The organism is Paenibacillus sp. FSL M7-1046 (assembly GCF_038007405.1).
Taxonomy (GTDB): Bacteria; Bacillota; Bacilli; order Paenibacillales; family Paenibacillaceae; genus Paenibacillus_AQ.
Window position 1 is genome coordinate 57672 of the sequence record NZ_JBBOXB010000001.1, and the last position, 115343, is coordinate 173014.

Sequence of the window (115343 nt, forward strand, 5' to 3'; positions counted from 1 at the left end):
TCCAAGCGTGACTGAATCCACTTCCCAACCAGCTTGTAGCCAAGATTTAGCTTGTGTATTCGTCAACGTATTAGCCCACCACGGGCGATATTTACTCGCAGATGCAGGCAGTGCGAAACCTAGTATCGCTTCGATCTGGCCTATAGTCATAATCACTTGCTTGCCTTCAGCACTCAGTAAATATCGATAGAGTGAAACGTATTTCCCAACGTTATTCTCCGTAACATTCTTCGGCTGATCTCTATGTTTTTTCAAAATAGGCCGTACAATAACTCCAGACGGTGACTCCAGTGAATCTCCAGATATCGCCTCCTGTCCTTCCAATGCTCGGGTCAGCTTTTGCAGCATATAGCCGATCCCCGTACAATCGCTTAGAGGAAAGAACATCTCCTGTCCTTGATTAAATACAGCCTTAGCTCGATCCGCATAGTGCTTGCCGCCCAGCACCGTAATCTCCTTATATTTGAATAATCCCTTGCTTTCAGCCTGCCTTTTCAATTGAGCGATAAGAATAGTCTCACTGGAAGGCTTAATGAAAGACACATTATAGTCCTCTGGAATGATATCCTCAGGATATAGAAAACCATATTTTGCAGACAGAATCACCCAATGATCGAAGAAGGTTTTAGCATACCTTTGACAGGCCACCGCAAAAACACCAGTATAAACGTTCTGCGCTTCTACAGGTCCAATTGAAGGCTGTTTATCCCAAATCTTCGCGGCACCGCAGGGAATAATACAAAGCGATTTATCTCGATTCAACAGCGAGCCCCTCGATTCTGTCAAAATCTTGGTTATTCAATGGTTCTTTATACAACTCGTTCACTTGCCAAAGTCCACTTCTTCTTATTTTTTCATGGGGTGATGACATCCCAAGCCATTGAACAGAATGAGCGCACTCATCACATAATGATAGCGTAGATATGAGCCTGGATTCCAAGGATAAGCGCTCTGTTTTATCTTCTATAGCCAGCATACAAAATGAGAAATGCTTCTGAATGTAATCACTGACTCTGCTCTCGATAGTCGACTGATATGCTGGATCTATTAAATGACCATTATTAAGTTTAGCTTCCCGAGTTGTAAAATCGAGTTCCCATACACTTGCGTATGGATCTTTGTCTCGGTTCAGCAGACACCTACCTATGTTCTTGCGAAATATACTTCTATCCTTATTCTCCTGAACAAAATGCTGCTTCAAGCGCGACCTAAGTTGATTAGGGCCTGTGTGGGTACCAACTCGAACAATCCGATCTGCGTCATGCCCATATTCCCCCGTTTCAAAGAGCAAAAAGACCCCATTTCTGGGGATCAGGTTGTCCTCGAAGGGAAAATGATGCCGATTCATTTTATTGACTATCCCATGTAGTTCACAACAGTGTTGGCTCATACAAATTGGCCCCCTTTAGATCTAGAAAATTAAATATTCAAGTGTTAATAAATGTAATCTTAACACAATAAGATTGCTATTGGTTTATGATATAATGAGCGAAAGGAAGGTGAGCAGAATGTCCATTTCCAAGGAACAATTAGAACAGAGCTTTCAGGGCAAATCTTACGTAGACCTTAAAGACTTGGTCCAGCTAATTGAAGAGAACTTTGGATTTAACGTTACGCTGCAAAGAAAAGATGGGCAGCCTACATTTACTGATGAACAGAAGAAGCGAATGTCTTCAGTCATTTTTAAAGATGAAGGTGTTCTGTCCCAACTGCAGCTAGCTCAAAAGGATCTTAAGGATGGAATTTCCACATACAGTGACAGCGAAGATAAGTTTGCACAATTACTGAAAGCGGCCCGGGATGAAATCTGACCGATTCAAGGTTCTCTGGACCACTTATGCTCAGGTAGCTCTTGCTATTTTTGGTAGCGTCAAGAAGTTTGTGTAAAGAGTAGAAGTACCTCCCCGGGTACGGGGTGGGGGTGTAGGTGTTTCTGGGGGAAGGGGGAACCCCGACCCCCAGAAACAGGATTTATCAGTTACTCCTCTCCGGGTGTGGGCAAGGAAGGGTAGCGCGCTTCAAATAGCTCATTTAGCTTCTTTTTGACGGTATCCATACCAAAGCCAGGGACGACCCGTTCTGCATGACGCTCATTGTAGTCTAGCATTTCTAGATACACGATTTTCTCGGCCGCATCCATATTCGTCAAACTGTTCATCGGTTTGAGGCGCTTGCGGATTTCCTTGTTCATTCGCTCAATGGGGTTCGACGTGTAGATCGCTTTGCGGATGGATTCCGGATACTTGTAGAACGTTAGGAGTGTGGACAACTGTTCCTCCCAAGACTTCATTTCCTTCGGATACAGCTTGTTCCACTTGGCCTTGACCGTATCAAAGGTAGCCCGGGCCACTTCCTCATCCGGTGCGGTATACACCGTCTTCAGGGCTTCAATGACATCGGTTTTGTGCTCGATTCGGATTTTGGGGAACGTGGCTCGCACTTTGTGCACGACACAATGCTGCACATCCGCCTGCGGGTACGTCTCTTTAAAGGCAGCATCGAGCCCTGGAAGTCCGTCAAATACACCCAGCAGCACTTCCTGCGCTCCGCGGGTGTACAGGTCTTTAAGGACCTCCCGCCAGCCATTCGAACTCTCTTGACCGCCAACGTAGAACCCCAGGATTTGACGTTGTCCTTCTTCGTCGATACCCATCGCAAAATAGACCACCTCCCCACGGACAGTACCCCGTTTGAGCTTCACGTACAGCCCATCCAGATAGATCACGGAGTAGCGCTTGCTTAACGGTCGTTTCTGCCACTGGTGGATATCGTCAAGGACGGTAGCGGTAATATTGCTAACGGTTGTCGGAGAGTAATGGCTCCCGAACATGCTTTCAATAAAACGGGCTACATCCCGGGTTCCCATGCCCGATTTGTACATCTGGATCACCGCCTCCTCGAGCCAACCGTCCCGCCGCTGGTACGGCTCAAACAGTTGAGTTTGGAAGAGGGCCTGGCGGTCGCGGGGGACCTCCAGACCCTCCAGGTTGCCGTATTTTGTATGCAGATCTCGCGTGTAGTATCCGTTGCGGCTATTACGTGTACCTGCTTCCTCACTGGACATGAACGCCTGGATTTCGGCACGCATGATGGATTCCATGTTGTCTTTTACAAACTGAGTGACAAGATTTTCAAATAGATTATTCAGCTGGTTTTCGGGTAAAATAGTCATCGAGTAGGGTTCCTTTCTTGGTGGACTTCGCAATCCCGAGAATACCCTACTTTTTTGTTGCCTGACTAGGCTCCAAATCTTGGTACACAACTTATTTTACGCCATCCTATTTTTTAACTCTTCGATTACATACTCCAATTTACATGAAGTCTATTTATCCAACTCCCGATTCACGGCATCATACTCCCTCCCCTCCTCCCATATACATTAAGAAGAACAGAACCGATCTAACGGAACCTCTGCGGTCTAGCCGGAATAGGTTGCAGCAAACACAGCAAGCTGGAAGGAGCGATGGATTCATGCCCGGGGATGAGATTAAAGCACTGGAGCGGGCGATTGCCGAGATCACGGAGATTGCAACCGGATTTGGGCTGGATTTTTACCCGATGCGTTATGAAATATGTCCTGCCGATATTATTTACACGTTCGGGGCCTATGGAATGCCTACCCGATTTGGACACTGGAGCTTCGGAAAAACGTTTCACAAAATGAAATCGCAATACGATTTCGGACTAAGCAAAATCTATGAGCTCGTCATTAACTCCAATCCCTGTTATGCCTTCCTGCTGGACGGAAACTCGCTGATCCAGAACAAGCTGATTGTCGCGCATGTGCTGGCGCATTGCGATTTCTTTAAGAACAACATGCGCTTCTCCATGTCCAACCGGGATATGGTCGAGAGCATGTCAGCCACAGCCGACCGGATTGCCGGCTATTCGGTGACCTACGGAACGGATACTGTGGAGAACTTCATTGACTCCGTACTGGCCATACAGGAGCATATCGACCCCAGTCTGATCCAGCCGCGTAAGCTGGGAAAAACCCATCTGCTGGAAGCCAAGATGAAGGAACGCAAGGATGCCCCAGCCGGCGGTAACGCTACACCAAGTCCTTATAGCGAGCTATGGAATCTGGATCCGGCTTCAGCAGAGCCACAGGCAGCGGAAACCGCAGGAAAACGGGCCTTCCCGCCTGAGCCGGAGAAGGATATCGTCTGGTTCATCCAGCAGTATTCGACCGTGCTGGAGGACTGGCAGCGCGATATTATGACGATGCTGCGTGACGAAATGCTCTATTTCTGGCCGCAGATGGAGACCAAGATCATGAACGAAGGCTGGGCCTCCTATTGGCATCAGCGGATCATGCGCGAGCTGGACCTGACTCCTGAGGAGACAATTGAATACTCGAAGCTCAATTCCTCAGTCGTGCAGCCTTCCCGCCAGAGCTTGAACCCTTACTACCTGGGACTCAAAATATTTGAAGACATCGAACGCCGCTGGGACCGCGACAAAATGTTTGAGGTACGTGAACTGGATTCCGACATTTCATTTATCCGCAGCTACCTGTCCAAAGAGCTGGTCAATGACCTCGACCTCTATGTCTTTGAGAAAAAAGGTCCGGAATGGAAAATCACCGACAAAGCCTGGGAAAATGTACGCGACCAGCTTGTGCTTGCCCGGGTCAACGGCGGCTCTCCCTACCTTGTTGTTCAGGATGCCGATTACGAGCGCAATGGCGAACTGCTGATCGCCCACCGCTACGAGAGTATTGAGCTTGACCTGAAATATCTGGAACGCACGCTCCCGCACATCTATGCCCTCTGGGGCCGGACCGTGCACCTCCAAACCGTAGTAGAAGACAAAAAAGCCCTTTTTACCTATGACGGTAAAAAGGTGCAACGCAAGTTTGTGTAATACGCTTTTGCTTTGATATGTTTAAAGGTCGCCTGCACATAGCTTCAGGCGATCCTAAAAAGAAAGGCCCGCGAGCACATACTTTGTGCGAGCGGGCTATTCTTAAGGTCGCTACCCACAGCGACCTTAACAATAGGAAAACAGGCAAAGGCTGTGGAGGTGAGCGTAACGGAGAGAATTTTGGAACTGCAGGAGCGATAGCGTCCGCCTTTAAGGTTGGATTTCCACCGCTGCACAGCGGCTCAAATCAAGAAATCCAACCTTAACAGCGGCCGGAAGTCCAAATATTCGCGCAGTGAAGCTCATTCACCGGCAGCCTTTGCCCATCTTTCAAATGTTAAAGTCGCACCCTCACCGGAACATAAATCTCCATCACCGTATCCACCCTGGAATGGCAGCGTTCATCGTAGAACTCGTAATCTAGCTTGCCTTCGTCATAGACATACCCGCTGTCCTTGAACCATTCCTCAAAAATATACTTCCAGGTGCTCTTAATCACCTGAACAAAATCCCCCTGATCCTTCTCTTCCGAAGTATCCACGGGTGGTGTGGTGAATACCGCGTAGTCTGCCTCAGGGACTTCAACTGTCAGCATCTCATCGGTCACCTGGCTAAAATCGTCAACGATCACGCCAAGCAGATAAGTAGCGTTTCCGCTCTCAGCGGCCGGAACACATAAGCCGACTTCTCCGTGCCTTGGAGGTGCGAGAATTTCATACATTTTGGATTCCAGGTTCTCTCCATCATAATGGCTCCAGAAAGAAGCGATATCCTTGGTATAATTGCCTTCGGCCACATTGGTTTCAATACCGTAACCAGCGACCTTAAAGGCCGGTTTATGCATAATAACTGGATTCATTAAATAACCTCCGATTTTGACAACAGAACCGCCCTGAAGATAACCGTCCATACGGGACGCATACTGCGATGGGCTATAGCCATAGGCCTTGCGAAACGCCTTGGTAAATCCGCCTGGCGTCTCAAAGCCATACTCCAGCGCAATATCAATAATTCTCCGTCCGCTGAACAATTCGACCGCTGCCAGTGACAGCTTCCGGCTCCGTACATATTCCATTACAGACATCTCCTTGCACAGACTGAATACCCGGCTAAAATGATATAGCGAATATCCGGCCTCGGCGGCAATCTTCTCAGCAGTCAGGTTGTCTTTGATATTTCCCTCAATATAATCGATACATCTCTCAATATCCTTGCTGTAATTCAATGAGTCACCCAGCCTTTCCCCGTACGGTGATTTCATTATAACAAGCAGTTTGCAAGCGGGCTGTTCCTCGTTTGCTAAGAAGCAATTTAAGCGGCTTATACAATCGATGCAGGAGTAAACCCGGCTTACACCGGAAGATAGGAAGACTGCTGTTCGGCAGTACACGCTAAAAAACAGGCAAGTCCCTTATACCGGAAGCTTGCCTGTTGTATATATGATACTTTTTAAGATATTGTGTTGCTGTGCAAGAGATCTGCTTAAGGAATCGTAATGGTTAGAGAGTCCCCGGGATCTACGACCCCGGCTGCGGCTTTGAACTTCAGATTGAGCGTATAATCCTTGAAGTTATTCATGTCATTGACCCTATCGAGCTGGTAGTTTCCGTCAGGCAAGAGTACGGTGAATTTCCCGTCTTTTATTTGTCCTGAATACGAGTTATTGTTGTCAGTGTCATGCAAGTATAGAACAACGCCAGTCATAGGTTTACCGCCTTTAGTGACTGTACCGGAATACTCCACAGGCACGGTAATCACAAGCGGATTGGGCACTGACTGTCCAGCTGCAACACTAAAGGAATAGTAGATTTTAATGTCCTTCTGACTGGCTTCATCAGTGAATTTATCCACTGTGTAGTCATCCTCCGGGAGATACAAGGAGAACTGTCCGTCCTTGATTACAGCAGAGTATGCTTTGTATTCGCTGCCCCCGACACTGTGGAGAAAGATTGTTCCATTGGCAACTGGTGTTCCATTTGCACTAATGATTGAGCCCGAAACTTTTGGAGGAAGCTTCAGAATATAAGGCTGCGGGTTAAAATGTCCATCAGTTACAGTGATGCCAGTATATAATGGAATATTCTCCTTGGTATCATTAACTGTTACACTATATAGCTTATACTTTCCATCGGGAAGATAAAGACTGAATACGCCATCTTGTGAAGAAGTACCGTAGCTCGTATATGTCCCTCCATCAGTGCTGATATTTAAGTAGCTCCTACCAAGTGCTGTACCATCAGCATAGGTTACCTTAATCTCGCTCTTGAAAGGGATGGTAATATCCAGAGTTTTCATTTGCTTATCAACAATTTCGAACGAGTAGGCCGGAATAGCTGAATCGTTGTAACTGTACACATCATATTTACCCGGCGCCAAGGTAAGTGTAAATTGTCCTTTAGCCACAGAAGTTCTGGCTCCTGCCGTCTGACCTCTGACTGACAATATGCCATCGGGAACCATTGATCCGTCCGGATATTTAAGTGTACCCGTTACATTATAATTGGGGACTTTAATATCCAGCAGAGCCGGGACCGGTTTCCCTCCGGCTACCGTAAAGTTGTAGGTGAGATACATATTCTCCTGTGGGCCTGTGACGTTGTATCTGTCCACTTTATACTTGCCGTCAGGCAGATAAGAGCTAAACTTCCCGTCCTTCACTTGAATCGTTACAAAGGCTTGGGTGGTCTCTTCTGTAATGGACAGAAACCCATCCTTTATTGTTGAACCATCCTCGAATTGCAACGTCCCCGTTACGTTCTTGAGCTGCACGACTACAGACAACGGATCAGGTAAGCTTTTGTTATTCACAACTTTGAAGGTATAAGAGACCTGTTGCGATTCATTGCTGTCTTCGCTATAGTAGCTGCTAATCTTATAATCTCCATCCGGCAGATAGACACTGAAAGAGCCGTTTTTCACTTTGGCACCGACCGAAGTAAGAGTTGAGGGATTTTGATCAAAAATGTAGACCGTTCCATTCTCAACCACTCTGCCATCTGAATACTTCACAGTCCCCGTCACATTTTTCGAAGGAATAATTAGATTTAAATTGCTTGGAACGGTTTGTCCGTCTAACACTGTAAATGAATAGCTGAGTGGAGTCATGTTGTTTTGGCTGTCATAATACGTATATACCTGATATGAGCCATCAGGGAGATACAGTGTGAACCTGCTGTCTTTGATAGCTGTAGCATATTCGATTACTGGAGTGGTTGTGGTACGCACATACAGCCTGCCGGAGTTCACTGGCTGGTTTTCACTATCCACAACAGTTCCCGTAAGCTTCTTGGGAACGACAACCTTAATGGGATCCGGAGCTGACTGACCGTCAGCTATAGTGAAGCTGTAGTTCAGCGATATTCTTTCAGAGTTATCATAATTATTGAATTCGGTCAACTTATACGTGCCGTCTGGCAAGTAGACGCTAAATTGGCCATCTATTACCTCGGAAGAATAGCTGATATAACCGTTTCCGTTCGTTGTGTTCTGCAGGTACACCGAACCGTTGCCGGTGGAGCTTCCATCCGAATAGCTTAATTTTCCTGTAAACAGCTTCGGCAGCTTTATTTCAAGCGGATTCGGACTCGTCTTGCCGCCGGATACGCTGAATGACTGGTAGAAACCAATCATCTGTTCCTCGGGAGTATTAAGATTATAGGTGCGGTAATTCCCGTCCGGCAAGTAGAGGGTAAACTCACCATCCTTGATTGCGGCAAAATAGGTTGGGTAAGTGCCGGAATCTGTCCGGTTCACATACAGCCTTCCGGATGCAACCGGTGTTCCGTCGAAATTGCTGATTGTTCCTGTAACAGCTGCAGGAAGCGTAATACTTAGCGGACTCGGTGAAGATTGTCCTCCTGTAATGGTGAACGTATAGTTCACTGAAAGACTCTCTTGGCTATCGTGTTTATATAAACTGCTGACCTGATAATTGCCATCAGGCAGGTACAGACTGAAGGTCCCATTCCGGACCACAACACTGTAATTGGAAGAAGGATTGGTATTGACGCTGTTGATGCTCAGACTTCCATTGCTGATTGTGCTGCCATCGGCAAATTGAAAGGTCCCCGACAATTTCGGAGACAAGGTCAGCTGCAGCGTCCCTGAATCCAGCTTACCGTCAGCGACAGTAAATTGACGGGACAAAGCAATAACCTCTTGATTCCCCCCGGTATTAAGCTGGTTCAAGTAATACTTACCGTCCGGCAGCTCTATTCCGAACCATCCGTTCTTCAGCTCTGCTTCGTAGGTGATTCCGACTCCATTCTTCAGCCTGTATAGATACAGGGTTCCCTCTTCAACCATCGATCCGTCTGCATACGTAAAACTACCCTTAACATTGCCGCTTAATGCTGGCGGCGGGGTCGCTGTTGGTTTTGCGGTTGGCTTGGCTGTGGCTGTCGCCACAGGCGTTGCTGTAGCCACTGGTGTTGCTGTAGCCACTGGCGTTGCTGTAGCCACTGGCGTTGCTGTAGCCACTGGCGTTGCTGTCGCGGCTGGCGTTGCTGTTGCGGCTGGCGTTGCTGTTGCGGCTGGCGTTGCTGTTGCGGCTGGCGTTGCTGTCACCACAGGCGTTGCTGTCGCCGCTGGTGTCGGGGTTGCCGTTGTCGACGGTACAGCCGGATTAGCGTTTCCCGCCGCTGTTGGTGATGGCGTCGCAGCCGACTTGTCAACACCGCCAATCTTGACCTTAATATCGGAGCCGCTGTCTTTACCAGCTTCCAGCTTGACTGGCGAAGTTTCCATCGTAATGCCTACGGCATTGATGACCGCAGTGTCAATTTTACCTTTGCCTGTAACATCCAGGCCAGTATTGATATTCATCGTTGTGATGCTGGCTTCATTCTTCAGTTTATTACCTGTGGCTTCTTTAGCCACGTTTAGACTCTGAATCGTGCCTTCAGGAATATCTACAGCAATATTATGTGCTTGAATGTTGACTTCCTTAAAGCTGCCTTTCAAGCTTATCTTGGCATTTGCCGGCAGCTCTTTCGATAAGGTTACTGCACCAACAGCTGCCCCCGTGATCGATTCAATCGCCGCTTCCGATTGAACCTGCAGATTGGCAACCGTTGTCGTTCCTTCAGCCACAATTCTTACACTGCCATTCTTTTTGTCGATGATGACCGTGCCAAGAATGCTCTTGTCAAAATGAATGCTGTGAGCACCGCCGCCGGAGACGGTAGTCGTTCCCTTGACGGTCACATTCTCAAGGACCGCTTCGCCTTCTGCTATACCTTCTCCTAAGAGTAAATTACCGCTGATCGTCGTATTCCGGAGTTTAATATCCGGCGAGTTGATGATAACATTCTGAAGGGTGGCGGCATTCCCTGCTTCAGGGCCATAGGTCCCTGGTGTACTGTATGTTACGCTTACTGCTGAATTATGTATGTCCAGAGCTCTATCCAAAATAACTACAGCCTCGGCGCGGGTTGCCCGATCACCCGGATGAAAGCTGTTGTCTGCAAAGCCCTGCATAATCCCCTTCTCCTGCACTGCACTGATAGCGTCTTTGCACCACGCCGGACTATCTGCTGTATCGCTGAAGTTGGCATCTGCTGATGCAGTCAACCCGAGCAGTTTGCTGACAATGACCGCTAATTCCTGTCGGGTAACCTTGTTGCCCGGTCCAAAAGAGCCGTTGCCATATCCGCTAATGTATCCAGCAGCATTTGCTTTTAACAACTCCGGATACACCCAGCTCGAAGCTGCCACATCCTTGAACTCCACGGACTTGCTCTCCACAAATCCAAAGGATTTGTTAACTAATGAAACCAGCTCGGCTCTGGTGATGGGATTGGCCGGTTTAAAGCGGCCATCCGGATATCCGGAGATGAAGCCTTTTTCCATCCACTTGCTAATTTGCGGTTCGGCCCAATTCCCGGAAATATCCGAAGCCGTCCCGGCGAATACGGAGGCGTACGGAGATATCGTGAAACAAATCACAAGTAATAAGGCAAAACCTTTCTTCAAAATCTTCATCTTCGACAACGTTCTTCCCTCCAATGATAAAAAAAAATCAATCCGCTATTAAATTACACGATCTCCTAAATTTCGACTATAAGAAAAAACTGATATTCCTATGAAAATGTCGACTTTTGTATGTATTTTTGGTGGCTATTTCTCCATATTCGCTATATTTGACGGTATTTGCAGCATCACAAGGACTATACGGTCCGTGAATCTGGGTATATGAGCTCAAAGTACATAAGTAAGTGCTGTACGCTCCGTTGCCCCTTTGGCAAGTTCAGCATGTATCGTGCACCAGCTTTCTGCTTCAGCCTTTTGCATGGGCGTTCAGCAGTACATTTTGCTTAAAAAAACACCACAAAAAGGACCGCCTCATGGCAGTCCGCAGTGTTGCAGTTACATACAAAAGTATGCAGCTTGCAGATACCTTTTTTGGAGAATGTGCCTAATGAATGCGATCACCGGTTCAGCAAACTTCCGACATATTTCAGCAGCTCGTTGGCGCAGATCGGGCAGTAGTTATGCTCGTCGATCAGGCGTCTGGATACCTCGTTGATCCGTTTGAGCTGGCTTTCATCCGGCGTTTTGGAGGAGGTGGTAATCTTGACGATATCCTTGAGATCGGTAAACAGCTTCTTCTCGATCGCTTCCCGCAGCCGGTCGTGGTTGTTGTACTCGAACTTTTTGCCTTTGCGGGAATAGGCGGAAATACGGATCAGGATTTCTTCACGGAAAGCTTTTTTCGCATTTTCGGAAATGCCGATCTGCTCTTCAATGGAGCGCATCAGCCGCTCATCCGGCTCCATCTCCTCATCCGTCAGCGGATCACGTATCTTGGCCCAGTTGCAGAAGGCTTCGATATTATCGAGATAATTTTCGAACAGCGTTTTGGCGGACTCTTCAAAAGAGTAAACGAACGCCTTCTGCACTTCGCTTTTGGCCAGAATATCGTATTCCTTGCGGGCGATGGAAATGAAATTCAGATACCGTTCCCGTTCCTCCTTGGTAATCGAAGGGTGCTGATCCAAGCCATCCTTGATCGCCCGCAGCACATCCAGTGCGTTCATGCACTGCAGGTCGCCTTTGATCAGGGCGCTGGAAATCCGGTTGATGACATAACGCGGGTCGATGCCTGACATGCCTTCATCCAAATATTCGGTCTGCATCTCCTTGAGGTCGGCTTCCTTGTAACCTTCAACCTCTTCGCCGTCATACATGCGCAGCTTTTTGATCAGGTCCATCCCCTGCTTCTTGCTCTCCTTCAGGCGGGTCAGGATTGAGAAAATCGCAGCGGCGCGCAGCGCGTGGGGCGCAATATGCACATGCTTCATGTCGCTTTGGGCGATCAGCTTGGCGTAGATTTTTTCCTCTTCCGACACTCTCAGGTTGTACGGCACAGGCATGACGATCATACGGGACTGAAGTGCTTCATTCTTTTTGTTGGAGATAAAGGATTTGTACTCCGTTTCATTCGTGTGGGCAATGATCATCTCGTCCGCCGAAATCAATGCGAAGCGCCCGGCTTTAAAGTTGCCTTCCTGGGTCAGCGACAGCAGGTTCCACAGAAACTTCTCATCGCATTTGAGCATTTCCTGGAACTCCATCACTCCGCGGTTCGCTTTGTTCAGTTCCCCGTCGAAGCGGTAGGCGCGCGGATCGGATTCCGAACCGAATTCGGTAATCGTGGAAAAGTCGATGCTGCCTGTGAGGTCAGCGATATCCTGCGACTTCGGATCGGACGGACTGAAGGTCCCGATGCCCACCCGCTCCTCCTCCGACAGCAACACCCGCACAACCTTCACCTGCTCGATGTCACCGTGGTATTCATTCTTCAGCCGCATTTGGCAGGAAGGGCAGAGATTGCCCTCGATCCGCACACCCAGTTCTCTCTCGATCTCCGGGCGCAGCTCCAGCGGAATCAAATGAAGCGGGTCCTCATGCATCGGGCAGCCTTCAATGGCATACACCGCTCCTGCATCCGTACGCGAATACTGCTCAAGACCACGTTTCAGCAGCGTAACCAATGTCGATTTCCCTCCACTGACCGGTCCCATAAGCAGCAATATCCGTTTGCGTACGTCTAGACGCCGGGCTGCGGAATGAAAATATTCCTCCACCAGCTTCTCCACCGCCCGGTCGAGTCCAAAAATCTCCTGCTCAAAAAATTTATACCGCTTGCGTCCATTAATGTCCTCTACGCCGTGTGACTTGATCATGTCGTATACGCGGGAATGAGCTGTTTTAGCGGGAGAGGGGTCTTTTCTCAGCAGTTCTATATAGTCCTTGAAGGTGCCGCTCCACGCCAAACGGTCGTTCTCAGCCCGATACGAAGCTATACGCTCAAAAATATCCATTGCTCGCTACCTCCTCTTGCGCTCCTACTTGCTCCACAGCTTTAAAAGTGTATTACATACCTATGCGGCGAGCCCGGAATAGTTTACCTCTTTTTTGCTGTGCTATAATAGAGAATCATGATTTCCCTTATAAAATACCGGCACAAAGTGCGGGCTTGTCCTCCAAGCTTATTCAGACACTTTGCCATTCAACCGTAAACCTATAGATTCAGCCGGGGACGCAACATTAGGACACAGGAGTGACAAATATGGCCGTAAAGCATGAAACGGAGCTATATGCTCCTTTGAAGAGTTTTTTTGAGAGACAAGGCTATGACATCAAAGGCGAGGTACGGACCTGTGATTTGGTAGGCCTGCGTGAGGGTGAGGAGCAGCCGCTGATCGTGGAGATGAAAAAATCGTTCAACCTCGCCCTGCTGCTGCAGGGGGTTGAACGATTGCGGTTAAGTCCCAACGTTTATCTCGCCGTGGAGCGCGTGCGTGACAAAAAAGGCGCGGTGAACCAGCGCTGGGGCGAGCTTAGCGGGCTATGCCGCCGCCTTGGCCTTGGTCTGATCACTGTGGTCTTTTACAAGACCAAGGCACCGCTGGTCGAGGTGCTCGCGGAGCCGGGCGACGCGCCGCCCCAGCCCCGCAGCCGCACACGGCGGCGCGAGCGGCTGCTCTACGAGTTCCGCGAGCGCAGCGGCGACTACAACACCGGCGGCAGCACGCGCGTCAAGCTCGTGACGGCCTACCGCGAGAAGGCGCTGCGCGTGGCGCTCGCGCTGCAGGCCGCAGAGGCCGAAGCCGCCCTTGCGGCGGCCGGCCTCGCCGCGAAGCGCGCCGGACGCGGCGGCGCGCCAAGGGCAGACACAGCAGCGGACGCCGCTGCTGTGTCTGCCCTTAGCCCGGCGGCTGCGGACAGCCGGGCGAAAGCTCCGCTCGGCGTCACACCCGCCGAGCTGCGCAAGAGAAGCGGCGTGCCGGGCGCCGCCTCATTCCTGCAGAAGAACTACTATGGGTGGTTCTTCCGGGTGGGGCGCGGCCGCTACACGCTCACGGCCGCCGGAACAGCGGCGCTGATCGAATATGCGAATATCACCGGAAGCCGAGCCTAAACTTTATTTTCCATACAGCTCATATTTCCGTCCGTTCAGCAGAAGGGCTGCCCCGCTGCCTGCAACACAGGCGACCAGCAGATTCATGCCAATAGACTGCCAACTGATCGTATCGTTAATATTGGCCGCCTGCTCCTGATAGATGGGACTGACCGTCAGCAGATTGGCGTATTGCTTGAAGGACTCATTAGCCGACGTTCCTATGCTCCAGTGCGAGCTGTCCTGGATAACCAGAGCGAACTGGACAGCAACAACCGCACCAATCAGGACAGCAATGCAGAGATGGCTTAACAACGGTTTGCGTTGTCTTTTGCCTGCAGCCAGCGCCAGTCCTATTAAGGCCAGTCCGGCAGGAATACTGCACAGCTTGGACAACAACAGATACAGGATTCCTAGCGCCGGACTGGCCGAATCAGCAATCCTCGCCTGATATAAGCCATCAGGATTTAAAAACACCTCCAGCAATGTCGTCGACCATACCGCCGTGGTGCCGAGCATAAAAACAGCCGATTTCACCAGAAACAGCGATGAAGTCTTGACAGGCAGCATATGATTAACCGGCATCGTACCCGTGAAGAATTCCCTGTAATAATCCACATAGATGTACACCGGGATCAGAATACCGATGACCATGTTTACGGTGAGAATCAGAAATGCCAGATCTTGGCCTGAGCTGAACAGGAAATACAGGTTGATTAAGCAGCTTAATCCGGTTAACGAGGCGAACATTGCAAAATGTCTTTTGCACTCCAGTTTAAATTGATGGACTAGAATCACGTAACTACTCCCCTTCTCAAATGGTTAAACGATGCTTTTAAACAAATCTTCAATGGGCAGGCCATACTCCCGTTTCAATTCCTCCACGCTCCCCTGCAGCTGCACTCTTCCTTCGTCCACAATCGCTATATGCGTAAACAGGCATTCGACATCGCGAATCAGGTGGGTGCTGATCAGAATGGAGCTGTCAGGGTCAAAATTATCCAGGATAATCTGCATGATTTTATCACGCGTTGATGGATCGACAGCCGCTAATGGTTCATCAAGTACGAATAATTGGGCCCGGCGTGCAAACGTAAGCGATATGCTCACACGCTCCTGCATTCCTTTGGACAGGGACTTCACCTTATCTTTAAGATTCAATCCGAGCATCGCTATCATTCCGCAGGCCTTGTCCCGCTGAAAATCGGCAAAAGCGTGATGATAAAAATCAATGCACTCCTCAATACTCATCCATGAATACAGAAATTCTCTGTCCGGCAGATAGGATACAATCTTTTTCGTTTCCACACCGGGATGTTGCCCACCGACTGTAATCGTCCCTTTATAATTCCGCAGCAAAGCCACGATCAGCTTCATAAGCGTCGTTTTCCCCGCCCCGTTCGGCCCCAACAGCCCTACTATACTTCCCTTGGGAACTGTTAAATTCAGTCCGTTTAAAGCAGCCTTTTTTCCATACATTTTCGTCAGATTCGCACATTCCAGTACATTTCCCACATTGCCACTCCTCTTCATTCGGTCTTTCTTATATCCATATATATACATTCCAAATTATTAGACTCCTGTACTCGAAACATCCCTGCAAGCTGCGCTGAAATGCCATGTATTTGCATAAACAAAAAGCAAGCCCCCCATACCGGAAGACTTGCCTTTTCACCAATACCAGCCTGCACACTGCCAATATCCAACGATTTGTTATTAATCGATTATTACATACTGAACTAATTCCTTAAGATCTTCAAATATTACATCCGCCTCTACATCCGTAGAAAACTGTGTACTTTGTTTCCATGCTGCTCTGAGGCCTGCGGCGCGACTCGCCCGGATATCATTCTCCGGATGGTCGCCGACAAACAGCGTTTCCTCCGCCTTAACCCCTAGCTTAGTCAATGCCCGAAGGAAGATAGCCGGATCCGGCTTGCGCAGACCTTCCCACTCTGAAATCAACACCTCATCGAACAAAGGGCTGATCCCCAGAGCTTGAAAATTATCATATTGGAATTGTCCATAGCCGTTGGATACCAGCGCAAGTTTGATTCCGTTTGCCTTTAATGTTGTAAGCATACTCATCAAATTAGGAAATCCGATACAATGTCCTTGGAAACCATGCAGATAATCATTCAGAAGTTCTGCCCAGCTTAGCTCCCGGATAGAAAAGTCCTCAAGTAGCTGCTGATACACTTTATCTTTCCAGACATAACCGTGCTGATCCAGCTCGACAAACCGCTGCAGAAATTTTTCTTTGGGAACAGACTGAAATTGTGGATATCGTTCATACTGATCACGGACAAAAGAGACCAGAGAGGACTCGCGGTCCAATAACGTTCCATCCAGATCGAAGAGCACCGCTTTAATTTCCATCTTCCTGCCCTTCCACACGTAAGTGCGTTGATTATTGAGATTATCGGCCGCTGACTCCCGCCAACCTCTTGATTGTTGTTTGCTGCGGATGAACTCTGGTTTAGGTTGCTTGCTCCGAGTTCAGATAAGTGTATTTGGTGCAGCTATTCGGGAGCAATATAGTTGTTTCAAAGATATAGTTGTATGCTCTGCAATTAAAAATGGCGAATCCTTTCGTTTGGCCCGAATGACATCTATTTAGTTGTACGAAGTGCAGCTATCTCCTCATTCGCCCATCCATATGGAGTTTTAGATGTATAAAGTGCAATTATCGCGTAATTCGCTCATAGGGTAGAGATCACGCCCCCATGTTCACCCAAAAAGCCCATTCTCGCCCAATTCTCCTGCACAGAATGCAACAGAATCCTATCAGACTGCCAAAAACAGGGAATCTATTGTACTAAATACAGCAGACGCTACTCATAGCCTCTCATATGTCACAAACTACAACCTCTAACTTCTAAACTCTAACCAATCAACCCAGCTGTCATCAATAACCCTATTCCATTCCCCCTCAGCTCCGGGCCGTAAACTCCGTCACGGCCTCGCTCATCAGGTTCATGCCCAGCAGCAGCTCATCCCGGCCGGGATGGCTGAAGTTGAGGCGGATGCGGTTGCCGCCGCCGCTGACACAACACAGCGGGCCGGGCAGGAAAGCTACGCCTTTAGTCAGCGAGGCCTTAAGCAGTGCCATAGCGTCCAGCCCAGCAGGCAGCGATACCCACAGGAACATGCCGCCTTCCGGCAGACTATAGGTGCTGCTCTTCCAGGCCGGACGCTTCAGCAGTTCAGCCATTAGCTTGAGGCGGGTATTGTATTCCCGGTTCAAGAGGGCAATATGCTCGCGCAGATCAAAAGAGGTGACATCCAGCAGATGATGCAGCAGCCGCTGATTCAGGGAGCTGGACTGCCAGTCGGCCATCTGCTTTGCGGCAGCCATCATGCCGATAAGCTCCCGGCTGCCTGCCGCCCAGCCCGTCCGCAGAGCGGGCGCGACCGTTTTGCTGAAAGAACCGATGTAGAGCACATGTCCACCCTCGCTTACATTCTCCAGCGCATAAAGCGACGGATATTTTACGGACGGATGCTGGCCATAACGCTGAAAATGCAGATCACCATAAGAATCGTCTTCGACAATCAGCACGTTATGGCCGGTACACAGCTCCAGCACCTCCTTGCGTCTTGCCAGGCTCCAGAGAATACCGCTTGGATTCGTAAAGCTCGGTGTTGCAAACAGCATCTTAGGCCGGTGCTGCCGAATTTGGGTACGCAGATGCTCCGGCAGCAGTCCGTCCCTGTCTCCCTGCACGGGAATAATCACCGCGCCCTGCATACGAAGCGCCTGCAGAATGCCCGGTGAGGTGGGATTCTCTACAAGAACCCGGTCTCCGGGATCTATGTATACCCTGGACAGCAAATCGATGGCTTGTTGACTTCCCGTTGTCAGAAGAACTCCGCCCTCGGCAACAGCCACACCTTTGGCTTTCAGCCAATCCCCGGTAAGCCACTCCCGCAGCGGACCGTACCCTTCCGGATCACCGTACTGCAGTGCCCCGGCATCTGCAGAGATGACTGTGGACGCGGTTTCGGCAAGCAAGGACAGCGGGAACAGTTCTTCCGCCGGAAGCTCTTCCGCCAGTGAAATCAACGTGCCCCGGCGCGTCTTGGTGCGGATACTCAACAGCGGTGAAGACAGCAAGGTATGTGCGCGGGCAGAAAACTCATATTTCATATGTTCCCCCCTCCCCTGGTACCAAGAATATTCCAGTCCAGCCGGCAATATGTCGTTAGGGTGATCCTATGCGTAGATTTGCTTGTTCTGCCTTGAGAAAAGAGCAAACTTCTCGATAGCCTGCGCTCTCGTCGACACTTCAAGCTTCACATAAATTTTGCGCAAATAATTGTCTATGGAACGCCGGCTTACCTCTATTTCTAGTGCTATTTTGTCATAAGTGATTCCCTGCACAATTCGCTCCATGATGAACATCTCAGTCTGGGTCAGCTGCATGACGGCATCCAGTCCCTGTGACGATGGTGCCAGCCGAAATCCTTTTTCAATCCAGTCAAACGGTATGGAGAGGAAGCCTTCCCGCAATCCGTCAATCATCAGCAGCAACTGGCGGGGAGAAGCTCCCTTGGAGAGTATTCCGCTTGCCCCAAGCTCAAGCAACGGCTGAAACAATGTCTTGTCCTCTTCTTCCGTCATGATGATGAAATGAGAATTTGGCGAACTGCTCTTCATCTCCGGCAGAATGCTCTCCACATTTCCTTCCGGCATCTGATAATCCGCCAGCACCAGGTCCGGCTGACTTTCACGCACATTGTAAACGCCTTCGTTCCAAGTCGAATACATCCCCAGAATTTCCAGCTCCCCCCCTTCCTCCAAAATCAATTTTGTTCCAAGCATACTTGTGGGATGACATCCCACGATGATCCCCCGCCACACCTTCATCATTAACTCCCTTACCTCCTGCTATCTATATAATTTACCCAGAGTGGAAAACGCCTCGGGGTTTTACGGTTATTGCGCATGCAAGGATGGTTGCATTTTTATCCTTTCTTCCTTCTTTTACCTTGTATACGCCCATCAGATATTCCAATCTATAGAAATTGTATCGCAGTAGTTTAATAGGATGCAATTACTTTTTCACGTTTTCAGACTCTCTTTCACTTTTGCGAAAACTCAAAAAGTCTGATAGAATGGGGACTTGAAAAAAAACAGCCTGAGGTGATGTAATGCAACCGCTAGCGGAATCGACCCCGGTACACTCGCGCCGTACTGCAGCGAGAAGCGGCCCTTCCGTAAAATGGTTTTTACTGTTCTGGATTTTGATGATCGGGCTCGGCTTCTATGCCGTGTACAGCTATACCAACCATCTAAAGCAGCAGGTGCTGAGCGAACTTGGCACTCAAAGCCAGCAGCAGCTTACCGTTTTGAAGACCGATTATGAATCGCGAATCGCCGTTCTCTCTGAAGAGGTGAAGGAATTGCAGAGCACTGTTCAGAGCTTTAATGAACTGCTCACCTTTACCAAAGACAATGCAAGCAGCAAGACAGACAACAGCAACAAGCTGTATACCCAGTTAAACGAGGTCCGCAAGCAACTCGATGCCCTGAAGAAAGAGATGGATCTGCTGAAATGAGAACCCCTGTCCAACGAGTCAACCGGTTCTTTATGCTGCTGACTGCTCCCTTCTTCGGGTTATTGCTCTGTCTGTGGTGGTATCAGCCGCCGCTTGACCTGAAGCTGAACACAGAACAGTTCGCTGCAGCCCCGGGGCCGCTTGAATTAACAACCTCTTTGAAGAATGATTTGAAGCTGGCCGAGTCCTCTGCTTCCTATACCATAGATTCAATAGGTGCCAGTGCACAGCTCTACAAACAAACAACAAACGCGATGAATGCCATTGTTAATACCGCCAAAGCCCAGGCATCCCGCCCGGAGCAAATCTATAACCGGAGAATTTCAGCCAGGCTGGGAATTCCTGCCGATATTGTGAACAGCGACCGCATTACCATCGAACTTTACCGGTTAAACCCCGGTAACTATAAAGCCTATGCCCTAAAAATTAAGCTGAAGGATGCTTCGGCCATGAAAATGAGCCTGGCCGGAGACGGCTCCGGCGGAGCTGAAACTACCATGCGCGCCGTCAACCGTTACGGTGCAACAGCCGGCATCAATGCCGGAGGATTTGCCGATAAGGGCGGTAAACGTTATCCCTTATCTACAACCGTTGTAGGCGGCCAATATTTGTACGGATTCGAGCCGAGTTACAAGGATCTCAGCTTCGTTGGCCTGAATAAATCAGGACAGCTGATCGGCGGTAAATTCTTCAGCCGGACACAACTCGACCAGCTGGAGCCGGTGTTCGGCGCCACCTTTGTCCCGGTCCTGCTGAAGAACAACACCAAGATGGTGATCCCGGATAAGTGGAAGACGAGTCCCAAACGTGCCCCACGCACCGTAATCGGCAAGTACAAGGATGATCAGCTTCTCGTGCTCGTGGCCGACGGCTACAACGAAAACGGCAACTCCGGAGCTACGCTGGAGGAAATCCAGAACAAGCTGTACAACATGGGTGTGATTGATGCCTACAATCTGGATGGCGGTGGATCTTCGTCCCTGATCTTTAGAGGAAAGGTCATTAACAATCCATCGGACGGGAATCTCCGCCAGGTACCGACCAGCTTCCTGTTTTTCAAATAACTTTTCCAGTTGTCTGTGCGGCATCTCACATTTTTCTTTTGTTTTTGATATAGACCAGGTTATAATCAGGATAACGAATACAGATCCTTATGGAGGTGTCCAGCATGTCGTTTTCCTTGACCTTTTGGATCATAACCCTGGTATTTCTGCTGTTCCTGACCGGAATCCTAACCTCCTCCTACAACGATGATAAGACCAAGGGCTTATAAAAGCCTGGATGGACCAAAGCATTCGCTGCTTCAAAAAAAGAGCACCGCACATCTGTGCGGTGCTTTTTTTTAGTAATGGGGACGGCAGACACCCTGCTGCGGCCATACTATGTACAATTAAATTCGCTTGCTTTCAGCAGGAGAAAGCGTAATTTCTAGGCGTGTCTTGAAAGTTGAGTCATTTCCCCAAGACATTCAGCACAAATATAACGATCTTTATATTCACTTACACCCTCAATTGATCCGCAGAATACACATTTGGGGCGGTAACGCTCCAGAATGATATGGTCGCCCTGTACCAGAATTTCTACCGGGTCGCCTTCATTCATTTGATACCTTTTACGCAGGGACTTAGGCAGAACAATTCTACCCAGCTGATCTACTTTCCGAACAACGCCAGCAGGTTTCATATCTAACTTACACCTCTCCTGTTCAACTAATAATTAGTAACTACTACTTTTTTCGGCACTACTCAACTATTTCGTTAATTAATTGTCGAATCCTGCTGAAATAAATAAAAATTCATGTCCGTTTTTAGAAAAGTTGCGGGAAATCCAGCTGGCGCAGCGCTTCATAGACAATAATGGCCGCCGAGTTTGACAAATTTAGCGATCTGACGGCATCACTCATCGGCATGCGCATTCTCGTTTCCTTCCCGGCTTCCAGAATATCGGCTGGCAGACCCTTGGTTTCCTTACCGAAAACGAAGAAATCCCCATCCTGAAAGGCAAAATCGGTATAGCGCTTCTCGGCCTTGGTTGTAGCATAGAAAAACCGGCCTTCCTTATACTTCTCCAGAACTTCCCCAAAAGAATCATGATATTCGATATTTACGGCGTGCCAGTAATCAAGTCCTGCCCGTTTCAGCGTAGCGTCGTCTGTACGGAAGCCCAAGGGGCGGACTAGATGAAGATGCGTGCCTGTTGCCGCGCAAGTGCGGGCGATATTGCCGGTATTCGCCGGAATTTCCGGTTCTACCAGCACAATATGAAGTGCCATAGTGTGAATGCTTCCTCTCTGTAGGCTCTAACAGCCCTATAATGTGTTAGTAAGGACTTCCTCTAAGGTGAGGGCAGCGCTTATAGATCATACACGGCGCGTGGTGTGCCACGCAGAAAACCTTCCGCCTGCAGGCGGAAGGTTCAAAAGCTTTCATACATTAGCCCTGAGTTTGCCGGAAATGCTGCATGAAATCGGTAAGCGCCTTAACGCTCTCATAAGGAACCGCGTTATATATGGAAGCACGCAAGCCTCCAACACTACGGTGGCCCTTAAGACCGACAAAACCTTCTTGTTCGGCAGCTTTGACGAATTGCTTCTCAAGCTCTTCCGACTGCATCCGGAATGTAACGTTCATGATGGAGCGGCTGCCTTGTTCCGCAACTCCGCGGTAGAAACCATCACTGCCGTCAATATGATTATAGAGCAGCCCGGCTTTGTCGCGGTTCTTGACTTCGATACCTGCAAGCCCGCCCTGCTCCCCAATCCATTTTAACACTTCATTAACCATATATACAGAAAAGGATGGCGGCGTATTGTAGAGTGAGTTGTTCTTATAATGCGTATCGTAACGCAGAATCGTCGGGATATTGGAAGGCGACTTCGCGATCAGCTCTTCTTTGGCGATAACTACAGTTACGCCTGACGGTCCGAGATTCTTTTGTGCGCCGGCATAAATCAGTCCGAATTTATTCACGTCAAAGGAGCGGCTCAGAATGTCGCTGGACATGTCTGCAATCAGCGGGATGGAGCCGGAATCCGGAAACTCCGCATATTGTGTTCCCTCAATCGTTTCATTTGACGTAACATGCAGATACGCTGCGTTATCCGCTGCCTTGATGCTGCTAAGCTCTGGAATCGCCAGAAACTTCTTGTCCTCTGAGGATGCGGCGACATGGGCGCCACCAACCAATTTGGCTTCCTTGAGGGCTTTATCCGCCCAGCTTCCTGTCATAACATAGCTGCCGACTTGGCCCTCGGAGACAAGGTTCATCGGAAGCATGGCGAACTGGGTGCTTGCTCCGCCTTGGATGAACAATACCTTATAGCCCTGCGGATTGCCAAGGAGTGACAGCAGACGTTCCTGAGCTTCGTTATGAACGGACTCGTATACCGCCCCACGGTGCGACATCTCCATAATGGACATTCCGCTTTCCCGGAATTCGACAAACTCCGCTTGTGCGCGTTCCAATACTGCAAGCGGCAGCGCCGCCGGACCTGCATTAAAATTGTATGCTCTCTTGCTCAAAATTGCCCCCACCCTTTCTCTCCTGCGAATATGGATAGAGATTATGATAGCAGTAATCTAACACACCATCAAGTATAATTATTCACATAGAAGGTATAATCGCCAGGCTTAAATGGTGAAAAACTGATAGCTGCGGCTCCAATCCTTGCTGTGACGCGGTAAAATGCTGATGTCCGCAAAAACTTCCGGCGAAATAACATGCTTCTCGCCCCACAATGCTATCTGTTCCGGCTGGAAACTTCCGTATTCCCTGATCCCAACTCTGCTTGGCTGATGAGTGATTTCCCAATAAAAGGAATCCCCTGCATCTTCCCAGCCTCCCAGCTTACAGTAAAAGGGTCGGTCCGGCTCATTCTTCCAGCTTAGTTTATCTCCGGTTCGGCTGAGCAATTCCTCTGTATAAATGGATTCCGCCTGCTCTACCCTGACATTGTCCGGCAATCTCAGTTCATACCCTGATCCGACATTTTTACCGTTAATTCCAACAAAATTATGATTGTACTCCTCCGTCAGAAGCTCCTTTGACCCTCTGTTCTCCAGAGTGTAAGAGATATTCAGCCTTTCTTCGTCAAGCGAGATCCTCTTGGTCAAAAGCATGCTGTACCCCCGGCATTCCATCGGCTGCACCGAATAGGTAACCGAATCTGTAGTGTGTTCTTCAATCACCTCAAAGGGAATCAGCGGATAACTTCCGGCAAAAAAATAGGGAGCATCTTCCTGCTTCTGCAGCAGCCCTACTCCCGGCTTTGGAAACCATTCTCCAACTTCTGCATCGTCATAGCCAATTGCCCGGGAAATGCCGAATTCATTACATAGCCCAAAACCGCCAGTACCCTGCCCGGGCACGAGGCTTTCCGGAACGCAAAACGTATGTTTACCCTGCTCCAGGGTTACCTGTGTAATAAACCCTGTCCAATCAAATCTAGTGCCGTTATAGGCTCCAGTATCAGCAATCTCCACAGTAAGTATCCCATTAGTGAGAGTGTAAGCCATAAGTTATTCTTCCTCTTTCTTTTGCTTATTATTATTGTTACCAATATTCTCAGAACCTCTTCACCGCTGAAAAAAGCGCCTGCATTCGCATTTCCTGCGAAGCAGGCGCCTTTTCGTATACTTTTATGCAGTTAGGCCAGCTCCACCTGCAGGAGATGCAGTTCTCCTTCCTGCAGCGCACGGAGTATGCTGCGCGGTATCACAACACCCTCTGAGACGCGCTGAAGCGTCACCTCAGCGCCGTTAAGCAACACAGAGTGTATTTCATACTCCCCGTATTCTCTGCTTCCTGTGGACGTATAGGCGACCTCCAGCATGCGTTCCGCAAAGATCGTCTTAATCGTTGCCTTCCCCTGCTCATCGAACTGTTCCTTCACCAGTTTAGGCTGAAGCAGCAAATCGCCGAGCCGGCCCTTGACCCCAAACACCTCTGTGACCATCGTCAGCAGCAGCCAGCTCGCTGAACCGGTTAAATAGGTGTACATTCCTCTGCCCTGCTCATTGATATATTCGGGAATGCCGGGATACATCCGGCTGAGCTCGAAATTCGCGCTGAGCTTGTACAGTGAATCCAGCACTTTGCGGCCTTCCTGAACAAAGCCGCGTTTATACAGCGCGTTCCCGTACATCACAGTCATATGGCTGAACATAGCCCCGTTCTCTTTATGACCAAAGGCAAAACCAAAAGCACGGCCCAGATTCTGCTGGATGCCGCCAAAATTGGTATTCAGCCGGTATCCGATATTGTCGTCCAGCAGGTTGCGTTCTACCGCTGCGACGATATGCGGAATCTGCTCTGGCGCTGCTGCATGGCCGAGCAGCGGGAATACCTGGCCTGTCAGTGTCATGCGTACACCTTCGGCATGTTCGCCTTCGACACGGTCTCCGTCATTATTATAATAACCGTTGAACCAGCCGTCGCCATGATCACTTTGCACCCACTCATTCCGGCGCAAGTGATTAAATATCCATTCTGCCTTTTTCGCCAGATCATCTGCCACTTTCGCTATTGGCAGAGTTACCTTGACTCCGCTTACTTTGTTAGGCGCAGCGGCGTAGTAAAGGTTCAGCTGTTCCCGCTTGGCTATTATAGACTCATAGTTCAGCGATTTCTCCAGTGTATCCAGCAGCAGCGTCATCTCTTCCGCCAGCTCCAGCGACTCTAGCCCGGTACGTTCCTGAAGAGTGCGCAGCAGCACGGACAGATCATACAGGTTGCTGCCATAGAAGGCGGTGAAGGTCACACTTTCTCCCCGCTGGGCCGCCATATCCAGCCCGTCATTCCAGTCTGCGCCCTCCAGAAGAATATTGTTATGCTCCCCCACATTGAAGAACGGAACCAGATTCTGCAGCAGAATATGCTCCAGAATCGTCCCCTTGTAGGTCTCTCCGGTTGAGGTCTGCAGATGGCTTCCCCCCGCAGCGTCCCAGGAGGCGTCGCGTTCCCGGCACCGGCTCATGAAGGAGTCGCGGAAATAGCTTTGCTCCTGCAGCAGAAAATCCAGATCCCCGCTCTGGTCCAGGTACAGCATAGTGGTCAGGAACGGCCAGGCCCCATGATCCATCCAAACCCGGGGAATATTGTTGCGGTCAGCAATAAATTCGCCCGGCTGCTGGCCGATAATGGTCGCATTGCTGCCATCGATTCGCACACCTGCATAATTATTCAGCAGCAGACTCCGCACATCTGCCGGCTCCATAATAAGCAGCGCCAGGCAATCCTGCCACAGATCGCGCCAGCCGCGCCCGCCTCTTCCGTAGTCATGATAAGGAAGGAAAGAGTTGCCGTACAACCTGCGCAGCACAGGCTGCAGCGTTACCCATTTCATCCACTGGTCAGCAGCATGATCTCCGGTATGAAACTCAACTGTATTCACCTTGTCCGCCCAGAAATCCTTGTTTTCTTCCAGTAAAACGTCAAAAGCCGCGGTGGATCCGTATTTGGCCATTAACCCCGGAATATCAATTCTTTCACTTTCAATGGCCAGAATCACCACATAGGAACGGCTCTCTCCGGGAAGCAGCGATGCGGTGGAAAAACGCAATCCGCCGAGAGCTTCATAACCTTCTTTATGTACGCCTTCTCCGCCTGTCTGAGGAGCCAAATTCCGCACAACAGCCTCAGGCCAATCCAGACTTCCACCTTCACCGATAAATTCCTCCTGCACCGGGAAGAAGCCCACAGGAGTTCTTCCTTCTCCTTCTACACCGAAGACGCCATAGGAGGTATGGTTCACGCGATGGCCCCGCTCATCAAAGGAGAGTGCCGGCTGAACCTCGACACCATGTGCTGAAATATAAATCCGGTTGAGCAGAGAGGTCACATGCCGGTGATCACGCAGATCATCCGCTGAACGGGCATACAGCGGAATAGCCGCAGTCGGCGTTATGATGATCTCAGCCGCTCCGGTATTCGTAAGCACTAGCTGCATCAATTCTACCTTGTCTTGGCCGCAGGGTACAATGCTGGTGATTTGCGCCTTGATACCAAGCTCACGGCTCTCACGGGTTACCCGATGCCATAGGAGTCCTGCTTCCAATTCCGATTCATCAGAAGTAGACTCATAAGCCTGTGCATGCTGTCTGGCTGAATTTCCCGCTGCCGACCAGGCGCCTTTACCCTCAATATATACCCAGAAATTGCGGGAAGCACGCGAATTATGCAAATCCTCCACCGAAAGCGGCGGAGTAAGAAATGTATTATGCCCTGAAGTGGCTTGGCCATGAAGATTCGGAGTGACCGAAGACATCATCCCTCCCTCATTCACCAAGGGAAAATATAAAAAACTGCTTCTTTCGGGATACTTAAGTTTAAACTCTCCATTTGTTCCGGTAAATTCCCAACCTGACTTAGACGTTTGTTCCACTGCAATCATCCTCTCCATAGCCTATTGTTTTGTTACTTTTTTATCCATTTTACAGAAACCGCTTTCGGTATTTATTATCACATCGTTAGATATCGTTGTAAAGTAATTTCCGCTTGTAAACTCGATTAATAATAAAACATAGAATAAAGTCAGATATATCAAGGAATTAACAGGTTTATCACGTAGGGCATCACTTTTCATCAATCAATAATAATCACAATAGTTGGAGCGAAACTATTTTCGATAATTCATATTTTCGATAAAATCCACTCGAATGGGCCTAGAAATCTTGAGGTTTCTTATCAAAAATGCCTTAAACCAATCACATTACATATAAACTCTATATTGTATTCATTCTAATTATGTGAATTTATGTTATATTAACGAAACTTTTCGTAATTTTCATGAATTGTTTTTAATTTTAAGACATTGATTAAGAGATACAGACCACAAAGAAGCCCCCGGGATACCCGGGGGCTTCTTAACAAAAATTAAGCTAACTTATAGATCGAAGTACAGGGAGTATTCATGCGGATGAACACGAATCGCAACTTCTTGAGCTTCAGAACGTTTCAGAGCGATATAGTTATCGATGAAGTCTTTAGTGAATACGCCGCCTTCAGTAAGGAATTCGTAATCAGCTTCCAGAGAATCAAGCGCTTCGCTCAGGCTGCCCGGAACGCTGCGGATTTTTTCTTTGTCTGCATCGGACAGTTCGTAGATGTTCTTGTCCAGAGGACCGTAACCCATTTCTTCCGGGTTGATCTTCTTCTTGATTCCGTCCAGACCGGCCATCAGCATAGCTGAAAATGCCAGGTAAGGGTTGGCTGTGGAATCCGGTGTACGGAATTCGATGCGACAGCCTTTAGGTGTCACAGCAGCTACCGGGATACGAACAGCAGCGGAACGGTTTCCTTTGGAGTAAACCAGGTTAACCGGTGCTTCATAACCAGGAACCAGACGTTTGAACGAGTTAGTGCTTGGGTTAGTCAGCGCGATCAGTGCCGGAGCATGATACAGGATACCGCCGATATAGTGCAAGGCCATCTCACTCAGGTTGGCATAAGCGCCTTTTTCGTAGAACAAAGGAGCGTCGCCGTTAAAGATAGATTGGTGAACGTGCATACCGCTACCATTATCGCCGAACAGCGGTTTTGGCATGAATGTTGCCACTTTTCCGTATTGGCGTGCAGTGTTTTGCACAATATATTTGTAAGTCAGCAGATTATCAGCTGTTTTCTTCAAGGTATCAAAACGGAAGTTGATTTCCGCTTGGCCTGCAGTTGCCACTTCATGGTGATGACGTTCAATTTCAAGTCCGGCTTCAGCCAGCAAACGGCACATTTCACTGCGGATATCCTGTTGGGAATCCACTGGCGCTACTGGAACATAACCGCCTTTAACGCCAACTTTGAATCCCAGGTTCCCGCCTTCGTCTTTACGGTTGGTATTCCATACCGCTTCTTCGGAATCTACAAAGTAGGAAGAACTGTTCATTCCGCTCTCATAACGCACATCGTCGAAGATAAAGAACTCGGATTCTGGTGCGAAGAAAGCTGCTGTACCCACACCGCTTGCTTGCAGGAATTCTTCTGCTTTCACTGCAATACCACGAGGGTCGCGCTCGTAACGTTCACCATCAGGGGTGAAAATATCGCACATGATGTTCAGCGTCGGATGAGCTGTAAAAGGATCGATATATGTAGTGCTTGGATCAGGCATCATTACCATGTCAGATTCTTCAATACCGCGGAATCCTTTGATGGAAGAGCCGTCAAACGCAACACCATTTTCAAATGTTTCTGCTTCCACTGCGGATGCTGGCAATGAGATATGGTGAGCACGTCCACCCAAATCTACAAAACGAAAATCCACCCACTCGATATTGTTTTCCTTGATCGTCTGCAACACTTTTTCAACCGACATGAATATATTCCTCCCCAATTTCCGAACATTAGGCCGCTCACAGTATCAAATGTTCTTGTTTATAATTTTTTTGCTGTCGTCATTATAAATCTCAAACCTAACATCGTCAATGCTTATGTCAGGTATTTTTGAAGACAATGTAAGATATTCTAACGCTTTAGTGAAAAAAGCAACTTTCTCTATTTCCTATGTCACATTCATTCAATACGATACATAAAAACCGTCCTTCCCTACGCCCGTAAGCGGAGAAGAGGACGGCCTAAAGGCTGATTTCTGCTTCTTGTACTAAAGAATCGGGGCAGGCTCAAGAGACTCCGAGAACTTGCGTCCCACCAGCGGAGCAAGCTTCTCCAGATCTCTCAGCAGGTTATCAAACTGCTCAGGGAACAGAGACTGGACCCCATCGCCTGTCATGGAATTGTCGGGATCGGTATGCATTTCGATAATAAGCCCGTTGGCTCCCGCAGCAACAGAAGCTTTGGCCATCGGTGCAACCAGTTCACGCCGTCCTGTACCATGGCTCGGGTCAGAAATCACCGGAAGATGGCTGAGGTTCTGAAGCACCGGAATTGCTGACAAATCCAGCGTATTGCGGGTGTAGGTTTCAAATGTGCGGATTCCGCGCTCACAGAGCATGACATCACGGTTGCCGCCGGCCAGAATGTATTCCGCCGCATTGAGGAGCTCATCGTAAGTAGCACTGAAGCCGCGCTTAAGCAATACCGGACGTCCGCAGGTCCCCAGCTTGCGCAAGAGGTCGAAATTCTGCATATTGCGTGTGCCCACCTGCAGTATATCAGCATGCTCCGCACAAATATCCACATACTCCGGTGTCATTACCTCGGTAATGGTCAGCAGACCATGCCGCTTGCCGGCTTCCGCCATCATAGTCAGTCCTTCTACACCGACCCCCTGGAAGCTGTAAGGTCCGGTACGCGGCTTGAACGCACCTCCACGCAATACTTGGCCACCGGAAGCTTTCACCAGCCGGGCGATTTCGTCAATCTGCTCCGGGGATTCAACGGCACAAGGCCCACCCATAATAACAAGATTTTCCCCGCCGATCTTCACGCCGCGGATATCGATAATCGTATCCTCCGGATGGAAATCACGGCTCGCTAACTTATAGGATTTGGAGATTTTCACTACGTTCTCCACACCTTTCATCTGGCGCAAATGCTCGGCAAGCTTCGGTGTGACACCACCGATCAGGCCGATAACCGTATGATCCGCCCCCCGGGAGAGATGAACCTGCAGCCCTTCCTTTTCGATAACGGAAATAATATCATTTACCTGCTCCTGCGGTGTTTGATTGGATGTAATAACGATCATATTATAGCTCCCCTTTTAGGCAATTATTTAGTAAATGTTACCTTACAAAAAACACGATACTATCACGCTACGACGCGTGTTCGCTTTTAAGCGCTAAAGTAATTTTACCGCATTTTGTTCTTTTCGTCAACCTTCAATTACGGTTCCAGCTGCACTAGTTACCATTTATTAGTATTCATGAAGCTATATATCTGGTGCACACTGGAACTTCGCTTGGTATAGTATGGAATAATGAAAGGGCTTTCCTTCCAATAATAAAGAGCACACAGGCTCCGCTGCCGGAATCTGTGTGCTTCATATTTACCTAATTTATAAGTTCAAATGCCGGGACAAACCTTAGGTAGCGCTCGCAGTCTTGTTCTTCACCGGAGGCAGCAGCTTCGCCATATTCACCGTACGTTTGATTTCCCATGTCTCCGGAAGCGCCGGATCATACTGCTCCAGGTAACTGATAACTTCCTTCGTAATCGGTGTAGGCGTCGAAGCGCCGGACGTTACCCCTACCTTGGACACTCCCTTAAGCCACTCTGTATTCAGTTCCGACACGTCGGAAATACGATGGGCAGGCACGCCTGCGATCTCTTCTGACACCTGTGCCAGACGGTTGGAGTTGTTGCTTCTAGGGTCGCCAACGACGATGACCAGATCACATTGACCGGCCTGCTCTGCTACAGCCTCCTGCCGTACCTGGGTAGCCATACAGATCTCGTTATGCACCTCAGCGCCGGGGAACTTCTCCAGCAGCTTTTTCATGATATTTTTAATATCCCACTGGCTCATCGTGGTCTGGTTCGTAATAACGATACGGGAAGAAGGCACAGACAACCCTGCAATCTCCTCTTCCTTCTCAATCAGGTGGACATGCTCCGGGGCAATGCCAACAGCGCCTTCCGGCTCCGGATGGCCCTTCTTGCCAATATAAATAATCTCGTAGCCTTCCTCTGCCTTCTCCTTGATGAGGTCATGCGTTTTGGTTACATCGGGGCAGGTGGCATCTACGGTCGTCAGCCCCTTGGCGCGGGCCATCTTGCGCACCTCCGGCGAAACGCCGTGTGCGGTGAAGATAACGGTACCACTGTCGACTTTATCGAGAATATCCAGACGGTTATGGCCGTCTAGAGTAATAATTCCGTCATCCTCAAAAGAATTGGTAACATGACTATTATGAACAATCATGCCCAGTATATAAATCGGCCGGGGCAGATCAAGATTTTGTGCGGCCTGCCGTGCCATTACCATGGCGTCGACGACACCGTAGCAATAGCCCCGGGGAGATATTTTGATAACTTCCATGAATTCACCGGCTTTCTGCTGTCAATGACGGCTGTAATAGGACCTGCCTAATTATACCCTATTCCAGCGGCGGAGCAAAGAGAAGGGGCAGCCAGATGACAAAAGTAGTCCCCTCGCCCTGGCGGGTAACGACCTCCACTGAACCGCCATGCTCATCAATAATCCACTTGGCGATGGACAGCCCGAGACCAATTCCTTCCGTAATTCCCCGCGACTCATCGGCCCGGTAGAACCGGTCAAAGATATGCGGCACCTCATCCTTGTCCATCCCGATTCCGGTATCCGTGATGCGGATCCCCACCTGGCTCTGATAAAAGACAGCGTCCAGCGTCACAACACCGGAAGGTGTGTACTTGAAGGCATTATCGATAAAAATGAATAACATCTGCTGCAGATAATCCTTGTTGCCGACAATATATTTGCCGTTCAGATGCCCCATAGCCCCTACAGACCATTCCGCCTGCCGCGGCAGGAAGGACGCCCGGCGGGCGACCTCAGTCATCATCGGCTCGAGCGCTACCGGCTCCTTATCAAAGGTCCGCCCGGTATCGGAGCGTGCCAGCGAGAGCATATCTGCGACCAGCCGGCTCATGCGCTGCGATTCATCGGCAATATCCTTCACCGACTCAATAGAGAGCTGGCGGATTTCCGCCTCGCTCATTCTGCTCTCGCCCGGCTCCATCTCCCATATTTTTTGCAGCAGGTCGATGTTCCCGCGAATCGTGGTAAGCGGAGTACGCAGCTCATGCGAGGCATCGGATACAAACCGGCGCTGGGTTGCATACGAATCCTCAAGGTCCTTATAGAAATCCTCCATCCGCCCCAGCATGCTGTTGACCGTTTCAATCAGCCGCCCGATTTCATCCGGCGGACCGTCATATTCAATCCGGGAGCTCAGATCGGTTCCCGTCTGAATTCCGTTCGCAGCTTCAATGACCATGCCGATCGGGCTCATAGATTTACGGGCCAGGAACAGGCCGAAGGTGAAGGCTGCGATCAGCGTGGCAAAGGAGCCGACGAGCAGGATGTTCTTGAGCCGGGTCAGCATTGTCACTTGTTCCCCAATATATACTGCAACCTGAAGTACACCTGCATGATTGCCGCTGCTAGTAGCAACATCAACTGCCTGCTGGTAGATCAGAAAGGGATTCCCGCCATAATAGGACTGAGAGAATCCTTGCTGCTTCTGGATATTTTCTTTCGCGGGGAATTTGAATTCCAGATTGATCTGTGTCATGTTCGTGCTGAGAATCAGCTTTTCCAGGTCATAAATATACACTTGGGCAAATAAACTTTGTCCTGCAGGTCCTCTAAGCACCGGCCCCAAAGTACCGTCATTGTTCAAGCCCATGTCGGGTTGAACCTGCTGTGCCTGCAGTTTAAGCCGGTCCTTCAAATCACCATACGTATTAAAATAGACAAAACCGTAAATTGCGGCTGATAAAGCCAGCAGCATAACGGCCAAAATTCCTGAATACCAGGCTGTCAGCCGCAATTTAATAGACATGTTTAATTGTCACCTCTTAGAATGTAACCGGCTCCCCGGATCGTCTGGATCAAACGTTTGCCGCCGTGCTCCTCCGTCTTCTGGCGCAGCATGGCAATATAGACCTCAAGCACATTGGACTCCCCGCTGTAATCATAGCCCCAAATTTTATCCATAATCAGGTCGCGGGACAATACGCGCTTCGGATTCTGCATGAACAAATGCAGCAGTTCAAACTCCTTGGCCGTCAGCTCCAGACGTTTGCCGGCGCGAGTGACTTCACGCGAGTCCACATCCAGCGTAATATCCTCATACGACACTGCCTGTTCTGCGCCGCCTCCCTGCTCGCTCTTGCGGCGAAGCAGTGCGCGCACCCGGGCCAGCAGCTCCTCCAGCGCAAAAGGCTTCACCAGATAATCATCTGCTCCGAGATCCAGCCCTTTGACCCGGTGTTCGATTTCATCCTTGGCTGTCAGCATCAGTACAGGCACACTGCTTCCGCCTTCCCGCAAACGGCGGCAGACCTCAAAGCCGTCTACCTGCGGCATCATCACATCGAGTATGACTACATCAGGATCACTGTTCAGAACAGCACGCAGTCCGTCGGCCCCATTAGCCGCAGTTTTAACATCATAACCCTCAAAGGCAAGACCACGGCGCAGCATGGAAATAATTTTTTCATCGTCATCAATAATTAGAATATTCGGTCGCATCAAGCAGCCCCCATTGTCTAAATCGTTTATCTCTATTGTAGCATGAATGTGCGGCCCAGCGCCCTGTGCAGCAAAAACGGAAGGGTTCCCCCTTCCGCTGTTCACTTTACCGTCCGGTGTATTTACTGCTTCTGAGTTTGGGTGGTGTCAAAATCATTTTTGTTGCCGATGGTAACCGGAAGCTCCAGCGTTTTGCCGTCACGGACCACATTCATTGTGACCTTGTCTCCAACCTTCAAGGATTGAATATAAGTAATCAGATCCTGGCTGGTTGCATATTTCGTTCCGTTCACACCTGTAATGATGTCATAAGGACGCAGGTCGGCGGAATAAGCCGGTGATTTAAAGACAATCTCAGCAACTACAGATCCTTCTTTGATGTCAGTACCCATTTGTTTCGCCACTTCATCTGTAATGGTCATGAGCGAGGCACCGATAAACGGAACAGGTTCTTTCGGAATTTCCTGGTTGGCTTCAAGTTTGTCTACTACCTCTTTGATGGTGTTGACCGCAATGGCAAACCCGATACCTTGAGACTGCGTGCTTACGGCAACATTCATTCCGATGACCTGGCCATTCATGTTAAGCAGCGGTCCGCCGGAGTTACCAGGGTTGATCGATGCATCGGTTTGAAGCAGGTTTTTGTAATTGCGTGTCCCGCTGCCGTCTTCTTCGTTAATATCAATGCTGCGGTCCTTCGCACTCAGCACACCAGCAGTGACTGTATGATCGAAACCTTGCGGGTTGCCGATCGCGACAACTTCAGAGCCTACCTTGATGCTGTCGGAATCTCCAAGAGCCACTGTAGGGAAGTCTGCCCCTTCGATCTTCAGCACTGCTAAATCCAGATCTTTGCTGGCGCCGAGCAGCTTCGCCTCATAAGGCTTGGTGGTTCCATCAACAGTTACTTGAATAACATCTGCATTATCAACAACATGCTGGTTAGTCAGTATATATCCGCTCGAATCATAAATGAAGCCTGTTCCAATACCGTAAGGAGTTAGCTGGGATGAATCCGACTCTGGTTCTGACTGGGAATTCTGGTCCGTCCCGGAGGATCCACTGCCTCCGAATTGATCACCGAAGAAAAATTGTGAGAACGGATCGCTCGTGTTTGGATTGGTTGAGCTTCTGCCGGAGCCCGTTTTGACCAAGGTCTCGATTTTGACGACCGCCGGTCCAACTCCATCTACTACACTCGACACATCACCTGATCCGGTAACAAGTGCCGTGGTGGACGTCGAAGGAGTAATATTGGCATTGCCGACTGCCGTCTTGGCTGCCGGGCTGGCCACTGTAGCTGTTGCCGCCTGATCACCACCTGTGAACCAGTTACCGCGGTCTGCCATGAACATCGAGCCTGACAGCACGACCATCCCGGCGAGGAAAGAAATCAAGGCGGTTTTTACCGGTCTCTGGGGCTTGCGGTTATACTGCCAGCCGTTGCCGCCATCCGAACCGTTGCCGCCATTGCCGCCACGTCCACCGCCGTCATTTCCGGTAGTGCGAAGTGAGGTGCTGTAAGGGGCCGGTTTGATCGGCTGCGGAGGAGTGACCTCTACCCGCTCCGACTCCATCCGGTTGTAATGCTGTACTTCATCCGGATTCATCTCGTCTTTGTTCAAAGATTTAAAAGGTCCATAGGAATAGTAGTATGAGGATCCTGAATCGGTTGATTGGTTATTATTGCTGCTGTCATTGTTCTTAGCATTATCCCATTCCCGATCCGGTGAAGGTTCATTATCACGATTGAAGTTGTTTTTGTTATCGTCCATGTTTACGTTCCTCCCGTGCCTTGCCTGTTCGACAAGGAGTATTGTGTTGTTCTCTTGTTCTTATTTTGTACTTTAAACCTTAAGGTCACATTAAAAACAATTTAAGCGGAGATAAAAGATAATAGGGTTCAGACATCGTAGCAGAGGAATAACAACCAAAGCTGTTGTATTTGTTACTTCAGGATATTAAAAAAACAAAAAGGCCCGCGCACACATTGCCGCGCCGGCCCTTAACAACATCTTATTATGATCAAGCTTCATTCATTCTACCATCCAGTAAATAGTCAGGTCCTATTTACTGATAGATTCCTATAAAACCATTTGTATTGAATCCATTTCCTTTATCCCTGCGCCCAGCCCTTGCGGTGGGCGTAAATCGCCAGCTGTGTGCGGTCGTCCAGTTCGCATTTCATCAGCAGGTTGCTGACATGTGTCTTCACCGTCTTGATGCTGATATGCAGCTCCTCGCCGATGTCCTTGTTGGTTTTGCCTTCGGCAATAAGCAGCAGCACTTCCTTCTCACGCTCGGTTAGGCCGGAGGAATCCCCCTGTACGGTCCGCTGGCGGATGCCGCGGGTCAGCGCTTGTGAGACATCGCCGGTCATGACCGGCATGCCGCGGTACGCTCCTTGCAGCGCGTAGATCAACTCCTCGGCCGAGACAGTTTTGAGCACGTAGCTGACAGCTCCGGCTTCAATGGCGTCTACGACCAGATCATCTTCCAGGAAACTGGTCAGGATGACAATTTTAAGCCCGGGGAATTCGGCTAGGACGGCCCTCGTCGTTTCAGCACCGTTCATCACCGGCATCATCAGATCCATCAGCACAAGATCAGGCAGACCGTCCTGTCCGCCGGCCTTCAGCATTTCCAGCGCTTCCTGGCCATTCGCCGCTTCGCCGATAACCTCAAAACTGGGCTCCAGCATCAGATACGTTTTGAGCCCCATCCGCACCATATCATGATCATCCACAAGCAGCACTTTTATAAGACTCATGTTTTATTCCCCCTGTTCCTGATAGCCCTGCACAAACTTTGGAATATGTACGCGGATCGTCGTTCCCGCTCCCTTGCGGCTGATAATTTCCACTTGGCCGCCAAGCTTTTCCGCACGCTCGCGCATCGTGGTGAGCCCGTAGGACCCCTGCTTGTGCTGCACATGCTCAAAGCCCTGACCGTCATCGCTGATGCTCAGTACGACCTGCCTCGGCACTTCGCGCAACGACAGGCTGACCACCCTTGCTCCTGCATGTTTGACGATATTGGCCATCGACTCCTGAATAATCAGGAACAGCTGATGCTCGATCGCTTCCGACAATTCGCCCTGCAGTTCAAGCTCCTTCACGCCTTTAAGCCCATTCTGGCGGCAATAGTCCGGAAACCATTTCTCCAGCGCTTCAAACAGATTACGGCCTTCCAGTTCCACCGGACGCAGCTGTGCAATCAGCGCTCTCATCTGCTTTTGTGCCATTTGGGACATCGTAATTAACTGGTTCATCACTATCTGGCCCTGCTCTTCATTGCGTTCCAGAACTTTAGGCAGCGAAGAAGCGGACATATGAATCGCAAAAAGCTGCTGGCTCACCGTATCATGCAGATCCCGGGCCATTCGCCTCCGCTCTTCCAGTACCGCGCTCTCCGCCGCCTTTTCTTTTTCAATCACTTCCTGTTCCCCAAGCCGCTGCAGTAATTGCATCTTGTTCTCCACGGTGTCCATCATAATGTTGAATTCATGGTAGACCCGCGCAAAGGACTGATCATCACTCTCAGGCATCCGTACAGACAGATTGCCTTTGGCCACCTGCAGCATGTTCAGATCCAGATGATCGATCCGGCGCTGAATCCGCTGTCCCGCCACATAGCCGATAACCACGGTGAACAATACAATCCCAACACACAGGTACACCCACATGCGGTAATCCACAACTTCGATATAGCCCAAGCAAGTTCCGGCATACACAAGTCCGGCAGCCAAACCTCCGCTGAGCAGGAAGTAAACAAGCAGCATCCATTTGGTATTGCTAAAGATCGTCCCCATCCTTAACCTACCGTTTTGACTTTAATGTCACCGATGAAAGCACTCACGTTAATACGGACCTTTTTGCCTGCTTCCTTGTAATACGGTGTCTTGCACTGCACATTGCTCATAAACCCGCTGCGCGACTGTTCCAGCACCTGCATGTCACCAATAAAGGAACTGCTGGTCACAGAAACCCCAAGATTCATATCATCCGGAATATACACTTTGATGTCGCCGACAAACGCGGAAATATTAATCTTCGTCTCCCCGTAAGGAATTTGCGCATTGGTCAGGTCCAGCACCGTGTCACCGATAAATTGCGAAACGTTGGTATGCTTCAATTGAAAATGCTCGCGTCCCATATGGACATCTCCGATAAAAGCAGACCGGTTCGTCGTTTCCTTATGATCCTCTGTCTGGTGAAACTCCTCATGCCACTCGCCGTGTCTGCGGGCATGCCGGTCCTGGCGCTCCTGCCGTCTGCGTTCATGACGTTCCCGGTTCTCCTGCCAGCGCGATTCCGCAGCCGATTGAAAACGGCCATCTTTAGGGTCAATCTCTTCTTCATTACTATCTTTATTTAAATATTCATTCCAGTCACGCTCTCCGGCAGGTTTGCCGAACTTCTGCTCAAACTGCTCATCCAGCGTCGATTCCAGCGGTTTTGGAGGCGGGGCATCCGGTGAACCCTGGCCCGGCGGGTAGAAGCTTGGCGGTGCTGGTGGTGCTGGCGGTACGGGAGGTACCGGTGGTGTAGCATTACGCGGCTTGAAGATCACAAACAGTCCTCCGCCGATCAGCATGACGGGTATCAGCAATTTAAAAAAGTCGCCTGCTGAAACATCGAACCAGTCCAAGTTGCGGCCCAGGAAAAAGACCCCAAGCGCCAGAAAGAAAAATCCGCCAAGCGCTGATGAAAATTTTGATTGATGGTCGTCGGTGGATAGTAAACGCTGCACACCCATATAAATGAGAATAACCGGCCAGTAGTCAGAAATTAGTGATCCTATGCTGAAATCGGTATAACCCATCTGCCTCAGCAGGAACACCGCGCCGAGTCCAATCAGGATCAGACCACCAAGTACCTGGCTGGTGAACCTTCTTTTCATAATCCATTTCCCCTTTAGTTGTTATAGCAATCATGTGATCCGTTTCTTATAGCCTTAGTCTACAGGAATACTGGTGCGGGGAACAGCGGCGCGAGAAGTAAATAAGCCTCAGTCTCTGGACCGAGTCCATTGGTATTAATAGTAAGAAATTTCATCGATTATTTCAATGGCTACTCTTTAAAGCCGCAAAAAAAAAGCTGCCCCTCAGCTCAATATGAGCGTGATCGGGACAGCCTGTTTTATTGCTTTTAGATGTAACCCAGAGTCCATCACCGCATTACTGCTGCGGTTTTTGGGCCGGTTTGGACAACGTGTTGCTTTGCTTTGTTGCGCCGTCATTCTCGACAGCAAACTCAGCATTGTATTTTTCATTCGGTGTTTTGTAGTTTTCTTGTACCTTTGGTTTTTTAGCCACGGAATTCACCTCCCTTTTCGGAAGAGGCAAGTGTTTTGCCCCAGTCCGTATTATGGGAAGTGAAGGGCTGTATTATGCATACCCAAGTGAAAAAGAATTCAAACTGCCTAACGTCCGTAATTGCGTTTAAACGATTTCCTCCAGCAGGTCTTGCGGAACGGTCTTGTATGTCTGGATCGCCCGGCTGAGACTCTTCAGCATGCTCTCCGTGCATTTCCCGTTACCGCGTTTGATGAGCTGGACCACAACTGTTTTTTTGCCCCACTCCTTATACACCTGCTTGGTAGTGGAAAAATATAAGTCAATCTTCCGTCCTTTAATCGCCGATCCGGTATCTGCAACAACAGCGTAGCCATAACCCGGAATATAAAGGATGCTGCCCAGCGGCAGAACCTTCGGGTCCGCTGCGATGGTGGAGACGGCATTTTTGTCCCTGCGCACCTTGACACCTGAATACGTGATCCCGTATTGCGGATGCTTCGAGGTTTTGCCTGTAGACTCAAATCCGGCCGTATAGCCGGTTGCCATGACCTTCAGCGAAGTGATGATCTGCTCCGGCGCCGGTGCGGATACAGGCACGGTGGCCGGCAGCTTGGAAGCAGCATTGGTCTTCTTGCGGCCCTCCGTTCCTTCCACAGGCTGAGGCGCCTGTATTGCGGCAGGACGTGTTGATCTTGAGGCGCCGCCGAGTGAGGATGCTCCGCTGGAGATCGTCTCCTGGGAATGCAGGATCACGCGGCCGGTAGCCGGCATCTCTGACGGCTTGGTATTGCGAACACTTGTAAAAACAGCTGAATCCTTTGTATTTTGAGAAGCCTCTGACTCCGTTGTACGGACGTTTAGCGAATTGGCAGTGTCTCCCGTCCCGCTCGCCTCAACCGACTTGCGTCCATAATCCGGATAGATATCCGCAGCAGCCAGCATAAGCACGATGGTAACGAATAGACACCAAAACCTCTGATATAAGCCCATTTTGTTCATTTGTTAAACCTCCCCCTATTAGCGAAGGTTTCCCGTTTCACAAAATTTTATACATGAAGCACCAGGGTTCGGCTTCATGGGGCCTATGACAGAGGTTCATATCAGGTGACTAAATTACACGCTCGGCGATCTCTTTGGCAAGGGAATCAATAACTTCCTGCAGCGGCTGAGCGCCGATATCGCCTTCACCGCGTTTGCGGATGGAGACAGATCCCGCGTTCATCTCGTTCTCTCCCACGACGAACATATAAGGAAGTTTTTCCAGCTGGGCTTCACGGATCTTATAGCCCATCTTCTCGTTGCGCAGATCCACTTCAGCCCGGATGCCGCTCTTTAGCAGCTTCGCTTCCACTTCTTTGGCATATTCGTCAAAAGCAGAGGATACCGGAATAATCTTCACTTGCTGCGGGGAAAGCCACAGCGGCAGCGAACCGGCAAAATTCTCCAGAAGGAACGCTACGAAACGCTCCATGGTGCCGAGAATTCCGCGGTGAAGCACAACCGGACGATGTTTCTGACCATCATCGCCTACATATTCAAGCTCAAAGCGTTCCGGCAGCAGGAAGTCGATTTGCACAGTGGACAATGTTTCTTCCTTGCCCAGAACTGTTTTGATCTGAACGTCCAGCTTCGGACCGTAGAAGGCGGCTTCGCCCTCTGCTTCGAAGAACGGCAGGCCCGCTTCTTCAACAACCTCGCGCAGCATCCGCTGAGCAGTCTCCCACATTTCATCGTTAGGGAAATATTTCTCGGTATCCTTAGGATCACGGTAGGACAACCGGAACCGGTAATCGGAAATCCCGAAATCGCTGTACACCTGCTTGATCAGCTCAAGCACGCGTGTGAACTCGCTCTTGATCTGATCCAGGCGGCAGAAAATATGAGAGTCATTCAAGGTCATGGAGCGTACACGGTGCAGACCGGTCAATGCGCCGGACATTTCGTAACGGTGCTGAATGCCAAGCTCGGCAATACGGATCGGCAGATCACGGTAGCTGTGCATCGAGCTCTTATAGATCATCATGTGATGCGGGCAGTTCATCGGACGAAGCACAAATTCTTCGTTGTCAATTGTCATCTTAGGGAACATATCTTCCTGATAATGCTCCCAGTGGCCGGAAGTTTTGTAGAGTTCTACGTTGCCCAGCACCGGAGTGTACACATGCTGATAGCCAAGGCTGGCTTCCAGATCCACAATATAACGCTCCAGAATGCTGCGCAGCTTGGCGCCCTTCGGCAGCCAGATCGGCAGGCCTTGTCCAACCAGCTGGTTGAATGTAAAGATCTCCAGCTCCTTGCCCAGCTTGCGGTGGTCACGTTTCTTAGCTTCCTCCAGAAGATGCAGATGCTCGTCCAGCTGTGCTTTCTTAAGCCAGGCTGTGCCGTATACGCGCTGAAGCATTTTGTTCTTGCTGTCCCCGCGCCAGTAAGCACCGGCCACATTCATCAGCTTGAACACTTTGATCTTGGCAGTAGACGGCAGATGCGGGCCGCGGCACAGGTCAAAGAATTCACCCTGCTCATAAATAGTAATCACGCTATCCTCAGGCAGCGCTTCGATCAGCTCCAGCTTGTAAGGATCGCCCAGCTCGCCAAAGCGATCCAGCGCTTCCTTGCGGCTAACCTCTTTGCGTACAATCGGCAGATTCTCGGAAACGATGCGATCCATTTCCTTCTCAATCTTCAGCAGATCCTCAGGATTCAGCGGATGCTCCAGATCCATATCATAATAGAAGCCATCCTCAATTACCGGACCTACTCCCAGCTTGACTTCCTTTGTGCCGAATAGGCGTCTGACCGCCTGGGCCATCAAGTGGGCTGTACTGTGGCGCATAACTTCAAGGCCTTCCGGCGAATCCAGCGTTACAATTTCCACCAGCGCGTCTTCCTGCAGTGGAGTCGACAAATCTACGACAATCCCGTTCATTTTGCCCGCTGCGGCATTCTTGCGGAGTCCGCTGCTAATGGAGGCGGCCACATCATCGATGCTGCTGCCATCGGCGTATTCCCGGACTGAGCCGTCCGGTAGCTTGATACTTACTGACATTATTGTTCCTCCTAAAAGTTTTGTTAGCATTTACTTCGGAACGGAATGATCCACGCACACAAAAAACACCCGTCCCGCAAAGGGACGAGTGATTGCACCCGTGGTTCCACCCAAATTCGATTCCTCCCGGCTAACTACCTTAAATTAAAAGCAGCCATTTACGGGATTACATCCTTCGTCAGCATGGGAATAACGGCCATGAACCGGCGGTTCTTACTGTCCCGCAGCGGCTGTCTTCAACAAGCAGCATTCGGGAGTTCATAACCGCAGCTACAAAGGGGTAAATCGGAAGCCGGATACCGGAGGAACTTGCAGCCTTGTTTCCTCTCTCTGAAGCGGTCCTGAGCTAACGGTCCATGTCTTTGTCGGAGCTGATAACGTGAATTATGGAGTAATTATAAATCTGTCCTCACCTTCCGTCAAGCCTGTAGCCTGCCCGAACTTCCGCAAGCTGTATTATTCTTCCCGGCGTTTACTTCCCGGCAAGCGGCCCGAACGCTTCAAAGACTCACGCAGCAGATACTCAATATGTCCGTTTACGCTGCGGAATTCCTCTGCCGCCCAACGTTCCAGTGCCTCATGGAGCTCAGGATCGATCCGCAGCGGAAAGCTTTTTTTGGCCGCCATGATGAACCGCCTCTAGTACAACGAGCCGGCGTTAATGACCGGACTCGCTCCGCGCTCCGACACAATCGCTACCATTAGATTGTTGATCATCGCCGCTTTGCGCTCTTCATCAAGCTCAACGACTCCGCTCTCTTTAAGCTGGCGGATGGCCAAATCCACCATTCCAACTGCGCCTTCCACTATTATCTGGCGGGCAGACAGAATAGCGGATGCCTGTTGGCGCTGGAGCATCGTGCTGGCAATCTCCGTAGAATAGGCCAGATGAGTCAGCCGGGCTTCAATGACCTCTACACCGGATAAGGACAATCTCTCCTGCAATTCGGTTGCCAGCTCCTTGGCAATTTCATCCGCATTGGCACGCAGTGACATTCCTGACTCGTTGAAATTGTCATAGGGATACTTGCTTGCTACATGCCGCAGAGCCGTCTCACTCTGGATTTCCACAAAAGCCATATATTTATCTACATCAAACAACGCCTTGGCCGAATTGATCACTTTAAACACAATGACAGCGGCAATCTCGATCGGATTGCCTTCCACATCATTCACCTTCAGCTTGACGCTGTTGAAGTTGCGTACGCGAAGCGATACCGTCTTGCGAATGCTGAACGGGATAACCGCCCATAAACCGCTGCTTGAAATGGTTCCGACATATTGTCCGAAGAAGGTCACTACCACTGACTTGTTAGGCTGAACTACTGTAATACTCGTACACAGCACAGCAGCTAGAGCGAACAGGATGAGCGGTACTGCCACATACTCCTGAGACGCACCGTAAATGCCTCCGCCTAAACAAATGACAATTAAAGCGATAACCCAGAAACCGCTGACCGGGCGCAGTGTTTTCTCTTTCATAAAGATACCTCCATTAGATATGTATTTGATATGATTATGATATCACTTTTGGTTGTATATGTAAATCCCTTTTCTCGCCTACTTTTTTTATTCCCCCAAAAATATCACTGCATTATTGCTCATGTTTTCCTATACTACTAATCTATATAGAATGAACTTAAAAACTACACAAAAGGGCAAGTAGCGGAGGGGAATTTTGGAACTGTAGGAGCGATAGCGACCGCCTGAAAGCTTTCCATAGGAAAGCTCGCTTCGGAAGCATAACCAGTCACCGGATTTCCACCGCATATAGCGGGTTAAATCAAGAAATTCTTACGACAACAGCGGCCGGAAGTCCAAATATTCACCGTAGTTACGTCCTCGCCTAATGGGAAAATCTTAAATTCAATCTATATAGCAAAACTAATGTGATACACAAAAATCAAACGAGGAAGTGGAAAACATGAGTGTTAAAGAACAGGTATTGGATATTATCAAAGCTTCGCCGAACCCGCTTAGCGCAGGTGAAGTGGAAAAGCTGTCGGGACTGGAACGCAAAGCCATTGACAAAGCCTTCACTGAGCTGAAGAAAGAAAATGCGATTGTTTCCCCTATCCGCTGCAAGTGGGAAGCTGCAGCGAAGTAATCCCTGAGCAGCCGCAGCGGTCAGCGAGCTGCAGAGATCAACTTTCTGCCGGATATCCTCTTAATGAACAATGAAAGGCCCATGCGCATAACCGCATGGGCCTTTTTTACAAAGAAAATAAACATACTTGGCACAAGTGGAAACGACTTCGCCGTCCTCAAAAGGACGGTATCCGTTTCAGCGAGAAATAGAAGGATAATTTATAACGTGAAGCATATAGATTCTATATTTTAAAAAAAGATGTTCCGCTGCTCTCTAAGAGAGCCGGCGGAACATCCGGGTAAAAGCTGAAATTAAGATGCTTTATTCTCCAGCATGCGGTAGATGATCACCGCTGCCTGAGCACGGTTCGCATTAGATTTCGGTGCAAACTTGGCGTCATCCATCCCATTCAGAATTCCAAGCTCTGTCAGCTGTGCAACAGCTTCCTGGGCATAGGAGGCAATGGAGGACTTATCGGCGAACTTTGCCAAAACCGCAGTCTTGTCTACGGAAGGCAGCTGCTCTTTAAGCGCACCCGCAATCATAATCGCCATTTCCTGGCGGGTAATTACACGTCCCGGCTCAAAGCGGTTATCTCCGGAGCCTTTTACAAGACCGGCATTCACCGCAATAGAGATCGGCTCAGAATACCAGGTTCCTTGCTTAACATCCTTGAACGTTGCACCTCCTGGCGTGCTAAGGTTCAGTGAACGAACAAGCATGGTTACAAATTCTGCTCTGGTTACAGTTTTCGCCGGAGCAAAAGTATTGCCGTCCAGGCCTTTGACAATGCCTTTGGCGGCCAGAGCACTGATCGCTTCCTGTGCCCAGGCTACCTTGCCCAGATCTTTAAATACAGGAACCGCTGTTGCACTCGGCACCGGCGTTGCACCCGGCGCTGAAGTTCCTGCCGGCGCAGGTGTTGCGCTAGGCGACGGGCTTGCTGATGTGGTTGGAGAAGGTTTTGGTGTTGCTGTCGGTAATGTACCGCCTCCCCCTGTGCTAGGAGCCGTAAGATTATTGACGATACGTCCTTCAAGCGCCGCAGTAATGGCACCGCCCTTGAATGTCTTCACAACGTAGTCATAGAACACGTCGAGGTCAATAGGTCCCGGCAAAGTTGCGCTTGCCTTCGTCAATACGCTGTAATTGTCACCGCCTGCAGCCATGAAATTGTTGACTACTGCCGTATAGCTCTGAGTCATGCTGATCGCGGTTCCGTCAGCCTTGGTAAGGTTGGCCACACGGTCAGCAACCGGCAGGTACATGTTGGCCGTATATTTCAGACCGGAAATTTGCAGTGTTTTTGTATCTACCGTTCCATCGGCTTTAACATTCCACTGCTGCTGAAGCAGCGTTTTGATTTGTTCGCCGGTCAGGGTCAGCTTCACCAGCGTGTTGCCGAACGGCTGGATTTTGGCCAAATCGCCAAATGCCACATTTCCCTTTGGAAGGTCAGCGCGGATACCGCCCGGATTCATAAAGGCGAAATCAGCAGTCCCTTTGCCGTCACCGAAATCGGCTTGGCGCATCGCATCGGCAATCAGGTTGCCGAGATTGGATTCCTTGGTGTAGGCATCGTTGCGGTTAATCGTTCCGTCTGTAGTGCCTACAGGCTGAGTCAGCTCCGGATGAAGCGCCAGATACTTATTCACCAGCGCCTCAGTCTCGGCGTCAGGTGTGATATTTTCCTGGAATGTAGTCGTAACTACAGCCGTTTTGCTCTTCACATCACGGGTAGTAGGATCAATAACAAGCTTGATGTCTTCAAAAGCGGTGCCGTAAGAGTAAGCCTGAACAACCAGCTTGCCATTCACAACCCCATTGGCCAGCGCATGGTTATCTCCGGCTACGATAACGTCTACCGGCGAGTTGGCCGGAAGCGCGTTGGCCAGATCGGCAGCTTCGCCTGTGGTCACATCATTTTTAGTTGTAGCGGGATCATGGGCAAGTACAATGATCGTTTCCACGCCTTTTTGCTGCAATTCCTTGGCGTATTTCTCAATCGCCGCAACTTCTTCCTCAGCCGACAGGAATTTCACGCCAGCCGTTCCGGCTGGGGATACTTTGCTTGGCGTCGCTTTGGTAACCACGCCGATAAAGCCGATTTGGATACCGCCAACTTCCTTAATAACGTAAGGCGTGATGATCGGTTCTCCGGTTTTGCTGTCTACTGCATTAGCATTGATGTAATCAAAATCCGAACCCGCATGATTAACTTTGCCGTTAACCGGGTCCACACCGCCGAAAATTTGTGTTTTCAGCGCCGCAACACCTTGATCGAACTCATGGTTGCCCAAGGTTCCCACATCAAATTTCATCAGGTTCATCCATTCGTGGGTCGGCTCGTCGCGTTCAAGCGAGGATACCGGTGCAGATGCACCCACGGAGTCACCGTTATGGAACAGCAGGGAATTCGGATATTTCGCGCGTGCCTCTTTCAAATAGGTGGCGAGCACAGCTGCAGTACCTGCCTTCTTATCGCCCACCATAGATGTTGTATCCAATTGGCCGTGGAAGTCATTGATTCCGAGAAGGTGAACCTCGACATCCCCGGTAGGCGGAGGAGTGGTTTCCTTCAATTTCAAATTATAGATTTCAAAATCACGTCCGTCACGCTCACCGGTATCCGTAATGTTCCCGGTCATCACTGCTGCTGCAGCTGGAGAAGAGGTAAAGGTAACGTTGACATTCCCCTTGATCGGAGCAATCGACCAGTTGTTGTCAGCAGTTGGATCAATTGTACCGGCAGTGGTAATGTAATCCATCAGCACCTGGCGGTTCTCTTCCTGGGAATTCAGGATCATGACCGAGTCCTTCACACCTGGGAAGTTGCCGCCTCCGCTGGCACGATAGTTGTTCGTTACAACGACGAATTCCTGATTCATATCCAGCGGCTGATCGTTGTAGGTCACTTCCGTCACCCGGCTGGAAGTTGCGTCATTGATAGACCCGTCCGGCTTGTACTTCGCGTTCTTGGTCACATCAATTTGGTATTTAATTCCGTCAATTACATCGAAATTATATACGGCAAAAGAAGGATTAAGCAAAGACTGCGGCGTCGAAATGCCTGTTTTGATGCGGTTGAAGGCACCGGCGCTCATTTCAAGCCATTCTTTGACTGTGCTGCCTTTGACCAGAATCGCTTTCAGCGTATTGTCATAGAGATAGAGGTCGCTGGCGCTGCGGATCGTCAAATCGCCTTTATCAATTTTGGTGTATTCGTCAGGGCCATTACGTCCCGCTTTGAAAGGCGCCCCGACACTGAGAATTGGCAGATCCTTGTATTCCGGTGCGCTGATGGCGATGTAATTCTCCACGTACCATTTTTGCGCATAGGTTACGATCTGTACTGTCGGATCATCCTGTACCATAGCGAAGTAGCTGTTCATCGGTGCCGTAGTTTCGCCCAGCTTCTGGCCGGTGTACGCGATTGTAGCTTCATGGTCGGCAGCAACCGCCGCATCCACTTCGGCATCCGGAGCAACATTTGCGATGTTCACTTTGTTTTCTGTGCGGTAGATCGAACGTGTGGAGGATTCCGAGTTGGCTTTATCCACCTTCCAGCCGCTTTCTCCGTCTTTGACAACCGAGAGATCGATGATGCCCAGGTATGCACCGCCGTAGCCGGCTTGTACAGCAGGAACATTATTGATGTGTCCCTTTGCATTGTCGATGACCGCTTTGTCGTTGTTGTACGGCAGCTTGGTCACGGGATCTTTAAAAGAAGCATCCAGCAGGGCGTCATTCCCGTTGGTCGGGAATACCTTGTGGCTGTGGGAGAAGGTAATGGCATCAATACCCGGCACTTTGCTCAGCGCATTGACGTCATTTTCGGAAAGATCTCCCTTCACGGCAGATGCATCAAATCCGGTATGTGCCATCGCCACGATTACATCTGCGCCCGCTTGCTCCATTTGGGGAACAAACTTCTCTGCAGTTTCGGCAATATCCTTGGTGATATATTTGCCTTCCAGATTCACTTTGTCCCATTCCATAATTTGCGGTGTTACCAGTCCAAGGAGTCCAACCTTGATCGTCTGCGTCTGACCGCTGCTGTCAGTAACCGTCTTAGGAATGATGATATAAGGCTTATAAGCATTGACGTCATCTGCAGGATCCGCATTATGGTCGTCAATATAAATGTTTGCATTCACATATTTAAAATCAGCATTCGTAGCTTCGCTGTCTTCCTTACTTCCATTAACTACCCGATCCAGATACTCCAACCCGTAGTTGAATTCATGGTTGCCGAAGGTGGCTGCGTCATAGCCCATCACGTTCATTGCTGCGATCAGCGGATGAATTTTGCCCGCCTTTGTCATAATGTCCGATTTGGTTGCCATATAAGTGCCAAGCGGAGTGCCTTGAATCAAATCACCGTTGTCGAGCAAAAGATTGTTCGGATTCTCTTGTCTGGCCGTTTTAACCAATGTTGCCGTGCGGTCCAGACCTACCGTCAAGGATTTATCATTCTTGAAGTAGTCCCAGCCATAGACATTTGTATGCACGTCCGTTGTGCTCATGAGCCGCAGTTTAACTGTGGCCGAAGAGTCTGCAGCAGCACCTGCGGCTTCAACCTTTTCCGCTCCCAAAACTGAACCTGCAAACATCCCCCCCAACACTTGCGCACCAAGAACCGTGGCCGCCAGTATTGAAGCGATAGGCTTGTTCCATCTTGTTACTTTCATAAGTTAATAATCCTCCCACTTTGTCTCTTTATACCGACCGCAAAAAGTGTATCATGACAAAGTTAAGGAATCTATCGAAGTTTATCAAATCTAATAAATAGTTTTGTAAAACTTGAAATATTAGTAGATTCGACATAGCCGCTGGTTAGTTATCACCACGCAGGCACACAGCAAAAAGCACCCGCCCGTGAATTGCCAAGTACACGGACAGGTGCTCTAACGCATTGTTATGAAGGTGTATTAAACTTAGAATATCAGCGGAGCTTCCTAGTTCTGCATCACAAAATCATTGTCGATCTTCGCATTGGCATCCTCGAATGTCCGCAGAATATCGTAGCGTGTGTTGCGCTGCGCCGGTATCTTGCCCGCCTCACGGATGAGCTGGGTGATCGACTCGATGTTGACCTTGTAGGTCGCACCCGCCGAGGAAACCACGTTCTCTTCAATCATTGTACTTCCGAAATCATTGCATCCGTATTGAAGGGACAACTTGCCAACCTCAGGACCCATCGTTACCCAGGAGGATTGGAAGTTCTTGATATTATCCAGCACAAGCCGGCTGATGGCTACCGTCTTCAGGTATTCCTCCGGCGTCTGTCTGTCAAGCTTCAGGTTGGTGTTGTCCGGCTGGAATGTCCAGGAGATGAAGGCCAGGAACCCTTCGGAGTCATATTTATTGGCGATACACTCATCTTGAGCTTCACGTACGCGAAGCAAATGAAGCGCCCGCTCTTCCATACTCTCTCCCAGGCCAATAACCATCGTTGCGGTCGTGTTCATGCCGATTTTATGTGCGGTCTGCATGACGTCCATCCATTCACGCCAGGAGCCTTTCAGCCGGCTGATCTTGCGGCGGGTACGGTCGTCAAGAATTTCCGCTCCACCGCCTGGCAGCGAATCTAGTCCTGCGGCATGAATCTCCCGTACTACCTCTTCCAGAGAAAGGCCGGACACTTCCTTCATCTTCATAATCTCCGCCGGGGAGAAGGAATGCATCGTAATTTCCGGGAAACGCTGCTTAATGCCACGCAGCAGATCCGTATAGTAGCTGAACGGCAGATTTGGATTCGTGCCGCCCTGCATGAGGATTTCTGTGCCGTTTACAGCTATGGTTTCGGCAATTTTTTGATAGATGGTCTCATCCGGAAGCACATAACCCTCCTCGGATCCGGGTCTGCGGTAAAATGCGCAGAAACGGCAGTACACATCGCACACATTGGTGTAGTTAATATTGCGGCCGATCACGAATGTGGCCAGCGGGTCCGGGTGCCAGCGTTTCATAATAATATCTGCGGCAGCGCCCATTTTCTCAATTTCGTTGCTCTCGAACAACCGGATAGTGTCCTCCAATTGAAGACGTTCGCCCTTCAGCGTCTTATCCAGAATAAGATCTATCGCACTCATCGTTCGCAGCCTCCTCTTAAGCCCATTTAGTATGATGGATGAATTAAATTTGTATAACATTTGAATAAGCTCGTTTCTTCATCGTATCACAATCCGGGCGGCTTGAGAAACTTTTTGCGTACACGCGATTCCTCAGCCGAGGCAGGCATGTTTTTACATTCCTAATAAATCAAAAAGCAGCAGCACCATCAAGCGGCGCTGCTGCCGGTACCCTTTATCACTCGCCTGCTTTCCCTTAATCCGCAGCTTCCTCAAGCTCGATCCGCGCTGCTTCCAGTGCCTGGCTAAGATCGCTCTTCAAATCATTCACATGCTCTATTCCGACGGAGAAGCGCAGCAGACGGTCATCCACGCCTACGGCATCGCGAATTTCGACCGGAATGTCGGCATGGGTCTGCACCGCCGGATAGGTCATCAGCGACTCGACACCGCCCAGGCTTTCGGCAAAGGCGATCAGGCGGATATGGCGGAGCAGCGGCTCCACATATCTGGCGTCTTTTACCTTGAAGGAGAAGATCCCGGTGTTGCCGGAGGACTGGCGGTTCTGAATCTCGTAGCCCGGGTGATCAGGCAACCCCGGATGGAATACCTCTGCAATAGCCGGGTGCTCCAGCAGATAATGAGCCAATTCCAGCGCATTGCTCTCATGCCGCTCCATACGCAGGGCCAGCGTCTTCATGCCTTTCATCAGCTGGTAGCTGTCATTTGGTGCAAGCACGGCGCCCAGAGAGTTATGAAGAATGGCCATTTCTGCCGACAGCTCGGTGCCCTTGGTAACGATAAGACCCGCAAGGACATCGTTATGGCCACCCAGATATTTGGTGGCACTGTGGACAATAATATCCGCGCCGAGCTCCAGCGGACGCTGGAAGAACGGGGTAAGCAGCGTATTGTCTACGATTGTGAGCAGCCCATGGCGGCGGGCCCACGTACACACGGCTGATACATCCGTAATCATCATCAGCGGATTGGTCGGGGTTTCAATAAATACAGCCTTCGTATTCGGAAGGCGTGCCGCTTCCAGCGCATCAAGATCGTTTGTATCCACATAGGAGGCGCTGATCCCGTACTTGGACAGAATCCGCTCAAGCAGCCGGTATGTTCCCCCGTACAGATCCAGCGAGACCACCAGATGGTCACCATGCCCGAACAGCGCAAACACTGTGGTCAGCGCAGCCATCCCGGAGCTGCAGGCAAAACCGGCGTCCCCGGATTCCAGCTCCGCAGCCGCCTCTTCCAGCACAGAGCGGGTTGGGCTTTTGGTGCGGCTGTAGTCAAAACCTGTGCTTTGTCCGAGTCTAGGGTGGCGGAATGCCGTTGCATTATAAATCGGATAATTTACTGCCCCTGTAGCGGGATCTTCCTGTGAACCAATTTGCGCCAGTCTGCTTTCAATCCTAAGTTTCTCGTCCATCTGTAAGCCTCCTAAATGTGGTGTAAATTATTCTATATAGTGTGAAGCAGTTAACGTCTTCTCTTTTAAATAATCGGACCAATATCGTAAGGGGTCTCCTGGTATACATAGTAATTGAGCCAATTGGCAAACAATAAGTTGGCATGGGCTCTCCAGACGGCCGGCGGTGTGCGCTGCGGATCATCCTTTGGATAGTAATGCTTCGGCAGTGCGACATCCATCCCCTTGGCTGCATCCCGGTCATACTCCCATTTGAGGGAAAAAGGATCATATTCAGAATGACCAGTAACAAAAATCTGTCTGCCGTCATGTGTCGCTACCAGATAAATTCCGGCTTCCTCCGATTCGGCCAGAATCTGCAGATCCGGATTAGCGAGGATATCCTCACGGGAAATGTCGGTATGGCGGGAATGTGGAACATGGAACACTTCGTCAAATCCGCGCAACAGCTTGACGTTATTATGGCTCAGGGTGTGCGGGAAAACTCCGAAGCATTTCTCGTCCAAGCTAACCTTGCGCACTCCAAAGTGGTGATACAGTCCTGCCTGGGCAGCCCAACAGATATGCATGGTCGAAGTAACGTTATGTTTGCTCCATTCGAAGATTTCTTTCAGCTCTTCCCAGTAGTTCACATCCTCGAACTCCATCTGTTCTACCGGGGCGCCGGTAACAATTAATCCATCCAGACGGCGGTGGCTGATTTCGTCAAAGGTTTTATAAAAGCTCTTCAAGTGCTCTGCCGAAGTGTTCTTAGAGGTATGGGAGCTGGGATGCAGCAGAATCACATCAACCTGAAGCGGCGAGTTTCCGATTAGGCGCAGCAGCTGCGTTTCCGTTGTTTCCTTAGTCGGCATTAAATTCAGAATAGCGATTCGCAAGGGGCGGATGTCCTGGTGGAAGGCCTGGCTTTCATCCATTACAAAGATATTCTCCCCGGATAATACCTCTTTGGCCGGCAAGCTGTCGGGAATTTTAATTGGCATTGTTGTGTCCACTCCTTAACTGAATTTGAGTGCCGCTAATACGGCTTGTGTTTAAAATACAACCAAAAAAGACCTTTCTCGGGCGAGAAAGGTCATAGATTTGCAGTCATATGCGCCTCTCTCATCTGCCAGAGAACTTCTGCCGGGATTCAAATATCCCCTGCAAAGCTTCCGCAAGAATTAGCACCGTGCGTTCACACGCCGGTTGCCGGGTTTCATCGGGCTAGTCCCTCCACCTGCTCTTGATAAGATTTAGCTGTATTCAGTTAGAAAAATCTAAAATGTCAAACGTTGTTTTTCTTAAAATTCACTTTAAATCATGAACCTCCTTTTCGTCAAGTCCATACAATGCTAAAGAGCCCCTGAAAGTGAAAAGAATTTTGCTTGAAAGAGGCATACCCCGGCGTTATACTAGACAAGTGTTTCATACCATAAATGACGAAAAGAAGAGGTGAGAGAAGAATGGAAGGCGACCCGGGTGCGCAGTTAAGCGTGCAAAGTGAGCTACCACACAGGATTAACATCAGCTTGCCGGCGGCGGGGGCAGTTCTTCTTCATGCTCTCGAAACGTCATTTGGCCTGATTCATTGATTGTACCACCGGCCAAGCTGATCTTTTTCTCTGTGCTTTAATTAGCATATCCCTGGAGAAGACTGGGGACAGAAGGAGTGAATCAGATGAAAATCCGGCTGGTGAACGCAGGGGTTTTTACAACTATTGAGGATATTGAAGAAACACTGACAGCCCCTACAGAGGGCTTCTACTGGATTGATGCGGATGTTGAGGATTTGGAGCTGCTTCAGCCCCTATACAATCTGCATGACCTGGCCGTTGAGGATTGCCTCAGCGAAGAGGAGCAGCGCCCGAAGATTGAAATTTATGAAAGCCATTATTTTATAGTTGTCAACAGTATCCGTTTTGATGACGAGGAGATTTTCCTCCGTGCACTGAACGTGTTTCTCGGCAGACATTACATTATTACCGTCACCAAACAAAAGATCCATGAGCTGCGTGTGCTGAAACCCATCCTGTGGGAGCAGGAGGTCAGCGAGCCGGACCGCTTCCTGTACCATCTGATCGACACTGTCGTGGATAACTATTTCTCCGTCGGCGACCGGATTGAAGTGCGGATTGAGAAGCTGGAAGAGGATATCCTTATGCATACCAAGAAATCGCATCTTAGCGAGATCATCGGTCTGCGCAGCGAAATTCTCTGGCTGAAGAAGATGCTTGGACCGCAGAAAGAGGTTATCAACACCCTAAATAAAAAAGACCTCCGCCTGATCGATGACCAGCTGCAGAAGTATTTTAGCGATATTTATGAAAATGCGGTCAAAATCTCTGAAACCTTCGAGACCTACCGCGATCTTATGGGCAACTTGCGCGAGGCGTACCAATCGAGTATTGCCAACCGTGCCAACGAAATTATGAGAGTATTTACAGCCATTACAACGATATTCATGCCGCTGACCGTAATTACCGGGATCTACGGGATGAACTTTGACAATATTCCCGAGACCCATTCAGAGTACGGCTACTATGGCGTTATTGCCGTTATGGTGACGCTCGGCTGCGGGATGCTGTTTGTTTTCCGCAAAAAGGATTGGCTATGAACAACAACGGACGAATACGCTAGGCGAAGGCACCAGTACCGCAAGGGAATGGAAGCCTTCGTCTTTTTGTTTAGAAGAAGCTGAATAGCATCATTTCCTAATCTTCGTTAAGCATTGCCCATTGCTGAAATATTTGTAGGATCTCTTCTAAATTGTTCACTCCTCCTCTTCCCTGGAAAATATTATCGCTTACCTTGCCGTATACCCAGTCGACATCCGACCTGTCAATATTCAGCAGTTCAAAACCTTTATCCTCCAGTTCGGTCCCCCCCAGAAAAATGTCAACAGACCATCCGGGATTATCAAGTGTCGTGATGCTGACAACCTGGCTGTGTTCCCAATCTCCGTCACATTGCCGTGAATACCACACTTCAAGCCATTGTAAAACATTCATGTATACAGCTCCAATCCAGAATATGTTCAGCGGCAATCCGCAAATCCCCTTTGATCATCTGCCTAAAGGTTAATGTTCATTACCCTGTTTGCATATTTTGTAATACAAATCGAAAAAAAACCTAAGCGGAACTCTCTCCTGCAAGGGAAAAATCCCGCTTAGCTACAATTCTTTCGCTTAGGCAACTTCATTTCGCCCCGGCATCGAAAGCCTTATTCTAAAACCCCGTAGCCATTTCCACTCCGTTCTCCGTACCGCGCCGGAAACGGATCCGGATCAGCCTCAGCCGTTCATAATACATATCCAGCCCTTCGGCAGGTGAAAATTCCTCTCCGTACGCTTTATACAGCACAGGCTTCAGGAAGGAATCCCCCAACAGTTCATAAGCGGTCCATATACTGTCCTGCTCGTTTGGTGAAATTCCCTGTAGTTCCAGCTCAATCAGCTTCTCCACGGAATATCCGTCCTTCTCCAGTTCTTCTACCGCTTCGAGCACTTCACGGCGGCCAACCCCGCTCGTCGTTTTGAGCTGGTCCATTCCCAGGCCGTTTTCAATCCCCTGGAGCACTATGCGCCGCAGCCGCAACCGTTCCAGCTGTTTCTTGTACTTAAGCTCTTTCTGCTTATAAAGCCATGAGCTGAAAGCTTCCTCTTCAACAGCCTCGTTGACCCAGCTCAGCGGATAACTGTGATCACGCGAAGCTCCCGAAGTGATGTTCAGCCATTCACCCCCATATTGCGAAGCCTTTCCCTCGCCGACCCCGGGGATTTGCAGCAGTTCCTCCGGCGTGCGGGGAAGAAATGCGCTGAGCATCCGCAGCAGACGGTTGCTGGCCAGAATATAAGGCGCTTTGCGCTCACTGGATGCCCTGCCCCTGCGCCAGGCGCAGAGCTCCTCATAAATGGCTTCGTTAGCGTGCTGTTCGCTGTAATGCTGCAGCTTGAGCTGCTCCTGATTACGGCTGTTCAGACCCTCTTCTTCATGGAATACGCCGTCGATTAACGGACGGTAGCCGTCCCCCATCTTTACCGCCAGCTCATGCCTGTATACACATAACATCTCATTCCATGAGCCGCCCTCATACCAAATGTTGTCGCTCAGCTCCTCGGCTCCGGAAAAATCGCGCCAGCCCAGACTCCAAATGCCTTCTTCCTCGCCAATCCATAGCTGGGCAAACGCTTCCTGGTCCGCCCCTGACATTCTCGACAACCGGTTCATAAATACGATCTGCATCCCGATCCCTACCTTCCTCGTCTTACAGTAAGCATGATCGCGTCAACGCCGGAGCTTCCGATCTATAGAGCACGACTGCTGTATAGACCCCTTGAACGCACAAAAAGCACCTCTCTCACGCTGAACGTGAAAGAGGTGCTCCCTCTTAAATGCTATACTGTTAAATCCTAGGATACCATAGATTGCCGAACAGTCAATCCCTTTTTGTGTTAGGCTCTGTCTAACGCCATTTTGGCTAATCCAAGCGCTCCGGACAGTCCGGCATTGTCTCCAAGCTGTGGTGAAACAACATAGTTGCCGATGCCTTCATTCAGCGCAGGATGCTGCACATAACCTCCCAGCAACTCTTGCAGCTTGGCATGGATTAACGGGAACAGCTGGCTCTGCTTCATGACTCCGCCGCCCATAACGATCTTCTGCGGAGACAGAATAAGCACATAATTCATTAGTGCATGCGCCAGATAATGGGCCTCCATGGCCCAGGCCGGGTGATCCGCAGGCAGCTCGCCTGCCGGCTGGCCCCAACGGCTGCCGATTGCCGGACCTGCGGCCAGGCCTTCCAGGCAATCCCCATGATAAGGGCAAAAGCCTGCAAAGTTGTCCTCCGGATGGCGCGGCACGAGAATATGCCCCATTTCAGGATGGGATAAGCCGTGAATCAGCTCACCGCCGACCACTGCCCCGGCCCCGATGCCTGTGCCAACGGTAATATAAAGACAGCTGTCCAGCCCCTGAGCCGCGCCCCATTTGTATTCACCCAACGCTGCTCCATTCACATCCGTATCAAAACCGATCGGCACATTGAATTGTCCGCCTACGGCTCCTACCAAATTATATTGTCCCCAGTGAGGTTTCGGAGTCGTCGTAATATATCCATACGTAGGGCTTCCCAGCACCGGATCAATGGGTCCAAATGAGCCGATGCCGATGGCGCCGACTTGTTTATTGCCAAAATAGTCGATCACGAGTCCCATCGTCTCTTTGGGCGTTGTCGTTGGAAAGCTGACCCGGTCGATTATCGTCCCGTCCTCATTCCCCACTCCGCATACAAACTTCGTTCCCCCTGCTTCAATCGCTCCCAACAATTTCACTGCAGTGTTCCCCCTTCTCCATAAACGGCTGGCCGTTAACCGGCTCTACCGGTAGTTATACAATATTAAAGCGCTCTCTTGCCTTTATTATACGTGGGTTGCAGGGTTATGACAAGCGGTTGACATACTTCTGTTTATCGAAAAAAAAGGACTTTACACGCTACCCCCTGTTTAACCGGAGCAGCTGTTTTGTCCTTTGTCATAGCTGGTAAATATCTGGCTTACTTACGTTCATGATAGGCCCGGCAGGCTGCGACAAACCGTGCGGCGGCCGGCAGATAAGAAGCCAGATGAATATGGGCATAAGCTGCCATCACATTGCCGCTTACATAACCTTCCGGCTGGCTGCCGCCTCTCCCTTTGCTCTCATACGCAAAGGTCCTCGGCTCTCCATGGTCATAACTCATGACGGAGTAATGAAATTCATGTCCGCGCAGCGTCTCTCCCTGCTGCAGCAGCAGGCAGTCCCGGATCGCGGTAACTTCCCGGTAACCAAGCGCCGCACGACGCTCCTGCATAACCGTATGGGCCGGAATAATCCCGGCCATCTCATGCAAGTTCCCGCTGCGGTCGGTCAGACTGCGGGCCAGTACCATATAGCCGCCACATTCGGCATAGAGCGGCATTCCGTCCGCCGCAGCTGACCGGATGCCGTTCAGGAAAGCCTTGTTCCCCGCGATCACGGAAGCGAACTCTTCGGGAAACCCGCCGCCGATATAAATGCCGTCCGCATCCGGCGGAATGCCCTCGCCGCGCAGCTGGCTGAATTCAGCCAGTCTTGCACCGGCTCGAACCAACAGCTCCAGATTGTCAGTGTAATAGAAATTAAATGCCGCATCACGGGCAACGGCAAGAACCGGGCGGTAGTCGGCTGGTTCAAGGGACGGATGGATGGGTTGAACCGGCGGCTGGTGGCTGGCTGACGCAAGTGACGGAGCGATAGGGTGAACCGGTGACTGGTAGCTGGCTGACGCAAGTGACGGAGCGATGGGAAGATGGCCGCCTAGTGATACAGCATGGGACACGGCATGGGATACGGCTGGGGATACCGCCGCGGATTCGCTGCCGGTTGTCGGCTGTTCTGGCCGCTGGGAAGATGCTGCCCGTTCACTTTCCACACCCCGGGAAAGGTGCAAACCGGGAGCAGGATTAGTTGGCAATCCTGTTTCCGCGATGCCTGCCGGTTGATCTTCACGCAGGCAATCGGACGCCGCCGCCGGATAGTCTTCAGCTGGCGACCCGCCCTGTGGAGGGTCACCAAACAGGGAGATCTCTGCCAGCGGGATCTCCGGTAAGTGGAGCGGATGCCGCAGCGGGGGCGCTGCTCCGGCAAGCTGCAGCAGCGCCGAGAGGTCGGTGCCCTCCGCCAGCAGATCGGCGGCACGGTCGAACAAGGACTCCAGCTCCCCCCGCTCAACGGCGGGCAGCAGGCCCAAATGCCGCTCCGGAATGTCAAGCCCGCTATCCCGCAGCAGCCAGCCCAGCACGGGAATCCCGCAGGCGGCTTCAATCGCCGCCTTCACCGTCTGGTAATGGCTGGCACTGCCGCAGCGGTTCACGATAACCGCGGCAATACGTACGCGCGGCTCCAGCTGCTGGAAGCCCAGTACTATTGCCGCCGCACTGCGGCCCATGCTGCGGACATCGAGCACCAGCAATACCGGGCTGTCTGTCAGGATGGCGATCTCGGCGGTTGAGCCGGTTAGCCCTGTCGCTTCTTTGCCGTCATACAGCCCCATGACCCCTTCGATCACCGAAAGATCCGCTTCCGCTGAGGAGCGCAGAAAGTACTCCAGCAAATACTCGCCTGAGGTCATCCAGGAATCAAGATTCCGGGGTGAACGTCCGGTAACAGCGGCATGATAGGCCGGATCAATGTAATCCGGGCCGCATTTGAAGCCCTGCACGTTTAGTCCACGCCGGGCAAAGGCCCGCATCAGTCCAAGCGTTACCGTCGTTTTTCCCGAACCGCTGCCTGTACCGGCTACAAGGATGCGGGCACGCCGCTGCAACGAAAGATCGTCTCCTTCCCACTCATACATCTGAGTCGTCCTCCCCCCTGTCAAAAATAACCCTGGCCACGGCAATCGTCACATTGCCGCTTTTTTTCTTGGGCAAAAGCAAGTCCCTCGCACCGGAAGACAAAAGGGCTGCAGGCTCGCAAACACCATAGGCTCCGGTCGCCTTGAATACAATCTCCGACGGCTGGTCCAGCGGCACCGTATTCAGCTGCTCCGGCGGATACAAAGCCAGCTCCCAGCCGTGCTTGGCGCACAAAGCGAGCAGTCCGGCTTCATCGCCTTTGATCCCGGCAGTGGCCGCATTCCGCACGCTTAGGAGAGACAGCCCCAGCTCTGCCAGGGTTTCCGCCACCACGGCTTCCAGCTCCGCCGCCGAAGTGCCGCGGTTGCAGCCCAGACCGAGCACCAGGCTGCGCGGACGGTACACTACGGTCCGTTCCGGCAAAGCCGCTGCTTCCGGCGCTTTCAGCAGCCGGTCGGTTACAACAATTGCCGCGCTGAAGGAAACCGCGCGCATTTCAGCCATATCCCCGCAGAGCTGCACATGCTCGGGCAATGCCGCTCCAGGGTGCAGCCAGCCGCGCTCCCCGTGCTCCTGCAGGAAGGCTACCCGCTCGCCGTTCACCAAGGCGGCGCTCACCGCCTTCATGTGGGCGAAGCTCTCCGGCCGCCAGCCGAATTCATGGCCGAGCAAATCCGCCGCGAAAGTCCCCTGAACATCCGAGGCGGTTGTGATCACGGGATGGCTGCCCAGCAGCCCGGCAATCTGCAGCGTCAGCCTGTTGGCCCCGCCCAAATGTCCGGAAAGCATGCTAATTACATGCTCTCCGCGTTCGTCAATCACGATGACGGCAGGGTCGGTTTTTTTATCCTGCAGCAATGGCGCAGCTAATCTTACCGCTGCGCCAAGCGAGAAGAAAAGAATCAAAGCCTCATAACGTTGGAATAAGACCGGCAGCAGCTCTTTTAGCGGCTCGGAAAATATCCGGCGTTCCCCCGGTATCTCTTCAAGCTTCCCGCTGTACTTGGCGTAGCAGAACACTTCGGTACTGCCCAGTTGCTCCCCCAGCGTCAGCGCAAGCTTAATGCCGTTACGTGTAATGGCGACAGCCGCATATTTCTTATCCATGATTGCCGGTCCCTTCCCGGCAGCCGTGGGTAAACGTCTTGTCGTACAGCTTTGAGCGGTGGGCATCGCGGTCGACCAGCCCGGGATCCAATGCCCAGCCGGCCAGAATCATCGCATGCATCGTAATGCCCGCTTCACGCAGGTCAGCCTCCAGTCTCTCTACCGTTGTCCGCAGAATCTGCTGATCCGGCCATGTCGCCCGTTTGACCACAGCCACAGGCGTGTCCGGACTCCATCCGGCGGCGAGGAATTCCTCCGCCGCATGTCCGGCCAGTGAAGCGCTGAGGAACAGTGCCACCGTGCAGTGATGGCTGGCCAGACGGCGCAGCTGCTCGCGCTCGGGCACGGGCGTGCGTCCTTCGGCACGGGTCAGAATGACCGTCTGCGTTAGCTCCGGCACCGTCAGCTCCGCGCCAAGTGCCGCCGCCGAGGCAAAAACAGAACTGACACCCGGCACGATCTCATAGCCGACGCCGCACAGCTTCAGCAGCGACATCTGCTCCAGGATCGCACCGTACATCGAGGGGTCGCCTGTGTGCACACGGGCTACGCTTTTGCCGGCCTGCACCGCTTCTGCCATCAGCTCCACCTGTCGCTCCAGATCCATCCCTGAGCTTTGCAGCACCTCAGCACCGGGCTTCGCGCTGAAGATCAGCTCTTCACTGACCAGCGAATCGGCGTACAATACGAGATCGGCCGAGCGCAGAATACGGCTGCCCTTAACGGTAATCAGCTCAGGATCGCCGGGTCCTGCCCCGACGATGTAGACCTTAGGTTCCAGCTGTACTTCCGTCATTTGCTCACCACCATCAGACTCAAATACTCCAGATCCGAGCCGCGCAGATCGCGGGCATCCCGCCAGACGGTCTCATAGGGAGAAGTCACCTTAGTGACGACGGACGCTTTTCCTCCAAGACCCAGTTCATCCAGCACCTCCAGCACCAGATCAAGCACCTTCGCCACTTTAAGGAACACTACAGTATCATGATGCAGCAGTGCTTCCTTCAGCGCCTCGCGGTCATCGGTAGCCGGAATGATACCCACCCGCTGATCGCCGTCGGCAAGCGGCTGTTCGAGTGTCGCAGCGGCACCCAGCACTGAAGAAATTCCGGGAACCGATACAATCGGCACAACGGGATGCTGCTCTTGCATTAAACGGGCCAGATGAATAAAGGTGCTGTACAGATTGGGGTCACCCTCCGTCACAAAAGCAACATCATTGCCAAGGCGCAGCTCATTCCAGCACAGCTCCACAGTCCAGCGCCAACCATTCTCCAGCTGCACAGGGTCTTTGGTCATCGGAAACACAAGTCCCAGCATGACCTTTTCGTCCTCATTTACATAGGTGTCGACGATCTCCTGGGCATAGGATTTGCCGCCCTTTTTGGCAGCCGGATAGGCGATCACCGGACATTCTTTCAGCAGACGGCAGGCTTTGACCGTAATCAGCTCCGGGTCCCCGGGACCGACACCCACTCCATACAAGGTACCTACAGCCAGCAAAGCAGCTTTAGACTCAAATGCATTCTCGGCCTCCAGCTGGCCGTCAACAAACTCATACTCTTCCACAGCAGTTTGGGCCATCGCTTGGGCTGTCTCTTCACCGGCAGTATACTCCCCGCTTGAGGGCACCAGTTGCGGTTCCGCTTGATTGTTTGTCATCTCCAGTTTCTCCTTTTATTGAGCTGTATGTTTACTTGGATATATCTTTAGGTCACCACTGCCTATGGCAGGGGGGATCTATGCTGCGACAGTTTCGTGTATGTACGGCATGGCATTTTGCGGCACAGGTATGCATATAAGAGTTCGGATTGGCACGCACAGGTGCACGTATGGACTGAAGCTATTAGTAACTAAATCTGGTAGTGACTAACTCAGATATGGACTAATCTTCCATGTGCTTCGCTTTAGATTGCCGATTGCATATCCGGACGATAGTCAGTTGATTGCCTTGCAGCTGCTGATGCAGCACTCAGTTTCTCAAGGGGAGGACTGGCACAGAATGCTTGGTTCATCGCTCATGATCCGAGCACCTGGTGGCTACGCGGACTGGAGAGGCGCTATTTGCAGATTTCTTGCTGTTTTTCGCTCTTCTCGGACTCCAGAGACGTTATTAGCATCATTTACCTCCACGGTACAGCCCAGCGAATGAAATAGCGGCGCTGGGGTCCGTTTACTTGGAAAACTAAAGCTCATTGATAAAATAACGTCGCTGCGGTCCGCCTCTGCTCGTAGCTAACTTCGTGACGTTACCTACTAAACATCGTAGCTGTCTAGTCGTCTTCGTATCGCTACCTTCTTCGCACCGTAGCAGTCTAATTGTCTTCATATCGCTACCTTCTTCGCACCGTGGCTGTCTAGTCGTCTTCGTATCGCTACCTTCTTCGCACCGTAGCCGTCTAATCGTCCTCGTATCGTTACCCTCTTCGCACCATAGCCGCATTCACAACTTTATCTTTTTCGCACCGCAGCCGATGTCCGCCTCATACCTATCTTCCGCTGCCCTGCAGCGTTCATCGGTTAAACCATCTTTTGGCCGCTGACCACATAGACGGGATTCATCCCTTCAAACCGGGTCATGCCAAGAATCGGTTTGCCCCGCGAGGCCTGCAGCATTGTTACTTCCGGAGCAAATCCGGCGAGTGCCAGCGCCTCCATACTGCCATGCAGCGTCTCAATCGTGATGGCTCCCACAACGATCCGCCCTCCGGGCCGCAGCCGGGCCGCACTATGTGCAATTATAGCTGCCAGCTCGCCACCGCTGCCGCCGATGAACACAGCGTCAGGGTCTGGAAGCTTATCCAGCCCCTGCGGGGCTTTTTCATGGATAATTGCAAAATCCGCACGGAACTTCCGGCGGTTGGCTTCAATGTTGGGCAGATTATCTGCCCCTTTTTCCAGGGCATAGACCCTGCCAAGACGGGCAATCCGCGCACACTCCACCGCTACTGCACCGGAGCCGGAGCCGATATCCCAGACAATCGCATCCTCGGACAGATACAGCTCCGACAGGACAAAAGCGCGGACCTCCCGTTTGGTAATCAGGCCCTTTTCCGGCTTTCGCTGCTGGAACACCCCATCGGGATATGCGAATCCGCGCCGCACCTCCACCGTACTTCCCGGCTTCCGCCGCAGAATCACTACATTTAGTGCTGCAAACTCCGCCTGCTCCAGCTCCTCCAGTTCCCAGAACCGGCAGACCTCTTCCGGGCCGCCCAGCCGCTCGCAGACAAAAGGCTGATACTCTGTCATGCCAAACTCCCGCAGGTAAGCTGCAATCCGCGCAGGAGTATTGACTTCATCCGTCAAAAGAGCAATCTTCTGCCTGCCGTCAATCCGCTGGGCCAGCCCGTTAATCGGCCTGCCGTGCAGACTGATAAGCTCTGCATCCTGCCAGCTGTCACCCAGCCGGGAAAAAGCAAGCTGCACACTGCTGTAATACGGAATCACTTCGACCTGCTCCGGCCCGAACCTTTTGGCAAGGTAGCCGCCAATCCCAAAAAACAGCGGATCCCCCGAAGCCAGCACAGCAATACGTTTTCCTGCTTTCCACAATCCCTCCAGCTTATCGGCAAAAGGCTTCAGCCCGCCCTGCAGCGTGATCTTTTCCCCATCGTACCGGCTGAAAAACGACAGTTGCCTCTCCCCGCCGAGCAGTACCTCGCTCTCCTGCACTTTTCTCAAGCTACCCGGCGTCAGCCCGCCTGCGCCATCCTCGCCGATACCGATGATATAAATTACATTAGCCACAGATTTCCGCCCTTCCCAGCACTCGGCCTTTCATCGTGATCAGCACCATTTCTACCGTCATCTCCCCATTCATGTGAATCAGGCAATGTCTGCAGGCATGAAGGCATAATTGTTCAAAAAAAGCGTAATTCCCGGCCTCCGTCATCATGTCCACAACCTGCGAAGCCGTATTGGCGGCAGCAATCTCCTGCACCAGTTCTTCGTCAGCCCCGGCTTCGGACGCTACTTGGGACAAAAAACCGAAATCAACCGGTGCATTTTTTGAATGAATCAGCATGGCACCCTGTGCTACTTTGGAATATTTGCCCGCCATACCGACAAGCGTCACCTTGCTGAATCCATAGGCTTTGGCATGGCCGAGAGAGAACCCCACGTATTCGCCCATCTGGATAAAAGCTTCCTCCGGAAGCTCCGGGAACATTGCCATGGCATATTTTTCACTGCTGCCGCCGGTAGTGAGGATCAGGCCCCTGTTCCCTGTAGCAGCTGCAACCGATATGGCCTGAACCACACTCGCCTTATAGGCTTCAGTGGAGAACGGCGTAACCACTCCCCTTGTGCCGAGTATCGAAATACCGCCTACGATGCCTAGGCGCGGATTGAGTGTCTTGAGCGCAATGGCTTCGCCTTCGGGCACACTGATTACCACCCGCAGTCCCCGGGCGGCGCCATGCTCTTCCAGCACCTCGGATACAGCTTCCAGAATCATACGACGGGGCACCGGATTAATCGCGGCTTCTCCTACCCCTACCGGCAGCCCCGGCTTCGTTACTCTGCCGACGCCCCGCCCGCCGTCAATCTCCACACCGGGATGTTCCAGCCAACTGACAGTGGCCTCGATCCAGGCCCGGTGAGTGGCATCCGGATCATCCCCGGCATCCTTCACCGTGGCACAGATTGCCGTGAAATTATCCTGACGCTGCCATCCGGTCAGTTCGAAGGTATGCCGGAATCCCGCCGGCAAGTAAAGCTCCACGCTCTCTGGCGCATCGCCTGTGATCAGCAGGAGTGCCGCGCCTTTGGCTGCGGCGGCAGCACAGGCGCCGGTGGTATAACCCCGGCGCATAGGTTTTGAAGCGGTCTCCTCAGTCATGCCGATCCCTTCTTTGCTGTATGTTATGGGTCTCTGTTGATACCGGTAATTGCTGCACTTGCTTGGCTCACTACATTTTAACTTAGTGCTTCTACGTGCTTAGTGCTGCTTCTTAGCTTATTAGTTTTTTTAATGCTCTTAGTACTTCTTAGTACTTCTTAGCTCTTCTTAGTGCTCTTAGTGCTCTTAGTGCTCTTAGTGCTCTTAGTGCTCTTAGTGCTCTTAGTGCTCTTAGTGCTCTTAGTGCTCTTAGTACTTCTTAGTACTTACTTGATGTTACTTTTCACTTGTGGTCTGTGAATGTTCTGCTCTCTGTTTGGCTCTCATTAATTCGCTTCTTCTTGTCTTAGCTTGGCTAGTCTTGGCTTGTTTCTGCTTAGTTCCCGACTTCTATGATTATTTATTCTTTATTCGTATAAAACCCTACCTTTACTGCTACCGTCCAGATTCCTGTTGCTCAGTATCCTGCCGGACAGCCAGCAGGCTTAAGGCATTCACCGCTGCTACAACGACCGTACTGCCGCCTTTGCGGCCTATGTTCGTAATGTAGGGAATATCCAGCTTGCGCAGCTCATCTTTGGATTCGGCAGCGGATACGAAACCAACGGGCATGCCGATGACGAGTCCGGGCTGGGCCGCTCCTTCTTTTACCAGACGAATCAACTCCAGCAGCGCCGTGGGCGCATTGCCGATAACATATATCCCGCCGGGGGCTTCGTTACAAGCTTTGCGTGTTGCGACAATTGCCCGGGTCGTCCCCAGCATTTTGGCTTCTTCGATGACATCCGGATCGGAAATATGCACCCTGACATCTCCGCCGTATTTATGTATCCTTTCCTTGGCGATACCGGCCTCTACCATCCGCACATCGGCAATGATCGGCTTGCCCTGCAGAATGGCAGCTATACCCGCTTCAATCGCCCGGGGATGAAACACCAGACTCCGCCCCAGCTCGAAATCGGCAGATGCGTGGATGATCCGCTGCACCACCGGATACTGCATAGCGTTAAAATAATGTACTCCCAGTTCCTTCGTGATCATTTGAAAGCTCAAGCTCTCAATTTCCTGCGGCTGCACCGTCAACGGTTTGAAATCCGTTCCAAAGTCCACGTCCATTCCCCTTTTCATAATTCAATAGATGTTTCCACATCGTTTCACTCATGCACCGCCAGTACTGCTTTTACCGCACCAGCTATCTCATCCATTGCATGATAGACACTGCCAAAATCGCAATAAGGCGTGTCCGGACGTGTTATCAAAATAACGTAAAGCCCCATATCCAGCGCAGCATGCAGCTTCTCATCAAGAGATCCCTCTGCCCCGCTCTCCTTAGTGATCATGACCTGCGTGCCGTATTGCCTGTACATCGCTTCGTTCATTTCCCTTGAAAAAGGTCCCTGCATCCCAATAATATTCCGCTGTTCTATCCCAAGCGCAAGGCATTTCTCGATGTTCTCCAGGCAGGGAAGCAGCCTGACCGTCAGGCGCACCTCCGGATCGCCGAGCAGCCGCTCCGCAAAAATCTCCAGTGTTTTCCCACCGGTGGTCAGCATGACCGAGCCTTTTAATTGTTTTGCTTTGCGGGCCGCAGCTTCATAAGAATCTACACAAATCAACCGGGGATGACTGTCATAATGAAGGCTTCGCCGCTCGTAGCGAAAATAGGGTAGCCCCAGCGCTTCCGCAGCGGCCATTGCATTGGCATGGGCCTCAAGTGCAAAGGGATGGCTTGCGTCTACTACAACACTGTAATTCCCCTCCTGCAAAAAGGAGATCATCCCCGGCTGGTCCAACCTGCCAACCGCAGTCCGTATTGCGGCTGCTTCAAGCCGCTCCGCTGCACTTGGCGTCACGACAGAAGCCACCAGCGGCAATCCATGAGATGACAAAGTCAGCGCTAATTCCCGGGCATCACTCGTTCCGCACAACATAAATATCATAGCGTTCAGAATTCCTTCGGTCCGTTGGCCGAAGATACTGTCTGTACTGAAAGGTCCCGCTGACGCGGCTGTATTTTGCCTTCCGTACCCATCTCGGAGTGATGCTCCTGTTCATGCTGCCTGCTGCAGCACTGATGCCCATGAGCCGCATGATTATGCCCACATCGCCCGTGCTCCTGGCTATGATGTTCTCCGTGATGGTGGTGGTGATGGTGATGCCCATGCTGGTGATTATGCTCTTCCCCATGATGATGGTGGTGCCCGTCTCCCTCTTCATGGCCTTCCTCACCATGGTGGTGGTGGTGATGGTGGTGTGCGGCCGCCTCAACACGGTATTTGCAGTTATCGCAGTTGGCGAAGGATTGGCCTTCCAATGTCTCTTCAATTCGCTCCGCAAGCATGTCGGACAGCAGCGGGTGAGAACCAAGGTAACTGCCTTGCTCCACCTCGACCTCAGGATGCCCGGCAGCGAACTGCGAGATGATATCAGAAAACTGCTTCATCAGTACTCCGGTGAAAAGCAGGTACGGCAGCACTACAATTTTACGCGCACCCAATGCCAGACAACGCTCCAGCCCCTCGGGCAGCGAAGGTTTGGCAATGGCGATAAAGCAGCTCTCTACGCTTTTATAAGCAGTCCTTTCCCACAGCAGGCGGGTCAGTTTATAGAAATCACTGTTGGCATCAGGATCGCTGCCTCCACGGCCCATAACAAGAATAATGGTGTCTTTGTCCTCCACTTTCGAGGTTTTCATCTCAACTACAGCAGTGCCTGTATTGCCAGCTCTGGAGACAGAATGCACTTCCCCCGGACCCGCTTCTTTCGCATTCTCCCCCAATGTCAGTATCTTGTCTTCCGGCTGGGCCGGCTGTCTCCACGCAGTTGCTTCTGCGATCCGGTCCAGCAAAATATCCACCGCCCGCTCCTGTACACCGACCGGACGTCCGTACACAAATTCCACGCCGGGATACTTTAGCTTCGCCTGGTCCATGGCCAGCGGAATGTCCAGCTTGGAATGGCCAGCCGCGAACAAAATAATCGGTACCACGTAAACCGTCGAAGCGCCTCCTTTTACACAAAGCGCTATGCCCTCAGCAATCGAAGGCGAAGCCAGTTCTATAAAGCAGGTTACAAAGGTCAGCTCCGGCTTGCGGGCGGCAAGCTCACTTGTGAATTTCCGCAGCTCCTCGTTGCCCTCCGCTACCCGGCTGCCGTGTCCTACGAGCAATACTGTTTTCATTCGTTATGGCCCCCATGCTGAAAAAATGTATAAAACCGTTCATTGATTTTGCCCTGCGAACCGTATCGCTTGACAATCGCTGTAACTGCGGCTATGAGCTCATCTTCATTCATTCCTTCCCCGACGAGACTGCCTGCATGCGGGCCTCGTCCCGACTTCTTCCCGCCAAGGTACAGCTCGAAGCTGCCCTTGGAGTACACTACGCCGATATCCTCCAGCACGGCTGAGCTGCAGGCCATGCCGCAACCAGCTACACCGATCTGAAGTTCCCGCGGCACCGGCCGTCCGTGGAGCAGCTTATGAAGGCGGATAGCCGCATTAAGCCCGTCTTTCTTTCTTAATTCACAGAAGCCGCACGTCTTCACTTTCACAAAATCCCCCGGCAGGCTCACATTCAGCCCGGCCTCTGCCAGACGGTACGCCTTATCCTCCTGCTCAGCCCCACTGCTGCGCAGCAAAAAATGTCCGTCCCGCGTATACACCAGCTGACCTTCATCGCCTGCAAGCTCCGCAAGCAGCGCCATCTGGGTGCCGCTATATCCGTGGCTGCCAAGTGCCGGCGAAACCTCCAGTTCGGAGGCTTCGAATTGCACCGCCGGCGAAACGGCGGAAGCAAAAGCCTTAGGCAGCTCCGTCCGGGCCGCTGCAGAAGCAGCTCCGCTCTCCGCGGCAGCCGCGCTGCCCATAGGGCCAGCAGCGTTATTCGCCTCTGCTGCGGCCTCTGCGGCAACCGCTGCCGCAGCCAGCGACCACGGCTCTGCCGCTGTCCGCAGCCGCTCATGCGGCTTCAGCGCCTGCGTCTCGGCGCCAAGACTGTACTTGCGCTCATAGCCGCGCGGCGTCACCATCAGACCTTCATAGACGGTAGTCGCAGAGTTGCCGACCACAACTGTGGAGAGCATGCCGATCTCATGCTCCAGCATATCCTGCAGCGTAGTTACAACCGTCTGCTGGCGGTCACGGTAGGCGCTTTTGACAATGCCGACCGGCGTGGACGGATCGCGGTAGCGAAGCAGAATGCTGCGGGCTTCCTCAATCTGCCGCGTCCGTTTGCCGCTGCGCGGATTATAGAAGGCAATTACAAAATCCGCCGCACCCGCCGCATCGACACGCGCTGCGATGCTCTCCCACGGCGTCAGATGATCGCTCAGGCTGATCGTGCAGGCATCATGCATAATCGGCGCTCCCAGCAGTGAAGAGCAGGACTGGATCGCCGATATTCCGGGAATCACCTCAACTTCCACACCGCCCGCACGTTTCCAGCCCCGTTCGATCAGCACCTCGTACACCAGTCCGGCCATCCCGTACACACCTGCATCCCCACTGGAAATGACCGCAATGTTCTGTCCCGCTTCCGCCCTGCGCACCGCTTCCTGGGCCCGGCTAACCTCTTCGGTCATACCGGTACCGACAATTTCCTGATGCTTCAGCAGCGGCTTGATCAGCTCTACGTAGGTGTTATAGCCGATGACAGCTTCACTTTCCTCAAGCGCAGCCAGTGCGCGGCCTGTAATATGCTCCAGGGCACCGGGGCCAAAGCCGATAATCAGCAGCTTTCCTTGTTTCTTCATCCTTTTTCCCCCCGTCCACAAAATAACCTGATTTCATGCTTCCCCTGCTGCTTGCTACAACGCTCTATATATAGCAGATGCTTCTGCCCAAACGGCATTCACCTCTGTCATTGACGCAATCATTCTATTGAATTTCCCGCTTCAGAATGGCTTTGAACTCTTCTGCATTCCGGGGAGCAGTCTGCCCGGCAGTCAAACGGCCGGGCAGGCTATGCCATAAATCGGCGAGCAGCGGCAGGTCAAGGCCGATCGCCCGTATATCTTCCCCGTCTGCAAAAATATCCTCCGGCGATCCGGCTGCCCGGCAGACACCTTTATCCAGCACGATGATCCAGTCCGCCCAGCGGTAGGCCAGATTCATATCATGCGTCGCCATGACCACCGTGGTGCCCTTGGCATAAATGCTCTCAAGTCCCGCAAGCAGCTGTCTCTCGGAGAGCGGGTCCAGATAGGAGGTCGGCTCATCCAGCAAAATCAGCTCTGGCTCCATCGCCATGACCCCTGCGAGCGCCGTGCGCTTTTTTTGGCCCAGACTGAGCTGATGAACCGGCTTGTCTTGCAGAGCCAGCAGATTCAGCTGCTCCAGCACTTCCAGACAGCGCTTCTGAATAGCGGCCTCATCCATGCCCGTCCCCCGCAGTCCGAAAGAAATATCCTCGATAGGCGTACTAAGAATCAGCTGCTGCTCGGGGTCCTGAAAGACGAGGCCCACGCGGCGGCGCAGGGCGGCCAGCTCTTTTTTGGAATAGGTTAGCGGGGTACCGCCCTGCAGCACCTTGCCTTTCTGCGGACGCAGTACGCCAACGGCATGCAGGAACAAGGTTGATTTGCCGGAGCCGTTGTGGCCGAGCACTGCTGTTTTTCGTCCTTTGGGGATGGAGACAGTCAGCTCCCGCAGCGCAGGTTCCGCCGTGTCCGGATAACTGTAGGCGACCCCCTCAAAGACCAGGCTATATTCGTTATTCATTGCAATCTCCTTACTCTTAGTTCAGTCTCCACTTTAACTCCTGCCGTTGGCCGCTTCCCCAATCAAGAAATCACCAGCTCCGCAAGATCCATAGCTGAGCCAGCAGCAGCAGGAAAATACCGGCGCAAGCCTGAACCGTGAATCTGCGCGGCACCGGGCGTGACACGTACGGCGGTAAAATGATCTCACCCATGTACCCCCGGGTTATCAGCCCCTGTGACAGCCCATAGTAGCGGTGCATCGTATTCGCAAACAGCGAGCCCGCCATTCCCGCAACTTCACGCAGTTTGGCCACCCGTCCTCTTCTGCCGCCGCGCAGCCGCCGGGCCAGCATCATTCCATGTGCTGTATCGCTCAGCAGGAACAGAAAACGGTACATAATCAGCATGAGCTCCAGTACGATCTGCGGCATCCGCAGCCTGCGGAGTACCTGCAGCAATTCTCCGAACGGTGTTGTAAATATGATAAAAAAGCAGCAGGTCAGGCAGGCCAACACGCGCGCCAGCAGCAACCCTGCCCGGTGCAGTCCCTCCGCTGTAATGTATAGTGAACGAGTCGAAGCCGGGAGCTGCAAGGACATTAACGCCTCACCGGCAGTTGGATGGCCAATTTCAAGCAATAGTGCCGGCAGGCTCAGACAAAAGAACAAAAGTGCCGTACCAAACAGCAGGCCGTAGGCGCGCAGCGGGATTTTGGCGTACAGGACGCACCACACGGTCATCCAGCCCGCAATCACAAGCTGCAAGGCCGGATGAAGCGCATAGGAAAGGATGAACATGACTGCTGCGAACAGGCCTTTCCACATCGCGGGCAGCTGCCTCAGCGCATTGCTGTAGGATAACGCATCAATTCTTCTGATCATTAAGCTTGCGCCGGTCCTGTCTGCCTTTCAGCAGGCCGATGGAATAGCCAATCACTCCGGCCCCGATCGCCGCCTGCAGCGCGAACAGCATGCTTTCCGTTTCTCCAGGCAGTTCAGTCAGCGGTTTGAACCACGGCTCATAACCGGGATCGATCTCCGTAATTACACCCTCTGCGGCATCGTCAGCCCCGCCGAATTCCCCGTTCACCAGCAGCAGAGGCAGCACCACCAGCAAAATCACCGCCAGCAGCATCAACCCATTTTTCCACTTATTGCTCATCACAGACTTCCTCCCTTGGTTTGCCGTTTCAGCAGCGACAGCTCATTCGGGCTGTAGGATTTTAGCCAGTTCCAGAGCAGCACGGTCAGCAGCCCCTCGCTGATGGCGAGCGGAATCTGCGTCACGGCAAAAATACCGCCGAACTTAATCAGAGAAGCCAGCACACCCCCGTCTGCCGCCGGAAAAGCCACTGCAAGCTGAACCGAGGTCACCACATACGTCATGAGATCAGCCACTGCCGCCGCCATAAAGACTGCCAGCTTTTCACGCCCATTCACCTTCATCAGCAGCTTATAGACCGCATACCCGGCAAAAGGACCGGCCACCGCCATCGAAAATGCATTCGCACCGAGTGTCGTTATCCCCCCGTGCGCCAGCAGCAGCGCCTGAAACAGCAGCACAACAGACCCGATTACGCTCATCGGCAGCGGCCCCAGCATTACAGCACCAAGTCCCGTTCCTGTAGGATGGGAGCTGCTTCCGGTTACGGAAGGCATTTTGAGTGCCGACAATACAAAGGTAAATGCACCCGCCAGCCCAAGCAGCAGCTTCAGCTCCGGGTTGTCCTTGGTCATTTTCTTCAGCTTAAGGACTCCAAGGGTAAAAAACGGCAGAAACGCCACCCACCAGAATACGGCCCAGCCTACCGGCAGAAAACCCTCCATAATATGCATCGCGTTGGCCGTGCCCGGCTCATTCAGCAAAAAATAAACGGTAAATCCGGCAATGAGTGCAGCAAAACTCCAAAACTTGCGTTTGTTCATCCTTTTCCCTCCATGGATTCGTCATTTTGTGCCGCATCAAATCAAAAACTCCCGCCCCGGGGGGTGGGAGTGCTATGTACGTCATCAGATATGTAAGAGATGGTGGTACCGCTGCAACATCGCGGAGAATTCGCAGAATTGTAATGCGGGGGAGCTGAAGCTGGCACTTGCTCTGCACCAAATCTTCAAAATCCACCGTCCCCAAAACTGCATGCCTTCATCTCTTTAACCAATTCGTACACCGCTCCTATCCGCGTAGAGTCGTGGTGCGCGCAAACAAGGTAGGTCTCCTGGCTCGGGATCATAACGCCTTCCTTCGTCTTCCCCGGCTGTTTGCCGAGTGACATGCTGAAGTTCAGCTCTTCCTTACAGTGGCGGGACCGCTCGGGATTTGCACCCGATTCCCTGTTACCCCTTGTAGTTACAAGGGCACCTTGTCTTATCGCTAATTTATCCTGTACATTATAGTGGACTTCGCCGGGTGGTGTCTGTGATAAAAGTGGAGCGGCAAAGTTCTCCAGCACACCATCCGGTGAACCCAACGGGTTGTAAGAAAGCCATTTAAGTAATATAATTATTAACTATATAACTTGAATCCGGAGGCGTACCCAGAAAATGAAAGTTGATCTTACCGAAGATTCCCTGCCGGTGTACGAGGCGCTCTCAAGCGCTGTACGTCTGCGAATGCTGCAGCTGCTTGCTGTTCAGCCCATGAATGTAAAGGAATTGGCGGGAGCGGTCAAGCTGAGCAGCGCCATTATGACAATGCATGTGCGTAAGCTGGAAACGGCCGGACTGATCCGCACCCATATGGCTCCCGGACGAAGCGGACTGCAAAAGATTTGTTCTCTTGCCGCTGAAGGGGTCGAGATTATCTTCCCACTCCAGGCCAAAGCAGAGCGCAAGGGTCACCGGAAAGAAATACCGGTCGGACATTATTCCGATTTTGAGATAGAGCCAACCTGCGGGCTGGCCACTACCGAGCATATCATCGGCAGCTTCGACGATCCCCGTTATTTCTGGGATATGGAGCGGATGAATGCCGGAATTCTCTGGTTTGGCAAAGGTTATGTCGAATACAAAATACCCAACTTCCTGTTGTCCAGCCAGCAGCCGGAGGAGCTCATCATTACGATGGAGATTGCCTCCGAAGCACCCTCAACCAATAATAACTGGCCTTCGGATATTGCGTTTACGCTGAATGGCCAGAAGCTCGGGTATTGGACTAGCCCAGGCGATTACGGAGACAGCCCGGGGAAATATACCCCTGCCTGGTGGCCGGCGTACACCAATCAATACGGCCTGCTCAAGCAGCTGCACATTACCCCAAAAGGAACCTATATGGACGGCTTAAAACTCTCAGACATTACGCTGGAGCAGGTTGCAATCCGCAACAAGCAGTGGACCTTCAGGCTCTCGGTGGAAGAGGATGCCGAACATATCGGCGGGCTCACCTTATTCGGCAAAGGCTTCGGCAATTACAACGAGGATCTGGTCGTAGAGCTGTTCTATACCGATGGATTCAATGGTGCTGACGCGGATAAAAGGGATGCAGCAGCAGGTGCTGACAATGGGAATGGGACAGTTTCCTAGCCAAGCGATGCCTTCACTGTAAAGTCCGCATATATATTCTTCTCTTCTCACATAAACGCCCCCATCCCTCGCGGTATTGTATCCACGAGTGATGAGGGCGTTTAATGTTTCAGTATGCCTGGGACTCCAGGGTGCACTTTCCGGTATTCACAGCCAATGATGCTTCCTCTGTGACAAAGGCTCTCCAACGGCTTGGCGGAACGCTACTCCGTGACCGGACTCCACAAACCGCCGCCCGGCAACGGGCAGCCGCGCTCCTTCAGCTTGGCCACGACCGGTATGATACAGCCGCAGGCCGTGCATGTTACGCCATCCTGGAGCTTCGGACAAGCTGAGCAAAGGGCAACACGCTCCCTGTATACTTCATCTGAAGCGGTGTTGTCCGGGGTGAACATTGATGAAGCCAGAATCCGGGCAATCTGGGCATCCGTCACCTTGTACTCTTCCCGGCAGCCCTTGCAGGTTGATAAAGTGCTCATAACGGATGCTCCCTTAAGCCTTCGGGGTAATTTCCAGCACGGTCACCGACATCGGAGGCAGCTCAACGTTAAGCTTGCCGCCTTCCAGCTTAAAGCCCGTAAACGGCTGTGGCGTCACTGCCTCCGGCTGGCTGAATGTATTGTGGGCATCAATTGCTGTTCCGGCCAGCGTCGTTCCTGTAATTTCAACCTCTTTCCCGGCAAGTCCGCGCAGCTCCAGCGGAAGTGATGCTGCAGCAGCATGATTCAGGTTGCACAGGCTGACATGAATTACACCCTCCGCCGTAATGGAAGCTGAGGCCGAGACTTCCGGAATCTCGCGGCCTTCGAAGCTATAGGTGCCACTCTCCAGCGACAGATCAAGCAGTTCCGCATCCTGATGCACCTTGTACATATTGAATACGTGGTACGTAGGAGTCAGGAGCATTTTCTCGCCTTCAGTAAGAATTACAGCCTGCAGCACGTTGATCGTCTGGGCAATATTCGCCATCCGGACGCGGCCGCTGTGCTTATGGAAAATGTCGAGGGTTACACCGGCAACCAGCGCATCACGGATCGTGTTCTGCTGATAGAGGAAGCCGGGATTGGTTCCAGGCTCAACATCATACCAGGTTCCCCATTCATCGACAATGAGGCCCACACGTTTCTCCGGATCATATTTGTCCATAATCACACTATGGCGGGTTACCAGCTCATCCATACGCAGCGCCTTCTCCAGCGTAGAAAACCATTCGCCGGCTTCAAATCCGGTAGCTGCCCCCTTCTGTTCCCAGGCAGGACCCGGAATGGTGTAATAATGAAGTGTGATGGAATCCATATAGCGGGTGGCTTCACGCATCAGGACCTCCATCCAGTGATAATCATCGACATTTGGACCGCAGGCAATGCGATGGATCTTATTGTCTCCATAATTACGCACATAGGTCTGATACCGGCGGTACAGATCGGCATAATATTCAGGACGCATATTTCCGCCGCAGCCCCAGTTCTCATTGCCCACGCCAAAATATTTCACGGCCCACGGCTCCTGCCGGCCGTTCTCCTGACGCAGCTCCGCCATTGGCGAAACGCCGTTGAACGTCAGATACTCCACCCACTCCGACATTTCCTGAACCGTGCCGCTGCCGACGTTGCCATTGATATAAGGCTCGCAATCCAGCATGGCGCATAGCTCCATAAATTCATGGGTGCCAAAATGGTTGTTCTCCACCGTACCGCCCCAATGCGTGTTGATCATCCGTTTGCGGCCTTCGCGCGGACCGATGCCGTCTTTCCAGTGATATTCATCGGCGAAGCAGCCGCCCGGCCAGCGGAGCACCGGAATCTTGATTTCTTTAAGCGCTTCCACAACATCGTTGCGGATGCCGTTCGTGTTCGGGATCGGTGAATCCTCGCCTACCCAGATGCCTTCATAAATACAACGTCCCAAATGCTCGGAGAAATGTCCATAAATATTCCGGTTGATTGTTCCCTTGCGGATATCCGCATTTAATACTGCACGCTGAGCCATTTTAATAATCCACCTCTCAATAATTAATATATATATTAACCATTTAATATTTATATTAATATTATAAACACTGCTAAACCCCTTCGTCAATCTTTATATAACATGTTCCGCCCCATTCGCAAAAAAAGCACTCTGGAACCTATATGGGTTCAAGAGTGCTTTTGCAAAAAATAATCACCTGTATCACAGCTGGCGAAGATCAGCCCAGATCCCCAAGCTCGATCTGCACAATGCCCCGCTCATCCTGCACACTGCCGATCAGATGCATCAGGCTGCCGAATTCCAGCTCTTGGAACTTGCGGGCTACCGTCTCGCGCTGCAGCGCCCACAGGCATTCAGCCAGCGTGCAGACTACCGGAACATCACAGCGGATTTCCGCCAGCTCACGGGACAGGTGAAGCATATCAAGATCCGCCTCAATTTTGGCACGCACGCCTTTAGGAAGCAGATGAAGATTCTCGATTACCCCTTCGACCGTACCGTATTCGGTCAATAGCTTCAGCGCCGTTTTCTCGCCAATGCCTTTTACACCGGGGTAGTTATCGCTGGTGTCGCCCATGAAGCCCTTCAAATCGATCACCTGGGCAGGGGTGAGGCCCTTTTCCTCCAGCAATTCCGCCGGATCATAAACTTTATAGTTCGAGCGGCCTTTTTTCATAATGACGACTTTGACGTTATCGTTGACCAGTTGCAGCATATCGTGATCGCCGGTGAGAATGTACACCTCGGATTCCCCGCTGTAGCATGAAGCAAGCGTGCCGATGCAGTCATCCGCTTCATAGCCCACCAGTCCAATATTCGGTACGCCCAGTTCAGCCACGACTTCCTTAACCAGATCAAACTGTGGAATCAGCTCCAGCGGTGCATCAATCCGGTTCGATTTGTAGCCGTCATACTTCTCGGTGCGGAAAGTCCCTTTGCCCATATCCCAGCAGCAGACCACATGGGAAGGCTCGAATGTGCTGACCGCATCGAAAAAATACTGCAAAAATCCGTACACCGCATTGGTCGGCAGTCCGGCCTTCGTCTTGCGGATATATCCTCCATAAGAGGTCGCATAAAAGGCCCGGAACAGCAGAGCCATTCCATCGACGATCATTACCCGGCCCGTTGTTACTGAACTCATGTGTAACCTCTCCTTATATTCCATCTTATTAGGCGTTGCTCCAGGCTTCGCCGTATTGCTCTTCTTTATAGCCTACAGTGACTTTCTTGCCGTCAGTGACTACCGGGCGTTTGATCAGCATCCCGTTGCTGGACAGCAGTTCAAGCTGCTCGTCTTCACTAAGGCTGGACAACTTGTCCTTCAAGCCCAGTGCTTTGTATACCTCACCGCTCGTATTAAAAAACTTCTTCAACGGAAACCCGCTGTTCGCGACCAGCAAACGCAGCTCTTCCACAGTGGGCGGCTGCTCGGCGATATGCTGAAGCTCCAGCTCATGCCCCTGTTCCTTCAGCCATTTGACAGCGCTGCGGCAGGTTCCGCATTTTGGATATTGATATACTTTCAGTTGACTCATAGTAGCTCCTTTGGCAGTTCCCTTTAAAATTTATAGTGAATTCAATTGCAGCCCAACTGCAACCCAACTGCAGCTAAGGAGACGACCCGTGGTGCTGTCATGTATCATTCACAGATAGAATTGTAATTCCGGCCTATCTTTTCGTTTTACAGTGCATTAGATCAGTAATACGGGCGTTACTAGAGGGAAATATGCTGTTAGAGTTAAAAGTGGACACTCGTTAAGAGAACAGGAATAATGAGATTAACGAGGAGGTGTCCACATGAGTGGAACACGAAAAAGCTACAATGATGAATTTAAAAAACAGACGGTAAAGTACATCCAGGAGCAGACTAAGACGGTGGCGGAACTGGCCCAGGAGCTGGATATCCCCGCTAAAACCCTGCATCAATGGCTGGGCAAGTTCCGGCAGTTCCCAGACGAGCCCGTGGCCAGCGCCGAAAGGGTACGAGAACTGGAGCGACAGTTGCGGGAAAAAGAACAGCAACTAGCCGATATGGCGGAGGAAATGGCCATCGTAAAAAAAGCAGTGCACATCTTCAGCAATCCAAAGAACTGAGATTTCAGTTCATCGAAGATCATCGCTCCCGGTTTCGTGTGGAGAAGATGTGCAGTGTCCTTGAGGTATCGCGGAGCGGCTATTACAAATGGAGAACGGCAAAACCAAGCCCACAAGCGACCCGAAAGGCGTTGCTTCTCCAGCGAATTACCTATCATTTTAACGATACAGGAGGCTGCTACGGCAGTCCTAAAATCACGATTCTTCTCCAGCGCGAAGGCCACAAGATCAGTGAGCGTACCGTAGGGAAATACATGAGAGAGCTGGGCTTGCGCTCCTGTGTAGCAAAGAAATTCCGCGTAAACACGACCGACTCCAACCACACCTTACCGGTTGCACCTAATCTGCTAAACCAACAATTCTCCACCGAAAAACCAAATCAAACTTGGGTCGCGGATATCACTTACATTCCCTGCCGGGAAGGACGGATGTACCTCGCCAGCGTGCTTGACCTATGCACCCGGGAAATCGTAGGCTGGCGGCTGGACGACCGGATGACCACAGATCTGGTAATGAGCGCTCTAGAAGACGCCTACAAGGCCAAACGCCCAAAGAAAGGTCTCATTCACCATTCGGATCGAGGCTCACAGTATGCCTCAGCCGACTACCGTAAACGTTTGGTGAAATACCGCATGAAGGCCAGCATGAGCCGCAAAGGCAACTGCTACGACAATGCTTGCATTGAATCTTTTCACAGCCTATTGAAAAAAGAGTTTGTGTACTGTACCCGATTCAAAACGAAGAAACAAGCCTATGATGGCATCTACCAGTACATTGAATTTTTTTATAACCGCAAGCGAATCCATGGTGCTCTGGGCTACGTATCGCCGGTTCAGTTTGCAGCTAGATTCAAACAAAAAGCAGCCTAATTTCATTTTTTAATGTCCACTTTCTTGACGGAGGTCCAATATGCCCGCTAGTTCCAGCCGAACCCTCAATTATAAAAGGATAGCGGGAATTAATCCCTCTATAATTGTAGAAATCACGCTATAACACACTATCGATAAAATTACAGGTAGTAAATCCCGCTATTCACTCCGCTACTTCCAAAAGCGATAATTACAGGGACCTTTTCCCGTTAATCACGAGGTCCAGGTGTTGCGGCGACATATGCTTGTGCAGGTGCAGTGCAGGTGCAGTACCGCTACTCCCCAGCCGTCTCCTTTTCAAGCTTCTGCTCAAGCAACGCCATATCAGGCGGCAGCGGCGCTTCGAAGACCAGCTCCGCAAGCCCGACCGGGTGCTTGAACGACAGCCGCACCGCATGCAGCGCCTGCCGCGGAATTGAGGCATCCAGCTCCGCGATGCCCGCAAGCCATGCCGCTTCCTCCGAAGTCAGCTCCTCCTTGCCATACAGCAGGTGGCGGTACATGCCGTCACCGATCAGCGGGCAGCCGATAGAGCTCATATGCACCCGGATCTGATGGGTGCGGCCGCTTTCCAGCTTCAGCTCCACCCTCGCCGCACGGCCCGGGTAGGCTGCCTTGACCTCATACCGGGTCAGGGAGGGATAGCCGTCCGGCGTCACGATGCGCCGGTGCGGTTCCGCCGGGTCACGGTCGATGGGACCGTCGATATCACCGCGCGGCACCGCAGGAATTCCGTGAACAAAGGCCGCATAACGTTTGTCCACGGTTCCGGCAATCATCTGCTCGGAAATATGCTGGTGGCTATAAGGATTTTTCGCGATTACCAGTACGCCCGACGTCTCCTGGTCCAGCCGGTGAACCGGGCGGAAGCGGTACTGTTCTCCCTTTTGCGTCCAATAATGGACGACCCCATTTGCCAGTGTGTCAGTATAATGGCCCTGGGTCGGATGGACAATGATTCCGGCTGCCTTGTTCACGACCAGCAGATGCTCGTCCTCATACAGGATATCAAACGGAATATCCTGCGGCAAAATATCCTCCGACGTTTCCTGCTCCATCCGGATGTCCACGGTGTCTCCGGCGCTGACCCGGACGCTGATATAGACTCGCTCGCCGTTCAGCATAATCCCCTGCTCTGTCATCTTCAGGCGGGAGAGCAGCTTGCGGGACACATCCATCCGCTTCTGCAGGATGGTCTTCAGCAGCCAGCCGTCCTCGGACGGCGGCACAATATAGGAGATCGGTGAATAATAGCTTGTCATATTATTTGCGGAACACCTTTTTGCTGCGCACATACTCTACATCAGCAATCTCCAGCCGGGTATTCGCTGTGCGGGCCAACGCAAAGAAATAGTCCGAAAGCCGGTTCAAATAAATCACAGCTTCCGGATTAATATCTGCGCTGCGGCCCAGCGTAACCGCCCGCCGCTCTGCACGGCGGCAGACGGTGCGGCAGACATGCAGCACTGAGGACAGCTGGCTGCCGCCTGGCAGAATGAAGCGCTCCAGCACAGGATTCTCCGCCTGCAATTCGTCGATCCAGCCCTCCAGGCGAACCGCCATCTCGCTCTTGACCTTATATTTGCTCTCGCTGATTTTCACAAAAGCCAGATCCGAACCGCAATCGAACAGCTCATGCTGGATCTCCAGCAGTTGTTCCCGGACATCGGCGAACCTCTCGTCCTCCATCAGACTGCGGGCCTGACCCACAAAGCAGTTCAGCTCATCAATCGTTCCGTAAGCCTCGACGCGGACATCATCCTTGCCTACCCGGCCGCCGATGACCGATGTTTCTCCCTTATCCCCCGTACGCGTATAAATCGCCATCTCTTTTCTGCCCCCTTCACTCTCAACATCACATATTCATAGTTTAATCGGTAGGATGTAAGGTTGGCAAATGAAGATCGGTATTTCTGCCATGTTAATAACTGCCTGAGTCCGGGCAATCCATGGCAAGTTCAGTCAAATTACGGTTTTCGCGTTTTGTATAGCCTCTTCTATCACACCTGCGTCTCCTGTTCCTGCAGGAAGCTGATAATCTCCCTGTTGATGATCTCCGGCTGCTCATGATTAACCCCATGCCCTGCATCCCCGATCACTTTATAGCGGAAATCCCCATCCTTCAAAATCTCCAGGAAATCCTTCTTGTGGCCCAGCTTGTAATCCCCCACCAGAAAGTAAAGCTTGTCTCTGATCGCAACCGCCTTCTCTTTATCATAAAGCTGAAGCTGATGAACAAACATGGCCTGCTGATTATGGTGCTTCATTAACAGCACCAGATGCTCGGCCACTTCGGGATGCTTGTCAAAAAGTCCGGAGTTTGGCGAGCTTAGCTTTCGGGTGACCTTTAGCAGATTATTGCGGGTCGGAACTAGAATTTCCGGGAACATCATCATCAGCGTCTGGATCATCGCCTTCACCGGAGCAGTAATCATCCCGCCTTCCATGCACACCACCCCGTCTACTCTTTCAGGCAGGCAGGTCGCATAATTAAAAGCCATGTAGGCACCATTCGATACACCCGCCAGATGGAATTTTCCGATCCCCAGCCCATCGGCTACGGCAGTAATCCAATCCACCTGTGAGAACGTCCGTTTGCTGAAATTGGCGTTTGGAATACTTTTACCGGGTCCGCCTATCGTGTCTACCGCGATGCAATAGAAATGCCGGGATAATTCCTGCATATTGAGCATCCACATCACTGCAGAATTATCACCCACCCCGTGAAGCAGCAGCAAGGGCGGATTGCCTTCATCTCCTGCCGTTATACAATGCGTTGATCCGTATTCCGTTTCAATATCCAGCTCGCGGAATTCCGTCGCCCAGCGTCCCAGCAGCTCATTATAGGAACGCAGCACCCTCTCCTTGCCTGCTTCACGTTTAAATACCTTGACCATGACTGTTCTCTCCCTTAGGTTCAATGTCCGCTTCTGTTAGCTTCTCTTCAAAAAGCGCAGCACCAGCTCTGTAGTAGGAAAAGAATTCTGCTCCGTGGCCTGAGATCTTGCGATTCCCAGCCCCTGGATGAATGAAAAATAAGCTATCGCCAGCTCCAGCGGATCGCCATCCACAATCTCCAAGGCCCGCTGGCCTTCCATAATAAGCGGAATCAGCTGCTCAAAAGGCTCTCTAATCTTCTCCTTCGAGATCCGCTTTGCTTCTTCCGGGATAGCTTCGGAGGTTGCTGTCTGTAAAAGAATCAGCCGCCAATGCTGCATCGCAAGACTGCCCGGGGACAGAAACGCCTCGGTCAGCCAAGTGATTCTCTCCATAGCAGTCCCTTCCAGCTCCGCTGCATATTGCACAGATCGTCCTGCCCCTTCCGACGCCAGTTCGACAATCTTGGTGAAGATCTCCTCCTTCGATTTGAAATACATATATACATACCCCTGGCTGAATCCTGCACTGGCCGCAATATCCTTGATTTTGGTCCCGGCAAATCCTTTCCTCGAAAAAACCTCGAGCGCGTGAGTTATAATTTGGCGCGTTGCCTGATCTGGAGCGAGTTGCTCAAAGCCGTCGATAAATCTCTGCTCCAGCATTTTGCTTTGAATGCTCATAGACACCTCCGTAAAATGAATGATTGTTCATTCATAACCCATTATAAGGAATTTACTAGTAATATGATACATCTATTTTCAGCGAGAAATAGAAAGAGGGCCCTAAGGCCCTCCATCTCCAAATGGATGTATGTGCAGTCAATCCCTGCGCATACGTCCTCTCATATATTCATTAATCTTCAGGTCCAGCAAACTGCTGATTTCAATCACAATATCTGAGGTGAAGGATTTCTCCTGTATAAAGAGCTGCTCCATTCTGCTGCGAAGTGCCTGAATCTCATCTTCCAGAGAGAGTTTGCGAGTTAAAGCATCCGCCTTGCAGGACCGTTTTCCGTTTCCCGGATAACATTCCCCGCTATAGGAAGGCAAGTAACAATCGGCGCAGAGCACAATCATCCCTCCTAAACTTCATCTCACTGCCTTATTCAGTCCGTTCACGTTCCAGCTGTAAGACGAATTCACCTATCCGCTCTATCGCCTCGTTCAGCTGGGATACCGATGTGGCATAGGAACAGCGCAGATAACCTTCGCCGCCTAAGCCGAATACACTGCCAGGAACAGCAGCTACCTTGTACTCCAGCAAGAGACGTTGGGCAAATTGATCTGAGGTCAGTCCGGTACGGCGTATGCTTGGAAAAGCGTAGAACGCGCCTTGCGGCTCATGGCAGTCCAATCCCGCATCGCGCAGGCCTTTGACGATCAGGCGCCGCCGCTGATTGTAGGAATCCGTCATCCGGTCTTTCTCTTCCATACCGTTGGTCAAGGCCTCCAGCGCAGCTACCTGCCCCATGGAAGGGGCGCACATTACGGTATACTGATGAATCTTCAGCATGGCCGAGATCAAATCGGGGTGGCCGCAGGCATAACCCATCCGCCATCCGGTCATCGCAAACGCTTTGGAGAAGCCGCTGACCAGAATGGTCCGGTCGATCATCCCCGGCAGTGATGGGAAGCTCACATGATTGCTTCCATAGGTCAATTCGGCATAGATTTCATCTGAAATCACAATGAGATCATGCTTCTCGACGACTTTGGCAATCGGTTCCCAGTCTTCCCGGCTCATGATCGCCCCCGTCGGATTGCTCGGGTAACAGAGGATCAATATTTTCGAGCGCGGTGTAATTTTGGCTTCAAGCGCCTCTGCCGTAAGTTTGAAGTTATTTTCTCCAAAGGTCTCGATCCCGACCGGAATGCCTCCGCCAATTGCAGTAATCGGCGAATACGAAATATAGCAGGGCTCAGGTATGAGAATTTCATCTCCCGGTGCGATCAATGCGCGGAGTGCCAAATCAATTGCTTCACTTCCGCCTACCGTGGCGATAATCTGATTAGCGGGATTATACTCAACAGCGAAACGAGATTGAAGATAATTGGCAATGCCTTCACGCAGCTCCGGCATCCCTGCATTGGAGGTATATCCGGTAAAACCTCTCTCAAGCGAATAGACACAGGCTTCGCGGACATGCCATGGGGTCTTGAAGTCCGGCTCCCCGACCCCGAGGGAAATGATATCCTTGCTGCCTGCCGCCATGTCAAAAAACTTGCGGATGCCTGAGGGCTGGATTTGCTGAACCAGCGGTGCCAAATATGAATTCATTGATTTACCTGTATCTCCGGTTGGTTTGGGTTCATTGGTGATCATATCATTACTTCCTTTACGGAGATATCATCAGACGCTTGTCCTCTTCATGCTCTTCAAAGATGATACCGTCCTGTTTGTATTTTTTGAGGGTAAAGTTGGTTTTAGTAGAGAGCACCGAATCAATCGGAGACAGCTTCTCGGAGACAAAATTGGCGACTTCGCGCAGGTTGCGCCCTTCCACTTCCACTAATAGATCGTAGGCGCCGGACATCAAATAGACCGATTTGACCTGCGGGTACAGATAGATCCGTTCGGCAATGCCTTCAAATCCGCGGCCCCGTTCAGGCGTGATCTGCACCTCGATCAATGCGGTCACCCGTTCGTCATCCACTTTATCCCAATTCACGACAGTAGCATATTTTACAATGACATGATCTTTCTCCATTTGCTCAATTACCGTCTTAACATCATCTTCTTCCGCTCCGAGCAACGTCGCCATCAGCGCCGTAGAGCTTCGGGCGTCCTCCTTGAGCAGTTCCAGCACTTTCCGCTTCAATTCATTCATTTCCTTCATGCCTTCCCTCCGGATAGTTCGCACCGGCAACTGCGTAAAAATCACGCATCGTCCTGCGAAAAGAGTTTAATACTAATATGACACGAAAATGGCAGTTCTGCAAACAAAATAACCCCGCAGGAAAGACGGGGCAGTGCTCGAAATAAGGGTCGCCAACCCAAAAAACCGTCCACCCCTCCGGAGGAAATCCGGCGGATAGCGGACGGCTTTAGCTGCAGAGGTTTTTACGCACGAACAGGTCAAGCCCTTCGTTGCTTCACCCCCCGGCAGGAAGGTTACATATAGTAAGAGCTTTGTACATTCGGCTGATGCTGGGGAACATTTCCATAATGTGCGTTTGTTCCGGCTGCACCTGTTTTTTGCTGCACGAACTGCTGGCATTTCTGCTGGGTCTGGTGAGCGGTCTGAATCTGCTTGTCAATATCTTGGCGCAGTGCCTTGCCTGGCGTAGTGTACATGTTCATTTGGGACATCTTCGTGTACAGTTCCCCCTGCAGGTGTAAAGTATCCATGGTCAGGTCGTTGAACACCCGGCGTACAGTCGGACAATTCGACTCCGTCGCAGCGGTCGTATATTCGCGTACCGTCCGTTTCAAATCTGCAAGCACTGTATTGAGCAAATCCTCATCCGACATAAATGCCGATCCGTTTTGTGCGTACACAATATTACCCCCTCAATAGTTTAGTGTTGAAATTGCTTTCCATACTAACACCTGGCCGCTTTATTGCGGCTGTGTCGGTGCGTATTGCTGATGCTGCTCCAGCAGCTGTACAAGTGTATTCATATGACCAGTATGGCTTTGGATTTGTTGCACGCAGATTTGGTGCACCGTGGCGTTCTGAGTCGTCCCGGCGGTTGCGGCCAGCTGCTTGATCAACAGATCCTCATTAGAGATGGAGTCAGCGATGTATTCCACTTCTTTGCCGCTAAGCGCCTGCATTTGGTTCGATTGCATAGTGTGTATTTCCCTCCTTGTAAATGGTTCAAGCAGTCGTTATTATGCCGCGTATCCAAGCACATTATGTGTGCATGGATGTTATGCGTGCTCCCGGATGAATGCCGGTTAAACCCGTGCATAAGAGCGGGCAAAGCCGGCGAAACTACCCTATCTGTATCTCATAAAGGAGAGATCAACAAATGAAACTAAACAGCGGGCAGCTGCCTTGGGGCAGCTCATTTCCAAATCCTCCATCCTATCCTGCGCTTGAAGGGGATATTACATGCGATTGCCTGATTGTTGGCGGAGGCATGGGCGGAGCCATGTCCTCCTACCGCTTATCTTTAAGCGGAGCAGATATAGTTCTCATTGATAAAAGAGCAATTGGAGGCGGAAGCTCCCATGCCAATACCGGCCTGCTGCAGATAGCCAACGACAAATCGCTGACTGCCTGCATGAATACGTTTGGAGAAGCAAACGGTGTGCTGTTCTATAAGCTGTGCCAGCAGGCTAGCAGGAGAATTCTCGAGCTGCCGGACAAGCTGAACATTGATCCCCAGATTATTCCCCGCAGCAGCCTGCTGTATGCAAGCACACCGGAAGATGTGCCAACCCTGAAGCTGGAGCATGAGAATCTGGTAGCGCACGGCTTTGATTCGGAATTCTGGGAGCAGGACAAGGTCAGCTCACATTACGCCTTCTCCAAACCAGCCGCGCTGTATTCCAAGGGCGATGCGGAGACAAATCCTTTCCGGACTGTTCACAGCCTGATTGACAAGGCCCGTGACAACGGAGTCCGCGTCTATGAGCATACCCGGGCACGGCATTATGAATACAGCGCGGAGGGTGTAACCTGCATTACCGAGAACGGACGGATCTTCGCCAAGAAAGTGATTTTTGCCATGGGCTACGAAACCCAGGAGATGAAAAAGGACCGTGGCGCCGAGCTCATTAATACCTACGCCATTATGACAAAACCGCTTGAACATTTGCCTAAGTGGTATGAGCGGAGCCTGATCTGGGAAACTGCCCGCCCGTACCTCTATTTCCGGACTACGCCGGATAACCGCATTATTGCGGGAGGCAAAGATGAGCCGTTGACCGATCCGGAGCGCCGGGATATCCGCGTGCTCTCCCAGGGCCAGCGGCTGCTTGAAGAGCTGGAAACCCTCTTCCCGGAAATCCGGGGGATCGAAGCGGAATATTCATGGGGAGCCGTCTTCGGCTCAACCCGGGACGGACTGCCCTATATGGGCCCGCATCCAGAGTATCCCCACTGCTATTTCATTGAAGGATATGGCGGAAACGGCACGGTCTACAGCATGATCGCTGCCGAGCTTCTGGCCGATACCCTTGCCGGCAAATACCGGCCCGAGCTGGAGCTGTTCTCGCTGACCCGGTCAAGCAAGCCGTCTCCTTCTCCCGCCGTACAGGCATAAAAGCAGCAAAAAGCTTGGGCTCTGTTGAGCCCAAGCTTTTATTCTGCCTAGTAGAAGAGGTATTGATTACTTATTGTGCTTTTACGAATTCAGCAGATTTAATACCTGCCTGACGGCCAAAAATAATGATTTCTGCTACAGAGTTGCCGCCGATCCGGTTTTGTCCGTGCAGGCCGCCTACAACTTCCCCAGCCGCAAACAGTCCTGTAATAGGTTTGCCGTCTTTATTCAGAACTTCTGTGTTCGTGTTGATTTTTACGCCGCCCATGGTGTAATGGATCCCGGGGCCGATTTTAATAGCATAGTATGGCGCACCGGACAAGTCGTTGTCCATTCCTGTAGTTCTGCCGAATTCAGCATCCTTTTTATTCTTCACCGAGCTGTTCCAGGTGTCCAGTGTCTTTTGCAGCTGATCTGTCGGGACATTCATTTCTTTGGCCAATGCCTCGATAGAATCTCCTTGGATCACAAAGCCCATCTTATCGTACTGTTCAATCGCTTTAACACGGGTCTTTACGCCGGAATCAAATACAAGGAAAGCCGATTTCTCAGGAAGTGTATTGATTGCAGCCGTGACTTTGTCCCGCGTGTCCAGTTCATTGGTGAACCGTTTGCCTTCACTTGAGACAAGCAGAGCGCCTTCACCGCGGACAGCTTCCCCAATGAGATAGGATTTGTCCTGCTGCACCGTCGGGTGAACCTGAATTTGATCCATATCGACTGTCGTGCCGCCGAGCTTCTCAATCATCTGGATGCCGTCACCGGTGCTGCCGATCTGATTTGTAGTCACATATCCTTCCAAGTCAGGTCTCACTTTAGAAATCATATCCATATTCGCGCCGAAACCGCCGGTCGTCACAATAACAGCAGCCGCTGTAATGGTTTTCTCATCCTTTTGGTTAAAGAGGACTTTGACGCCGTTTGCCTTGCCGTCTTTTTCAGTTATCTCCTTCACATCCGCGTTCACAAAAAGCGGGATGCCTTTTTCTTGTACGTTTTTCACCAAACCTTTGACAAGGTATTGTCCGACCGCTGAACCATCTTCAGGACGGTGTGTACGTTTTTCCTTCATCCCGCCAGTAATCGTGATGTTGTTCAAGCGAATTCCGATGGAATCCAGCCAATCAATAGCACTTGCTGAATTGTCAACGAAGAAACGGAGCATTTCTTTATCGTTGGTATCATGACCGCCTTTTAATGTCTCTTCATAAAATAAATCATTGCTGTCTTCAATGCCCTGCTCTTTTTGGAATTTCGTTTGCGAAGCGTTCATTCCGGAAGATGACTTTGTTGTGTTCCCGCCGGCAACCGGCATTTTTTCCAAAATAACCGGATTCATGCCTTTTTCTTTTGCCTCAAGTGCAGCAGACATCCCAGCCCCGCCTGCACCGACAATGATAATATCATATTTATCTTTTAATTGATCGAACGGTGTATAGCTTGCTTCGGATGCCCCCGAAACGGCTTCAGTTTCTTTCGGCGCGTTTGTCGCGCTGTTCTTGCTCTTGTTCTCATTTGCGTTGCTGCTGGTATTGTTGTTGCTGTTTCCGTTACCGCATCCAGCGATAACAAGCATGACGGAGAGAATGAGAAGAAGAGCAGCTGCTGTTTTCTTTTTCATGTGTAATCTTTGCCCCCTTGTGCATATTTTCACAATAATCATAGCGGCAAAGATGCTGTTCTTGGAAGCTTACGTAATTAAAAAAAACATTTAGTAACTAAAGTAACTGGATTTGCTGCTGGGGCAGCGAGGGCTGTCCCGCTATCATAGGTAGCGAAACAGCCCTGAGCGTAATATCTGCATTCGTTTAATTCATCATACCGGCAGCAATGCGGATGACCTCATCCTTGGTCAACTCAGATTTCTCCTGGCGAACCGACATATTATAGATGATCTGCGCTTCCGGGTCAGACCAGACCAGTCTATACTTATACCCCAGGTCAATCTTTTCGTTGCTGGAGGGTTCGAGATAAATTAGCTGCTTGCCGCCAATATCAATATTCTCCACCTTTGTCGTTTTGGTCCACATCAGGCTTTCTGCCGGTTTAGCTTTTTCATCAACTCGTGAGGCACTGATTCTCACCTGAATCTTCCCCTTCTTGTACACAAGTGTAGAAGAATCATAGGCAATGTTCTCCGCCTTCTCCCGTTTCCAGGTCATCCGGAAGTTGTCTCCCAGGTCTATCTCGCTTTCGCCTTTAAACTGCTTGTCATCTTCAACTTTTATAAAAGAAGGCTTGATAAACGCCTCGTCCAAGGCATACCCGTCCGGCATATACCCCGGCTGCTTCACTTCCGGAGCGTGGTGCTTCTCGACACTGGTCTTATAAGTGGAATAGTCCTTGACTATGATCGGCGGGCAGTACAAGCCAAGATGAGATTCTTCTTTCCCGTCTTCACGTTTGATAACATAGGTGGCATACTCTCCAGGAAGCAGCAGCGTCTCAATGGCATTGTAGCCCTTTGAATATTTCATCTTGTAGAGTTCATCCTCTTTGCTCGGCTGCGCCTTGGCCGGCCAGGGAATCAAGGGTTCATTCGGCTTCTCTATCATACCACCTGATGTCGTCGCCGGAAGCGGCTTATACGGCAACACCTTATACTGAGCTCCAGCCCCCTGCCGGACTTCACCGGAATACTGGGTATAGCCGCCGCCCAGCAAGACCAATACAAGGAGTGCCGCCACCCAGCCCTGCACCGGAATCCGCAGGAATCTCCTCCGGCCCCGCCCAGCCGCGGCTTCTGTCTCCAGCCTGCGCATCACGTTAGGAGCCCCTTCGTTTGGCGGAAGTGTCTGCAGCGCTGTCTGCTCTTCTGCAGCAGGTAAGGTCCCGCCAAGCCCGAGCGCTTTCATTACCGGTCCATGAACATCAACGGGGATCAAATTGGCCGAACGGTCTCCATCCTTCAGAAACTGCTCCTCCGAAGTCAATTCACTCTTGCCCATAATTGTTTCTCCTTTCTCTCAATCGCTTTTTTAAGTTTGCCTCTGGTCCGTTCATATCTTTTGCGTGCGGTAGCCGTACTGACGCCCAGAATTTCGCCGATTTCCGCAAACGATTTATCTTCATATATTCGCAGAATCAACAAGTTCCGGTCTTCCACATCAAGCTTCCCCAGAGCGGCCGAGACCGGCTCGCTGAACAGGCGGTTCTCAACCATTTGTTCGGCGCTGTTCACCGCAACGTCCTGCCGGAGCAGCTTGCGCAGTTGAAGCTGAAATTTCTGCCGCCGCAACTGATTCAGACAATGGTGGTAAGCGATCTTGTAGAGCCATGATACGAAATCCGCCTGCGGCTTGTATTGCCCGATATTCTGATAGGCCTTAATCAGGACATCCTGCACCGCATCCTCCGCCTCTTCCTTGCTGTTCAGCAGCCGGAAGCAGTAGAGGTATATCCGCTGCTGGTACAGCCTGATCACATCTGAGAACAGGCGGGCCTCACCGGCCTGTATTCTTCTAATCTTCTCTTCTATAGAATCCACGTTGATCTCCTTTCTTCTATTTCTTCTGTTTCTATAGATATAACACTTGAGTAGCCTAAGGCGTGACATTTATTTCTTCCGGCTGCACAGCAAAAGAGACCAACAGATGAATCCCTGTTGATCTCCCTGGTGTAGAGCCTGCTTCCGAAACCGTCTGCTCTACTCTAACTCGACGGTCTGGTTGCGGTTCAGCTCTCCGGTATCCTGGTTGCTGATCCGCTTGAATATGTACATCACCTTCTCGGCCAGGTTCCCGCTTTTCCAGTATTTGGCTGCTTCGGCATGGACCTTAATCAGAATCAGGGCCTACATTGGTGGGGGTTGGCGGCAGTGACTTTCTCTCGCTGGCCTTTCTTAGGGATCGGTAACGTAAAGGGAGTTACACTTAGCTTAGCTGGCAGCAGCCAGACTCCACGATGTAGAATCCGGCACTTTTACTGCAAGCTAGCCGATGCGCTCTGTAAGTACTTTCCAGACCTCTGACTGGCACTAAAGTTGATTCCCTGTTTACTGAAGATATCGAATCTTCCGGCTGGAGCGTTCGGCCCCGTTTCCTCTATTCAATTCTAGCTGGCGATCGTTTTCCCGCTTCCCTTCATTCTGTGCAGACGCAGATTATGAACCAGTACAATCAGCTTGGCAGCACCGATCCCGAGAGATAGGATACTCAGGACAAAGACGAGATGTCCAACTCCAGGCAGAAAGGAGACCACCACTCTCCACGGGGCAAAAATATGACTAGGACCGTATAAAACCGTAATCGGCAGCACTATATTAAACAAAAGCAGGCAAAATGCGAATACACTGGTCCGCAACGGGGTAAATCGAAAGCTTTTCTTGCGTTTAAACAGGTTGAAAACCGACACTCCCAGCATAATTGCCACTGCTGCACAAGCCAGATCAATGATAATATGAGTACCGACAACGCTGCCCGCATCCTCGATCGGCTCGCGGCCATGTATAATGTCAAGAATTCCATCAGCCACCATGCTTAATTTGTAGCCTCGGACCAAATAATCATGAGCATTGATCAATACCACAACACCTACGTCCCCGTCCAGCTTCATATCGGAGTGAAAGCTCTCAACATCACCCGCATGCTGAACAATACCATTAACGATCTCCCAGCCCATACCGTATTCACTACCGTCGGTGGTAGGGTCTTTAATGGCCGGCTGATGCATCTTGGCAACACTTTCCGCAGTAGCCACGCTGACATCATGGAACCTTCCGCCATTGATTTGAGCAATTAAATAATGGTTCATATCTTCTGCGGTTGAGATCAGATAGGCTGACGCAAGCATGGATTGGTTGTCCGGCTGCTCAAAAGGAACCATGAAACCAAAGACAGACTTGTATCCTGTGGCCAATCCCTGCAGTTTCGCTTCGGGTGTAGAAGTAAAACTGTTCTGCATATCCAGAGGAGAATACACATGATCCTGGATATATTTAGCATAAGACTTGCCGGAAACCGCCTGAATAATTCCGCCCAGTATATCGTAATTGAAATTGGAATATTGAAACTTGCTGCCGACGGCCTCGGTTAATGGTGTGTCTTTCAGATTGTGTATAAGTGCATCTATAGTTGGCATCGTGTTGGTAAAAGCTGTCCGCCCATGTAAAGTGGACAGTCCGCTGTTCTGATTCAGTAAATGCCGGACCAGAATAGTTTTAGACGCTTCCTTGTCCGCAAGCTCGAAGTCCGGCAAATAGTGCTGCACCGGCGCATCCAGGTCAATCTTCCCTTGTTCAACCAATTGCATGATGGCCAGCGCCGTAAACGATTTGGAGACTGAGCCTAGAATAAAAGGGGTCTGCGCTGTAACGGGCTGACCATCGGGGCCGGAAATTCCATATCCCTTGGTGTAGACGGTCTGGTCTCCCTGCACAATGCCGACAGCCACACCCGGAATATCCAGCTTCTCGCGCATCATTTCCACAAATTTGTCAATCCGGGCCGTATCTACAGCAAGTGGAGCCGCTTCCGCCTGGGCCACCCCCGGTTGCAGTAAAGGCAGGATGCCTGTGACCATAACCAATATGATCATTAATGTTTGCATTATAGTCCGCTGTATTGCTTTCATCTTTCTTTACCTCTTCTCCTGATTCTGTCCCTTCTCTCATTGGACGCATGAACCAAGAATATCTCTTCAACCTTTCGGCAATATTTCAAGAATCTTAAGTTAATCTTAAATGCCTGGTGCAGATGCTTATACATGGCTGAAAGCAAAAACAGCAGACCTGTAGTTTCGGGTCTGCCGCTTTTGCATGATGCTATGATTTAGCTGCCGCTGCCGCGACACTCACCAACCAACAATTCAACTGCCTTCTGCTGTGCTGCTTTATTCAGTAACGCCGCTGCTTTCCGCTGCGTTACTGTTTTCTTTGGAGGGTGCTCCTCCTTCATTAATACTGTTGCTTTCAGTTCCGGCGCTATTATTTACTTCCTCTGCACCCTGCGGCACTGCCGTAGGGTCCGCAGCCTCTACCAGAGTAAGCGAAGTTCCGTCAATCCACCACGTCCCGTTCAAGCTCGAGACCAGCAGCCAATTGGCGTACTTGCCTTTGACCTCTACCTTCTGTGGCGGAAGGATGCCCGCCTTGGGAGCCAGAAGATCAGGATACTTATACAGCTTTGTTTGTGCATTCAATTGAGCAGTGGCTTCTACTGCCTCCACGACAGCCAATGTGCCAGGTGCAGGACAAATCCAACCCACACCGCTGCCGTACTTGATCTGGAACCAGTTTCCCTTACGTGCGATTACATATACTTCCTGCGGCTGCTGCGTGCCTATGGCTGGCGAATTGCCGGTACCGGAGAATACTGCCGATCGTGTGAACAGATTCATGGTTAGCCCAACCTGCTCCAGCGTCTGCTTCTTGAGCCAAAGATCATATGAGACCGCAGCTGCATACACTCCGACTTTCTTATTCTTCGCCCAGATGTTATTAAAAGCGCTGAGCGGCAGTGGCCCCTCACCGGCGTACGAGCCGATTTCAATCGTAAGGCCAGGTCGTTTAAACTCCTGGATGAACCAATCCTTGTAGCCTCCACCGGATGGATTCTTCTCCGGCTTCACAAGAGAATAGCCGGTAAAGAGTCCGACATCGGCGGCGATTTTTTTGTCCCGTGCCAGATTGGCTGCCAGCGTGTTGAAGTTCCAGAAAACAATCTCGCCGGAGCTGTGATAGGAAATGGTCATTTCCGGATCCAGGGTATAAGTGAAATCCATCATAAGCCGGATCTCCGGCGCTTGCGCCGGTTTCACACCCTTGTAGTTCTGGTACGACGGATAAGGCGAAGTATTCCTGATCGTGCTCCAGCTCGCTGGATACTGGCGGTTCAGGTCGAGCCCTTGCATATTCGCTTTCCAGCGTTTGAAATTACTGCTTCCTCCATTGTAGCCTACCAGTGTGGAAGCTAGACTCTTAGACAAACCCGCTGTGCCCTGCTGAGAAAGCGTGACACCATCCGGATTCACCATCGGCACGATCCAGATACTGACATTGTTCAGTAAATCTCTCACCTTATAGTTTCCCAGCTTCTGATCCTGGACATAGGCCTCAGCATACGAGTCTGCCATTTTCATGAGCAGTGAAGTCGTCATCCATTCCCGGGCATGGTGCGAGCCATTCAGAAACAGCGAGGCTTCCCCGCGCCCTAGCTGAACTGCCCACAATTCGCGTCCGTATATCGTCTTACCCAGCGATTTGTAAGTGATCAGACCAGGATATTTAGCGGCCAGACTCTTGATATCTCTTTCCATAGTGGAATAGGAATAGACCTGGCCAGGGTTCACAATATTAGCCGAACCTAGCGACGGACGCGGAAAAATAGCAAGACCCAGAATTAACAAACATAGTACCATACAAAACTTGTAAAACAATGATTTCATCGACAACCCTACCATCCTGAGCATGATCCTCTCTACCAATATTTGAGTTAACACTAGTCAAAAAGGCCTATCATTGTCAAGTAGATTCGACATATTATTTAGAGAAAGGACCAATATGCCTAGTATTTGCTTCTTAAATTCATAGAGGAGTGATGAAATCCCTAATCCATAGCGTATATGCAATTAACCACGTCCGGTTCAACGATTGTCCAGTACAGTAAAAAGGGACCCGAAGGTCCCTCTTGAGTGGCAGCTGCCGCTTATATATATTTAGCTATAATTTCATGGCCCGTAGCAGATACTGTGTACATATATACCGGCCTGCCCACCGCTCCATAGCTGATCTCCATCTCCAGCACACCGGCCTCCGTGAGAAAAGCCAAATATTTACGGACAGAGATCCGCGAAAGCGGGGCACTTGCCGTAATATCCTCGGTGGAGAATACCGGTCTTTCCAGCTGCTGTATGGTGTTCCAAATGCTCTCCAGCGTTCCTTCCGCAAGTCCCTTGGGCAGAGTGCCCGCCTTGTCTTCCTCGTTCCCCAGGGAATGCCGCAGCAGCTTGTCAAGCTGCTCCTGGCTGAGATGCTCCCTATGCTTCATCAGCAGATGATCCTCCCGGTATGCAGACAGCGCCGCCTGAAAACGTGCGAACTCAAAGGGCTTGATCAAATAATCAACAGCCCCGTGCTGCAGCGCTTTACGGATGCTCCCATTGTCGCTGGCTGCGGATATCACAATAACGTCAACCATGCTTCCCTGCTCCCGCAGGGAGGACAGCAATTGCAGCCCGTTGGTATGCGGCATATAAATATCGAGCAGTATCAGGTCTACTTCACGATCCACAAGCATCTTTGCAGCCTCATCGCCTGAAGAGGCCCAGCCTGCGAACTCAAAACCCTGCACCTGCTCCAGATAATGGCGGTTGAATTTCGCCACCATCGGATCATCCTCAACAATCAGCACCTTAATGTTCATACAGTTTCATCACCCTTTACAGCATATGGCACATCGGCCATAAACGTTGTTCCCGGCTTCCTATCATCTACAATCTGAAGCTGGATCAGTAACTTCTCCATTCATTCTGCCGCACCTGTCCCTCACCTACGTAGAGGCTCACATTGAATACGACTACAAACATAATATCATTACGGCAGATAATTTTGGAGGTATAGGCCTGAATCTTCCTGCTGCCGGATAATCTGATCTCGGAAACTAATATAGAGCACCAAAAGGAGACTCTATCCTCAGACAGAGTCTCCACAGCATTTACGGTTTATAGGTTAGCTTTCGCTGCAGTAGCCAGCCAATCGGCTAAATCATTGATTTGATTAAGCATTGCAATGGGATCGCGGTACCAGGAACTCGATTCATTCCACAAATATACGCGTCCTTCCTTGACCGGAGGAAGAATTCCCCAGATGGGATCAGCCTGCAGCTGCTCCAATGAGGATTCGGAGGTTAGCACAAGATAATCTCCCATATACTCCGGCAATAGCTCCAATGAAAATTCAGCATAGGATTCCTGAAGCATTTTTTCGGGTACTACTGCGGGAGGGTTCATCTCCAACTGCTCGTACATAATACGTCCGCCTCTGCCGGACTTGCTGCCAAACAAATATACAAGACCATCAAACTCTTGCATAACGGATACCGTTTCATTCTCTGAGACAGCTTCCTGTACCTGTTGCTTCGCGCTGGCTATCTGCTCCTTGAATTGTTCCTTCCATTTCCGGCTTTCTTCCTCCTTGCCAAGCACCTTGCCGAAATAGTCCATTTCAGCTTCAACGGATTCAAATGCATTGTACGGCATCACAACAGTAGGAGCAATCTGTTTATACTTATCATAGGTTTCTTGATCCGTTACATGACTAATAATCAGATCAGGTTCCATCTCAAGCAGCTTTTCCAGCGAGTTGCCTACATCCACCACACCGTCAAGCATTCCTTCAAGGTATGGACTTGACATTAAAAACTCCTCTGCCGCAACGGGCTTAACATCCAGTGCAAGCACAGTACCCAAATAGGAAATAGCAGCCACCCGTTGAGGATGGACGGGAATTTCCACTTCACCAAATGTCGTAGAGACAGTTTTGGTTTCCTGCGGCAATCCGTCATCCGGCTGAATGGCCGGAGTCGATACCGCTTTATTCTGTTGTTCATTTGGCGCCTGGCTGCTCCCCGCAGCTTGTGATCCGCCTTGAGATGTTCCGCATGCAACAAGCAGCAGCATGACACATAAGCTGAGCATTGTGGTCATTTTCTTGTAATGGTTAAGCATATCAAACTCTCCACCCTCCGTATATTGATAATGATTTTCATTATCATCAATATGATATCGTTGGATAAGTTTGATAACAAGAGACGGATTTAACTTCTTTATAGCATGATCCGAAACATCCCTTTGACCGGCTTCTAATTGTGCTCTAAACATTCCGGGAGCAAGACCCATGTTTTTTTTAAATATACGGTTGAAATATACAACGTCAGTATAGCCAACATATGTAGCGATTTCCTGCAAAGAAGCATTGGTAGCAAGCAGCATCTCCTGTGCTCTATGCATGCGAAGTTTGATGACATAGTCAAGCGGGCTGTAGCAGGTCTGCTCTTTGAATTTCCGTGAAATATATTGAGGACTGTAATTAAGCTGCTGTGCTAAGCGTTCAATGGATACCTGACCACGATAATGCTGTGACAAATACCGCACAACCTGCTCCGATACTGATGGCTTAGCTGCTTTCCAGTACTGCTTATCCTTTAAAGCGTGATGGAGGAATTGCATAAACATTCCCTTTATCAGCAGCTTACCTATAGGGCTTTTGTCAGAATGCCAGCCCTCCAGCATCTGTTGGGCAAGACTGAGCAGTTCCAGCGGCTCTGCTGGAGAAATTCCCCACATATGATCGAAGGGGCTGTCCGTTTGCATCAGGATATGAAATTCACGCAAGGAATTCTGCGGCAAAACAGCTTTATAGAAAATGAAATACAGCTCCATACCCTTCTCCGTATTTACTTTAAGCCTCCTGCCTTTGCCTGCGTGCAGCAGATAAAATCCATCAGCCAGCCAGATCTCTTCATCCAGCCAAAGCTCGCCGCTGCCGTGCGTACAAAATATAAAAGAACTTGCAGGCAGGACATAAGGCAGATGAAACTCACCTGCTTCTACCCGCCGCAGCCGTATATCCAGTACTCTTAGAAGCACCTGATCCCAAAGCTGCAGGTGATGATCGTTGTCCATAATCAATGTTCCCCTTTATCTTCACGGCTGGACAGCACCTTAATGGTCATACAGCTTCATCACCCTTTACAGCATATGGCACATCGGCCATAAACGTTGTTCCCGGCTTCCCGTCATCTACAATCTGAAGCTTGCCCTGCAGCTTCTCCACGCTTTTCTGGACCAGGTACAGACCGATCCCCCGTTGCTCTCCCTTGGTGGAAAAGCCTTGAACAAATACCTGCTCCCGCAGCGCCTCTGGAATGCCCGGTCCGCTGTCCCGCACGGTGCATATCAGGCGCCCCCGGTCATAACAAAAAGCAAGCTCTATCTCCTTGACGTTATGCTCCTTCAGTACCTCCATAGCGTTGTCAAGCAGATTGCCGGCAATCGTAATCAGTTCATGAATGCACTGCGGGTCTGCCGATTCCGGCAAATAGCTGTCCCCGGTCAGCTGTAGATCAATTCCCGCTTCGCGGGCCCGGCTCAATTTCCCCAGCAGGAAGCCTGCCATCACGGGGTCTTTAATCTGTCTCGTAATAGAGCCAATTTCCTTCTGGTAGTTGCCCACCATTCCCGAGATGTACTGCTGCAGCTCATCGTATAGGCCCATATGTGTCATTCCCATAATGACATGCAGCTTGTTCATGAATTCATGCGTCCCGGCCCGCAGGGCGTCCGCATATACGGAAATGCCGGACAACCGTTCAACCAGGACGGCAAGTTCGGTCTTGTCCCGGAACGTAGCGATAGCTCCCGCAATCTGGCCATTCACCCGGATCGGAACACTGTTGACGAGCAAAGTGATGCCGTTCAGCTCAAGATCCTGATCCACCTTCGCTTCCCCCGTGGCCAGCACAGGCTCAAGACGCAGCTCAGGCCAATAATCTGCAATATGCCGGGTCATCGCATTTCCAGTAATGCCCACCGTTCCCAGAAGCCGCTCTGCTTCCACATTGATCATTGTGATCCGGGCTTTATCATCTACCGCAATAATGCCTTCGCGTGCAGACTGCAGCATGGCGCTGCGCTCTTCCAGCAGCTTGGAAATATCCGAAGGCTCCATACCGAACATCATCTGTTTGATTTTCCGGGCCAGCACGATCGCCCCTCCGGCTCCAAGCACGGCACCGGACAGCAGAATCGCGATGATGGTCCATTCATTCTGCCGTACCAGACGGTGCACGCGTTCCAGCGAAAGTCCGACTACGACTACTCCCACCTGAGAACCTCTGTTGTTATAAACTGGCACAAAAGCACGCAGTGACTTGCCCAGCAGCCCCTCGCCTTCGGAGATACTCTCTTCCCCGCGCAGCGCCATCTTCTGTCCTCCACCCACAAAGTGCCTTCCAATCATTGAGGCATCAGGATGCGAATAGCGGATACTGTTCATATCGATTACGACTACAAACATAATATCATTGCGGCGGGTGATTTTGGAGGTATAGGCCTGAATCTCCTTACTGCGGCCCTCCCCTAGCCCTTCCGACACCAGCGGCATCAGGGCAAGGGTGCGGGCAATCGTAATGGCTTTATCCTCCAGGGCATGGCGGGTCTGCGGGATAATCTGATTCCGGAAAATAATGTAGAGCACCAGCATGACCAACATCACCACAGCGGATACCATAACTGCAACCTTCGTCCTTAGGCCATAACCTTTTTTCTTGGCCAAAACTTAACCTTCCCCCTATCCGGTCATCACGCCCTCTTCAAGACGGATGATATTTACCGCTTCTCAGCAGACGGCGCAAGACCAGCCAGCTGCCCAGCGGAGATGCACCCAGCAGCAGCATCAGCAGCGTGATGACCTGTGGTGAGTCGTTCACAGACAGCACCGCAATGAATACGAACATCCCTAGCAGCCGTCCGCTCATGAGGCTCAGCTCCCTCAGCACGACAAGCTCGACCCGTTTGCCGGCTGCCTCCGCAGACAGCCCCATCAAGTCAAAGCTGGTCGAAACCATGGGCAGCATATACAACGGAATACAAAGGGAGGTTCCTATGCCCATGATCAGCAGCGTCCCGTAGCTGACTTTCCAGAGCAGCGGTGTAATCACAGCCAGCAGCAGCAGGCCACCGGCCAACATGCCTGCGGAGCGGAATTTAGGCTTGAACCACTTACCGGCAGCAAAATAACTGATCAGAGATACAGCTGAGGTAATGAGAGCAAACTGCCCCAGCTTGCTCTCCTCCCTAGCCGCTATGTACACTAATAAGCCGATCAGAAATGAAAAAACGCCCTCACGCAGCCCTTGAAACAGCAGCGCAGCCGCTGCCGGTCTCCATGGGCTCCCGGCACGCCGGAGCTCTTTCCAGGGCTCCAGCCACAGGTAGGTCCCTTCGCTCTTACGCTTCTGCAGCAGAAAGCTGAGAACGGCTGAAATACCATAAGTGCAGAGCGAGATTATAAATACGACGCGGTACCCGCGTTCCCCTGGCCACAGCGAGATCAGCCAACCGGAAACCCACGGTCCGACGATGCCGGTAAAGGAACCAAGCAGCCCCATCCACCCATTGAAGAAATCGCGGTTCACCGCTTCGGTAATTTCGAAAAACACGATGTTGAACGCCAGCCAGAAGAAGCCTATCGAGAGCCCCAGGATCAGGCCGAGCGGCCAGATATAATGTACTGCTTGTCCCCCCAGCCACAGCACCAGCAAATAAAAAAAGCCCGAAACGGCGATTCCCAGCCGCAGGGCATTCATCTTATTATGCTCCTTCACCCATTTGCCGCCCACCCAGAAGCTGAGGCCAACAGCCACCTGCTGAGCAACCGTAAACCAGCCGATCATGGCAAAATTTTGGCGGTTTTTCCACAGATAGACGTTCAGAAAAGTGCCTGCCAGCACACTCGCCAGCATATACAGCCCGGCCACGGCAAGCAGCAGAACCGCCTGATTACGCAATAAGCTTTTCATAATTAACCCCCTGCCTTTTGGACATTCCTAGCTTTAATATGTCCAGAAAGCAGGGCTGACATGAATCGGCATTTATTCCGCAGAGGTGCTCAGGTTACGCACAAACTGAATACGGTCTTCCTGCGCCAGATTGTGCTGAACATGAAAACATGAAGGGCATACATAGAGATTAAGCGCAAACGGCGCTTTCAATACAGCTCCACCCAGTGCTTCGGGAGCTGATGGCTCAAAGCTGTCTACCTTCTGTGTACCGGCAAGCACCATCAGTTCATGACATTGCGGGCACTCGGGGGCTTCAAGCTGTGCAGCAAGAATTGCAGAAACGCTATGCTCATAACGCTTCATATCATAATCGTCGCTGAATTGGCTGGCGGTATTGAAGATTGGCACTACGCTCTCCTTGTCGCTGTCGTCCCACAAGTCCTCATCGCTGATTTCCTCTGATTCCGGTTCGTCCTCAGTCTCCGGCTCGTCTTCTTCCAGATCGTCACTGCCCAGAGTGACTGTACGGTAGCCGCTAAGCTCATTGTTGCAGTGGGGGCAAGTCTCTTCGGGTCCAAATTCCTCGTCCCACACGATTTCGGTATGACACCAAGGGCATACGGTTGTTTCCATCACTAAAATCTCCTTCTTACCTCACATTTAAATTCAATTCACCATTAAATAAATAATACCGGCCGCTATAAAAGCCAGGGCAGAAAAAAACAGAATCCGGATCAGCATCTTCATGATTTTCCTACTCCCCGAGTTTAGAATATAGCGGCGCCAATTACATAAGACAGTGAAACCGAGATCAGCATGGCCGTCAATCCGACAGCACGGTTATCTGCGGCAATTTCATCATCAATTGAAAAAACAGGGGTTAAAAACTCGAACAAAAAATAAGCCAGCAAGAGCAGCAGAAATCCGACAACCGACCATTTCATCGTCTCGTAAATTGATGCCCCTGCCTGTATGCTGAAGCGCAGGATATTACAAATGCCGAAGATTTTGCCGCCTGTCGCCATAGCTACCGCCAAATTCCCTTTGCGGATTTCTTCCCAGCAGTTATATTTGGTCACCATTTCAAAAAAGGACAGAAACACCACCAGCCCCAAAATCGCCACGGTGAAGTAACCGATCAGTGCGCCCAGCGGATGGCCCAGCATAAGATCAATAGTTTCTTGCATCTTTCCCCCTCTTTCCGCCAGGCTCCGCCGCTATTGCAGTTCAGCCACGGTTACGCCCGCGCCGCCCTCATTATAATTCCCGAGCCGGTAGCTTTTGACATGCTTATGCTTGCGCAAGTACTCCTGAATACCTGTTCGCAGCACGCCGGTTCCTTTGCCGTGTATGATCGAAATCTGGCCCAGGTTGCCGAGAAAGGCTTCATCAATAAAGCGGTCGGTCTCCATGATTGCCTCTTCCAGGTTCGTCCCGCGCAAGTCCAGCTCACTGCGGATGTTCTCGTCACGGGTACGTTTCACTGTAGTAGCCCGGCGAAGAGCAGGAACGGGGACATCCGGGGCGGAAGCCAGGAACTCCAGATCGTTCAGATTAACCTTCATCTTCATAATGCCGAATTGCACCAGCGCTTCCTTCGTTCCGCTCAGCTCCACGACGAAGCCTTTCTGATTCACGCTCGGCAGTTTGACTTCATCTCCGGGCTGAATCCGCCGCGGCGCTTTGCTGCTGCTGCGGGATACCGCCTTCTTGCGCGGTGCCGGTTCGGCTTCATCGAGGCGGCGGCGTGCTTCAATCAGCTTATGCTCCTTGACGGAGGCACCTTCCTCCATCGCCAGCCTGCGCAGATCGCTGATGATTTCCTCCGCTTCCTTACGCGCCTTATCCAGAATGGCACTGGCGTCTTTCTCCGCCTTCTCCAGCCGCTTGTCGCGCTGGCTCTCCAGCTTCTCCAGCTCCAGCTGCTGCCGGTTGCGGAATTCTTCCGCTTCACGGCGGACCACTTCAGCACGCTCGCGTTCATTCTCCGCACCCAGCCGGTTCTCTTCAAGTGAAGCAATCATGTGCTCCACGCGCAGATCCTCTTCCTTGACCTCGCCGCGGGCATGCTCAAGAATGTCACTCTGCAGGCCGAGGCGTTCGGCAATGGCAAATGCATTGCTTCGGCCCGGCACCCCAATCAGCAGTCTATAGGTTGGGCTGAGACTTTGCACATCAAATTCCATGCTGGCATTGATGACCCCTTTGCGTTCATAGGCATAAGCCTTCAGTTCGCTGTAATGCGTGGTGGCCACCATCCGGCATTCTATCCGGTGAATATGCTCCAGAATCGCAATGGCGAGTGCCGAGCCTTCGGCCGGATCTGTTCCCGCTCCCACCTCATCCAGCAGGATCAGACTTTTCGGAGTCATACGCTTCAGTATGGAAATAATATTGGTCATATGGCTGGAAAAGGTACTGAGGCTCTGCTCAATGCTCTGTTCATCCCCAATATCGGCATAAATCGCATCAAATACACACATCTGGCTGCCTTCCTCTGCCGGAATGAACAATCCGGACATCGACATCAGGCTCAGCAGGCCGATGGTCTTCAGCGTAACCGTCTTACCGCCCGTATTCGGCCCGGTAACGATGATTGAGCTGTATTGATTGCCAAGCTCCACATCCAAGGGAACGACTTGTTCCGCCGGAATAAGCGGGTGGCGTCCCTTGCGCAGCTTGAGGTAGCCACGATCATTCATCCGTGGCTGGGTCGCTTTCATATCACGCGCCAGACGCGCCTTGGCAAAGATGAAATCAAGCTCGCCAAGGATATCGACATCATAGGTCATTTCTTCGGCAATGTCGCCTACCAGCGCGGTCAGCCGGTGGAGAATGATCTCAATCTCGCGTTCCTCGCGCAGCCGGGTCTCCCGCAGCTTGTTGTTCATCGCCACAATGGACTCCGGCTCAATGAACAGCGTTGCCCCTGAACCGGACTGGTCATGCACGATTCCGCCAAAATGGGCGCGGTATTCGGCCTTGACCGGAATGACAAACCGGTCACCGCGGATCGTCACCAGCTGATCCTGCAGCATCTTGGCCACTGAGGAGGAACGGATCATCGAATCCAGCTTTTCACGGATTCTCGTCTCCCCTCCGCGCAGCTCTCTGCGGATCGTGGCAAGCTCATGGCTTGCCGAATCGAGCACATCCGCATTCTCATCAATGCAGGCCCGGATGTCATCCTCTACATGCTTCTGCTCCGAGAGCAGATCGCTTAAGGCAAACAGAGAATGGATCTTCTCATCCTCATGCATGGCCGCCAGAAACCGCTTGACCCGGCGGGCTCCGCCAATGGTATTGCCAACCGACAGCAGCTCCGTCGTTCCCAGCATGCCGCCGATGGAGGCGCGTTTCAGCGCAGGCCGAATATCGCTGACCCCGCGGAAAGAAGGAATTCCCTTCAACCGGTCAACGTTAGCCGCCTCATCTGTGGCCTGCAGCAGTTTCTTCACCCCTTCAAAATCACCGGAGGGCTTCAGGTCTTCCGCCGCCAGCCGTCCCATCGGAGTTTGCGTATATTGCATCAATTTATTTAAAATCTTGCGATATTCAAGCGTATGCAAAATCTTGTCGTCCAATTACTGTCACAGCTCCCTTCATAGATGTTTACATTATACCTAATTCGGCCCATTTGCGCTATTTAGGCATAGAATCGGCGATTCAGGCCACAATAACAACTGCACATATCCTTGAAACGAAGGCAAAGGAGGTTAGTTCAGTGAAATTTTTGGGTCATGTCGTCCGTTTCATCGTTGCAGCCATCGTGCTGCTGGTTGTCGGCTGGATTGTCCCGCAGTTTACGATCGGCGGTTTCTGGAGTGCGCTTGTCCTTGCCCTGGTGATCGCTCTGCTTGGCTGGGTTATTGAGGGCATCTTCGGCAAAAAAACAACGCCCTTTGGCCGCGGAATCGTCGGTTTTATCGTCAGCGCGTTAGTCATCTGGATCGCCCAGTTTGTCGTGAGCGGTGTCAGCGTCTCGATCCTTGGCGCGCTTCTGGCAGCACTCGTCATAGGGATTATCGACCTGTTTCTGCCGGTATCCACTCCGTTTGAAGCGGGAAAATAACGTATCGCCCAGCAGTGGCTCTGCAGACAACGAAACCCCCTATTTCCGGATTATAACGGAACTAGGGGGTTTATTATAGTAACTTACGCATAGGACATGACCGGATCATCGTCATGGGCTACAGATGCGGTAACCACAGTGTTCTTTCCGCTCCGCTTGGCTTCGTACAGGGCATTGTCCGTCTTACGGAACAGCCGCTCTTTGCCGTCTCCGAGCTGGTAATCACATAATCCGATGCTGACCGTAATCGGCTTGTCACCGGCATAGGGATGCTCCATCTGGGCGATGTTTGTCCGCATCTTCTCTGCAGCGGCATAAGCATCGTGAAAGCTTTTATCCGTGAAGATCACCGCGAATTCCTCCCCCCCATACCTCGCCGAAAAATCATTTAAGCTGATCAGGCTGCCCATCTTGGCAGCAACCTCCTTCAGCACAAGGTCTCCGACCCAGTGTCCATATGTGTCATTCACCTGCTTGAAGTTATCAATATCAAACAGCGCCAGCTGCAGCCGCAGCCCGTTGCTTTCACACTGCTCCAGCAGTGAGTCCAGATATTCATGAAATGACTTGTGATTGTAAAGACCGGTAAGTGCATCAATCTTCAGCATCTTATCGGAAATTGCCCGCTCGACCATAAGTTCCTGTTCGGATATGGTCAGCTGCTCCAGATGCTCACGGACTTCACGTGCCCGGACAATTACAGCCTGAGCCATCACAACGAACACAATAAACACGCACTCTACCATCAGAAACTCCAACAGCGGCTTATGCAGCAACGGCCGTTCCAGCCCCAAATAAACACCGGCATAAAACAGTAAGCTGATCAGTCCCAAACCGTGCAGCAGTCTTTGATCGAAATAAACAAGCGCAATCATAATTGGCATCATCAGGGTCATTTGTGCACCGTCAACAAACGGCTCCAAGACGAAATACATCAAATAGGACACAATAAACCCGCAAACAACAACAGCCTGCTTGTGATATTGCAAGGTAGTGCGCAACCACATTTCGGCGAGTATCATCGCGATCACAATCATTATATTACATCCTATAAATAGGTGCCCCTTGCTCGGAATCAGCACTGTCTTGACTTCAGGCATATGGGTTGACAACATAAAGATGAGCTGGGCAGCCAGCATGAAAATTACCAGCACCCAATACCCGCTTAATATTCTCCTGTGCCATATCTCCGCATTCAACGTATCATTAGCTAAAGTGATGTACATCCCCTACTTCTAACCGTTAATATAATAGCTTTCATTATAATAAATTTAATTTATTTTTGCATCATTTATTTGCATTATTCGACAAACTTCGGACATATTTTAGACGAAATTCCGAGCCTGATTGTTTTTCAACAGTATTGAAAAGTTTATCCAAGACTTCCGCTTAAAAGTAGGCTATGCTATTGTCACCGAATGGTATCAAAATATAGTTATAGGAGGATGAAGATGATCCGAAGATCAGCCATGCTGCTGTCCATCGCATTTATTCTTATACTATCGGCCTGTAGTGGCGGCAACGGCAAGCAAGCCGACTCCACCAGCAGTAATGGTACTGCTGCTTCCGGCATCAAGCCGGAGGATGAACTCGTCATTTCTGCTACGAATTACAGCTTTGACCAGGAGGAATATCATTTAAAAAAAGGCGTGCCGGTGGAGATCACCTTTAAGAATGAAAGCGGCAATCACGGAATTCTTGTTCCTGAGCTGGAGCTTCAATTAACCGCCAAGGACTCTTCCCGCGTCATTGTTCCAGAGGAAGCAGGAACCTTTGAAATGACCTGTGCAATCATGTGCGGCTCCGGGCACAGCTCGATGAGCGCTAAGATTATCGTGGAATAATCGCATACAGTTATCCGCAGATGCCAACTTGATATCTAACAAGTGGAAACGGCTTCGCCGTCCTCAAAAGGACGGTATCCGTTTCAGCGAGAAATAGAAGGATAATTTATAGCGTGAAGCATATAAATTTTTATATTTAGATAAAGACGGGGCCCAGGCAGAATTCACTGCCCGGGCCCCGTCTTTATCTTGCGTCCGCCATTCAACTATCCTGTTCGATCAGTTGAATCCATTCATTATATTCACTTTGCAGCTTGGCATATTCCCCTTGGAGATTGCGATGCTCCTGAGAGAGCTTATCCAGCTCAACTTGCCGAAGTTCGAACTGCGCCTGCACCAAACGAAGCTGGCCCTGCACAAGCTCGTAGCTCTCACCGATTTCTGCGAGCTGCTGCTGCACCTCGCTGCGCTCCCGGTTCATGGATTCAGCCTCGGCTTCGGCTTCTCCGGCCTGCTGCTGCCAGATCTCGATTTCCTCGCGCAAAGTGGCTTCCGCTTCGCTCCACTGCTGCTGACGCTGCTGAAGCTCTTCATACTTATGCTTCCAGGATGCCTCGTACTCCCGCGCTTCCTTCAGCACTTCCTGCTGCTCCGCTGCAGTTACGGCAGCTTCACGGCTGGCTTCGTAGAGCTCTTCGAGACGCCGTGTGGACTCTTCGCTTTCGGCTTCCAGCAGCTCGTATCTTTCGCGAAGCTGCTCGCCGTCCTGCAGAACATCATCATACTGTGCAATGAGTTCCTCATAACGCCCGCGCAGCGCCGAAAGCTCCTTGCGGGCTTCTGCGGCAGCTTCACGCTGTGCTGCGCTCTCACTTTCCGCTTCTGCACGCAGCTGGGCCTCACGGTCGAGCTGCTGCACCATTCCGTCTGCCTGGCCGCGGAGCGTATCAATCTCACGCTGCAGTCCTGCTGACTTCTCTTCGGCTTCCAGAAGGTTCATCTCCAGCTCGCTGATATCCTCCATATGCTTGTCCGCAAGCTCCTGCCAGTTCCCGGCTTCCTCTGCTGTACGGGTAAGCTCCGCCTGTACGTTCAGCAAACTGTCTTTGGTTCCCTGCAGCGACTTGCGCAGCTCTGAGGATTCTTGCTGTGCCAGCTCATACCGTTGGCGCAGTCCTTCCAGCTCATCGCCGAGCAGCTCTCCCAATTCGGCTGCAGAACGCAGCTCTTCCTTGGTGTGGCTCAAGGTATCGGTTGTTGCCTGCAGAGATTCTCTGAGTTCTACGGCTTCGCGCTGTACCTGCTCATAACGCTGGCGCAGCTCTTCCAGCTCCCCATTCAGCAGTGTTCCCAGTTCCGTAGCGGAGCGCAGCTCTTCAGAAAGCTGCTCCTCCCGGCTTAGAACCGCTTCATATTGCGCCAGAAGTGTCGTACGGGCATCACGTTCACCCTTCAGCCCCGCTTCCGCCGCTCTCAGCCTGGACTGAAGCTGCCCGGTTCCGCCGCGCAGCTCGCTAAGCTGCTTCTCGAGCTCTCCGAGCTGCTGCTTATGCCGGTGCTCTTGGGTACCCTGTGACTGCCGCAGCTCCTTATTCTTGGCAAGCTCTTTCTGCAGCGCTTCTCTTTCGGTGCTGAGTTCTTTGTCCAGCGCGGATTTGGTATCCGCCAGTTCCTTGCTCAGCGAAGTGCGGATCTCCACAACCTCGCTTCCCAGCGACTCCCGGGTCTCGGCCAGTTCCTGCTGGAGAGCCGACAGCGTTTCCGCTTTCTCCTTGGACAATGTCTCGCGGAGAAGTTCCAGCTCCTGCGCATGTGCCGCTTTCAGTACTTCCAGCTGCTCCAGACGTGCAGCTTCAAGCCGTTCCAGCTCCTGCCGGTGACTCTCGCGGGCAGCAGCCTGCTCATTCTCATTCGTATCCCGCAGCGTCTTCAGTTCCACCTCGCGGGCCTGCAGCTCTTCAGCCAGCTTATCCCGGTCCGCAGCGGCCGTCTTTCCTGCTTCAAGCAGCTGCTCGGCATGAACCTTGCGCTCCTGTTCCTGTATCTCCAAATGCCGTTTGCGTTCCTCTTCAGCGGCGGCAATCAGCCGTGCTGCCTCTTCTTTGGCCGCAGCATCCAGCCGTTCGAATTCCTCCTGCCGCTCCCGCTGTACTTCGAGGAGACGCGATACCTCCACGCGCAGCTCCGTGCGCTCGCCGGTCAGCATATTCAGCTCATTCTTAAAGTCCTGAACCTGGATGGCCTGCTCTGCCATATGTACGGCTGCAAGCACCGCAATCCGCGGTGTATCCAGTCTGGAATGTGATTTGGAAATTGCGCGCATGTGCTCGTCCACATAACGGGCAACCTGCTTCATATATTCAGTGCTGCTTCCGACAAGTTTATAGGAAGTTCCATATATCTCCACGGCGACACGAGTCCGGTCCATAGCCACAGTTGTGCCCTCCTTTGTATGTGTGCGGATTCTAAGTTGCTATCCCTGCTTCTATTGTAGCGTTATTCTTAAACATTTGGCAAAAAAAACGTCTTCATTATATTGATTTAGTCCATATCCGCCGAACCTTAGACTTATTAGAAAAAAGCCGCAGCGAATCTCTGGTTCTAAATGGATTCGCTGCGGCTTTGCACAATTCCTGCTACTTTCTTAATTCCGCACCAAAAGTTTGCTGAAGTGCGGAAACAACCTTATCATGCACTTCCCCAACTTCCTCGTCGGTCAGTGTATGTTCCGTATGACGGTAGAGCAGCGAGATCGCTACGCTCTTCTTCCCGCTTTCCATTTTGCCGCCGGTGTACACGTCGAATACCTGCACATTCTGCAGGAGTGTTCCTCCGTTCTCACGGATGGATGCCAGCAGATGGCCTGCCGGAACTTCCGAATCCACAACGACTGCGATATCCCGTTCCATTCCCGGGAAGCGCTGCAGTTCACTGTACTGCAGGTTAGCGCGCGCAGACTCATAGAGCGGCTGCAGCAGGATCTCAGCTACATAGGTATCCTCCAGGTCAAGCTTGCGCTGCAGTTCAGGATGAAGCTGGCCGATTGTTCCGATCTTCAAGCGCCCTTCATCTCCCAGCAGATACACCGAAGCGGAACGGCCCGGATGATAGTCTTGCGGGGCATCAGCTTCGTAGACTACGCGTCCGGTAAGTCCCAGATGGGCAAACACGGTTTCCAGCGCGCCCTTAAGATCGAAGAAATCGACAGGCTCTGCCGTCACATTCCACTGTTTGGCTGCGCGGCTTCCGCTCAGCAGCAGTCCCAGCACCGGCAGCTCACGCGGCTGGCGGGTGAGCTGCTCTTCGTCGGTGAAGAAGACATTGCCGATTTCGAACAGCGCCAGATCGCTTTGCCGGCGGTTGGTATTGTAGAGGGCAATATCCAGCAGCTGCGGAATGAGGCTGGTACGCAGCACGCTGCGTTCCTCGCTCATCGGCATGGCCAGCTTCACAGAAAGTTGGCCTTCTGCAAGCGCAGGGAACCATTTGCTCTGCTCCGGCTGAATGAAGGAATAACCCATGACCTCCTGATATCCGCCAAGGGACAGCAGGCGGCGCAGCTCGCGGCGCAGGAACTGCTGTCTAGTGAGTGCTCCAGGAGTGGTAATGCCTTCCATCAGGGTTGTCGGGATATTGTCATAGCCATACAGCCGGGCAATCTCTTCAATGAGATCCACATCGTAGCTGATGTCGCCGCGTCTGGTTGGCACCTGAACTTCAACAACTCCCTGGGAGGCATCACCGCATTTGAAATGCAGACGGCCAAACAATGTCTTCACTTCCAGCAGTGACAGCTCCGTGCCGAGATAGTTGTTCAACTTCTCCAGTGACAAGGTCAGAACCTTCTCCTGTACAGAGTCTCCTCCTGCCTGAACAATGCCTTCATGCACTGAACCCCCGGCATAACGCGCAATCAGCGCTGCCGCCCGGTCCAATGCCGGAATTACGGCATTCGGATCCACTTCTTTCTCGAAGCGCAATGATGCTTCAGAGCGGAGGCCGAACTGGCGTGAAGCCTTGCGGACCGTTCCACCGTCGAATTTGGCCGATTCCAGCACCAGATTCACTGTTTCTCCAGTTACTTCCGTTGCCAGTCCGCCCATCACTCCGGCAAGCGCTACGGCTTTTGCCCCATCGGCGATCACAAGCATTTGCGGCTCCAGCTTGCGTTCTTGCCCGTCGAGCGTAGTCAGAACCTCGCCTTCCTGCGCAAAGCGGACACCAAGCACGCCGCCTTCCACCTTGTCACTGTCAAAGGCATGCAGCGGCTGTCCGTATTCCAGCATGACGTAGTTAGTGATATCCACGATGTTATTGATCGGACGGACACCTGCAGCCATCAGCCGGTTCTGAATCCAGAGCGGAGAAGCAGCAGGCTTCACTCCGGTAATATAGCGTACTGCATAGCAGGAACAGTATTCGTCATTCTCGATTTTTACGGAAATAGAGTCGGATGCCTGGCTCCCGGTCTCTACCAGATCCGCTGCCGGATCGGGCAGCTTCAGATCCCGGCCAAGAATCGCACTTACCTCATAGGCCGCGCCAATCATGCTTAGGCAATCGGACCGGTTCGGTGTCAGATCGAATTCAAGAATTTCATCATTCAGGCCCAGCACCTTCAGAATATCCTGGCCGATCTCGGTATTCTCAGGCAGAACAAGAATGCCTTCCTGCAGTTCTTTCGGCAGCAGCTTGTCATTGAGCCCAAGCTCCTTAGCCGAGCAGATCATGCCTTGCGACAATACGCCGCGCAGCTTGGCTTTTTTGATATCCAGACCTGGAAGCTTCGCGCCCACCAAGGCTACAGGCACCTTTTGCCCCGCTTCGACATTCTTTGCTCCGCATACGATCTGCAGATCCTCGCCCTGTCCTGCATCCACGATACACACGTTCAGCTTATCGGCGTCGGGATGTTTTTCTTTCGATTTCACATATCCGGTTACAATCCCGGAAAGCCCCTTGTTGCGGCGCTCGACACCGTCAATCTCAATGCCTGCAGTGGTGATTTTGTCCGCCAGCTCTTCAGCGGTTACTCCCTCTAACGATATATAATCAGCCAGCCATCCGGTTGATACTTTCATGTCCGCTCACTTCCTTTATTTCAGATGTATTTATCTAACAGCCGCTCACCCGTCAAAAATCTAAATGCCCTTGAACTGCTTCACGAAGCCCATATCATTGATATAGAAATAACGGATGTCGTCGATGCCGTATTTCAACATGGCAATCCGCTCCGCACCTACGCCGAAGGCGAAGCCGCTATATTCCTCAGGGTCGTATCCGCCCATTCTGAGTACATTCGGATGTACCATGCCAGCGCCGAGGATTTCCAGCCAGCCGCTCTGTTTGCACAGCCGGCAGCCGTCTCCGCCGCATTTGAAGCAGCTGACATCAACTTCAACGCTAGGCTCGGTGAATGGGAAGAAGCTCGGACGAAGACGGATCCCCGCACTCGGGCCGAACATTTCTTTCATGAACTGCTGCAATGTACCCTTCAAGTCACTCATGCGGATTCCCCGTCCAATGACCAGACCTTCGATCTGATGGAACTGGAAGGAGTGGGTGGCATCATCATCATCTCGGCGGAACACTTTGCCCGGACAGATGATTTTGACCGGGGTTTCGCCCTGCATTGCCTGCATGGTGCGGATCTGCACCGGAGAAGTCTGCGTACGCATCAGGAGATCATCCGTCAAATAGAAGGAATCCTGCATATCGCGTGCCGGATGGTTCTTCGGCAGATTAAGTGCCTCGAAGTTATAGTAATCCGTCTCTACTTCAGGGCCTTCTGCTACCAGGTAGCCCATGCCGATGAAGATATCTTCAATCTCCTGCACCACCCGGGTGAGCGGATGAATTCCGCCTTGCGGCAAACCGAGGCCCGGCAGCGTTACATCGACTTTCTCTGCCTGCAGGCGGTTCAGCGTTTCCTGCTGCTGGAATGCCTCCTGCTTGGAGCCGATAATTTCCTCAATCGCGCTGCGCACCAGATTCGCCACCTGGCCGATTACCGGTCGCTCTTCCGCGCTAAGTCCTCCCATTCCCCGCAGAACCTCGGTTAACTCGCCTTTTTTGCCCAGATACTTCACGCGTAAGTCATTTAGAACCTGCGGATCGGTTACTTCCTGCAGCTTAGCCAATGCCTCAACCTTCAATGCTTCCAGCTTTTCTTTCATGGCGTGTACTGCCCCCTTAATCATCATATTGTCAACAAAAAAAGGCCTTTCCTCCCGGTAAGGGACGAAAAGACCGTGGTACCACCCTTGTTAGACTGCCGTACCCCTTCCCTTAAGAGCTGTATTCCCTCTTTCGGTGCGGTAAAGACATGCCTCACTTTAACAGAAATAACGGTCTGCGGCCGGTTTCCCCTACTGTCTTTCTTCAAAAAGATCTTGAAGTAAATTCAGGGAACTGCTCCGGAGTGAACTTCGGCAGCTCTGCTCTCCTAGAAACGCTCTCAATCTGCGGCGTCTCCTCCCTGTAAGCCAGGCACTGCGTACTCTTCTCCATCACTGCATTTATAATGATGTAGCTGAGAAACTGCATCTTCTTACTCAGAAGATATGTCTATTTATTATATGCACAAAATTTCATTTTGACAAGCCGACAAATTCAGAGGAATCAATCCCTAAACTCGCCGGGAACGAACCCGCTAACCTTTAATATAAGGGACGGGAGCGGCAGCTATGATATTTTAGTGCTTAGCACAGAAAGGGAGTATCGTTTGTAGAAAACTTGGGTAATAGGACTCAAGGGTTGGAGTATGAATAAGTCAGTACTATACATAATGTTTAAATCTGAAGCTAATTATATCAAGAATCCCGTCTCCTCCCCGGCTTACCGGATCGCTTGATGACCCGAAAGGTCGGCTGGCAGGGGATTTCAGGCTCGGATCAACCTCTTATATTCCATACTCGGCCCGGATGCCCTAAGCAGTACGTCCTACATACTGATGAGAAGGATCCCTAATCGTACTGGAAGCACTATGTTTCTATGACTATTTGAAAGACACTCTCTCGTTGTCCCTGCGGCCAATTACCCGCAGCCGGGATTAGTTCCGCATAGGTATCATCTACTATCAAAGAGATTTCTCAAAGTTTTATGCGGGGAGAGGATGACAGTGGCTTTATACAAAATCAAAAACACACGCAGATTAATCCTTTTATTTGCCGCTATCTCCGTTATTCTGGTGGGCATCAGCACTGCTTCTCTGCTGTATCTGAACCACACAATTAACCGGCTTTCAGATTCACTGTACAGCGATGTCTACCAAAACTCAGAGCTGATTCTGAATGCCGACCGGGATCTTCATCAGGCTGCCCTTGCGCTGCACACGGTGATGAACCGGAACATTAACCGTGAACAGCGCAGCCTGCTGTCTCAGGAGTTTCATGACAATAATGCCCAGGTGAAGCAGCGGCTGGGCATGGCCAGCTATAACATCAACGCTATGAAGCAACCGGAAAAGAGGATGACACAAAGCAATCGGCTGCTCTCCCGGCTGAGAAACGAGCTGCAGAGCTTCGAGGGTTATTTTGAAAGCTGGAAGAGTACCGGGCAGGAATTGATCTCCCGGCGTATGGAAAGCAATTGGAACCCGGATATTTACTCAGCTACCATGATCAACACCCGGCTGAGTGAGGTCCGCAGCAGCCTGGATCAATCCGAGAACCTGATCGATAACTACGGACAGCAGATTACCCAAGAGTTCCGTGAAAAAAAAAGCACCCTGTTCGCGGCCTACTCGCTGATCTTATTCCTGCTTATGCTCGTTATTATCTATCTCTGCCGCAGAGTAGTTTCGCTGCAAAGTGAGATGCAGGAAGATCAATCCCTATACCAGCTGATCGGTGAGACCATGTCTGACTTCATTATTTTGACCGATCCAAACGGCATGATCCTGTACGCCTCGCCTTCCCATTCCAGCGTGCTTGGCTACGTGCCGGACAAAGGTGTTCCTCTCTCCAACTACATCCGCGAAGCTGAAATCTCCTGGGCGAAGCTGAAGAGTGTAGTCCAGGGGACTCCGCGGATTTCGGAGCTGCGCATGCGTTCGGCAGAAGGCCACTGGGTGTGGCTGGAAACGAAAATCTCACCGATCACCGGCAGCCGTGCTTTTCCCGCGCAGTATATGCTTATCTCTCGTGAGATTACCCAGCGTAAGCAACATGAGGAACGGCTCCACAAGCTGGCCTTCTATGACCATTTAACAGCAATCCCCAATAGAGCCCATTTTAAAATGTACATGGAGAACCTGATTAATCAGCCTGAGGACCACAGACAGGAGATAGCCGTTGCGCTGCTAGATTGCGACAGGTTCAAGCAGCTTAATGATACCCTTGGCCACTTGGCCGGAGATGAATTCCTGCAGCTGCTCTCCCGTGAGCTGCAGCAGACGGTTAAAGGATTCGGTCAGGCGTTCCGCATCGGCGGCGACGAGTTCGCCGTCGTGCTTCACCGCTTTACCAATCCAGAGATGCTGGAGGAAATGCTGGACCGCCTGCTTCAGCTGTTCAACAAATCCTGG

At 51.3% G+C, this 115343-nt stretch carries 94 protein-coding genes, 2 riboswitches and 1 other annotated feature (2 of these 97 cut by a window edge); of the genes, 14 read left to right on the top strand and 80 right to left on the bottom strand.

Going from position 1 to position 115343, the window contains the following annotated elements; genetic code table 11:
* Positions 1-762: the 5' portion of a DUF7662 domain-containing protein gene (locus tag NYE29_RS00180; protein ID WP_340893733.1), read on the bottom strand. The gene continues 39 nt to the left of window position 1, outside the view; the window shows 762 of its 801 coding nt (coding positions 1-762); its start codon is at positions 760-762; its stop codon lies off the left edge, out of view.
* Positions 749-1390 carry a hypothetical protein gene (locus NYE29_RS00185; RefSeq protein WP_340893735.1) on the bottom strand — a complete coding sequence of 214 codons (642 nt, stop codon included), beginning with the start codon at positions 1388-1390 and terminating at the stop codon, positions 749-751. Before NYE29_RS00185 ends, NYE29_RS00180 begins: the two co-directional genes overlap by 14 nt.
* A 118-nt stretch (positions 1391-1508) precedes the next feature.
* On the opposite strand from NYE29_RS00185, the gene NYE29_RS00190 reads away from it, so the two are divergent.
* Complete coding sequence (locus tag NYE29_RS00190; protein ID WP_340893737.1) at positions 1509-1811, top strand: hypothetical protein; 303 nt, start codon at positions 1509-1511, stop codon at positions 1809-1811.
* 167 nt (positions 1812-1978) lie between these two features.
* Here NYE29_RS00190 and NYE29_RS00195 read toward each other — a convergent pair whose 3' ends face one another.
* Positions 1979-3172: an IS256 family transposase gene (locus tag NYE29_RS00195; RefSeq protein WP_076114668.1), complete on the bottom strand. Its 1194-nt coding sequence runs from the start codon at positions 3170-3172 to the stop codon at positions 1979-1981.
* Between the two features lie 299 nt (positions 3173-3471).
* Between NYE29_RS00195 and NYE29_RS00200 the strand changes: the two genes are divergently transcribed.
* The gene (locus tag NYE29_RS00200; RefSeq protein WP_340893738.1) at positions 3472-4866 is read left to right on the top strand and encodes a SpoVR family protein; all 1395 of its coding nucleotides are present in this window, start codon (positions 3472-3474) and stop codon (positions 4864-4866) included.
* A 337-nt stretch (positions 4867-5203) separates the two neighbouring features.
* On the opposite strand, the gene NYE29_RS00205 is transcribed toward NYE29_RS00200, so the two are convergent.
* The 3 genes from NYE29_RS00205 to NYE29_RS00215 form a co-directional block, all read right to left on the bottom strand.
* Positions 5204-6127 (bottom strand): AraC family transcriptional regulator, encoded by a 924-nt coding sequence (locus NYE29_RS00205; protein WP_340893739.1) that lies wholly within the window; start codon positions 6125-6127, stop codon positions 5204-5206.
* 221 nt (positions 6128-6348) lie between these two features.
* Positions 6349-10848 (bottom strand): S-layer homology domain-containing protein, encoded by a 4500-nt coding sequence (locus NYE29_RS00210; protein ID WP_340899566.1) that lies wholly within the window; start codon positions 10846-10848, stop codon positions 6349-6351.
* Between the two features lie 446 nt (positions 10849-11294).
* Positions 11295-13190 carry a PrkA family serine protein kinase gene (locus NYE29_RS00215; RefSeq protein WP_038588431.1) on the bottom strand — a complete coding sequence of 632 codons (1896 nt, stop codon included), beginning with the start codon at positions 13188-13190 and terminating at the stop codon, positions 11295-11297.
* Positions 13191-13438: 248 nt separating this feature from the next.
* Here NYE29_RS00215 and NYE29_RS00220 point away from each other — a divergent pair, with 248 nt between their 5' ends.
* The gene (locus NYE29_RS00220; RefSeq protein WP_340893740.1) at positions 13439-14290 is read left to right on the top strand and encodes a DUF2161 family putative PD-(D/E)XK-type phosphodiesterase; all 852 of its coding nucleotides are present in this window, start codon (positions 13439-13441) and stop codon (positions 14288-14290) included.
* A 3-nt stretch (positions 14291-14293) separates the two neighbouring features.
* On the opposite strand, the gene NYE29_RS00225 is transcribed toward NYE29_RS00220, so the two are convergent.
* From NYE29_RS00225 to NYE29_RS00245, 5 genes are all read right to left on the bottom strand, one after another.
* Positions 14294-15067, bottom strand: coding sequence for a hypothetical protein (locus tag NYE29_RS00225; RefSeq protein ID WP_340893741.1), 774 nt, complete (start codon positions 15065-15067; stop codon positions 14294-14296).
* A 24-nt stretch (positions 15068-15091) separates the two neighbouring features.
* A complete protein-coding gene (locus tag NYE29_RS00230) occupies positions 15092-15784 on the bottom strand; it encodes an ABC transporter ATP-binding protein (RefSeq protein ID WP_340893743.1) in 693 nt (230 codons plus the stop codon).
* Positions 15785-15985: 201 nt separating this feature from the next.
* The gene (locus tag NYE29_RS00235) at positions 15986-16648 is read right to left on the bottom strand and encodes an HAD family hydrolase (protein WP_340893745.1); all 663 of its coding nucleotides are present in this window, start codon (positions 16646-16648) and stop codon (positions 15986-15988) included.
* Between the two features lie 553 nt (positions 16649-17201).
* Complete coding sequence (locus NYE29_RS00240) at positions 17202-18419, bottom strand: aminotransferase-like domain-containing protein (RefSeq protein ID WP_340893747.1); 1218 nt, start codon at positions 18417-18419, stop codon at positions 17202-17204.
* Between the two features lie 66 nt (positions 18420-18485).
* Complete coding sequence (locus NYE29_RS00245; protein WP_076113063.1) at positions 18486-19142, bottom strand: response regulator transcription factor; 657 nt, start codon at positions 19140-19142, stop codon at positions 18486-18488.
* Positions 19143-19423: 281 nt separating this feature from the next.
* Here NYE29_RS00245 and NYE29_RS00250 point away from each other — a divergent pair, with 281 nt between their 5' ends.
* Together NYE29_RS00250 and NYE29_RS00255 are read left to right on the top strand one after the other, a co-directional pair.
* Positions 19424-19831: a hypothetical protein gene (locus NYE29_RS00250; protein WP_038588412.1), complete on the top strand. Its 408-nt coding sequence runs from the start codon at positions 19424-19426 to the stop codon at positions 19829-19831.
* Entirely contained in the window at positions 19828-20895 is a 1068-nt protein-coding gene (locus NYE29_RS00255; protein WP_076113062.1) for a phosphodiester glycosidase family protein, read from the top strand. The genes NYE29_RS00250 and NYE29_RS00255 overlap by 4 nt, the downstream gene beginning before the upstream one ends.
* 364 nt (positions 20896-21259) lie before the next feature.
* Here the strand turns inward: NYE29_RS00255 and NYE29_RS00260 are convergent, their stop codons facing one another.
* From NYE29_RS00260 to NYE29_RS00350, 19 genes are all read right to left on the bottom strand, one after another.
* The gene (locus tag NYE29_RS00260) at positions 21260-21514 is read right to left on the bottom strand and encodes an AbrB/MazE/SpoVT family DNA-binding domain-containing protein (RefSeq protein ID WP_038588405.1); all 255 of its coding nucleotides are present in this window, start codon (positions 21512-21514) and stop codon (positions 21260-21262) included.
* Between the two features lie 124 nt (positions 21515-21638).
* Positions 21639-22103, bottom strand: a complete 465-nt coding sequence (trmL, locus tag NYE29_RS00265; protein ID WP_076113061.1) for a tRNA (uridine(34)/cytosine(34)/5-carboxymethylaminomethyluridine(34)-2'-O)-methyltransferase TrmL — start codon at positions 22101-22103, stop codon at positions 21639-21641.
* A gap of 160 nt (positions 22104-22263) precedes the next feature.
* Positions 22264-23355, bottom strand: coding sequence for a 3-phosphoserine/phosphohydroxythreonine transaminase (gene serC / locus NYE29_RS00270; protein WP_038599110.1), 1092 nt, complete (start codon positions 23353-23355; stop codon positions 22264-22266).
* A 105-nt stretch (positions 23356-23460) separates the two neighbouring features.
* Positions 23461-24345 carry a hypothetical protein gene (locus NYE29_RS00275; protein WP_340893749.1) on the bottom strand — a complete coding sequence of 295 codons (885 nt, stop codon included), beginning with the start codon at positions 24343-24345 and terminating at the stop codon, positions 23461-23463.
* A 131-nt stretch (positions 24346-24476) separates the two neighbouring features.
* A complete protein-coding gene (locus tag NYE29_RS00280) occupies positions 24477-27095 on the bottom strand; it encodes a GH36-type glycosyl hydrolase domain-containing protein (RefSeq protein WP_340893750.1) in 2619 nt (872 codons plus the stop codon).
* 618 nt (positions 27096-27713) lie between these two features.
* Positions 27714-29138: a type I glutamate--ammonia ligase gene (gene glnA, locus NYE29_RS00285; protein WP_038588392.1), complete on the bottom strand. Its 1425-nt coding sequence runs from the start codon at positions 29136-29138 to the stop codon at positions 27714-27716.
* A gap of 285 nt (positions 29139-29423) precedes the next feature.
* Positions 29424-30470: a 3-deoxy-7-phosphoheptulonate synthase gene (gene aroF, locus NYE29_RS00290; protein WP_076113058.1), complete on the bottom strand. Its 1047-nt coding sequence runs from the start codon at positions 30468-30470 to the stop codon at positions 29424-29426.
* 336 nt (positions 30471-30806) lie between these two features.
* Positions 30807-31763, bottom strand: coding sequence for a 4-hydroxy-3-methylbut-2-enyl diphosphate reductase (locus NYE29_RS00295; protein ID WP_038588386.1), 957 nt, complete (start codon positions 31761-31763; stop codon positions 30807-30809).
* Positions 31764-31821: 58 nt separating this feature from the next.
* Complete coding sequence (locus tag NYE29_RS00300) at positions 31822-33270, bottom strand: sensor histidine kinase (protein WP_076113057.1); 1449 nt, start codon at positions 33268-33270, stop codon at positions 31822-31824.
* 2 nt (positions 33271-33272) lie between these two features.
* On the bottom strand, positions 33273-33962 hold the full coding sequence (locus NYE29_RS00305) for a response regulator transcription factor (RefSeq protein ID WP_076113056.1): 690 nt from the start codon (positions 33960-33962) through the stop codon (positions 33273-33275).
* A gap of 122 nt (positions 33963-34084) precedes the next feature.
* Complete coding sequence (locus tag NYE29_RS00310; RefSeq protein WP_340893756.1) at positions 34085-35737, bottom strand: S1C family serine protease; 1653 nt, start codon at positions 35735-35737, stop codon at positions 34085-34087.
* A 341-nt stretch (positions 35738-36078) separates the two neighbouring features.
* The gene (locus NYE29_RS00315; RefSeq protein WP_076113054.1) at positions 36079-36732 is read right to left on the bottom strand and encodes a response regulator; all 654 of its coding nucleotides are present in this window, start codon (positions 36730-36732) and stop codon (positions 36079-36081) included.
* A gap of 3 nt (positions 36733-36735) precedes the next feature.
* A complete protein-coding gene (locus NYE29_RS00320; RefSeq protein WP_038588372.1) occupies positions 36736-37773 on the bottom strand; it encodes a HAMP domain-containing sensor histidine kinase in 1038 nt (345 codons plus the stop codon).
* A 2-nt stretch (positions 37774-37775) separates the two neighbouring features.
* Complete coding sequence (liaF, locus tag NYE29_RS00325) at positions 37776-38864, bottom strand: cell wall-active antibiotics response protein LiaF (protein ID WP_076113053.1); 1089 nt, start codon at positions 38862-38864, stop codon at positions 37776-37778.
* A 277-nt stretch (positions 38865-39141) separates the two neighbouring features.
* Positions 39142-39279 (bottom strand): hypothetical protein, encoded by a 138-nt coding sequence (locus NYE29_RS00330; RefSeq protein ID WP_340893760.1) that lies wholly within the window; start codon positions 39277-39279, stop codon positions 39142-39144.
* Between the two features lie 126 nt (positions 39280-39405).
* A complete protein-coding gene (locus NYE29_RS00335) occupies positions 39406-40032 on the bottom strand; it encodes a 3D domain-containing protein (RefSeq protein WP_445322194.1) in 627 nt (208 codons plus the stop codon).
* 337 nt (positions 40033-40369) lie between these two features.
* The gene (thrS, locus tag NYE29_RS00340) at positions 40370-42307 is read right to left on the bottom strand and encodes a threonine--tRNA ligase (protein ID WP_076113052.1); all 1938 of its coding nucleotides are present in this window, start codon (positions 42305-42307) and stop codon (positions 40370-40372) included.
* Between the two features lie 456 nt (positions 42308-42763).
* Complete coding sequence (locus NYE29_RS00345; protein ID WP_038588362.1) at positions 42764-42934, bottom strand: toxin-antitoxin system HicB family antitoxin; 171 nt, start codon at positions 42932-42934, stop codon at positions 42764-42766.
* 12 nt (positions 42935-42946) lie between these two features.
* Positions 42947-43789 carry an SPFH domain-containing protein gene (locus tag NYE29_RS00350; RefSeq protein ID WP_038588360.1) on the bottom strand — a complete coding sequence of 281 codons (843 nt, stop codon included), beginning with the start codon at positions 43787-43789 and terminating at the stop codon, positions 42947-42949.
* Positions 43790-44231: 442 nt separating this feature from the next.
* Here NYE29_RS00350 and NYE29_RS00355 point away from each other — a divergent pair, with 442 nt between their 5' ends.
* Positions 44232-44414 carry a hypothetical protein gene (locus NYE29_RS00355; protein ID WP_038588359.1) on the top strand — a complete coding sequence of 61 codons (183 nt, stop codon included), beginning with the start codon at positions 44232-44234 and terminating at the stop codon, positions 44412-44414.
* A 293-nt stretch (positions 44415-44707) separates the two neighbouring features.
* Here NYE29_RS00355 and NYE29_RS00360 read toward each other — a convergent pair whose 3' ends face one another.
* The 4 genes from NYE29_RS00360 to metA all read right to left on the bottom strand — a co-directional run bounded on the left by NYE29_RS00360 (position 44708) and on the right by metA (position 52888).
* A complete protein-coding gene (locus NYE29_RS00360; RefSeq protein WP_340893766.1) occupies positions 44708-49087 on the bottom strand; it encodes a bifunctional 2',3'-cyclic-nucleotide 2'-phosphodiesterase/3'-nucleotidase in 4380 nt (1459 codons plus the stop codon).
* A gap of 267 nt (positions 49088-49354) precedes the next feature.
* Entirely contained in the window at positions 49355-50491 is a 1137-nt protein-coding gene (gene mqnC / locus NYE29_RS00365) for a cyclic dehypoxanthinyl futalosine synthase (protein ID WP_038588354.1), read from the bottom strand.
* A 235-nt stretch (positions 50492-50726) separates the two neighbouring features.
* Positions 50727-51905 (bottom strand): aminotransferase class I/II-fold pyridoxal phosphate-dependent enzyme, encoded by a 1179-nt coding sequence (locus tag NYE29_RS00370; protein ID WP_076111521.1) that lies wholly within the window; start codon positions 51903-51905, stop codon positions 50727-50729.
* Positions 51906-51970: 65 nt separating this feature from the next.
* Positions 51971-52888, bottom strand: a complete 918-nt coding sequence (gene metA / locus NYE29_RS00375; RefSeq protein WP_038588346.1) for a homoserine O-acetyltransferase MetA — start codon at positions 52886-52888, stop codon at positions 51971-51973.
* A 118-nt stretch (positions 52889-53006) separates the two neighbouring features.
* Positions 53007-53140: riboswitch (SAM riboswitch) on the bottom strand.
* Between the two features lie 425 nt (positions 53141-53565).
* Here metA and corA point away from each other — a divergent pair.
* Complete coding sequence (gene corA / locus NYE29_RS00380) at positions 53566-54501, top strand: magnesium/cobalt transporter CorA (RefSeq protein WP_038588344.1); 936 nt, start codon at positions 53566-53568, stop codon at positions 54499-54501.
* A 97-nt stretch (positions 54502-54598) separates the two neighbouring features.
* Here the strand turns inward: corA and NYE29_RS00385 are convergent, their stop codons facing one another.
* From NYE29_RS00385 to NYE29_RS00465, 17 genes are all read right to left on the bottom strand, one after another.
* Complete coding sequence (locus tag NYE29_RS00385; RefSeq protein WP_076111532.1) at positions 54599-54895, bottom strand: immunity 53 family protein; 297 nt, start codon at positions 54893-54895, stop codon at positions 54599-54601.
* 217 nt (positions 54896-55112) lie between these two features.
* The gene (locus NYE29_RS00390; RefSeq protein ID WP_340893775.1) at positions 55113-56129 is read right to left on the bottom strand and encodes an HRDC domain-containing protein; all 1017 of its coding nucleotides are present in this window, start codon (positions 56127-56129) and stop codon (positions 55113-55115) included.
* Positions 56130-56338: 209 nt separating this feature from the next.
* A complete protein-coding gene (locus NYE29_RS00395) occupies positions 56339-57220 on the bottom strand; it encodes an ROK family protein (RefSeq protein WP_340893776.1) in 882 nt (293 codons plus the stop codon).
* A gap of 221 nt (positions 57221-57441) precedes the next feature.
* Positions 57442-59262 carry a cobyrinate a,c-diamide synthase gene (locus tag NYE29_RS00400; RefSeq protein ID WP_340893778.1) on the bottom strand — a complete coding sequence of 607 codons (1821 nt, stop codon included), beginning with the start codon at positions 59260-59262 and terminating at the stop codon, positions 57442-57444.
* Positions 59255-60370 carry a cobalt-precorrin 5A hydrolase gene (locus NYE29_RS00405; protein WP_340893779.1) on the bottom strand — a complete coding sequence of 372 codons (1116 nt, stop codon included), beginning with the start codon at positions 60368-60370 and terminating at the stop codon, positions 59255-59257. Before NYE29_RS00405 ends, NYE29_RS00400 begins: the two co-directional genes overlap by 8 nt.
* On the bottom strand, positions 60363-61166 hold the full coding sequence (cobM, locus tag NYE29_RS00410; protein WP_340893780.1) for a precorrin-4 C(11)-methyltransferase: 804 nt from the start codon (positions 61164-61166) through the stop codon (positions 60363-60365). Before cobM ends, NYE29_RS00405 begins: the two co-directional genes overlap by 8 nt.
* Complete coding sequence (cobI, locus tag NYE29_RS00415) at positions 61163-61873, bottom strand: precorrin-2 C(20)-methyltransferase (protein WP_340899569.1); 711 nt, start codon at positions 61871-61873, stop codon at positions 61163-61165. Before cobI ends, cobM begins: the two co-directional genes overlap by 4 nt.
* 1017 nt (positions 61874-62890) lie before the next feature.
* Positions 62891-64120, bottom strand: coding sequence for a precorrin-6y C5,15-methyltransferase (decarboxylating) subunit CbiE (gene cbiE / locus NYE29_RS00420; RefSeq protein WP_340893782.1), 1230 nt, complete (start codon positions 64118-64120; stop codon positions 62891-62893).
* Complete coding sequence (locus NYE29_RS00425) at positions 64113-65213, bottom strand: cobalt-precorrin-5B (C(1))-methyltransferase (protein ID WP_038588329.1); 1101 nt, start codon at positions 65211-65213, stop codon at positions 64113-64115. Before NYE29_RS00425 ends, cbiE begins: the two co-directional genes overlap by 8 nt.
* 435 nt (positions 65214-65648) lie before the next feature.
* Complete coding sequence (locus tag NYE29_RS00430) at positions 65649-66323, bottom strand: precorrin-8X methylmutase (RefSeq protein WP_340893783.1); 675 nt, start codon at positions 66321-66323, stop codon at positions 65649-65651.
* Positions 66324-66367: 44 nt separating this feature from the next.
* Complete coding sequence (gene cobK, locus NYE29_RS00435) at positions 66368-67153, bottom strand: precorrin-6A reductase (protein WP_340893784.1); 786 nt, start codon at positions 67151-67153, stop codon at positions 66368-66370.
* A gap of 5 nt (positions 67154-67158) precedes the next feature.
* Positions 67159-68394: a sirohydrochlorin chelatase gene (locus NYE29_RS00440; protein ID WP_340893786.1), complete on the bottom strand. Its 1236-nt coding sequence runs from the start codon at positions 68392-68394 to the stop codon at positions 67159-67161.
* Complete coding sequence (gene cobJ / locus NYE29_RS00445) at positions 68391-69965, bottom strand: precorrin-3B C(17)-methyltransferase (protein ID WP_340893787.1); 1575 nt, start codon at positions 69963-69965, stop codon at positions 68391-68393. The genes NYE29_RS00440 and cobJ overlap by 4 nt, the downstream gene beginning before the upstream one ends.
* A 124-nt stretch (positions 69966-70089) precedes the next feature.
* Positions 70090-70932: an energy-coupling factor ABC transporter ATP-binding protein gene (locus tag NYE29_RS00450; protein WP_340893789.1), complete on the bottom strand. Its 843-nt coding sequence runs from the start codon at positions 70930-70932 to the stop codon at positions 70090-70092.
* Between the two features lie 70 nt (positions 70933-71002).
* The gene (gene cbiQ, locus NYE29_RS00455; protein WP_076111502.1) at positions 71003-71794 is read right to left on the bottom strand and encodes a cobalt ECF transporter T component CbiQ; all 792 of its coding nucleotides are present in this window, start codon (positions 71792-71794) and stop codon (positions 71003-71005) included.
* Complete coding sequence (locus tag NYE29_RS00460; RefSeq protein WP_038588318.1) at positions 71778-72074, bottom strand: energy-coupling factor ABC transporter substrate-binding protein; 297 nt, start codon at positions 72072-72074, stop codon at positions 71778-71780. The genes cbiQ and NYE29_RS00460 overlap by 17 nt, the downstream gene beginning before the upstream one ends.
* Complete coding sequence (locus tag NYE29_RS00465) at positions 72074-72838, bottom strand: energy-coupling factor ABC transporter permease (protein WP_340893790.1); 765 nt, start codon at positions 72836-72838, stop codon at positions 72074-72076. The genes NYE29_RS00460 and NYE29_RS00465 overlap by 1 nt, the downstream gene beginning before the upstream one ends.
* A gap of 263 nt (positions 72839-73101) precedes the next feature.
* A riboswitch (cobalamin riboswitch) is annotated at positions 73102-73290 on the bottom strand.
* Positions 73291-73453: 163 nt separating this feature from the next.
* Here NYE29_RS00465 and NYE29_RS00470 point away from each other — a divergent pair.
* Positions 73454-74431 carry an ArsR/SmtB family transcription factor gene (locus NYE29_RS00470; protein ID WP_340893791.1) on the top strand — a complete coding sequence of 326 codons (978 nt, stop codon included), beginning with the start codon at positions 73454-73456 and terminating at the stop codon, positions 74429-74431.
* A gap of 203 nt (positions 74432-74634) precedes the next feature.
* On the opposite strand, the gene NYE29_RS00475 is transcribed toward NYE29_RS00470, so the two are convergent.
* The 4 genes from NYE29_RS00475 to NYE29_RS00490 form a co-directional block, all read right to left on the bottom strand.
* On the bottom strand, positions 74635-74910 hold the full coding sequence (locus NYE29_RS00475; protein WP_038588311.1) for a DUF6171 family protein: 276 nt from the start codon (positions 74908-74910) through the stop codon (positions 74635-74637).
* A 13-nt stretch (positions 74911-74923) separates the two neighbouring features.
* On the bottom strand, positions 74924-76420 hold the full coding sequence (locus NYE29_RS00480) for an alpha-N-arabinofuranosidase (RefSeq protein ID WP_340893793.1): 1497 nt from the start codon (positions 76418-76420) through the stop codon (positions 74924-74926).
* Between the two features lie 199 nt (positions 76421-76619).
* Complete coding sequence (locus NYE29_RS00485; RefSeq protein ID WP_340893795.1) at positions 76620-77546, bottom strand: 5'-3' exonuclease; 927 nt, start codon at positions 77544-77546, stop codon at positions 76620-76622.
* Between the two features lie 28 nt (positions 77547-77574).
* A complete protein-coding gene (locus tag NYE29_RS00490; RefSeq protein WP_076111496.1) occupies positions 77575-77940 on the bottom strand; it encodes an arsenate reductase family protein in 366 nt (121 codons plus the stop codon).
* Positions 77941-78202: 262 nt separating this feature from the next.
* On the opposite strand from NYE29_RS00490, the gene NYE29_RS00495 reads away from it, so the two are divergent.
* Together NYE29_RS00495 and NYE29_RS00500 are read left to right on the top strand one after the other, a co-directional pair.
* The gene (locus NYE29_RS00495; protein WP_340893796.1) at positions 78203-78499 is read left to right on the top strand and encodes a transposase; all 297 of its coding nucleotides are present in this window, start codon (positions 78203-78205) and stop codon (positions 78497-78499) included.
* Between the two features lie 11 nt (positions 78500-78510).
* Positions 78511-79368: an IS3 family transposase gene (locus NYE29_RS00500; protein WP_340899570.1), complete on the top strand. Its 858-nt coding sequence runs from the start codon at positions 78511-78513 to the stop codon at positions 79366-79368.
* Positions 79369-79643: 275 nt separating this feature from the next.
* Here the strand turns inward: NYE29_RS00500 and NYE29_RS00505 are convergent, their stop codons facing one another.
* The 9 genes from NYE29_RS00505 to NYE29_RS00545 all read right to left on the bottom strand — a co-directional run bounded on the left by NYE29_RS00505 (position 79644) and on the right by NYE29_RS00545 (position 86040).
* Entirely contained in the window at positions 79644-80630 is a 987-nt protein-coding gene (locus tag NYE29_RS00505) for an RluA family pseudouridine synthase (protein WP_340893797.1), read from the bottom strand.
* Position 80631: 1 nt separating this feature from the next.
* Positions 80632-81195 carry a cob(I)yrinic acid a,c-diamide adenosyltransferase gene (locus NYE29_RS00510; protein ID WP_038588302.1) on the bottom strand — a complete coding sequence of 188 codons (564 nt, stop codon included), beginning with the start codon at positions 81193-81195 and terminating at the stop codon, positions 80632-80634.
* A 173-nt stretch (positions 81196-81368) separates the two neighbouring features.
* The gene (locus tag NYE29_RS00515) at positions 81369-82265 is read right to left on the bottom strand and encodes an alpha/beta fold hydrolase (RefSeq protein WP_340893799.1); all 897 of its coding nucleotides are present in this window, start codon (positions 82263-82265) and stop codon (positions 81369-81371) included.
* A gap of 36 nt (positions 82266-82301) precedes the next feature.
* A complete protein-coding gene (locus NYE29_RS00520) occupies positions 82302-82928 on the bottom strand; it encodes a TetR/AcrR family transcriptional regulator (RefSeq protein ID WP_083675699.1) in 627 nt (208 codons plus the stop codon).
* Between the two features lie 138 nt (positions 82929-83066).
* Positions 83067-83324, bottom strand: coding sequence for an aspartyl-phosphate phosphatase Spo0E family protein (locus NYE29_RS00525; protein ID WP_076111487.1), 258 nt, complete (start codon positions 83322-83324; stop codon positions 83067-83069).
* Positions 83325-83349: 25 nt separating this feature from the next.
* Positions 83350-84570, bottom strand: a complete 1221-nt coding sequence (locus NYE29_RS00530) for an aminotransferase class I/II-fold pyridoxal phosphate-dependent enzyme (RefSeq protein WP_076111486.1) — start codon at positions 84568-84570, stop codon at positions 83350-83352.
* 13 nt (positions 84571-84583) lie between these two features.
* Positions 84584-85084: an Lrp/AsnC family transcriptional regulator gene (locus NYE29_RS00535; protein WP_038588292.1), complete on the bottom strand. Its 501-nt coding sequence runs from the start codon at positions 85082-85084 to the stop codon at positions 84584-84586.
* Positions 85085-85359: 275 nt separating this feature from the next.
* Positions 85360-85746, bottom strand: coding sequence for a spore coat protein (locus NYE29_RS00540; RefSeq protein ID WP_076111485.1), 387 nt, complete (start codon positions 85744-85746; stop codon positions 85360-85362).
* A gap of 60 nt (positions 85747-85806) precedes the next feature.
* Positions 85807-86040 carry a hypothetical protein gene (locus NYE29_RS00545; protein ID WP_076111483.1) on the bottom strand — a complete coding sequence of 78 codons (234 nt, stop codon included), beginning with the start codon at positions 86038-86040 and terminating at the stop codon, positions 85807-85809.
* 182 nt (positions 86041-86222) lie between these two features.
* On the opposite strand from NYE29_RS00545, the gene NYE29_RS00550 reads away from it, so the two are divergent.
* Positions 86223-87461: an NAD(P)/FAD-dependent oxidoreductase gene (locus NYE29_RS00550; RefSeq protein ID WP_076111481.1), complete on the top strand. Its 1239-nt coding sequence runs from the start codon at positions 86223-86225 to the stop codon at positions 87459-87461.
* A 70-nt stretch (positions 87462-87531) separates the two neighbouring features.
* On the opposite strand, the gene NYE29_RS00555 is transcribed toward NYE29_RS00550, so the two are convergent.
* The 12 genes from NYE29_RS00555 to NYE29_RS00610 all read right to left on the bottom strand — a co-directional run bounded on the left by NYE29_RS00555 (position 87532) and on the right by NYE29_RS00610 (position 104544).
* Entirely contained in the window at positions 87532-89082 is a 1551-nt protein-coding gene (locus NYE29_RS00555) for a flavocytochrome c (RefSeq protein ID WP_076111479.1), read from the bottom strand.
* 187 nt (positions 89083-89269) lie between these two features.
* Positions 89270-90409, bottom strand: a complete 1140-nt coding sequence (locus NYE29_RS00560; RefSeq protein ID WP_340893805.1) for a DUF4367 domain-containing protein — start codon at positions 90407-90409, stop codon at positions 89270-89272.
* Positions 90391-90948 (bottom strand): RNA polymerase sigma factor, encoded by a 558-nt coding sequence (locus NYE29_RS00565; protein WP_256718140.1) that lies wholly within the window; start codon positions 90946-90948, stop codon positions 90391-90393. The genes NYE29_RS00560 and NYE29_RS00565 overlap by 19 nt, the downstream gene beginning before the upstream one ends.
* 566 nt (positions 90949-91514) lie before the next feature.
* Complete coding sequence (locus NYE29_RS00570) at positions 91515-93032, bottom strand: serine hydrolase domain-containing protein (protein ID WP_083675697.1); 1518 nt, start codon at positions 93030-93032, stop codon at positions 91515-91517.
* Positions 93033-93290: 258 nt separating this feature from the next.
* Complete coding sequence (locus NYE29_RS00575; protein WP_340893808.1) at positions 93291-94715, bottom strand: M14 family metallocarboxypeptidase; 1425 nt, start codon at positions 94713-94715, stop codon at positions 93291-93293.
* A 389-nt stretch (positions 94716-95104) separates the two neighbouring features.
* Positions 95105-95821, bottom strand: coding sequence for a response regulator (locus NYE29_RS00580; RefSeq protein ID WP_076111474.1), 717 nt, complete (start codon positions 95819-95821; stop codon positions 95105-95107).
* A 298-nt stretch (positions 95822-96119) separates the two neighbouring features.
* Positions 96120-98081 (bottom strand): AraC family transcriptional regulator, encoded by a 1962-nt coding sequence (locus tag NYE29_RS00585; protein WP_076111472.1) that lies wholly within the window; start codon positions 98079-98081, stop codon positions 96120-96122.
* Positions 98082-98127: 46 nt separating this feature from the next.
* Positions 98128-99732 (bottom strand): DcuS/MalK family sensor histidine kinase, encoded by a 1605-nt coding sequence (gene dcuS, locus NYE29_RS00590; protein ID WP_076111470.1) that lies wholly within the window; start codon positions 99730-99732, stop codon positions 98128-98130.
* 37 nt (positions 99733-99769) lie between these two features.
* Complete coding sequence (locus NYE29_RS00595) at positions 99770-100978, bottom strand: MFS transporter (protein WP_076111468.1); 1209 nt, start codon at positions 100976-100978, stop codon at positions 99770-99772.
* A gap of 72 nt (positions 100979-101050) precedes the next feature.
* Complete coding sequence (locus NYE29_RS00600; protein ID WP_340893814.1) at positions 101051-101593, bottom strand: hypothetical protein; 543 nt, start codon at positions 101591-101593, stop codon at positions 101051-101053.
* Positions 101594-101727: 134 nt separating this feature from the next.
* Complete coding sequence (locus NYE29_RS00605; RefSeq protein ID WP_038588259.1) at positions 101728-102147, bottom strand: DUF350 domain-containing protein; 420 nt, start codon at positions 102145-102147, stop codon at positions 101728-101730.
* A gap of 30 nt (positions 102148-102177) precedes the next feature.
* Complete coding sequence (locus NYE29_RS00610; protein WP_340893816.1) at positions 102178-104544, bottom strand: endonuclease MutS2; 2367 nt, start codon at positions 104542-104544, stop codon at positions 102178-102180.
* A gap of 140 nt (positions 104545-104684) precedes the next feature.
* Between NYE29_RS00610 and NYE29_RS00615 the strand changes: the two genes are divergently transcribed.
* The gene (locus tag NYE29_RS00615; protein ID WP_038588253.1) at positions 104685-105032 is read left to right on the top strand and encodes a phage holin family protein; all 348 of its coding nucleotides are present in this window, start codon (positions 104685-104687) and stop codon (positions 105030-105032) included.
* Between the two features lie 83 nt (positions 105033-105115).
* On the opposite strand, the gene NYE29_RS00620 is transcribed toward NYE29_RS00615, so the two are convergent.
* Positions 105116-106186 (bottom strand): GGDEF domain-containing protein, encoded by a 1071-nt coding sequence (locus NYE29_RS00620; protein WP_340893817.1) that lies wholly within the window; start codon positions 106184-106186, stop codon positions 105116-105118.
* A 297-nt stretch (positions 106187-106483) separates the two neighbouring features.
* Between NYE29_RS00620 and NYE29_RS00625 the strand changes: the two genes are divergently transcribed.
* On the top strand, positions 106484-106876 hold the full coding sequence (locus NYE29_RS00625) for a cupredoxin domain-containing protein (protein WP_340893819.1): 393 nt from the start codon (positions 106484-106486) through the stop codon (positions 106874-106876).
* A gap of 202 nt (positions 106877-107078) precedes the next feature.
* Here NYE29_RS00625 and NYE29_RS00630 read toward each other — a convergent pair whose 3' ends face one another.
* The 3 genes from NYE29_RS00630 to pheS all read right to left on the bottom strand — a co-directional run bounded on the left by NYE29_RS00630 (position 107079) and on the right by pheS (position 112992).
* Complete coding sequence (locus NYE29_RS00630; RefSeq protein ID WP_445322142.1) at positions 107079-109250, bottom strand: hypothetical protein; 2172 nt, start codon at positions 109248-109250, stop codon at positions 107079-107081.
* Positions 109251-109452: 202 nt separating this feature from the next.
* A complete protein-coding gene (gene pheT / locus NYE29_RS00635; protein ID WP_340893821.1) occupies positions 109453-111897 on the bottom strand; it encodes a phenylalanine--tRNA ligase subunit beta in 2445 nt (814 codons plus the stop codon).
* A gap of 60 nt (positions 111898-111957) precedes the next feature.
* Positions 111958-112992: a phenylalanine--tRNA ligase subunit alpha gene (gene pheS, locus NYE29_RS00640; RefSeq protein ID WP_340893822.1), complete on the bottom strand. Its 1035-nt coding sequence runs from the start codon at positions 112990-112992 to the stop codon at positions 111958-111960.
* 57 nt (positions 112993-113049) lie between these two features.
* Positions 113050-113338, bottom strand: a binding site (T-box leader).
* Positions 113339-113936: 598 nt separating this feature from the next.
* Here pheS and NYE29_RS00645 point away from each other — a divergent pair.
* Positions 113937-115343, top strand: the 5' portion of a protein-coding gene (locus NYE29_RS00645; RefSeq protein ID WP_340893823.1) for a sensor domain-containing diguanylate cyclase. The gene runs 195 nt beyond the window's last position; 1407 of the gene's 1602 nt are visible here — the first part of the coding sequence; it begins with the start codon at positions 113937-113939; its stop codon lies beyond the right edge, outside the window.

Coding starts and splice junctions, on each gene's coding strand:
- NYE29_RS00350 (WP_038588360.1), bottom strand. CDS start 43,789: ATGAAAGAGAAAACACTGCGCCCGGTCAGCGGTTTCTGGGTTATCGCT.
- NYE29_RS00280 (WP_340893750.1), bottom strand. CDS start 27,095: ATGTCTTCGGTCACTCCGAATCTTCATGGCCAAGCCACTTCAGGGCAT.
- NYE29_RS00555 (WP_076111479.1), bottom strand. CDS start 89,082: ATGAAAAAGAAAACAGCAGCTGCTCTTCTTCTCATTCTCTCCGTCATG.
- NYE29_RS00385 (WP_076111532.1), bottom strand. CDS start 54,895: ATGAATGTTTTACAATGGCTTGAAGTGTGGTATTCACGGCAATGTGAC.
- NYE29_RS00210 (WP_340899566.1), bottom strand. CDS start 10,848: ATGAAGATTTTGAAGAAAGGTTTTGCCTTATTACTTGTGATTTGTTTC.
- NYE29_RS00510 (WP_038588302.1), bottom strand. CDS start 81,195: ATGGCGATTTATACGCGTACGGGGGATAAGGGAGAAACATCGGTCATC.
- NYE29_RS00425 (WP_038588329.1), bottom strand. CDS start 65,213: ATGACTGAGGAGACCGCTTCAAAACCTATGCGCCGGGGTTATACCACC.
- cobM (WP_340893780.1), bottom strand. CDS start 61,166: ATGACGGAAGTACAGCTGGAACCTAAGGTCTACATCGTCGGGGCAGGA.
- NYE29_RS00625 (WP_340893819.1), top strand. CDS start 106,484: ATGATCCGAAGATCAGCCATGCTGCTGTCCATCGCATTTATTCTTATA.
- NYE29_RS00310 (WP_340893756.1), bottom strand. CDS start 35,737: ATGGACGATAACAAAAACAACTTCAATCGTGATAATGAACCTTCACCG.
- NYE29_RS00355 (WP_038588359.1), top strand. CDS start 44,232: ATGAGTGTTAAAGAACAGGTATTGGATATTATCAAAGCTTCGCCGAAC.
- NYE29_RS00370 (WP_076111521.1), bottom strand. CDS start 51,905: ATGGACGAGAAACTTAGGATTGAAAGCAGACTGGCGCAAATTGGTTCA.
- NYE29_RS00400 (WP_340893778.1), bottom strand. CDS start 59,262: ATGTATGAGTGGGAAGGAGACGATCTTTCGTTGCAGCGGCGTGCCCGC.
- NYE29_RS00200 (WP_340893738.1), top strand. CDS start 3,472: ATGCCCGGGGATGAGATTAAAGCACTGGAGCGGGCGATTGCCGAGATC.
- NYE29_RS00240 (WP_340893747.1), bottom strand. CDS start 18,419: ATGAAATATGAGTTTTCTGCCCGCGCACATACCTTGCTGTCTTCACCG.
- NYE29_RS00255 (WP_076113062.1), top strand. CDS start 19,828: ATGAGAACCCCTGTCCAACGAGTCAACCGGTTCTTTATGCTGCTGACT.
- NYE29_RS00450 (WP_340893789.1), bottom strand. CDS start 70,932: ATGAATAACGAATATAGCCTGGTCTTTGAGGGGGTCGCCTACAGTTAT.
- NYE29_RS00195 (WP_076114668.1), bottom strand. CDS start 3,172: ATGACTATTTTACCCGAAAACCAGCTGAATAATCTATTTGAAAATCTT.
- glnA (WP_038588392.1), bottom strand. CDS start 29,138: ATGTCGGTTGAAAAAGTGTTGCAGACGATCAAGGAAAACAATATCGAG.
- aroF (WP_076113058.1), bottom strand. CDS start 30,470: ATGATCGTTATTACATCCAATCAAACACCGCAGGAGCAGGTAAATGAT.
- NYE29_RS00185 (WP_340893735.1), bottom strand. CDS start 1,390: ATGAGCCAACACTGTTGTGAACTACATGGGATAGTCAATAAAATGAAT.
- NYE29_RS00535 (WP_038588292.1), bottom strand. CDS start 85,084: ATGAAGGAAATGAATGAATTGAAGCGGAAAGTGCTGGAACTGCTCAAG.
- NYE29_RS00475 (WP_038588311.1), bottom strand. CDS start 74,910: ATGAGCACTTTATCAACCTGCAAGGGCTGCCGGGAAGAGTACAAGGTG.
- mqnC (WP_038588354.1), bottom strand. CDS start 50,491: ATGAGTGCGATAGATCTTATTCTGGATAAGACGCTGAAGGGCGAACGT.
- NYE29_RS00545 (WP_076111483.1), bottom strand. CDS start 86,040: ATGCAATCGAACCAAATGCAGGCGCTTAGCGGCAAAGAAGTGGAATAC.
- NYE29_RS00305 (WP_076113056.1), bottom strand. CDS start 33,962: ATGCGACCGAATATTCTAATTATTGATGACGATGAAAAAATTATTTCC.
- NYE29_RS00495 (WP_340893796.1), top strand. CDS start 78,203: ATGAGTGGAACACGAAAAAGCTACAATGATGAATTTAAAAAACAGACG.
- NYE29_RS00215 (WP_038588431.1), bottom strand. CDS start 13,190: ATGGATATTTTTGAGCGTATAGCTTCGTATCGGGCTGAGAACGACCGT.
- NYE29_RS00605 (WP_038588259.1), bottom strand. CDS start 102,147: ATGCAAGAAACTATTGATCTTATGCTGGGCCATCCGCTGGGCGCACTG.
- NYE29_RS00505 (WP_340893797.1), bottom strand. CDS start 80,630: ATGACAAGCTATTATTCACCGATCTCCTATATTGTGCCGCCGTCCGAG.
- NYE29_RS00235 (WP_340893745.1), bottom strand. CDS start 16,648: ATGGAAATTAAAGCGGTGCTCTTCGATCTGGATGGAACGTTATTGGAC.
- NYE29_RS00580 (WP_076111474.1), bottom strand. CDS start 95,821: ATGAACATTAAGGTGCTGATTGTTGAGGATGATCCGATGGTGGCGAAA.
- NYE29_RS00595 (WP_076111468.1), bottom strand. CDS start 100,978: ATGAAAAGCTTATTGCGTAATCAGGCGGTTCTGCTGCTTGCCGTGGCC.
- NYE29_RS00520 (WP_083675699.1), bottom strand. CDS start 82,928: ATGAGCATTCAAAGCAAAATGCTGGAGCAGAGATTTATCGACGGCTTT.
- NYE29_RS00550 (WP_076111481.1), top strand. CDS start 86,223: ATGAAACTAAACAGCGGGCAGCTGCCTTGGGGCAGCTCATTTCCAAAT.
- NYE29_RS00405 (WP_340893779.1), bottom strand. CDS start 60,370: ATGGATAAGAAATATGCGGCTGTCGCCATTACACGTAACGGCATTAAG.
- NYE29_RS00260 (WP_038588405.1), bottom strand. CDS start 21,514: ATGAAACCTGCTGGCGTTGTTCGGAAAGTAGATCAGCTGGGTAGAATT.
- pheS (WP_340893822.1), bottom strand. CDS start 112,992: ATGAAAGAAAAGCTGGAAGCATTGAAGGTTGAGGCATTGGCTAAGCTG.
- metA (WP_038588346.1), bottom strand. CDS start 52,888: ATGCCAATTAAAATTCCCGACAGCTTGCCGGCCAAAGAGGTATTATCC.
- NYE29_RS00220 (WP_340893740.1), top strand. CDS start 13,439: ATGGCCGTAAAGCATGAAACGGAGCTATATGCTCCTTTGAAGAGTTTT.
- NYE29_RS00460 (WP_038588318.1), bottom strand. CDS start 72,074: ATGAGCAATAAGTGGAAAAATGGGTTGATGCTGCTGGCGGTGATTTTG.
- NYE29_RS00275 (WP_340893749.1), bottom strand. CDS start 24,345: ATGGCTTACACTCTCACTAATGGGATACTTACTGTGGAGATTGCTGAT.
- cobJ (WP_340893787.1), bottom strand. CDS start 69,965: ATGAAGAAACAAGGAAAGCTGCTGATTATCGGCTTTGGCCCCGGTGCC.
- trmL (WP_076113061.1), bottom strand. CDS start 22,103: ATGGCACTTCATATTGTGCTGGTAGAACCGGAAATTCCGGCGAATACC.
- NYE29_RS00360 (WP_340893766.1), bottom strand. CDS start 49,087: ATGAAAGTAACAAGATGGAACAAGCCTATCGCTTCAATACTGGCGGCC.
- NYE29_RS00315 (WP_076113054.1), bottom strand. CDS start 36,732: ATGAGTCTTATAAAAGTGCTGCTTGTGGATGATCATGATATGGTGCGG.
- NYE29_RS00470 (WP_340893791.1), top strand. CDS start 73,454: ATGAAAGTTGATCTTACCGAAGATTCCCTGCCGGTGTACGAGGCGCTC.
- NYE29_RS00245 (WP_076113063.1), bottom strand. CDS start 19,142: ATGATGAAGGTGTGGCGGGGGATCATCGTGGGATGTCATCCCACAAGT.
- NYE29_RS00250 (WP_038588412.1), top strand. CDS start 19,424: ATGCAACCGCTAGCGGAATCGACCCCGGTACACTCGCGCCGTACTGCA.
- NYE29_RS00320 (WP_038588372.1), bottom strand. CDS start 37,773: ATGGGGACGATCTTTAGCAATACCAAATGGATGCTGCTTGTTTACTTC.
- cbiQ (WP_076111502.1), bottom strand. CDS start 71,794: ATGATCAGAAGAATTGATGCGTTATCCTACAGCAATGCGCTGAGGCAG.
- NYE29_RS00600 (WP_340893814.1), bottom strand. CDS start 101,593: ATGGAAACAACCGTATGCCCTTGGTGTCATACCGAAATCGTGTGGGAC.
- NYE29_RS00570 (WP_083675697.1), bottom strand. CDS start 93,032: ATGAAAGCAATACAGCGGACTATAATGCAAACATTAATGATCATATTG.
- NYE29_RS00190 (WP_340893737.1), top strand. CDS start 1,509: ATGTCCATTTCCAAGGAACAATTAGAACAGAGCTTTCAGGGCAAATCT.
- NYE29_RS00530 (WP_076111486.1), bottom strand. CDS start 84,570: ATGATCACCAATGAACCCAAACCAACCGGAGATACAGGTAAATCAATG.
- pheT (WP_340893821.1), bottom strand. CDS start 111,897: ATGAAAGTATCAACCGGATGGCTGGCTGATTATATATCGTTAGAGGGA.
- cobK (WP_340893784.1), bottom strand. CDS start 67,153: ATGATATTTATGTTGTGCGGAACGAGTGATGCCCGGGAATTAGCGCTG.
- NYE29_RS00560 (WP_340893805.1), bottom strand. CDS start 90,409: ATGGGCAAGAGTGAATTGACTTCGGAGGAGCAGTTTCTGAAGGATGGA.
- thrS (WP_076113052.1), bottom strand. CDS start 42,307: ATGTCAGTAAGTATCAAGCTACCGGACGGCTCAGTCCGGGAATACGCC.
- NYE29_RS00345 (WP_038588362.1), bottom strand. CDS start 42,934: ATGGCGGCCAAAAAAAGCTTTCCGCTGCGGATCGATCCTGAGCTCCAT.
- NYE29_RS00480 (WP_340893793.1), bottom strand. CDS start 76,420: ATGGCTCAGCGTGCAGTATTAAATGCGGATATCCGCAAGGGAACAATC.
- NYE29_RS00205 (WP_340893739.1), bottom strand. CDS start 6,127: ATGAAATCACCGTACGGGGAAAGGCTGGGTGACTCATTGAATTACAGC.
- NYE29_RS00335 (WP_445322194.1), bottom strand. CDS start 40,032: ATGCCGGCTACCGGCCGCGTGATCCTGCATTCCCAGGAGACGATCTCC.
- NYE29_RS00295 (WP_038588386.1), bottom strand. CDS start 31,763: ATGGAAGTTATCAAAATATCTCCCCGGGGCTATTGCTACGGTGTCGTC.
- NYE29_RS00490 (WP_076111496.1), bottom strand. CDS start 77,940: ATGAGTCAACTGAAAGTATATCAATATCCAAAATGCGGAACCTGCCGC.
- NYE29_RS00300 (WP_076113057.1), bottom strand. CDS start 33,270: ATGTCTATTAAATTGCGGCTGACAGCCTGGTATTCAGGAATTTTGGCC.
- NYE29_RS00485 (WP_340893795.1), bottom strand. CDS start 77,546: ATGAGTTCAGTAACAACGGGCCGGGTAATGATCGTCGATGGAATGGCT.
- NYE29_RS00525 (WP_076111487.1), bottom strand. CDS start 83,324: ATGATTGTGCTCTGCGCCGATTGTTACTTGCCTTCCTATAGCGGGGAA.
- NYE29_RS00390 (WP_340893775.1), bottom strand. CDS start 56,129: ATGCAGATCGTATTTATGAACCGGTTGTCGAGAATGTCAGGGGCGGAC.
- liaF (WP_076113053.1), bottom strand. CDS start 38,864: ATGAAAAGAAGGTTCACCAGCCAGGTACTTGGTGGTCTGATCCTGATT.
- corA (WP_038588344.1), top strand. CDS start 53,566: ATGAAAATCCGGCTGGTGAACGCAGGGGTTTTTACAACTATTGAGGAT.
- NYE29_RS00465 (WP_340893790.1), bottom strand. CDS start 72,838: ATGAACAAACGCAAGTTTTGGAGTTTTGCTGCACTCATTGCCGGATTT.
- NYE29_RS00515 (WP_340893799.1), bottom strand. CDS start 82,265: ATGGTCAAGGTATTTAAACGTGAAGCAGGCAAGGAGAGGGTGCTGCGT.
- NYE29_RS00585 (WP_076111472.1), bottom strand. CDS start 98,081: ATGGACAACGATCATCACCTGCAGCTTTGGGATCAGGTGCTTCTAAGA.
- NYE29_RS00440 (WP_340893786.1), bottom strand. CDS start 68,394: ATGAAAACAGTATTGCTCGTAGGACACGGCAGCCGGGTAGCGGAGGGC.
- NYE29_RS00575 (WP_340893808.1), bottom strand. CDS start 94,715: ATGGAAAGAGATATCAAGAGTCTGGCCGCTAAATATCCTGGTCTGATC.